Genomic DNA, 111,350 nt, shown 5'->3' with positions numbered 1-111,350 from the left:
GCTGATCTCGGCCATGCTCGCCCCGCCCGCCATCGTGCTCGCCTCGGTCGCAGCCTTCCTGCTCTCGGAACTCGCCGATTTCGCGGTCTACACGCCGCTGCAGCGTCGGCGCTTCGTCACGGCCGTCTTCGCCTCGAGCGTGATCGGCCTCGTCGTCGACAGCCTCGTCTTCCTGCATCTCGCCTTCGGCAGCCTCGACTTCCTCGCCGGCCAGATCATCGGCAAGGCCTGGATGGTGCTGCTCGCCCTGCCGCTGATGCATCTGCTGCGCCGACGCGACGAGAGGCTGGGCCTCGTGGCCGCCTGAGAACCGGAAAGCGCGGCGCCACATAAACTTTGCAGCCGCGCCTCAATCTGACCTTAAGGCATTTACGGTAGGGAACGGGTTCTTCGGCGAGCACTCAGTCGGATAATCCGTGATCAGACCTTCGGGCCGCCTGCAGGCTCTTCAGAACGATATTCTTGAAGATATCGCGCGCGGCGAACCCCTGGTCGCCTGCATGGAGCGGCTGTGCCATCGTGCCGAGGCGATCTCGCCCGGCGTGATCTGCTCCGTCGTCACCGTCGACGACCAGGGTTGTCTGCAGCCCCTCGCCTCCCCCAGCCTGCCGTCCCATTATGTGAGTTGCATCAAGGGATTGCCTGTTGGACCCAATGTCGGCTCCTGCGGAACCGCGGTCTTCCGCGGGGAGCCTGTCGAAGTCACCGATATCGCCACCGATCCGCTCTGGGCGCCCTATACCGGGCTTGCCCTGCCGCTCGGCCTGCGCGCCTGCTGGTCGACACCGATCAAAGCCCGCGACGGCCGCGTCGTCGGCGCCTTCGCCTTCTATTTCAACCGGCCCCGTCGCGCCCAGTTGCTCGAACGCCAGATCGTCGCGACCTGCGTCCATCTCTGCGCCATCGCCATCGAGCATGATGAGGTCCGCACCCGCAATCACCGCCTGGCCTATTTCGACACGCTGACCGGCCTGCCGAACCGCAGCCAGTTCAACGGCGCCATCGCCGAGATGAGCGCCGCCGGCCGCCGCTACGGGCTGATGCTGATCGACATCGACCATCTCAAGCTGGTCAACGATACGCTCGGCCACGCCGCAGGGGACGCGCTGATCGCCGAGGTCGGCATGCGGCTCGGCACGGCGCTCGCAGGCTGCCTGACCTGCCGGATCGGCGGCGACGAATTCGCCGTCCTGATCCCGGATTGCGAGGGGCCGGCGCGCATGCGTTCCCTCGCCTCGGCCGCCACGGCAGCGATGGCTCTCCCCCTCGACCATGACGGCCACAGCGTCGTTCCGAGCATCACCATCGGCGGCGCCATCGCCGGCGAAGACGGGCTCGACAGCGTCACGCTGCGGCAGAATGCCGATCTCGCGCTCTACCACGCCAAGGAAACCCGGCGCGGCCGCTATGTCCGCTTCCGCAGGCGCCTGCGCAGCGCGATGATGCAGCGCATCCGGGTGCGCCGCGACGTCGATGGCGCACTCGGCGATGAACGCATCATTCCCTATTACCAGCCGGTCATCCGCCTCGACACGACCGAGGTCGTCGGCGTCGAGGCCCTCGCCCGGATGCGCCTCGACGATGGCCGCATCGTCACTGCCGGCGAGTTCCAGGATGCGCTCCGCGATCCGAAGATCGCCCACCGCACGACCACGCAGATGCTGACGGCGGTTGCCGCCGACATGGCGGAGTGGCGGGCGAGCGGCCTCAATTTCCAGCATGTCGCGGTCAACGTCACCTCGGCTGACTTTCAGAAGGGCGACCTGGTGCAGCGCGCCAACCGCATCCTGGAGAAGGCCGGCGTCCCGATGCAACACCTCGTGGTCGAGGTCACCGAGCAGGTCTTCATGGGCGGCCGCAAGGACGGCGTCGCGCGAACCATGGAAGCGCTGCGCGCCTGCGGTTCGCCGGTCGCGCTCGACGATTTCGGCACCGGCTTCGCCTCGCTAACCCATCTGCTCGACTTCCCGATCGACATCATCAAGATCGACCGCTCCTTCGTCGGCTCGATCGACAGCGGCGCCCGCAGCGAGATCATCATCGAGGCGCTGCTGACGATGACCCGCCGCCTCGGCATGAAGATCGTCGCCGAGGGTATCGAGAGGCAGGCGCAGGCCGAGCGGCTCACCGAATTGGGCTGCCGCCTCGGCCAGGGCTACCTCTATTCGCCGCCGGTTCCGGCCTCGGTCATCCGCGAATGGCTGCTGCGCTTCGCCCAGCCGGCGCAGGCGACGCACCCCGCCGACGGCAAGGTCGCGAACGCAGCCTGAGCCGGGCTTGAGATCGCGGCGATTTTCGCCTATGAGCACCCCTGCGTTCGGCTGACACCCTTGGAGGCTCTGAACGCACCAGCCCAATGGCCGCCACGAGGCGGCCTTGTCATTTACAAGTCAAGGACATCCAACATGACCGCCGTGAAGCAAATCGAGGCTTCGGCGCGCGCACAGGTCGGCAAGGGGGCCGCTCGTGCTGTTCGCCGCCAGGGCCAGACGCCTGCCGTGATCTATGGTGGGGGCGCCGCTCCCGAAGCCATCGCGCTCGACGCCAACAAGACCCGCCAGCTGATTTTCGGCGGCCACTTCCTGACCACGATCTTCGAGATCACCGTCGCCGGTAAGAAGCAGCGCGTCATTCCGCGCGATTACCAGCTCGACCCGGTCAAGGATTTCCCGATCCATGTCGACTTCCTGCGCGTCGCCAAGGGCCAGACCGTCACGGTCCAGGTTCCGGTGCACGTTGTCGGTCAGGATAAGAGCCCGGGCGTCAAGGCCGGCGGCCTCGTCCAGATCGTCGAGCACGCGCTCGACGTCACCGTCGAGCCCGACAGCATTCCGGAGTCGATCGACGTTTCGGTCGCCGGTCTGAACATCGGCGACTCCGTCCATGCCGACGCGATCAAGCTCCCGGCCGGCGCCAAGCTCTCGGTCGGCGCTGACGCCACGATCGTCACGGTCTCCGCGCCGACCGTCGAGGCCGAGCCGGCCGCCGACGCTGCCGAAGCTTCGACCGAAGCCAAGGCCTGATGAAACGGCGCCAGCCGGCGCCGCTTCCGTCTGGAACGCTCACGAGACGGCCGGGGCAGCCCGGCCGTTTTGCTATGTATCGATAAGCCTGCCGGAGTCCCGCCATGCTGATCTTCGCCGGCCTCGGCAATCCCGGCGCGCGCTATGCCCGCAACCGGCACAATATCGGCTTCATGGCCGTCGACGAGATCGCGCGCCTGCATCGCGCCTCGCCCTGGCGCGCCCGCTTCCAGGCCGAGGCTTGCGAGGCGACGATCGGCACTGAGAAGGTCATCCTGCTCAAGCCGCAGACCTATATGAACGAGTCGGGCCGTTCGATCGGCGAGGCCGCGCGCTTCTTCAAGATCGCGCCGGCCGATGTCGTCGTCTTCCATGACGAGCTCGACCTCGCACCCGCCAAGTTGCGGGTGAAGCTCGGCGGCGGCAATGCCGGCCATAACGGCCTGCGCTCGACTACGGCGGCCATCGGCAACGACTATCGCCGCGTGCGGATGGGCATCGGCCATCCCGGCGACAAGGCGCTGGTCCACGCCTATGTGCTCAACGATTTCGGCAAGCCGGAGCAGCCCTGGGTCGAGGACCTCTGCACGGCCTGCGCCGACCACGCCGCCCTGCTCGCCGCCCATGACGACACCGGCTTCCAGAACAAGGTCCATCTCTTCATGGATGCGCGCGGCCACGCCGCCGTGAAGCGCCTCGGCGAGAAGAGCGACGACTGATTTTCCCTGATAAGAAAACGTGGGTCATCCCGGACGGAGCGCAGCGGAGATCCGGGATCCATGCCTGAGCTTTGATCGGAAGCGCTCCGGAATGGATCTCGGGTCAAGCCCGGGATGACACCGGTGGTTCCAGAGCTATAACGGCAGCTTCGCTCCCGCCTTAGCCACCGTGACGCGGCTCGTGCTGTAGCTGCCATCGGCCTGCCGGCTCGCCGTCATCGCGACCTGCGCGCCGGGCTTGAGTTCGCTCGCCTCGGCAGGCGCCGCCATCAGGATCGTCGCTTCCGGCGTGATCGCGACCTTCTGCTCGCCGCCCGGATAGCTCAGCACGAGATTAGCGCCGTCGACCCGCGAGACCGTCTCCGCCACCGTCGCATTGGTCATCGTCGCATCGGGCAGCACGCCCCAGGGCCGGTGCCCCTCGCCCGTGCCGCGCATCGCCTCCGGGAAGATCACGACCTGCACGGCGAGCAGCGTGCCGTCAGCCTGAGGTTTCGCGCCGACGCCGATGAAACTGCCCTTGGCGATATCCGAGGTCTTCGCCGCGACCATGCCGCCGACGGAGAAGCCCGGCGCCAGCGCGACCTTGATCTCCCGGCCGTCCGCGGCCTTGAGCTCCAGCGTGGTCCCTTCCATCCGCTCGACCGTGCCGCGCAACCGCGTTCCCGGCGCCTGAGCGACGGCCATGCCGCCGACGAGAGCAAAGACCGAGAGGGCGAGCGCGAGGCGGATACGGTTCATGGCGAGGCTCCGAGTGGTGCGGGCAAGCAACCCGCCCGATCCAGCACCTGCCCCCGTCAAGCCGCCATGCACGTTCGCGTGAGGCACACGGCCGCCATAAGGCGCGCGGCACTTGTCTTTATCGCGCAAGCCCCCCAATAAGGCCGCAACTTTCAAAGCTTCACGCCCGGCGGCAGCTACCCGCCACGGGCAACGGAACAGGCGATCCATGGGTTTCAAATGCGGTATCGTCGGCCTGCCGAATGTCGGCAAGTCGACCCTCTTCAACGCGCTGACGCAGACGGCCGCGGCCCAGGCTGCGAACTACCCGTTCTGCACGATCGAGCCGAATGTCGGCGACGTCGCCGTGCCCGACGAGCGGCTGGAGAAGCTCGCCGCCATCGCCGGCTCCAAGGAGATCATCCCGACGCGGCTGACCTTCGTCGACATCGCCGGCCTCGTGCGCGGCGCCTCGCGCGGCGAAGGGTTGGGCAACCAGTTTCTCGCCAATATCCGCGAATGCGACGCCATCGCCCATGTCGTGCGCTGCTTCGAGGATGGCGACATCACCCATGTCGAGGGCAAGGTCGCCCCGATCAACGACATCGAGATCATCGAGACCGAGCTGATGCTGGCCGATCTCGAAAGCCTCGAGAAGCGCGTCCTGCCGCTTGAGAAGAAGGCCAAAACCGGTGACAAGGAGGCCAAGGAACTCGCGGACCTGATGAACCGCTGCCTCGCCCTGCTGCGCGAGGGCAAGCCTGCCCGCCTCGTCCAGGTCGCCGCCGACGAGCGCAGGACCTTCGAGACGCTCGGCCTGCTCTCCTCCAAGCCCGTACTCTATGTCTGCAATGTCGAGGAAGCCGCCGCCGATAAGGGCAATGCCTTCTCCGAACAGGTGAAGGCCCGCGCGGCGGAAGAAAATGCCGTCGCTGTCGTGGTCTCGGCAAAGATCGAGAGCGAGATCGCCGTGCTCCCGACCGCCGACCAGAAGGATTATCTGGAAGCCGTCGGCCTCGACGAGCCCGGCCTGAACCGCGTGATCCGCGCCGGCTACGCCCTGCTCCATCTCGTCACCTATTTCACGGTCGGCCCGAAGGAGGCCCGCGCCTGGACGATCGAGAAGGGCACCAAGGGGCCGCAGGCCGCCGGCGTGATCCATACGGATTTCGAGAAGGGCTATATCCGCGCCGAAACCATCGCCTACGAGGACTACATCGCCAACAAGGGCGAGTCCGGCGCGCGCGAGGCCGGCAAGTTCCGGCTCGAAGGCAAGGACTATGTCGTCGCCGATGGTGACGTGCTGCATTTCCGCTTCGCGAACTGAGAAAGCCGGCGATGTCGTATTTCGAGGATTTCGTCCCGGGCCAGAGCGCACGTTCGCGCAGCCTCGGCGTCTCGCAAGACGATATCGTCGCCTTCGCCTCGCGCTATGACGCGCAGGATTTCCATGTCGACCCCGAAGCCGCCAAGGCAAGCTTCGTCGGCCGCCTGATCGGCTCGGGCTGGCACAGCTGCTCCCTGCTGATGCGCCTGATGGCGGAGGATTTCCTGCTCGACGCCGCCAGCATGGGTGCGCCGGGCATCGAGGAGGTGAAATGGCTGCGCCCCCTCCTCCCCGGCGACAGCGTCAGCGCCCGCCGCACCGTGCTGGAGAGCAAGGCCTCGCGCTCGCGCCCCGAGATGGGCCTGGTGCGCTTCAAGCTCGAACTGCTGAATCAGCGCGACGAGCCGATCCTCGAACAGACCAACTGGATCATGTTCGGTCGCAAGGGCTCCGGCATCGGCACGCACCCGGCCGGCCCCTGGCTCGACCATGCGCCGATCTACGAGCGCCCGGCCGTCGAAAGCCCGCTGGAAGCCCCCGCCGCGCCGCCTGAGCCGCCGCGTTTCTTCGAGGAGCTCTCGGTCGGCGACAGCCACGAGCTTGGCAGCTTCGTCTTCACCCCCGAGGAGATCGTCGCCTTCGCACGCAGCTTCGATCCGCAGCCCTTCCATATGGACGAGGCGGCGGCGCGCAACAGCTCCTTCGGCAGGCTCGCAGCCTCCGGCTGGCACACGGCGGCCGTCTGGATGGCCTGCATGGTCCAGCATCGCCGGCGCCAGCTCGCGGCCGCACCGGACCGCCCCGCACGCCTCGGCCCCTCCCCCGGCTTCAGGAACCTGCGCTGGACCAAGCCGGTCTTCGCCGGGGACCGGATCACCTATCGCTCCGAGGTGATCGACAAGCGCGAAAGCGCCTCGCGTCCGCAATGGGGCCTGTTCTTCCACCGCAACACCGGCACGAACCAGCACGGCGAAGAGATCTTCAGCTTCGACGGCTGCGTTTTCGTCGAGCGCAAGCCGGCCTGAGATCAGCCCGCTTTAAGACCAGCCGCCGCGGAGAGAGGCGAAGTCTCGATCCGGTCGCGGCCATTGCGCTTGGCGGCATAGAGCGCCGCATCGGCATGGACATAGAGCGCGTCGCCATCGAGCGGCCCGTGGCCGCAGCAGAGCCCGATCGACACCGTGGCAGCCTGCAATTGCGCATCGACGGCACGCCAGGGCGCCTGCGCCAGCGCCTGCCGGATCGCCTCCGCGACCGCCATCGCCTCGCCCTGCGTCGCATCCGCGATCAGGACGCCGAACTCCTCGCCGCCGAGCCGCGCGACAAGGCGAGCCGCACCGGTCGGCGGGCCGGCGATGATCTGCGCCACCAGGCGCAGGCAGGTATCGCCGGCGACATGGCCGAACTGGTCGTTGATCGCCTTGAAATGATCGACATCGACGATCAGCAGCGCCAGCGACTGTGGGCGCGCCGCTTCGCTGGCGAGGCACTCGATGAAGCGGCGGCGATTGGCGAGACCGGTCAGCCCGTCCGTCTGCGCGAGCTTGACCAGCTCGGCATTGGCCTCGCGCAAGGCATCCTGCGCGCTGATCAACGCGGCCTGCTGGCGCTTTGCCGCCGTCGTGTCGGCGTGGATGAAGCAGCTCAAGCCCTCCAGCGTGTGCCGGGCGACGACGCGCCGCCAGCGTTGGCCGGGCAATTCGATCTCGAAGGGCGCGCCGTCATAGCGCAGGCCGTTGAGGATGCTGGCACGCAGGCCCGCAACCGCCGAGACGCCGCGCCAGCACTCGCTGACGATCTCGTCGAACTTCAAGCCGACGACCAGCGTGTCGGCCGGGATATCGTAGAGGTCGCGGAAGGCGTCGTTGGTGGCGATGATCCGATCCTCGCCATCCAGCAGCATCGCGCCGTCCGGGATGAAGCGCAGGGCTTCGAAGGCGGGCAGCAGCGCGTTGGTCACGGCACCGGCCCGACTTGGCGCCTCCAGCATCTGCCACATCCGCACCCGCCCGCCGCAGGGCGCCAGCAGCGAGGTCGCGCGTAAGCGCCGGCCGTTATGCAGGAATTCGAAGGCCTGCGTCTGGTTCTCGTGCCGCGCCATGCCCTCGGCGATGTAACGATCGATATCGTGCATCTCCTCGGGCGCGAGCCTGAGCGTGTAGAAGCGCCGGAGGTTCTCGATATAGGGCTCGCCGGGATAGATCAGCCCGTCGTCTTCAGGGAAGAAATGCAGGAACGTGCGATTCCAGCCCACGGCACGATGCTCGGCATCGTACTCGCAGACGCCGACCGACAGCACATCGAATGACTCGTGCAGGTAGCGCGAAACGATCATGCGCCACCCTATGGTGGTAGTATTTAACGGAGCGTAAGACGATTGAGCTCAGGTCAACCGACCTTGCCGTAGCCCGCGAATTTGGCGCCGACGCGCTCCATCTCGGCCGCATCGAGGATGACCGGCGCGATCCCCGCCGCGAGAATATCGAGATACTGCCCGGCGAGGTTCTCGACCTCCGCGACGATGGTATGAGCACCCGCGAGCGTCTGGCCTAGCGCGATCACGCCATGGTTGGCGAGCAGCACGGCCTTACGCCCCTCCAGCGCCTTCACCGCGTTCTCCGCAAGCTCCGGCGTGCCGAAGGTGGCGTAGTCGGCGCAGCGCACATCGGCACCGCCGCAAAGCGCGATCATGTAATGGAAGGCCGGGATGCCGCGCCGCGTGCAGGAGAGCGCCGTGGCCCGCGGCGAATGCGTATGCACGATCGCCTGCGCATCCGGGCGCGCCTTGTAGATCGCGACATGGAAGGGCCATTCCGAGGACGGCTTGCGGCTGCCGCCGAGCACCGTGCCGTCGAGCCCGAGATGGATCAGGTCTTCCGGCTTCGTCTGCGCATAGGGCAGGCCCGAGGGCGTGATCAAAAGGCCGTCGCCGAAACGCGCGGAGACATTGCCCGATTTCGACGGGCAGAAGCCCGCCCGGTCGATCGCCTGCGCGACCGCGACGATCTCCTGCCGCAGTTCCTGCTCGGTCATGTCCTGTCCCCGTACGCCAGATCGGGAAAGAGCTGCGCGAGGCCGTCAGGACTGGCCGCGCAGACACCGCGCTCGGTGATCAGCCCCGTGACGAGCCGCGCCGGCGTCACGTCGAAAGCGGGGTTGGCCGCACCGCTGCCCGGCGCAACGACGCACACGGTCCTGACCTCGCCGTCATCGGCGAGCCCGGAGAGATGCGTTACCTCGCGCGCCGCGCGCTCCTCGATCGGGATATCGGCGAGGCCGTTGCGGATGCTCCAGTCGATCGTCGGCGAGGGCAGCGCCACATAGAACGGCACGCCGTTGTCATGCGCGGCGAGCGCCTTGAGATAGGTCCCGATCTTGTTGGCGACATCGCCGGAAGCCGTGGTCCGGTCGGTGCCGACGATCACCATGTCGACCTGCCCGCGCTGCATCAGGTGGCCGCCGGCATTGTCGGTAATCACGGTATGCGGCACGCCATGAGCGCCGAGCTCATAGGCCGTCAGCGCCGCGCCCTGGTTGCGCGGCCTGGTCTCGTCGACCCAGACATGGACGGGGATGCCGGCATCGTGGGCGAGGTAGATCGGAGCCAGCGCCGTGCCCCAGTCGACCGTGGCAATCCAGCCAGCATTGCAATGGGTAAGGATATTGACCGGCGCGCCGACGGGTTTCCGCGCCGCGATCTCCGCGATCAAGGGCAGGCCGTGCTCGCCGATCGAGCGGCACAGCGCGACATCCTCGTCGCAGATGGCAGCGGCCTCGGCATAGGCCGCCTCGGCACGCGCCTCCGGAGACAGTGAAGCCAGGGCGCCGCGCATTCGTGCCAGCGCCCAGTGCAGATTGACCGCGGTCGGCCGGGTCGCGCCAAGCAGCGCGAGTGCAGCCTCCAGCGCCGCGTCTGAAGCATCGGCCCGCATGGCAAGCGCCACGCCATAGGCGGCCGTCGCGCCGATCAGTGGCGCGCCGCGCACAACCATGCTGCGGATCGCATCAGCCGCCTGCTCGGCCGTGCCCAGCGCCACCGTCTCGAAGCGGAAGGGCAAGCGCGTCTGGTCGATCACCACGACGCGCCAGCCGTCCTGCGCGAGCCAGATCGTCCGGTAGTGCTGGCCGTTGATCTTCATGACCGCTCAATCAACGGCAAAGGAGACCAGCGTGCGCACGGGCACGCCGAGCCGCCGGATCTTGTCGGCGCCGCCGAGCTCCGGGAGATCGACGATGAAGCAGGCCGCCACGACCTCGGCGCCGAGCCCGGCGAGCAGGTTGACCGCGGCCTCCGCCGTCCCCCCTGTCGCGACGAGGTCGTCGACCAGCAGGACGCGCTCGCCCGGCTGCACCGCGTCGCGATGGATCTCGATCTCGTCCGTGCCGTATTCGAGCGCATAGGTCGCGCGCAGCGTTTCCAGCGGCAGCTTGCCCTTCTTGCGCACCGGAATGAAGCCGGCCGAGAGCTGATGCGCCACCGCCCCGCCCAGGATGAAGCCGCGCGCCTCGATCCCCGCGATCTTGGCGATCTTCAAGCCCGCGAAGGGCTGCACCAGCTCGTCCACCGCGCGACGGAAGGCCCGCGCATCGCCCAGCAGCGTGGTGATGTCGCGAAAGACGATACCGGGCCGGGGATAATCCGGGATAGCGCGGATGCTGTCGGCGAGGTTCATGGGCACCGTCTCATACGGATCGACGGACGCCTTGGTCGGACGCCGGGCCGGCTTCGTCAAGGGCGCCGTCATCACGCCACCTTGAGCACCCGTCCTGCGACGGCATCGAGCTTCGCCAGCAGGGCCGGATCACGGAAGGCCGGCGCCGTCACGATGGCGTTGTCGAGCGCGTTATGGGAGCCGGCCGGGCACGGCTCGCGCTGCGCCGGGAAATCGGCGGCGAGCCGCGCCACGAGGCGCCGTGCCTTGTCGGCATTCTCATGCAGAACGGCGATGACCGAAGCCACATCGACGGCGCCGTGCAATTCGTGCCAGCAGTCGTAATCCGTCACCATCGCAACGGTCGCATAGGTGATCTCGGCTTCGCGGGCGAGCTTGGCCTCGGGCATCGCGGTCATGCCGATCAGGTCGTAGCCGAGGCCGCGATAGGTGGTCGATTCCGCATAGGTCGAGAATTGCGGGCCTTCCATCGTGACCAGCGTGCCGCCGCGCACGAAGGGTAGTTCCTCCGCCTGCGCCGCCGCCGCGATCCGCGCCTGCAGGGCGGGGCCGACCGGATGGGCGACCGAGACATGGGCGACGCAGCCCTTGCCGAAGAAGGAGTTCTCGCGCCGGCTCGTCCGATCGACGAATTGGTCGACCAATACGAACAGGCCGGGATAGAGCGCGGCCTTGTAGGAGCCGCAGGCCGAGAGCGACACGAGATCGGTCACGCCCGCCCGCTTCAGCACGTCGATATTGGCGCGGTAGTTGATCTCGGAGGGCGGGATCGAATGGCCGCGGCCGTGACGCGGCAGGAAGACGATCTTCGTCTGGCCGATCCGGCCGATCCTCAAGCTGTCCGAAGGCTCGCCCCAGGGGCTGTCGATGCGCTCCTCGCGCAGGTCCGTCAGGCCCGGCAGATCATAGATGCCCGATCCGCCGATGATTCCGAGAACGGCTTCGCTCATGGTCGATTCCCTGTTGCGGCGCGGAAGGGATCATCTTTCGATGACGGTCGCAATACGATGGGGCAGGATGCCGTCATGCTCGGGCCCGACCCGAGCATCTCCTGCCGGAGGCAGCTCCGGAATCTCCTTCTGTCCGAGATTCTCGGGTCTACGCTTCGCTTCGCCCGAGAATGACGGTCGCCCAACGAAAAAGGCCCCGTCGCCGGGGCCTTTTACAGAATGATATCCAGCCGGATCAGTGGGCCGCCGAGCCATCCGGCATGCGCGACCACACCTTCTTCTTGGTGTAGTAGAGCAGCCCCGCGAAGATCACGAGGAAGAGCATCACCTGCAGGCCGATGCGCTTGCGCGCCTCGAGATGCGGCTCCGCCATCCACATCATGAAGGCGGTGACGTCGCGGGAGTACTGGTCGACGGTCTCCGGCACCGGCGACTTGCCATCCGGCCCCTTCGGATACTCGACCTGACCGTCCGCCAGCGGCTTCGGCATCGCGATCAGGTGGCCGGGCATGTAGCGGTTGTAGTTCTGCCCCGGCAGCAGGGTAACGCCCGCCGGCGGATCCTCGTAGCCGGTCAGCAGGGCGTGGATATAGTCCGGTCCCTGCTCCTGATACTGCGTGAACATGTCGACGATGAAGGTCGGGAAGCCGCGGGTATAGGTCCGCGCCTTGGCCAGCACCGAGAAGTCAGGCGGATAGGCGCCGCCCTGGGCCGCACGGGCCGCCTGCTCGTTCGCGAACGGCGAGGGGAAGCGGTCGGCCGGGCGGCCGGGCCGGTCGAACATCTCGCCGGCCTCGTTCGGGCCATCCTTGATCTGGTAGGTCGCCGCGAGCGCAGCAACCTGGCCCTGCGTGAACTCGGGGCCACCGGGCTGCGACAGGTTGCGGAAGGCGACGAGGCTCGCGCCATGGCAGCTCGCGCAGACCTCCTTATAGACCTTGAAGCCGCGCTGCAGCTGGGCCCGGTCGAACTTGCCGAAGGGCCCGGAGAACGACCAGGTCAGCGCCGGCGGCTTGGGGCCGGCCTCGGCGGCCTGCGCGGCCGGCTGGACGAGCGCCAGCGAGAGGCCGGCGGCGAGCCCGGTCAGGGCGAGACGAAACGATGTTCTGCTCATGGTTCCGTCAGCCCTTGACGCTCGGTTCGGCAGCGGTGGCGGTCGCGACGCTGGCCGCCGACCCGCCCTTGGCGGAAGCGAGCACGGCGTCGGCGATCGAGGTCGGCAGCGCCTTCGGCCGCTCGAACAGGCCGACGACGAAGAGAGCCACGAAGAAGCCGAAATACAGCACGGTGAAGATCTGCGAGGCGATGACGTAGCCGCCCTCAGCCGGCATGGCGCCGAGATAGCCGAGGCCGATGCAGACCACGACGAAGGCCCAGAACAGCTGGCGCCCGATCGGCCGGTAGCTCATCGACTTGACCTTGGAGGTGTCGAGCCAGGGCAGGAAGGCGAGCACGACGATGGCCGCGCCCATGGCGAGCACGCCGCCGAGCTTGTCGGGAATGGCACGCAGGATCGCGTAGAACGGCAGGAAGTACCATTCCGGAACGATATGCGCCGGGGTCGAGGCCGGGTTCGCCGGGATGTAGTTGTCGGCATGGCCCATGAAGTTCGGCTGGTAGAACACGAACCAGGAGAACAGGATCATGAACACGACCATGCCGAAGATGTCCTTCACGGTCGCATAGGGCGTGAACGGCACGGTGTCCTTCTGGACGTTCTTCACCTCGACGCCGGTCGGGTTGTTCTGGCCGACGACATGCAGCGCCCAGATGTGCAGCACGACGACGCCGAAGATCATGAACGGCAGCAGATAGTGCAGCGAGAAGAAGCGGTTCAGCGTCGGGTTGTCGACCGAGTAGCCGCCCCACAGATAGGTGACGATCGTCTCGCCGATCACCGGCAGCGCCGAGAACAGGTTGGTGATGACGGTCGCGCCCCAGAAGGACATCTGGCCCCAGGGCAGCACGTAGCCCATAAAGGCGGTGGCCATCATCAGCAGGAAGATGACGACGCCCAGAATCCAGAGCACCTCGCGCGGGGCCTTGTACGAGCCATAATAAAGCCCGCGGAAGATGTGCACGTAGACGGCGATGAAGAACATCGAGGCGCCGTTGGAGTGCAGGTAGCGCAAGAGCCAGCCGTAGTTCACGTCGCGCATGATGTGCTCGACGGAGTTGAAGGCCATCGACGCGTGCGGCGTGTAGTGCATCACCAGGATGATGCCGGTGATGATCTGCGCCACCAGCATGAACACGAGGATGCCGCCAAAGGTCCACAGGTAGTTCAGGTTGCGCGGGACCGGGTAGGACACTGCCGAGTCATGCGCGAGGCGGATGATCGGCAGGCGCGCGTCGAGCCAGCGCTCGATACCGGTCTTCGGGACGTAGGAACTGTGACCACTCATGAAGAATGCCTCAAGGCTGTCTCATCTTGGCGGGAAAGCGTCGAGCGCATTGCTCAGCCGATCCGGATCTTGGTGTCGCCGTTGAAGGCGTAGGGCGGCACCGGCAGGTTGAGCGGCGCCGGGCCCTTGCGGATGCGGCCGGAGGAATCATAGTGCGAGCCGTGGCAGGGGCAGAACCAGCCGTCGTAGTCGCCCTTCGATTCGCCGGGCGCGGTGCCCAGCGGAATGCAGCCGAGATGGGTGCAGTTGCCGAAGATGACGAGGAACTGCTCGTGGCCGGCCTTGGTGCGCTGGGCATCCGTCTGCGGGTCGCGCAGCGTGGCGACATCGACCGCCTTGGCCTCCTCGATCTCCTTCTTGGTGCGATGGCGCACGAAGATCGGCTTGCCGCGCCAGAACAGCTTGATTGCCTGACCTTCGGCGATCGGAGCCAGATCGACATCGACCGGGGCACCGGCAGCGACCGTCTGCGCGTCGGGCGCGAGCTGGCTGATCAGGGGGATGACAACGGCACCGACGCCTACGGCGCCTGCGGCGCCGGTCGCGAGCATCAGGAAATCGCGGCGGGTAGTTCCGGTCGATGTATCGGTCGCGTGAGCCACGATCCAATCCTCTTACACGTCTTGCGAGCTGGAACAGCTCGAAATTATCGCCTCTCGCCCTCATTAGGGGCGCGCCGCGACCGCCGCAATGCGGCGGTGCGTCACCTTCGGCTCTTTGACATGCAGATTGGACGAAGTCTACTGTCGCGAACGCCCCGCTATGCATGGCGCACAGGCGGCGGTGGAAGGCGTCAGACGGCGAGCTTTTCCGGATCCGCAGCGGCCAGGAATCCACCCGACTGGCGCGCCCAAAGCCGGGCATAGAGCCCGCCCCGCGCGATCAGCTCGTCATGGCTCCCGATATCGGCGATCCGTCCGCCGTCGAGCACGATCAGCCGGTCCAGCGCGGCGATGGTCGAGAGCCGATGCGCGATCGCGATCACGGTCTTGCCCTGCATCAGCACCGCGAGTTGCTCCTGGATCGCCGCCTCGACCTCCGAGTCGAGCGCCGAGGTCGCCTCGTCGAGGATCAGGATCGGCGCGTCCTTGAGCAGCACGCGGGCAATCGCGATGCGCTGGCGCTGCCCGCCCGAAAGCTTCACGCCGCGCTCGCCGACGCGCGAATCGAAGCCCTTGCGGCCATCCTGATCGCCGAGGCCCTGGATGAAGTCATGCGCCTCGGCCTGCTGCGCCGCGAGCGCGATCTCGGCCTCGCTCGCACCGATCCGGCCATAGGCGATATTGTCGCCGATCGAGCGGTGCAGCAGCGAATTATCCTGCGTCACCATGCCGATCTGGGCGCGCAAGCTATCCTGCGTGACATGGGCGATGTCCTGCCCGTCGATCAGGATGCGCCCGCCTTCGAGCGGATAGAGCCGCAGCAGCAGGTTCACCAGAGTCGACTTGCCGGCCCCTGACGGGCCGACGAGGCCCACGCGCTCGCCCGGCCTGATCTGCAGGTCGAGCCCCTCGAACAGCCCCTGTCCGCGGCCATAATTGAAGCGAATCTGGTCGAAGCTGATCGCGCCCTTGTCGACGACGAGCGGCACGGCATCGGCTGCATCCGGCAGGTCATGCGGCTTGGCGATCGTCTCCATGCTCTCCTGCACGGAGCCGATATTCTCGAAGATGCCGCGCACCAGATGGATCAGCCAGCCCGACATCTGCACCAAGCGCAGCACCAGCCCGATCGCGGCCGCGACCGCACCCGGCGTCATCTCGCCCTGGCTCCAGAGCAGCAGCGCGAGCCAGGCCGTGGCCACCACGAGCAGGCTGTTCATCGTCTGCAGAATGACGCTGACGCCGGTGATCAGGCGCGACAGGTTGAGGAAGGAGGCGTTCCACCGCGTCAACGAGTCGCGGACAGCCGAGCGCTCGGCATCCGCCCGCGCGAACAGCTTCACCGTCAGGATATTCGTATAGGAATCGACGATGCGCCCCGTCGTCGTCGAGCGCCCCAGCGAATTCGCCTCCGAGCGCTGCTTCGCGCGCGGCACGAAATAGATCAGCAGCGCTACATAGGCCGAAAGCCACAGGATCACCGGCAGCGCCAGCCACAGGCTCGTCTTGCCGAAGAAGCCGATCGCGACCGTGGCGAAGACCAGCGCATACCAGAGATCGTCGATCACCTCGATCGTCGCGCCGCGGATCGACTGGCCGGCCTGGATGACGCGGGCGGACAGCCGCCCGGCGAAATCGTTCTGGAAATAACCCAGCGCGTGACCGAGCGTGTAGACATGGTTGCGCCAGCGGATCTGATTGGTGATCTGCGGCACCACCACCTGGTCGACGATGGCGTGGTTGGCGAAATAGATCAGCGGCCTGACGACGACGAGCAGAAAGGCCGCGCCCGCCAGGAGCCAGCCATGATCGCGGAAGATCGTCTCGGGCGACTGCGTCGAGAGCAGGTCCACGAACCAGCCGACCATCAGGTACATCGCCGCCTCGATGCCGCTGAAGCCGAGGCCGGTCAGCATGATCAGGGCCATCCAGCCCTTCACGCCCTTGATGTGGTGCCACATGAAGGGCCAGACGCCGCGCGGCGGCGTCTCCCGCTCGTCGAACGGAGCGAAGACGTCGATTCGGCTTTCGAGCCAACGGAAGAGCGGAGCGAACATGCCTGCTTCGCTAGCGGGAATGAGAGGACGGAACAAACGACAATTCGGGATACCGGCTTTCCCGTGCCATCCCTTGTCAGGACTCGGTCGGGCAGGCGTCGCCGCAGACGCAGCTAGGCGCCCCCGATGGCGGGATTAGGGCAAGGGCAAAGAGTCCAGCCGCCCGAAAGAGAATTCAGACTCTAAAGATCAAATAATCATAAAATCATCACGACGACGTATAGCGCCCGATATCCTTCAGAATCATTCCAAAGGAACCCGAAAGCAACGAGCCCTGTTCTCGATGGCGTAGACTAACCGCCAAGGAGAGAGCCATGCGGCTGCGAATACTCGGCGCGTTGAGCGCCTGCACACTTCTCGCTGCTTGCAACAGCGTAGCTGAATATACCTCGTTCGATGGATGCGACGGCCTGCGCGGTGCAGCCATGAGCAAATGCCTCAAGCTCGCCGCATCCTATAACCCCACGGTGAGCTCGCGCGGCGCGATGACGGGGCCTGGTTCGAGCATCAATCCGGGAAGCCCTGGTGGCCCGGGCACGCCCGGCAACCCGAGCAATCCGAACAACCCCGGCGGTCCCGGCTCCCCCGGTGGCGGAACCTCGGGGGGCATTCTCGCCCTGGGGCTCGGCCTGGGCGCCAATGGCGGCGGGCTCGGCGCCAATGCCGGAGCCAATGCCGGGTTGGGCTCGGGCGGTCTTGGTGTCGGAGCCGGCGCGAATGCCGGTTCCGGTGGTAGCGGCGTCGGCGCGGCCGCAGGAGCCGGTGCCGGCAATGGCGGCATCGGTGCCGGAGTGGGCGCCGGTGTAGGCAATGCCAGCACGGGCGGCGTTGGCGCCGGAGCCGGTGCCGGAATCGGCAGCGGCGGCATCGGGGCCGGCCTTGGTGCCGGGCTCGGCGACGCCACGGGCGGCCTGGGGGCAGCGGCAGGCGTTGGCATCGGCGGTGACGGGGTCGGGGTCGGCGCGGGCGTCGGCAACTCCTCGGGCGGCCTCGGAGTCGGTGTCGGCCTCAACTGATCCGCAGAACCACGGAATCGGGAGCGCTCGTCGGCGGCAAGCCGTAAAGCCCTCCCGGTTCAACGCCGGCCGGCGAGCGCGAGCAAGCGAACCCATCTGCCGGCCTTGACGTCTTGCAGCGCGACCCGTCATCACCCCGGCATGCTTCGTCTCGCCCTTTTCCAGCCGGACATCCCGCAGAACACCGGGACGATGATCCGCATGGCCGCCTGCCTCGGCCTCGCCGTCGATATCGTCGAGCCGGCCGCCTTCGACGTGTCGGACCGGCATTTCCGCCGCTCCGGCATGGACTATCTCGAACGCGCCGCCGTTGCCCGGCACGATTCCTTTACGGCCTTCGACCAGTGGCGGCGCGAGCATGGCCATCGCCTCATCCTTGCCGAGACCGACGGCGCGATCCCGCTTCCGGATTTCCACTTCCAGCCCGGCGACATCGTCCTGCTCGGGCGCGAATCGGCTGGCGTGACGGCCGAGGCCCGCGCGGCGGCGGACACCAGCCTCCACATTCCCATGCGCGCGGGTTTGCGCTCGCTCAATGTCGCACTGGCGGCAGCAATGGTAATGGGCGAGGCATTGCGACAGACAGGCGGCTTCCCGGGCCGCGATGGAACAGACGATGACCACCTCGAAACCCGTTGAATCCCCGCCCGCCGATCCGGTTGTCGTCGAAGCGCTGAAGCCGCGCGCGGCCGCCTGGTTCGAAAGCCTGCGCGATCGCATCTGCGCCGCCTTCGAGGCGGTCGAGGACGAGGCCACCGGCCCCTTCCCGCCCGAGTCGGAGGCGGCCGGGCGCTTCGTCCGCACGCCCTGGCAGCGCACCAATCATGACGGCGCGCCCGGCGGCGGCGGCGTCATGTCGATCATGAAGGGCCGCGTCTTCGAGAAGGTCGGCGTCCATGTCTCGACGGTGCATGGCAGCTTCCACCCCGATTTCGCGGTGCAGATTCCGGGCGCAGCGCAAGATCCGCGCTTCCATGCCACCGGCATCTCGCTGATCGCCCATCCCTGGAACCCGCACGCGCCGACCGTGCACATGAACACGCGCTTCGTCGTCACCACGAAGCCCTGGTTCGGCGGCGGCGCCGATTTGACGCCGGTACTCGACGCACGCCGCGATCAGGACGACCCCGACGCGCGCGATTTCCACGCGGCGATGCGCCGGCCCTGCGATGATCACCCGGCGGTGGCGGATTACTCGCGCTTCAAGACCTGGTGCGACGAATATTTCTTCCTGAAGCACCGCAACGAGCCGCGCGGCATCGGCGGCATCTTCTACGACTATGTCTGGACCGGCGATATCGAGGCCGATCTCGCCTTCACCCGCGCCGTCGGCGAGGCCTTCCTCGGCAGCTATCCCGACATCCTGCGCCGCAATATCGGCAAGCCCTGGAGCGAGGCCGAGCGCCACGAACAGCAGGTCCGGCGCGGCCGCTATGTCGAGTTCAACCTGCTCTACGACCGCGGCACGATCTTTGGCCTGAAGACCGGCGGCAATGTCGATTCCATCCTGTCCTCGATGCCGCCGACGGTGCGCTGGCCTTAAGGCCACGCTTGCCCGACCGCTTGGTCGAGCAACGCGAACTGAGCCTCAGCCGAAGCCGGGGAACCGGCTTCGATCCAGCCTCGTCGGGCCGCCTCGAGGGCCCGCCCGACGCTCGGTCCGGGCGCGATACCGCGCCCGATGACATCCTTCCCCGTCGGAAGGAAGGGCGGCGTCCGGCCGAGCTCGGCAATGAGCCGCTGCACACCGTCCCTGTCCTCACCCTCTGCCGACGCATTGAGCAGGACGAGCGCCGCAGCGGCCGCGTCGTTCCCGGCGTCATAGGCGACATGGCGAAGCGCCGCGATGCCGGGCAGATCCGCTCGGCCGCCCAGAGCTTCCAGAGCCCGTGCGATCCGCTCGATCCGGTCGAACTCCTCGTTCGAAAGCCGCAACCGTTCGCGCAGGCGCAACGCGTCCTCGCCAACGGCAACCGCCAGCGCCGCCAGCCGAAACGCTGGGTGAACACCCGCGCCGTCATCTCCCGCGATCGCGGCGAAGCGCGAAAGATGCGGCACGCCGCCGATCACCGGCATCAATAAACCCGCGCCGGCCATAGCGCCGATCGTCGCGACAACGCCGGGCGCCACCAGCAGCTTCAGCAATTCCGCCCGCACCCGTTCGCGCGACAATCCGGCGAGCCCCTCGCGGCCGGCAATGCAGGCGCTCAAGCCCTCGGCATCAGGCGCGCCGGCGCCATAGCGGGCATGAAAGCGGAAGAAGCGCAGGATGCGCAGGTAGTCCTCGCGGATTCGGGCCGCGGCATCGCCGATGAAGCGCACGCGTCGCTGTGCGAGATCGTCGAGCCCGCCGCAATAATCATGGAGCGTGCCGTCCCGGCCGAGCCCGAGCGCATTGATGGTGAAGTCGCGGCGCAGCGCGTCCGCCACGAAATCGCGGCCGAACACGACCTTGGCCCGGCGCCCATCGGTCTCGACGTCGCGCCGCAGCGTCGTCACCTCGAAGCTCACGCCCTCGCCGACGAGCGTGACCGTGCCATGCTCGATCCCGGTCGGCACCGCCTTGAAGCCGGCCGCCTTGCCGCGCCGCATCGTCTCCTGCGGCAAGGCGGTGGTCGCAAGGTCGATATCGCTCGCAGGCTCGCCGAGCAGGAGATTGCGCACCGCGCCGCCGACGACCCGGGTTTCCTCGCCGTCACCGTCGAGCGCCGACAGCAGCCGCGCAAGAACCGGGTGGGCCAGGAAGCGCGCGATCTCGCCGGCACGGTGCCCGCTCATTTGAAGCGGCCGGGCACCAGCACCCCATTCTCCATATGCGGCGGCTCGTAGGCGCCCTTGCTCCGTGGCGCGATCAAGCCGCCATAGACCAGCACGGCGATGGCCAGCAGGAAGCCCACGACCGCCAGGCGGAAGACATGCGGGCTCCAGTGCTCGACATCGAAGGGGTTGCGCCGCTTGATGACGAGATAGCCTGCGAAGATGCAGAAGGGCAGGACGAAGAGCAGAACCTCTTCGATGATCGCGCGCAGCATCGCTTCGTTATTCCCGGGCGCGTCGTCCGCGCAGACACAAGTTTACATCGCCGCATCGGATTCGTCCGAAAAGTGCATTCCACTTCTCGATCCGATGCTCTAGCCCGCCAGCCGCTCATAGAGATTGCGGATCATGCCGGCGGTCGCGCCCCAGATATAGCGACCCTCGAACGGCATCGCATAGTAGGTGCGGAAATGCCCCTTCCATTCGATGCCCTCGCGCTTGTGGTTGGCGGGATCGAGCAGGAAGGAGAGCGGCGTCTCGAAGGCCTCGTCGACCTCATTATGGTTGATCGTCAGCGAGAAGGGCGGTTCGACCAGCGCCACCACCGGCACGATCCGATAGCCGGTGCCGGTGAGATAGGCGTCGAGGAAGCCGAGCGTGCGAATATGCGAGCGCGACAGGCCGATCTCCTCCTCGGTCTCGCGCAAAGCCGTGACGACCGGCGAGCCGTCGATGGCATCGACCCGCCCGCCAGGAAACGCGACCTGCGCCGAATGATTGCGGAGCGCCGCGGCCCGCTGCGTCAGCAGCACGGTCGGCCCCTCGGGGCGCGGCACGATGCCGATCAGCACGGCAGCCGGGACAGCGCGCTTCTCATCGGGGATCGGCACGGATGCCGCCTGATGCTCATGGTCGCCGCGCGGCCGGCTGATGACATCGCCCAGTAGGGGCGGCTCGGCCCGCAGCCGCTCACGCGCCAGCGCCGCAAAACCCTCGCTGCTCAGGTTGAGGGCGGTTTCCGATCTCATCAATGCTAGATGCCCTCGATCTCGCTCGCCGGCACCGCCGGATAGAATCGTCCTGCCGAGGCGACTCCGAACATGGCCGCGCCTTCGACATCCTTTACTTCGCCGAGCGCCAGCAGGTCATAGGTCAGCGCCCGCGTCAGCCGAGCCCAGAGGCCGCGCCGGACATGGACATAAGGTGTCAGCCCGTCCTGTGCAGCCCGCACGAAACGCAAGCCATGGTCCGGCCCGACGCAGACGAGATCGTCGACCTGCGTCCGGAACGCGAGCGTCCGAGCGTCGCCCTCGCCATCGACCTGCATCTCGACGGCCTGGAACGGCGCGTCGTCGACGGTGATCCCGACCTTCTCGACCGGGGTCACGAGAAAGTAATCGTCGCCCTCGCGCTTCAGCACCGAGGAGAACAGCTTCACCAGCGCCGGCCGGCCGATCGGCGTACCCATGTAGAACCAGGTGCCGTCGGCAGCGATGCGCATGTCGAGATCCCCGCAGAAAGGCGGGTTCCAGCGCTCCACTGGCGGCAGGCCGCGCGCCTTGCCGCCGCCGAGCGAGGCCATCAGGCGCTCCATCGCATTGCCCGGTCCGGTCATCGGAAGGCCAATCCCCACTTGCTGCGGCATCGTGCTTGCATCGCGTTTCCGCCTTGAACTCCACATAATCGTGAAGCCGAGTTGATGTGTACCATTCCATTCGGCGCTTGAGCCGCCGTGATGGCCCGTCCACACTGAACGGCCGAACGCATCGACGGTTCGCATGGCGGCGCAACGGCCCGCGACAGAGTGAAGGAGACCGACATGGCGGCGCAAGTCCGGGCAAACGAGAGCACTTCGCCGATCGACCTCGACACAGGCATCGTCGAGGCGGCCGAAGCCGCGCTCGGTGCCATCGGCGCGGCGCGCAAGGAGATCGGCCAGGTCATCTTCGGCCAGCAGAAGGTCGTCGATCTCTCGCTGGTGACGCTGCTCTCCGGTGGCCACGGCTTGCTCGTCGGCGTTCCCGGTCTCGCCAAGACCAAGCTCGTCGAGGCGATGGGCACCGTGCTCGGCCTCGCGGCCCGCCGTGTCCAGTTCACGCCCGACCTGATGCCCTCCGACATCCTCGGCTCCGAGGTTCTCGACGAATCGAGCGACGGCAAGCGTCATTTCCGCTTCATCAAGGGCCCGGTCTTCGCCCAGTTGCTGATGGCGGACGAGATCAACCGCGCCTCGCCGCGCACCCAGTCGGCCCTGCTCCAGGCGATGCAGGAGCACCATGTCACGGTCGCCGGCGAGCGCTATGACCTGCCCGCCCCCTTCCACGTGCTGGCGACGCAGAATCCGATCGAACAGGAGGGCACCTATCCGCTGCCCGAAGCCCAGCTCGACCGCTTCCTGCTCGAGATCGATGTCGGCTACCCCGACCGCGAGGCCGAACGTCGTATCCTGCTGGAGACGACCGGCGCCGCCGAATACAAGCCCTCCCCGGCGATGACCTCCGAGACGCTGATGTCGATCCAGCGCCTCGTCCGCCGCCTGCCGGTCGGCGACGCCGTGGTCGAGGCGATCCTCGATCTCGTCCGCTCCGCCCGCCCCGGCGAAGGCGAGGCTTCGGTCACCGACAAGCTCTCCTGGGGTCCGGGCCCCCGCGCGAGCCAGTCGCTGACGCTGGCGGTGCGTGCCCGCGCCCTCGTCGAGGGCCGGCTTGCTCCCTCGGTCGACGATGTCGCGGCCCTTGCCATTCCCGTGCTGAAGCACCGCGTCGCGCTGACCTTCGCCGCGCGCGCCGATGGCGAGACGGTCGAGGGCCTGATCGGCAAGCTCGTGGAACGGCTGGGATAGGCCGATGTTGCGCACGCGCGTCCTGGGTCCTGGCGAAAGGCGGCCGTCGCGGCCGGTCCTCACGGAATCTCTCGACCTTGCCGCGCGCCTACCGCGCCTGATCCTGGAGGCGCGCCGCGTCTCCGCCAGCATCCACGGTATCCATGGCCGGCGCCGCTCCGGGCCGGGCGAGACTTTCTGGCAATATCGCCCGCTGGTCGCCGGCGAATCGGCCTCGCGGATCGACTGGCGCCGCTCCGCCCGCGACGGCCATCTCTTCGTCCGCGAGCGCGAATGGGAAGCCTCGCATTCGATCTGGCTCTGGATCGACCGCTCGCCCTCGATGGGCTTCGCCTCGTCGCTGGCGATGACCTCGAAGCTCGATCGTGCACTCGTCGCCGGTTTTGCGCTGGCCGAGACGATGGTCGAAGGCGGCGAACGCGTCGGCCATCTCGGGTTGACCCGCGCATTGGCCTCGCGCCGCATCGTCGAGATGCTGGCGCAGGCGATCCTCGCGGACGAGCGCAACGCCTCCTCCGACCTGCCGCCGGAAGCGCCGCTGCCCCGATTGGCCGACGCGATCATCATCACCGATGGGCTCTCGCCCGCCTCGGCGCTCGCCCAGCGGATCGCCACGCTCGCCTCGTCGGGCGCGCGCGGCCATGTCCTGCTGATCGCCGATCCGATCGAGGAAACCTTCCCCTTCAGCGGCCAGGCCGAATTGTTCGACCTGGAGGACGGGCTCACCCTGCGCGTCGGCGATGCCGGCGCCTGGGGCGATGAGTACCGCCAGCGCCTCGCCGCCCATCGCGAGGCCATCGCGGAAGCCTGCCGCAAGGCCGGCTGGACCTTGACGCTGCATCGCACCGACCGGCCGGCCAGCGAAGCGGTGCTGCGCATCGCGAGCCTCGTCGCCGCCTCGCGCAGCGCCTCGGGCTTCTGAGGGGAAACGCCGATGCTCAGCGCCCTGCCCTTCAGCTTTACCGCCCCGCTCGCTCTCGCCGCGCTCGCCTTGCTGCCGGCGCTCTGGCTGATCCTGCGCGTCACGCCGCCGCGCCCGCGCCGCATCGATTTCCCGCCGCTCAAGATCATGGCGGACCTGATCGCCAAGCGCGAAACCCCGGCCCATACGCCCTGGTGGCTGCTCGCCTTGCGCATGGCGGTCGCAGCGCTCGCCATCCTCGCCGTCGCCGGCCCGGTCTGGAATCCCGTGCGGGATGCCGCCCCTTCGCGCGGCCCGGTCCTGCTCCTGATCGATAACGGCTTCGGCGCCGCCACCGACTGGGCCGAGCGCGTCTCGGTGGCCGAATCGCGCATCGCCGCCGCGACCCGCGAGGGCCGCCCTGTCGCCGTGCTCGGCCTCGCCGAAGCACCAGCTGCCATCGCGCTGGCCGAGCCTCGGATCGCGCTCGACCGGTTGCGCGCGCTTCCGCTCCAGCCGCATGCGCCGGATCGTTCCGCGCATCTCCAGCGCATCGAGGCCTTCCTGCAAGGCTCTCCCTCGGCCGAGATCGTCTGGGTTGCCGATGGGCTCGCCGTCTCCGACGATGGCAGCTTCCTCGCGCGTTTGAAGCAGGACGCCGAGGCCCGCCGCCTCGCTGTTCATGCCGCCCCGGCCGCGCAGCTCGCGCTCTCCGCGCCCGAGAATCTCGCCGGTGCCCTGACGGTCAAGGTGCTGCGCCCGACCCCAAGCGCCGCCGCGACGGGTCAGGTCCGCGCGCTTGATCTCAAAGGCCTGCCGCTCGGCAACGCGCCCTTCATCTTCGAGGGCAACAATCTCGAAACCGCCGCCCGCCTGACCTTGCCGATCGAGGTCCGCAACGCCGTCTCGCGGCTGGAGATCGTCGGCGAGCGCAGCGCCGGTGCCGTGGCGCTGCTCGACGACCGGGCCAAGCGCCGCCGCATCGGCCTGGTCTCCGGCGCGACCGCCGATACCGCGCAGCCGCTGCTGTCGCCGACCTATTACCTCTCCCGCGCCCTCCAGCCCTTCGCCGAGATTCGCGAGCCGCGGCAGGGTTCGACCGATCCGATCGGCGAGTTGCTGGCGCAGAATCTCTCTGTGCTCGTTCTCGCCGATATCGGCGCGCTCGATCGCGAGACGGCCGAGAAGGTCACGAGCTTCGTCGAGCGCGGCGGCGTGCTGCTGCGCTTCGCCGGGGCTCGCCTCGCCGCCGCTTCCGACGACCTGACGCCGGTGCGCCTGCGCCGTGGCGGCCGCACGCTCGGCGGCGGCCTGTCCTGGGAGAGCCCGCGCAAGCTCGCGCCCTTCACCCGCGAAAGCCCCTTCTTCGGCCTGACCATCAGCGACGACATCCGCGTCAGCCGCCAGATCCTGGCCGAGCCGGAGCCCAACCTCTCGCGCAAGACCTGGGCGGCGCTGGAGGACGGCACGCCGGTCGTCACCGGCGAGCGGCGCGGCGACGGCCTCATCGCCATGGTCCATGTCACCGCCGACACCACCTGGTCGAACCTTCCGCTCTCGGGCCTCTTCGTCGACATGCTCCGCAAGATCGTCAATCTCGCCGGGAACGGCCCCGCCGCAGTCGAGGCACAAGCCGACGACGCGCGCGTCGAGACCCTCTCGCCGACCCGCGTGCTCGACGGTATCGGCCAGTTCCGCTCGGCCCCCGCGACCGCCCAGCCGGTGGCGCGCAACTATGCCGGCCGCGCGACGCTCGCCCACCCCCCCGGTCTCTACGGCCCGACCGACGGCTCGCTCGCGGTGAATGCGCTGACGCCGGCCGACACGCTCGCAGCGCTCGACCTCGCCAGCCTCGGCGTCGCCGTGCTGCCGATCGACGAGCCGGTGGCGCGCGACATCCGCCCGCTGCTCCTCGTCCTCGCGCTACTCCTGCTCGTCGCCGACACGCTGGCGACGCTCTGGCTCGGCGGGCGCCTCAGCTTCGCCCGCCTGCGCAAGGTCGCCGCGCCGGCCGCGATCCTGCTCGCGCTCGGCGCCTCCTTTGCGCTGGCGCCCGATACCGCCCACGCCCAGCAGCCCGCCCCGAACGCGCAGGCCGATACCCGCCCGCCGATCCCGCGCGCCCTGCTTGCCAATGGCGCGCAGACGCGGCTCGCCTATGTCGTCACCGGCGAGACATCCGTCGATAACATGTCGAAGGCCGGGCTCCTCGGCCTCAACATGGTGCTCGGCGCCCGCACGGCGCTGGAGCCGGGCGAGCCGGTCGGCGTCAGCGTCGAGCGCGACGAACTCGCCTTCTTCCCGGTGCTGTACTGGCCCATCGTCGCCGGCCGGCCGTTGCCTTCGGCCGAGACGCTGCGCAAGCTCGAAGCCTATATGAAAGGCGGCGGGCTCGTGATCTTCGACACCCGCGACGCGATGAGCGCCCGGCCCGGCGGGGGCACCACGCCCGAGGGCGACCAGCTCAAGCGCATGCTGCAGACGCTCGACATCCCCGAGCTGGAGCCGCTGCCGCGCGACCACGTCCTGACCAAGACCTTCTACATCCTCGACGAGCTCGTCGGCCGTTACGACACCGGCACGACCTGGGTCGAGACCCTGCCGCCGGCCGACAGTGACGGGCGCCGCCCGGCACGCGCGGGCGATAATGTCTCGCCGATCATCATCACCGCCAACGACCTCGCCGCCGCTTGGGCGATCGATCGTCGCGGCGAAGGGCTGGTGCCGCTCTCCGGCGGCGATCCCCGCCAGCGCGAGATGGCGCTGCGCGCCGGCGTCAATCTCGTCATGTACGCGCTCACCGGCAACTATAAGGCCGATCAGGTCCATGTTCCGGCCCTGCTCGAGCGGTTGGGACAATAGCCATGTGGAGCGTCTCCCTCGCCCCGATGGTTCCGCTACCGCTGCTGATCGGCCTCGCCGTGCTCGCGGCTTTGGCCGCTGGCGCCGCGATCGTGCTCGCTGGTCGCAGCGCCATCCTGCGCGCGCTCGCCCTCGTCGTGCTGACGGCGGCGCTGGCCGATCCCTCGCTCGTCTTCGAGGATCGCGAGCCGGTCAAGGACGTCGTCTCCGTCGTGGTCGACCGCTCGGCCTCGAACCGCCTTGCCGACCGCGCGGCCCAGACCGATGCCGCCGTCGCGGAGATCGAGCGGCAATTGCGCGGCATCCCCAATGTCGAGCCGCGCATCGTCGAGCTGCGCGACGCGCAAGGGACGAATGACGGCACCCGCCTGTTCGAGGCCCTGTCGTCGAGCCTTGCCGACGTGCCCTCCGAGCGCGTCGCCGGCGCGATCGCGATCACCGACGGTCTCGCCCATGACGCGCCCGCCACGGCCGAGGCCCTTGGCCTGCGCGCCCCGCTGCATGTCCTGACCACCGGCCGCAATGCCGAGATCGACCGGCGCATCGTGCTGGTCGATTCGCCGCGCTTCGGGATCGTCGGCAAGGACCAGATCATCCGCCTGCGCGTCGTCGACAAGGGCGGCCCCGGCCGCGCCGGCCTGACCATCCGCCGCGACGGCGAGATCATCGCCCGCCGCGAGGTCGCAACCGGCCAGACCGTTCAGGTCCCCGTCCGCATCGACCGGGGCGGACCGAACGTTGTCGAGATCGAGGCTCAAGCGATCGACAACGAACTGACGCTGGCGAACAACCGCGCCGTCATCACCATCGAGGGCGTGCGCGACAAGCTCCGCGTTCTGCTGGTCTCGGGCGAGCCGCATCCGGGCGAGCGCACCTGGCGCAACCTGCTCAAGGCCGACGCCAATGTCGATCTCGTGCATTTCACCATCCTGCGCCCGCCGGAGAAGCAGGACGGCACGCCGATCAACGAGCTCTCGCTGATCGCCTTCCCGACGCGCGAGCTGTTTCAGGTCAAGATCAAGGAATTCGACCTGATCATCTTCGACCGCTACGCCAACCAGTCGATCCTGCCGCTGCTCTATTTCGAGAACATCGTGCGCTATGTCCGCGACGGCGGCGCGCTGCTCGTCGCGGCCGGTCCCGAGTACGCGGGCTCGCAGACGTTGGCGCGCACGCCGCTCGGCCAGATCCTGCCCGCCCTGCCCGATGGCAGCGTCATCGACGAGGCCTATCGGGCCACGGTCAGCGAGCCCGGCAAGCGCCACCCCGTCACCCGCGACCTACCGGGCTCGGAGGTCTCGCCGCCGCGCTGGGGCGAATGGCTGCGCATGGTCGGCGCCCAGGCGCGGGCCGGCGGCGCCCCCGTCATGACCGGCCCCGGCGACCGCCCGCTCTTGATGCTGGCGCGCGAGCAGAAGGGCCGCGTCGCGCTTTTCCTCTCCGACCATGCCTGGCTCTGGGCCCGCGGCTTCCGCGACGGCGGCCCCTATCTCGACCTGCTGCGCCGCCTCAGCCACTGGCTGATGAAGGAGCCGGAGCTTGAGGAGGAGGCGCTGCGCGCGACCGTCCGCGGCGCCACCGTCGAGGTCGAGCGCCAGACGCTGCGCGACAATCCCGGCCCGATCACCATCACCGGCCCCGATGGCCAGTCGCGTACCGTCACGCTGGAACCCGGCCGCCCCGGCCTATTCACCGCCCGCATCCCGACCAGCGATCTCGGCCTCTACCGTCTGACCTCCGACAATCTCACCGCCTTTGCCAGCGTCGGGCCGGAGAACCCGCGCGAGCTGATGGAGGTGGTCAGCGATCCCGGCGCACTCCAGCAATTGGCGCAGGCGACCGGCGGCTCCTCGCGCCGCATCGGCCGCGAGAGCGGCTCGGCCGTCAACCTGCCGCGCATCGTGCCGGTGCGCTCGGGCAGCCAGTTCGCCGGCAATGACTGGATCGGCCTGAGGATCAGCGATTCCGGCATCGTGCGCGGCGTGCGCATCTCGCCGCTCTTCATCGGATTGCTCGGCCTGGCCGTGCTGTTCGGCGCGCTCGTCGCCGGCTGGCTCGGCGAGAGCGGCAGGCGCCTCAGGCGTCAGAGCTGAAGCGCATCGAGGTCACCGCCCCGCTGCGCTGCTTCAGCACGCCCTCGACGAGCTCCAGCGCCAGGAAGCGCGCCGGATCGGCCGGGCCCGGCAGCACGAGCTGGCCTGGCGGCAGCACCTTGAAGCCGAAGCGAGCATAATAGGGCGCGTCCCCGATAAGCAGGATCAGGTCGTGCCCGGTCTCGCGCGCGGCCTCGATCGAGCGGTTCATCAGCGCGGCGCCGATACCCCGGCCCTCGAAGGCGGGGTCGACGGTCAGCGGGCCCAGCATCAGCGCCTTGTGCCCGCCGGCCAGCACCGCCGTCACCTTCACCGAGCCGACGAGGAAGGTGCCGACATGGGCGGCGAAGGACAGGGCATGATCGGGCGGCACGCCCTCGCGCAGCCGGAAGGCGGTGCGGGCGAAGCGGCCGGGGCCGAAGGCGCGCTCATGCAGGCGCTCGATCGCGGCGGCGTCCACGGGCAGTTCGTGGCGGATGGTCAGAGGCAGGGATGTCATGATGATCGACGTGTAGCGCGGGAGGCGGATCGGCTGAGCGAGGGCAGGCGTGTGCGGGCGCATGACCGGAAGGGCGCATTCAGCGCGCCGGTCGTCGCAGGTCTCGCAGGCTCAGTCGGATCATCATGGAAGCGCCTCTAGCAGAGCATCCGAGCGGCGTCCATCGATCTTGTGTCGATCCCTTACAGAGACTTGCTCGCCTTGCCGGATTGGTCTCAACTCCGGTCTCCAGCGGGGGAACAGATCACGGAAGCCGAAGGCGATCTCGCCTGTCGGAGCGGAGGAAGCGGATGCCCGGATTGAAGCCACTCGCCCCTGCCCTTCTTCTGGCGGCGATCTGCCTGCCCGCGTTCGCCCAGCAACCGGCCCCGCCCAAGGAGACTGTCCGCGACGAATTCTTCTGGCTCGGCGAGATCAACAAGGCGAGCACGGTCATCAATGCCGAGCAGGGCCTGCTCGACCGGGCGCTGGCGCCGAAACTGGCGCAGGGCATCGCCAAGGTTATCGAGGCTGGCAACCAGCCCGGCGCGAGGCGGCCTTCGACCGTCATCACCTTCGAGCCGCTGATGATCAAGGAAGCCGGGGTCGAGGTCACGCTCATCCATGCCGGCCGTTCCAGCCAGGACATGCACGCGACCTACAGGGCTGCGATCATGCGCGACCGGCTCCTGACGCTCGCCGGTGAGCTCAACCGCGCGACACGGACCATGGTCGAGCTCGCCGCGGCCCATCGCGACACGATCGTGCCCAACTACACCAACGGCGTCGCCGCCCAGCCCAACAGCTACGGCCATTACCTGCTCGGCCTCGTCGCCGGGCTCGATCGCGACGCGCAGCGCATCCGCGAGACTTATGCCCGCGTCGATCGCTCGCCGATGGGCACGACCGTGCTCAACGGCACGAGCTGGCCGCTCGATCGCCAGCGCATGGCGGATTATCTCGGCTTCACCGGCCTCGTCGAGAACGCCTATGACGCCTCGCAGATCGCGGCTGCCGACCTGCCCGTGGAGGTCGGCGGCATCGTCACCGGCATCGCCCTGCATGTCGGCGGCTTCATCGAGGACGTGATGACGCAATACGCGCAGTCGCGGCCCTGGATCATCTTGCGTGAGGGCGGCGGCAACACCTATGTCTCCAGCGCCATGCCGCAGAAGCGCAATCCGGGCCTGCTGAACGGCACGCGCGAGGACGCCTCGACCGCGCTCTCCCTGGCCATCGGGCCGGTCTTCAGGGCCCATAACATTCCGCCCGGCATGCCCGACGCCAAGGACGCCAAGACCAACAGCGCCATGGTCGACAGCGCGGCCAAGTCGCTGCAAGGCCTCGACCGCATCCTGAAGGCCCTCGCCATCGACCCCGAGCGCGCGCTTGAAGAGCTCAACAGCGACTGGACAGCCTCGCAGGAACTCGCCGACGTGCTGATGCGGAAATACAAATTGCCCTTCCGCGCCGGCCACCATTTCGCGTCGGAGGTCGTGGACTACGCCAAGCTCAACAACATCAAGCCGACCGATTTTCCCTATGCGCAAGCGCAGGCGATCTACCGCAAAGCGGCGCCGGAGATGGGGCTCGCCGCAGCCGATCTGCCGATGAGCGAGGCCGAGTTCCGCTCGACGCTCGATCCCCTGGCGATCATCCGGAACCGCGCGACCTCGGGCGGTCCGCAGCCGGCCGAGATGGACCGGATGCTGGCGGAGGCCAGGCAGCGCCTCGACCGGCAAGATACCTGGGTCAAGGAGCAGCGCGGGAAGATAGCGGCGGGGCTTGCCAAGCTCGACGCCGATTTCGGCACATTGGCGAAAAGCGCGAACTGAACGCGGGCCAGCCGCCTCACCAATCCGTCGCAGGCGGCTGCCCGGAGACAACCTCCGCAAGCCGCCGCCGCGTGGCCGGCGTCGTCCCCTCCGGCAGGTGGTCCAGCGGAAAGAAGCCGGCTTCGGCGATCTCGCGATCGGGCTGTTTCGCATGCGCGATCGAAAACGAGCGGACGACGAAGAGCGCGACATGATCGCGCCGCGAGATGCGTCGGTTCAGGAAGAGGCCATGCAGACTGGGGCGCTCACCGAGGACGACGCCGGCCTCCTCCGACAGCTCCCGCTCCAGCGCCTCCAGCATCGTCTCGCCGACCTCGACGCCGCCGCCCGGCAGATACCAGCCGGGAATATAGGTATGGCGCACCAGACAGACCTCGCCGCGCTCGTTCAGCACGACGGCGCGCACGCCGAAGGTCATGCCCCGCGCGAAGCGGAAATAGATATGCAGCAGCCGGCTGAGCAGGCGCTGCCCAAGCGAGCGCGGCTTCTCCAGATCGATCTCGGCTGGTGGGGGCGTCGCTGATTGCATCCGATCGAGTCTCAAGGGCGAGTTAATTGTCTATGCAAAAACCGCATGACGGACCGTCAAGTACATCAGTTGTTCTGCCACAAACGCGCCCCAAATGAGGCAGATATCGCTGCCCAACCACAGGACACCAGGACCATGCTGCTCTCTTTCATCATCGCTCGCTTCAAGGCCAAGCCGGCCTATGTCTGGAAGCCCGCCGTCACCATGACCGATTCCCGCATCGTGTCGGAACTGACCGGCGCCGCCAACTAAGGTCTTCGGACCCTTCCGCAGTCCAGGCGCGCCATCGGCGCGCTTGACTGACGGCCTCCTGCGGGGGCAAGCGCTAGAGCGTGTTCAAGCTCGCGCATCTGTCCGACCCGCATCTTGGCCCGCTCGCCGGGTTTTCGCTGCATCAGCTCTTTGGCAAGCGCGCGACCGGTTACGTCAACTGGCGTCGCAAGCGCAGGCACGCCCATGACATGGATATCCTGGCGCGCATCATCGCCGATATCCACGCGCATGCGCCCGACCATGTCGCCTGTACCGGCGATGTCGCGCATATCGGCCTGCCCGACGAATTCAAGACCGCCATCGCCTTCCTCGACGAGCTCGGCCCGCGCGAGAAGGTCAGCTTCGTGCCGGGCAATCACGATGCCTATGCGCGCTCGTCATTGAAGCCGCTGGCAGGGCTGCTCGCCCCCTGGATCGTCGATGACGAGGGCAAGGCCGGTTACCCCTGGTATCGCCGCCGCGGGCCCGTCGCGCTGATCGGCGTCAATAGCGGCGTGCCCACCTTGCCGCTGATGGCCACAGGCCGCGTCGGCAGCGAGCAGATCGCCCGGACCGAGGGGCTGCTGGACCGCGCCCGCGACGAAGGCTTGATCCGCGTCGTGCTGATCCATCACCCGCCCTATACCGGCGGCGCCAAGCGCGGCCGCGAGCTGGTCGATGCCGCCGCTTTCGAGGCCATGCTGAAGCGCAAGGGCGCCGATCTCGTGCTGCACGGCCATAATCATAGCTTCTCGCTGGCCTGGCGGCCGGGCCTGCGTCGCGACGTACCGATCGTCGGCGTGCCCTCGGCCTCGATCGGCCCGCGCGGCCATGGCGAGCTCGGCACCTGGCACCTGTTCCGCATCGAGGGCGACGCGGCCCAGCCGCGGATCACGCTGGAGCAGCGCGGCTTCGAGCCGGACGGCACCGTCATCCTCCGCCAGGAGATCGCGCTGCACACAAAACCCGTCTGACGCGATGCCGCGTGGTTTCCGAAGCGCCGTTTACCGGTCTTTCACGGGCTGCGCCTAGGATTCCCTTGCGGAAGGAATGCGCCATGTTCGCTGGGACGCTCGGCAGAAGCCAGTTCTTCGTCAGATCCTGCCTGGTCGGCATCACCGAAGCCGTCCTGCTCATCCTCTGCGTCGCCCTGCAATACGAGGCGTTCCTCGGCCCTCCCGGAGAAGGGCGACACCGGCTTGCGGCGACCACCTTCCTGGTCAGCGCCTTCTTCGGCTTCAAGCGCATCGGCTACGCCATCCGCCGCAATCGCGATGCCGGCGGCGGCGATATCTTCCCCGGCCTCTATGCCATCGGCATCTGCACGGCGCTCGTCCTGCAGACCCAGGCGCTGATCGTGCGGACGAATGACAGCCCGTTCAACAGCACGACATATGCCGGGATTCTCGCCTTCATCCTGATCGGCATGTGGCTCTACCTGCTGTTCGCAGCCTCCGCTCCAGGCGCCACAGCCGCGAGCAGCACGTTTTCCTCAGGCTTCAGCCGCGCCAGCGAGGACGACACGGCCGCCGCCCCCTCCCATCTCTCGCTCGCCATGGAACAGGCGATCGCCGGCACCAAGCCGATTCCGGCGGCCCCAGTGCCGCCCCGGCCGCAAGGCTTCCTCGGATCGGTCCGGCGGCCCCCGCCGCCGCCCCAGCGAACCCAGTTCGGCCGGCGCGGCGTCAAGTAATCCGTCTGCGATCAGACGCAGCGGCCGCCGTCGACGGCCAGCACCGAACCCGTCACCATGTCGGCCTCGTCCGAGCACAGGAAGAGCGCCGCATTGGCGATATCCTGCGGCGTCGAGAAGCGGCCCCACGGGATCGAGGCCGTGAACTGCGCGCGGCGCTCCGGCGTGTCCTCGCCCATGAAAGTGGCGAGCAGCGGCGTCTCGCCCGCGACCGGCGCGATCGCGTTGACGCGGATCTTGTCCGGCGCGAGCTCGACCGCCATCGACTGCGAAATCAGGTTCGCCGCGCCCTTCGAGCCGTTGTACCAGGTCAAGCCCGGACGCGGGCGCACACCGGCCGTCGAGCCGATGTTCAGGATCACGCCGCCGCCATGCTGCCGGAAATGCGGCACTGTCGCGCGCGCCATCAGATAGATCGATTTCACGTTCACCGCGAAGATCCGGTCGAACTCCTCCTCGGTCACCTCGGTCATCGGCTTGTTGCGATGGGTGGTGCCGGCATTGTTCACGACGATGTCGAGCCGCCCGACCTTGGCCAGGATCTTCTCGACCGCCTTGTCGACGCTCTTGGCCTTGCCGACATCGCAGGTCACGGCGAAAGCCTTGCGGCCGATCGCCTTGGCGGCTTCCTTGGCCTTGTCGCCATTGATGTCCAGCACCGCGACGCGCGCGCCCTCGCGCACGAAGGTCTCGGCGATGCCGAAGCCGAACCCTTGCGCTGCGCCGGTCACCAGCGCGGTCTTGCCCTTCAGTCTCATGGTCGCTCCTCGTGCTCTGCGATTGCGCGATGTTTGAAACGATTGAGCGCCCCGGTAAATGCGCTTTCGTGCGCAGGCCGATACGGAAATCGAATGGCGGGACCTTAGGCCCCGATCTCCTCGCGCAGCATCTCCAGCTCCAGCCAGCGCTCCTCGGCCTCGCCGATCTCGCGCGCGACCTCCTCCAGCCGCGCCGTCGCCTTGGCGAAGAGCTTCGGATCGCGCGTGTAGAGATCGCCGGCGACCGCCGTGTTGAGCTTCGCGGCCTCGGCCTGCAAGGCGTCGATCTTCTTCGGCAGCGTCTCCAGCGCATGCTTCTCGTTGAAGGAGAGCTTGCGCTTGGAGGCGGATGCGGCCGGCACCGACGCTGCAGCCTTGGGCGCAGCGGGCGCCGCCTTCTCGACAGGCCGTGCCTTCGCCCCGACACCGCGGCCGCGCTGCGCCAGCATGTCGGAATAGCCGCCGGCGAACTCCGTCCAAACGCCATCGCCATCCGAGATCAGCACGGAGGAGACGACGCGGTCGATGAAGTCGCGATCATGGCTGACCAGCAGCACCGTGCCCTGATAATCCGCGAGCAGCTCCTGCAGCAGGTCGAGCGTCTCGAGGTCGAGATCGTTGGTCGGCTCGTCCAGCACCAGCAGGTTCGAGGGCTTGGCCAGCGCCCGCGCCAGCATCAGCCGCCCGCGCTCGCCGCCCGAGAGAGCGCCGACCGGCGTGCCACGCTGGATCGGCTGGAACAGGAAGTCCTTCATATAGGAGATCACATGGCGCGGCTGGCCGCCGACCATGACCTGGTCCGAGCCGCCGCCGGTCAGGACGTCGCCGAGCGGCGTTTCCGGATCGAGGCTTTCGCGACGCTGGTCGAGCGTCACCATTTCCAGCGCCGTGCCGAGTTTCACCTTGCCGGAATCGGGCTTGAGTGCCCCGGTCAGCAGGTTGATCAGCGTGGTCTTGCCGGCGCCGTTCGGCCCGACGATGCCGATCCGGTCGCCGCGCGCGACGCGCAGCGACAGGTTCTTGGCGATGGTGTTGTCGCCATAGGCCTTGGCGACATCGATCGCCTCGATGACGAGCTTGCCGGAGGCCTGCGCCTCGCTCGCCTCCAGCCGGACATTGCCCTGCGCCGCGCGGGCCGTGCGGCGCTGGTCGCGCAAGGCATGCAGCTCGCCGAGCCGGCGCTGGTTGCGGGTGCGCCGGGCGCTGACGCCATAGCGCAGCCAGTCCTCCTCGCGGGCGATCTTGCGGTCGAGCTTGTGGCGATCAAGCTCCTCCTGCGCCAGGACCTCGTCGCGCCAGGCCTCGAACTCGCCGAAGCCTCTCTCGGCTCGCCGGGTTACCCCGCGGTCGAGCCAGATCGTTGCGCGCGAGAGCGAGGTCAGGAAGCGCCGGTCGTGGCTGATCAGCACCATGGCCGAGCGCAGCGACTTCAATTCCTGCTCCAGCCATTCGATGACGGGCAGGTCGAGATGGTTGGTCGGCTCGTCCAGCAGCAGGATATCCGGCTCCGGCGCCAACACCCGCGCCAGCGCCGTACGGCGCGATTCGCCGCCGGACATCGTGGCGGGATCTTCTTCACCGGTCAGGCCGAGTTCCGTGATGAGATATTGCGCGCGATAGGCGTCGTCACCCGGCCCCAGACCAGCCTCGACATAGGCGAGCGACGTCTTGTAGCCGGTGAAATCCGGCTCCTGCGGCAGGTAGCGGATGGTCGAGCCCGGCTGCACGAAGCGCTCGGCATGGTCCGGCTCGACGAGCCCCGCCGCGATCTTGAGCAGCGTCGACTTGCCCGAGCCGTTGCGGCCGACGAGGCAGACGCGTTCCCCCGCCGAGACCGCGATCTCGGCGGCTTCGAGCAAGGGCTGTCCGCCGAAGGTGAGCGCGACGTCGCGCAGATGCAGCAAGGGGGCCATGATCCGTCCTGTGTTCGGCCTGCGGGATAGACCGCCACCGCTCCGCTGTCACGCCCACAGGGAACCACCTTTGTCATTCCGGGGCTTCGCGCAGCGAAGAACCCGGAACCCACGACTGGGTGAGCCGGCGGCAACGAGACGAATTATGTTTCACCCAGTCGTGGGTTCCGGGTTCACGCCCTTGGCGTGCCCCGGAATGACAAGCGTGTAGCTCAAAGCCAATGCGGTCGCGTGCGATGGCACAGCCCTTGCCAGCCCCCTCCCGCCCCTTATCGTGATCGGGATCGAGCCCTGATGAGTCCAAGAGCGATGCCCAGCGAACGCCCGATCGGAATCGGTCATAATGGCGGCCCGCCGCTGAAGGAGCGCAAGCGCCGCGCTGCCACGGGTTCCGGCCAGATCGGCCGCTATTTCGACTGGCGCTTCGCCCATCGCAAGGCCTGGAAGAAGCCCCGCGAGATCGCGCTCCGGCGCGAGGAGAAGGCCTCGGCGCTGGGCCTGACCTATGAGGAATATGCGCTCGAGATCATGGAGCGCGGCTATTTCCCGCAGCCGGAGCATGTCGAGACGATCAAGTCGAAGCGGGCCCAGCGCCGCAAGGATGGCGGCGTGGTCGGTCAATCGCTCAAGGGCATGAAGCTGAGCTGAGCCGCCTAGCTGCCGAGCCAGCGCCGGGCCAGGCGTGTCGCCGGCTTCTCGAAGAAGCGGTAGAGCAGCAGCGCCGCGATCACGGAACCGGCCAGCGCCAGCGCGATATAGAGCGCCGGCGAATACAATCCGAGCCGCAGCACGATCTCGCGCATCCCGCGGATCACAAAGGGATGGACGAGATAGAGCGCATAGGAAGCGTCCCCCACCGCGGCCAGAGCCTTCACAGGCGGAAGCGGCATGATGCCCTCGCGGCCGCAGCCGGCAGCGAGCATCAGGAGCACAGCCGCCCCTCCCCGCCACAACACGCTGCTCCACGGCCCATCCGTGCCCGGCAAATGGGCAGCGGCGATCAATAGCGCGGCACCGGCCAACGCGACGGCGATCCGCATCGCCCCATGCAATCGCAAGCCCTTTTGCCGGAGGATGGCAATCCCCATCCCCGCCGCGAATTCGAGCACGATCGGCTGGCCCCAGAAACCGAAGGGCAGCGAGAGCGGCCCCTTCAGACTCTCGACCGCGACCAGCAGCGCCAGCACGAGCGTGATCGCCGGCAAGGTCCAGCGCCGCGGCAGCATCAGCCCGGCGGCGAACAGGGCGTAGAACAGCATCTCGTAATTGAGCGTCCAACCCAGCGAATAGACCGGCTGGATGAAGCCTTGGGTCGAGATCACCGGCCAGAACAGGTATGAGCCGAGAACCTGCTGGAGGTTTGGCACGCCCGAATTGAGCACGGCCGGGACCGCGAACCCGACCAGCAGGAACAGTGTCGTCATCGCCCAGTAGAGCGGCACGATCCGCGCCAGCCGCCGCTTCAGGAACAAGCTGGAGGCGCCGTCCCGGCCGAACAGGTCCTGCGAGGCATGGACCATGATGAAGCCGGATACGACGAAGAAGATGTCGACGCCGGCCATCCAGGGCAGGAGATCGCTGCGCGTGAAGCCCAGGCCCGCGCGGGCGGCGACGACGGCCGCATCCGGCTGGACATGGTGGATCGCGACCATGAAGGCCGCGAGCGCGCGCAGGACCTGGATCGAATGGATGGGCTGCACGCGGACCTATGCGACGTGGTGAGAAGGCCGCTCAGCCAAACCACAGCCGCTTGGGATCGTCGAGCCCGAAGCGATGCAGATTGGCGGCGATCGCAGCCAGCCCCTGCTCGGCCGCGTCCGTCGCGGTGATGACATGCAGCGCGAAACGCTCCGCCAGTTCCTCCATCGGCGGCTTGCCGGCGAAGGCCGTGCGAATCGCCGTCTTGTCCGCGAGCGGCAGCAGATGCGGCGCGATGCCGCCTGCGATGTAGACGCCGCCCGTCGCCTTGAAGACGAGCGCGAGATCGCCGGCAACGCGCCCCAGCAGGCGCCAGAAGCAGACGACGGCCATCAGCGCCGCCGGATCGCCGTCATGGGCGAGACGGGAGACATCGGCAGCGCTGACCTCCGCCTCCAGCATGCCGGAGGTCCGGGCCACGGCCTTGTGCAGGCGCACCAGCCCGTCGCCGCTCAGGAGATGCTCGACGGTGAGGCGTGGAATCCCCTCGCTCAACGCCGGCCAGATCTTCTGCTCGGTCTGGTCCTCCGGGCCGATGCCGATATGGCCGGATTCGGTGGGGATCAGCATGCCGCGCTCCCCCCGCATCAGCAGGGCCGCCGCGCCGAAGCCGGTCCCCGGCCCCAGCACCAGCTTGACGCCTTCAGGCTCGGGATCGCCCTCGACCAATGTCGAGAGATCACCCGGCTTCAGCACGGCGAGCGAGGCCGAAAGCGCTTCGAAATCATTGACCATCAATCCCTGGGTGAGGCCGAGCGCACCCGCGATCCGCGGCCCATCGAGATGCCAGACCGCATTGGTCAACTGCGCCTGCCGGCCATCGAGCGGGCCGGCCACCGCGAGCACGGCGGATCGGGGCTTCTCCGGCAGCTCGGCGAGCACGGATGCAAAGGCGGCTTCAGCCGTCGGATGGCTCCCGGTCCCGATCCGTGCCAGCGGCCGATGCGCGCAGTCGGCATCGCTTACCAGCGACAGGCGGCAATTGGTGCCGCCGATATCGGCGACCAGCACCGGATAGGAGATCGAGGGCGGGCGCATCAGAGCGGCTTCCGCCACGGCGCGAACCAGCCGAGGCCTTCAAGGGTGCTGGCCTCCGGACGGTACTCGCAGCCGACGAAGCCGTCATAGCCGAGGCCGTCGAGCTCGTTGAACAGCGTCGGATAGTCCGGCCCCGAGGCATCGGGCTCATGCCGGCCGTTGGCGCGGGCGATCTGGACATGGCCGACGAGCGGATAGAGCGCCTTCAGTCGTGCCGAGACGTCGCCATGGATCAATTCGCAATGATACATGTCGAATTGCAGCCGGACATTCGGCCGGCCGGATTCGCGAACATAAGCCGCCGCCTGATCGAAATCGTTGAGGAAATAGCCCGGCATGTCCTTGCCGTTGATTGGCTCCAGCAGGAGGTCGATGCCCTGCTCGCCAAGCTTGTCGGCGGCATAGGCGAGCGAGGCCCGATAGGTCTTCTGCGCGACGGGATCGTTCGGGTCGGCGAGCCCCGCCATCATGTGCAGGCGCTTGACGCCGGTCTCGTGCACATAGGACAGCGCGGTGTCGACCGAGGCCCTGAATTCGTCCTCGCGGCCCGCCAGCGAGGCGATACCGCGCTCGCCCTTGGCGAAATCGCCGGGCGGCAGATTGTAGAGCGCCTGCGTCAGATTGCCGCCCGCCAGAGCGAGCCCGACCTGTTCGGGCGTATGCTCATAGGGAAAGAGGAACTCCACCGCCTCGAACCCCGCCTCGGCGGCCGCCTTGAAGCGATCGAGGAATTCCCATTCGGTGAACATCATCGACAGGTTGGCGGCAAAACGCGGCATGGGTCTCTCTGCAGGCTGGGCGGTATCGGTCGCCGCAGGCTAAACCGATGCGCCCGCCGCGTCATGGCCAAACGCGACAGAAAGGCAATGCGTTCCGCTGCGGCCGGCCGAGCCTCACTTCTTCTCCGGCTTCGACGGCGGGTTGGGATCGGTCGAGAAGCGGCGGAACACCATGTCGGGCGAAGACGTGTTGTGGCGCGAATGCGTCGTACGCCCCATCCAGATATCGGTCGCCTTGCCGCCGGGATAGGACATCAGCGCCTCCTCGCGCCAACCCTTGGCGCCGGGCTCGCGCAGCGCGATACGCGCGACGTCGTTGTTGAACTCGGTGACATACATCGAGCGCAGCGCCAGGAAGCCCTTGCCGCCGGTCACCGGCTTGTCGAGCACGGCATCGAGCACCATCCGGTTCTCGTCGACGCTGTCGAGCTTGAGGCTGCCGGACGAGCCGTCCTTGAAGTTCAGTTTGAAGGTCAGCGTCTTCGGATCGAACTCGATCTCCTTGATGTTCACGACCGGGCGTCCTTCCTGCTCGATCGGCCCGAACAGGAAGGAGGAACCATAGGAGGAGAAGCCGAGATGCTCCGGCGGCAGCGGCCGGGCGCGCCAGTTGCCGTCCTGCGGGTAGACGACGAGCACCTCGTGGGACTTGTCCTTGCCGAGCTTCCAGAGCTGGACAAGATGCAGGCCCTTCTCGACGCGGTCGCCGACGCGGAAGGTCGCCTCGGCCGGGCGCCAGAAGCTCGGGAAGGTGTAGCCGACCAGCCAGTAATCGATCGATTCGTAGAAGGTGACGCGGCGCGGCGGCGTCGGCGGCGCGAAGGACGGATCGCCCTTCATGTCGCAATTCGTCCAGTCGGCATCCCAGTTGTCGCGCACGAGGCCGGCGACATAGGCCGGATGCGCCGCCTCGATCTGGAAGCGCCGGACTTCGGGCGAGACCGCCTTGATCGTGACGTTGTCCTTCTCGGCGCAGAGCACCGGTTCGGATTCGTTCTTCACCTCGACGGCCACCTCGCCTGCTGCCCGCGCGACCGTCAGCGAGGCAAGGAGAGCGAGCGAAACCGCGAGAGGGCGAAGCAGGCTGGTCATGATAGTCCTTGGTAAGGTTTCGGAAACAGCTTGAGCGCGCCTGGATGAACCGTGGCTGACCAGACTGGGGCAAGAGCATGGCATGCCGCGACAACGAGCCAGCTTCCGGCAGTCGGCGCAGCACTGCTACGAACCAAAGACGCAGAAGTTCCCATCTCCGCAACCGACGGAGCGATCGATGCAGCCGCTGCTTTTGGGCGCCGGGGTGGTGATGGCGTTGACGGCGCTGGTCCATTCGGTCGTCGGCGAGATCCTGATCTTCCGGCAACTGCGCAGGGGCGGCATCGTTCCGACCGAAGGCGGCCCGCTGCTTCGGGAACGCCATGTCAGAATCCTCTGGGCGAGCTGGCACCTCGTCAGCATCCTCGGCTGGGCGCTCGCCGCGATCCTGATCGCGATGGCACAGGCGCCGGCCACGCCTCTGCCGAACGCATGGCTGTTGAAGGTCGCGATCGCGGCGTCGCTGGCAGGTTCGGCGCTGGTGCTGTTCGCGACGCGCGGGCGCCACCCCGGCTGGTTCAGCCTGCTGGTCGCCGCGATCCTGGCCTGGCTCGGCGGCAGCAGCTTCTGAAGCCGCGGTTCAGCCCGCCAGGATGGCGTAGACATCGCCGGAATTGGCCTCATGCGGCAGGCTGCGCAGGTGATCGCCCATCGCCTCGGCACTCGCCGGCTCCGCGAGCTCGAGCACCTGGCTCTCTCCGATCGCGACATTGAAGCGATAGGGTCCGAGCGTCTCCAGCAGGACGAGGCAGGCCTCGGCGACATCGCGCTGGATCGTCGTGAACTCGAAGGAGATCACCGGCACCGCCTTGGTCAGCCCGGCCAGCACATGCGCCTCGAAACCCTCGACATCGATCTTGAGCAGCTTCGGCAGGCCGTAGCGCTGGATCAACCGGTCGAGCGTCGTGCAGGGCACGGTGATCTCATGATCCCAGACCTGCCCCTCCCAGCCTCCGGCCCCCGCAGCGGCACCGATGAAGGCAGCCGAGGCGGTCGAAACGGTGGGGTTGTCGCTGTTGATCCGGAGCGCGATCGAGCCCTCATGGTCGCCGCAGGCGGCCTCCACCAGCGTCACCAGCGGATCGCGCCGGTGGATCAGGCGGATGACGCGGGCAGGGCCAGGCTGCGGCTCCAGCGCGACGACACGCGCGCCAAGCCTGCGGAAGGAGGAGATGCGGTCGCCGACATGGGCGCCGATATCGAAAGCGAGATCGCCCGGCTTCAGGAACGCTCCGTAGAGCCGGTCCATCGCCGCGTTACGCTCCTTGTCACCGTGATAGATGCGCAGCGAGCGCGACAGCGCCTTCACCGTGCCCTTGGGATAGGTGACGGCGTTCATGCCGCCTCCCTGTCGCGGATCGCGGCAAGCACCGGCGGCAGGTCGAAATCCTCGGGGATGCCGCAGAGCCCGCGCCGCGCCAGCCAGGCACCGCAAGCCGGCGCGGCCGTCAGCATCGCGAAGGGGATCGCCAGCACATAGCCCGCGGTCAGCGGCAGCGACCAGACCAGCACCGCCGGCGCCATGATGCCCAGCGTGACGAAAAGATAGGCGCCGAACAGCAGATGCGGCCACAGGCCGGCGAAGGCCGTTGAGAAGGACAGGGCATGGGCATCGCGCGCCTGCCCGTTCCAGCCGATCTTCGCCCGCCCGAAGGCGAGCCCGATCATGAACAGCGTCGTCCGGAAGCTCGACACCGCTCCTTGCAGGAAGGCGAAGACGAGTTCGATCGCGGCCGAGACCAGGAACCGCGCCTTGCCGCCATAGCGCGCGACGCCGCCCCGCGTCAGCAGGATATCGGCAAAGCCGGCAAGCTTCGGCGAGAGATACATCGCGAGGAACAGAAGATAGAGCCCGGCGGCCAGCACCACCGGGTAATCGGCGATCCCGCGATCCTCGAACACCTTCAGCGGCAAGAGCGCGATCATCAGCGTCCAGGCCGGCAGGCCGAGAAACATCAGGATTGCCCAGACCAGCTGGAAGCGGCTCATCGGCTTGAGGCCGGGAATGTCGAGCAGCTTGAGATATTGCAGATTGCCGAGGCACCAGCGCAGGTCGCGCGTGGCGAATTCCAGCATGGTCGGCGGGTTCTCTTCCCAGCTTCCGCCCTCGACCGGCAGCACGCGTACCTCGTAGCCGGCGCGGCGCATCAGGGTCGCCTCGACCTGATCATGGCTCATCACCGCGCCACCCAGGGGCGGGCCACCCGGCAGCACCGGCAGATGGCAATGATCGCGGAACGGCGCGATCCGAACCAGCGCGTTATGGCCCCAGAACGGCCCGCAATCGCCGCCCCACCAGGCCGAGCCCATGGTGTAGGGGCGCATGCCGTGGCGCATGCCGAACTGGAAGATGCGTGCGAAGGCCGAACGGCTGGGCATGCCGACCACGAGACTCTGCAGGATTCCGAGCTTCGGATGGGCTTGCATCATTCGGGCCATCCCGAGGATCGTCTCGCCCGCCATGACGCTGTCGGCATCGAGCGGCAGCATCAATTCGTAGCGCTCGCCCCAGCGCTCGCAGAAATCGCGGAGATTGCCGGCCTTGAACCCGGCATTGTCGCTGCGACGGCGATAGGTCAATCGCGTCGTGTCGCCGAGTTCGCGTGCCCAGGCCTCGGCTAGCCTTTCCTCGGCTTCGGCAACCGTCGGATCGTTGGTGTCCGACAGCACGAAATAATCGAACCAGGCGCCTTCGCCGGTCGCATCGAGGCTGTCCTTGACGACCTTGAGGCGGCGGAAGGCACGCGCCGGATCCTCGTTGCGTAGCGTCATCAGGACGGCGGTGCGCAGGGTGAGCGGCATCGCCTCTTCGCTGGCCGCAGCAAACGGCGCGACATCGGCAAGCCCGTCCGCCTTGCCGTGCAAAAGCCAGAGCCCGATCGCGGCATTCCAGAAACCGAGCACGGTCCAAGGCGCGCCGAACAGGAAGGCGACGAAGATCGCGACATCCGCGACGCTCCAGCCGCCTGCCGCGAGCACGCGAGCAAGCCCGGCGAGCAGCAGGGCCAGCGTGACGAGATTCAGGACAAGGACGAGGAACCGCCGGCGGCGCAGCGCCGTTTCCGCCTGCAGCCCGGCCGGGGTCAGACCGTTCGGCCCGGCCTCTTGCGCCGCCCGCCGGAACGTGGTCGGAGCGGAACGCTGGTTCATGGCGGTCTCTGTCATGGTAGGCAGACAGGCTCGGACGGACGGGATCGGACGCGAATGGCGCGGGAGCTAAAGCCTGCAACACCGATTGACGCAAGGACCAAGGCTCTTGCGCTTTGGTATACAGCCTCCCGTGAATGCAACCTGAACGAGGTCACCCTGCCCGCGCTTGGGCCGGAGGACTGCCTGCTGACGACACTCTGGAGCGGCGTCAGCCGCGGCACCGAGCGGCTGGTCTGCGAGGGCCGCGTCCCCTGTTCCGAGCACGAGCGCATGCGCGCGCCCTTTCAGGAAGGCGACTTCCCGTTCCCCGTCAAATACGGCTATTGCGCCGTCGGCCGCGTCGATGCCGGCCCGCCGGACATGCTCGGCCGCGTCGCGTTCTGCCTGCATCCGCACCAGGACCGCTTCGTCGCCCCGCGCGACAGCCTCGTCCTCGTGCCCGATAGGGTGCCGGCCCGCCGCGCCATCCTCGCCGCCAATATGGAGACCGCTCTCAACGCCCATTGGGATGCCGGCTCCGGCCCCGCTGACAGGATCGTGATCGTGGGCGGCGGCGTGCTGGGCCTGCTCGTCGCCTGGCTGGCGGCCCGGTTGCCGGGAGCCGAGGTCACGCTCGTCGATGTCGAGCCTGGCCGGGCTGCGCTCACCGCCGAGTTGGGCTTCCATTTTGCCCTTCCCGACGCCGCGCCGCGCGATGCCGATCTCGTCTTCCACGCCAGCGCTACGGCGGCGGGTCTCGAAACCGCTATCGCGGCCGCGGGCACCGAGGCGCGGATCGTAGAGCTCAGCTGGTACGGCGATGGCGCCGTGCCTGCGCCACTTGGCGGCGCCTTCCATGCCCGCCGGCTTCAACTCGTCTCCTCGCAAGTCGGCCTGGTCTCGGCTTCACGCCGCCCCCGCTGGGATTATGCCCGCCGTTCGAAGGCCGCCATGGCCTTGCTCGCCGACGACAGGCTCGACGCGCTGATCACCGACGAGATCGCCTTCCGCGAATTGCCGCAGCGCCTGCCCGGCCTGCTCGCACCGGGCGCCGCTGGCCTGACCGCCGCGATTTGCTATGAAACGCAGCCCTGACCGGGCCGCATAACCAACCCATCTCCGGGAGATCGCATGTTTTCCGTCGAAGTCCGCGACCGCATCATGATCGGCCATTCCCTGCCCGATCCCTTCTTCGGTCCGGCGCAGAACATGCACGGCGCCACCTTCGTGGTCGATGTCGCCTTCTTCCGGGAGACGCTGAACAAGCAGAACGTCGTCGTCGATATCGGCGCCGCGCTCGACACCCTCGCCGAGACGCTGAAGCCACTGAAGTACCAGAACCTCGACGCCCTCCCGCAATTCGCGGGCGTGCTGACCACCACCGAATTCCTCTGCAAGCACATCTTCGACGCCATGGCTCAAGCCGCGAAATCGGGCGCGCTCGGCGCCGACGGCGCAGGGCTGGACAGGATTCGCGTCACCCTGCACGAGACCGACCTCGCCCGCGCCAGCTACGAGGGCACGCTCGCGTGAGCGGCATCGTCTTCGCCATCCCCGGCGACATCGATGCGCCCACAGGCGGCTACGGCTACGACCGGCGCCTCCTTAGCGAATGGCGCGAGGCGGGCATCAAGGCCCGCCATCTCGCGCTGCCCGGCTCGTTTCCGTTTCCGACTGAGGCCGACCTCGCGGTGACCGAGCAATTGCTCGCAGCGGCCGCACCCGACGACATCCTGCTCATCGACGGCCTCGCCTATGGCGCCTTCCCGGAGAAGCTTGCCGCCCGATTTGCGAACCGGCTTGTCGCACTGGTTCACCATCCATTGGCACTGGAGACCGGACACAGTCCGGCAGTAGCCGAGGCGCTGCGTCACAGCGAAACGCTGGCGCTGCGTCATGCACGCGCCGTCGCGACCTCCAGCCCCGCGACGAAGCTGACCCTGGCCGCGGAATTCGACGTCCCCGCCGGCAAGATCGCGGTCGCGATCCCCGGCACGGACCCGGCACCGCGCGCGAAGGGCTCCGGCCGCGGCGAGGCGCTGCACATCCTCGCCGTCGGCTCGCTGATCCCGCGCAAGGGTTACAACGGCCTCATCGCGGCGCTGACGGCCATCGCGGACCGCCCCTGGACCCTGACCATCGCCGGCACGCCCGATCACGCCCCCGCGACGGCAACGGAACTCCGCGACGGCATCGCGCGCGCCGGACTGGCGGAACGGATCTTGCTGACCGGAGGTATCGGGGCCGACAGGCTCGCGCAACTCTATGACGAAGCGGATCTTTTCGTGATGTCATCGCTCTATGAGGGTTACGGCATGGTGCTGACCGAGGCCCTGGCGCGCGGCCTGCCGATCGTCACCACGCTGAGCGGTGCCGGCGCCGAGGCCCTGCCTGATGCCGCAGCACTCAAGGTCCCGGCCGGCGACGCTGCGGCACTTGCCAAGGCCCTCGCAAGACTGATTGATGCGCCGGCAGAGCGTCGGCAGCGTGCCGATGCCGCGTGGGCCGCAGCCAGCGATTTGACGCGTTGGAGCGAGACCGCGCGCATCGTGGCGCAGGCCTGCGGGCGCGGCGACGGCCGAAAGGTGGGGTAATGGCTGGTTTCTCTCCGGAATGGCTCGCCTTGCGCGAGCCCGCAGATCACGCCGCGCGCAATCCGCAGGTTCTCGCGGCGGTCGGCAGCTATTTCGCCGACAAGGCCTCGCTCTCCGTCCTCGATCTCGGCTGCGGCGCCGGCTCCAACCTGCGCGCCAGCTACACCGCCCTTCCCGACCGCCAGCACTGGACGCTGGTCGACCACGATGCCGATCTCCTCGCCTTCGCCCGCGAGCGCCTCACCGAGTGGGCCGACGAGGCGCGCGAGCAGGGCGAGGAACTCGTGCTCGCCAAGGACGGCAAGACGCTCACGGTCGACACCCGCAAGGTCGACCTGAACAAGGACCTCGAATGGGTGCTGGGCTGGCAGCCCGATCTTGTCACAGCCGCCGCCCTCTTCGACCTCGCCTCGAAGCGCTGGATCGAGCGCTTCGTCGCAGCGCTCGCCAGCCAGCATCTGCCGCTCTACGCCGTGCTCACCCATGACGGCCGCGAGACCTGGCTGCCGGAACATCCGGCCGATCCCGGCATCCATGCCGCCTTCGTCGACCATCAGCACCGCGACAAGGGCTTTGGCCCCGCCGCCGGCCCCGATGCCTGCGAAATCATGGCGGAAGCTTTCCGCAAGTCGGGCTTCGCCATCTCCAGCGGCGACAGCAACTGGCTGCTTGATGCGAAGCGCCGGCCCTTGCAAGAGGCCTTGGCGGAAGGCATCGCCACAGCCGTCGGCGAAACCGGCCGCCTCGACCCGAAAACGATCACAGATTGGCTCAAGGCGCGCTGCAAGGCCGAGTCAGCCATGATCGGGCATCAGGACCTCTGGGCTCGGCCGATCTAGCAATCCGCTATTTCAGCCACGGCAGCATGCGCCGCATCACGCCGTCCTTGAGGATCAGGTAGTGGTGCAGCGCCGCGCCGATATGCATCAGCGCGAGCGCGCCGATCGCCAGCGCGAGCTTGCCGTGGATGTCGAGCACGCGCTTGGCCGCCTCCTCGTTGGGCTTGGCCAGCGCCGGCAGGTCGAACAGGTCGAAGATCGTCAGCGCCGGAAACAGCGAAACGCCGATCCAGCCCAGCAGCGGCACGACGAGCAGCAAGCCGTAGAGGAGCCAGTGCACCAGATGCGAGGCCGCCTTCTGCCACCAGGCCAGCGTCGGCTCGTCCGGCGGCGCGCCGTGCAGCAGGCGATAGGCGAGCCGGCCGGCGGTCAGCCAGAGCAGCAGGAAACCGACGAGCTTATGGGCGCTGTAGAGCCCGTTCGTCAGCCCATCCCAGATATTCAGGACATTGCCGCGATAGCTCATCGCGAGCCCGACGGGGATCATCGCGAAGACCGCGACCACCGTGATCCAGTGCAGCGTCCGGGCAAGCGGGCTGTAGGTACGAGTTGCCGGCATCTCGCCTTGCATCGGAAAGCCTCCTCACCTGCTGCCGGGGCGATATTCATCTCACGTTCAAGCGCATGCGCCCATAGGACGGCGACATGCTCCGGAAGTTCCCGTTTTCGCTTGCCGATGGACACCATCTGACGCGGTTTTGATCATGGAACCGGCGCCCCGTCCGCCACGTTGCTGGCAGAGCGCAATGCAAGGCCCTATATCGATACCCGATGGTGCCCTGGATGCCCCCTCGGCCGGTTGCGCCGGCCCAATCTGACGGACTTTTCGATGCCTGAGTCGCGTACGCTCTTCGGCCCATCCCTCCAGACGGATCTCGTGAAGGTCGAGCGGGCGATCGCCGAGTTTCGCGCCGCCCGCCCGGTCCTGCTCCGCGATGGCGAGCGGCTGGCGCTGGCCCTTTCCGCCGAACTCGCCGACGCCGAACTGGCTCGCCGCTTCGACACGCTGGCGCAAGGCCGCGGCCATCTCGTGCTGAGCGCCGCGCGCCTGCGCCGCCTCGGTGCCAAGGGACGCCTGGAAACCGGCATTTTCGCATTGCCGACCATCGACACCCCGCGCATCGAGACGCTGGCGCTCAAGATCGACAGCCGCATGGATGCGCCGGTCGCCCCGGCCTCGGCGCTGGATGAGGCGGCGCTCGAACTGGCGCGCCTCTCGCTGGTGCTGCCGGCCATCATTCTCGTGCCCGTAACCGCTGAGGCCATTGCCGGCGAGCCGCTCGTCGAGGTCGAGATCGCGGCGGTGAATGGTTACCGCGCCGAGCAGGCGGCGACGCTGAAGATCGTCGGCCGCGCCCCGGTGCCGCTCGAAGGCGCGCCGGACACCGAATTCGTCGTTTTCCGCGGCGGCGAGGGCCTGCGCGACCAGGTCGCGATCATCGTCGGCAAGCCCGACCTTGCCTCTGCCGTGCCGGTGCGGCTGCACTCGGCCTGCCTGACCGGCGATCTGTTCGGCTCGCTGAAATGCGATTGCGGCGACCAGCTCCGCGAGACCGTGCAGTGGATGGCCGAGAACGAGGGCGGCATCCTGCTCTATCTCGACCAGGAAGGCCGCGGCAACGGCATCTCCAACAAGATGCGCGCCTACAAGCTGCAGAGCCAGGGCTGGGACACCTATGACGCCGACGAGGTCCTCGGCTTCGATCTCGACCAGCGCCATTTCGACTTCGCCGCGACCATGTTGAAGCAGCTCGGCGTCTCCAGCGTCGTGGCGCTGACCAACAACCCGCAGAAGATCGGCGCGATCGAAGCGGCAGGTCTCGAGGTCGCGGCGACGCAGCGCGTCCTTGGTCGCCCGAACGCGCATAATGTCCGCTATCTCGCCTCGAAGCGTGACCGCGCCGGCCATTTCATCGACATGGACGCGCTGATGGCGCGCGCCGCCCCGACGGATTGACCGCGTTCCCGCTCGTGATCAGGCCAGGCTGATGCCCGCGCCCGACGACACCCTGCCCGACAGTCCCGGACGCTGGCCGCTCGCCAGCGTCTGCGCGATCGTGTTCATCGCCTGGCTTGCCCTGTCATGGCCGTGGCTCTCGGGCACGCTGACCATACCCTGGGACGCCAAGGCGCATTTCCATCCGCAGCTCCAGTTCCTCGCCGATGCCTTCCACAAGGGCCTCTCGCCGTTCTGGACGCCTTATGTCTTCTCCGGCTCGCCGCAGGTCGCCGATCCGCAATCGCTGATCTTCTCGCCCTCCTTTGCCCTGATCGCGGCGCTGAATCCGACTCCCGACTTCCGCTGGAGCGACGGCGCCCTCCTCGGCACCTTGCTGCTCGGCGCTCTGTCGATCGTCATGATCTTCCGCGACCGCGGCTGGCATCCGGCCGGCGCGGTCGTCGCAGCGCTCTCCTTCGCCTTCGGCGCGGCCGCCGCATGGCGCATCCAGCATGTCGGGCAGGTGCTGAGCCTTGGCTATTTTGCGATCACGCTGTTCCTGCTGTCCCGGGCGCTGGAACGCAGCTCGATCGCCTATGGCTTCGCCGCCGGCATCGCTTCCGGCTTCATGGTGCTGGGGCGCGATCAGGTCGCGCTTCTGGGCGTCTATGTCCTCGCCGGGCTCACCGTCGCCGCCATCCTGATGGCGCAGAACCCATGGCGCGCCTTCCGCACCAGCCTGCCGCCGCTCGTCGCAGGCACGCTCGGCGCCATCCTCGTCGCGACGGTGCCGATCCTGCTGACCGCCTTCATAGCGCAGGAATCGAACCGCCCCGTCATCGATTTCGTCGAGGCCGGCAAAGGATCGCTCCACCCGGCAGCCCTGCTGACCGGGCTCTTCGCCAATCTCTACGGCGCGGCCGGGCCGCTCGCCGATTTCTGGGGCGCGCCAAGCCCGGCCTGGGAGGCGCGCTTCGGGCCGCTCGGGCTCTTCCTCGCCCGCAACATGAGCCAGCTCTATCTCGGCCTGCTGCCGATGGGACTGATCCTGACGGTCGGCCTCGTCCGTGGCGCGCTCTGGCGGCGCGAGATCGTCCCGCTCACGGTCGCGGCGATCATCGTCCTGCTCTTCGCGCTCGGCCGCTACACGCCGGCCTTCCGGGTGCTGTTCGAACTGCCGGGCATCAGCTTCTACCGCCGCCCGGCCGATGCGCTCTTCATCCTCGGCGCCCTGCTCGCTTTGCTCGGCGGCTACCTCACCCATCTCGTCATGACCGGCGCAGCACCCAAGGCGCGGCCCTGGCAGATCGCCCTCGAAGCCCTGATCTTCGCAGGTGCGCTCGCCTTCGCGCTCTGGCTCGCCTGGACGGTCGGGCGCATCCCGGTCGCCACCATGCCGCTGATCATCGCGGCGCTCTGCGGCATGCTCTCGCTCGGCGGCCTCATCGCTGCGCGCGGACTATCGAGACGCGGTTCCATCCTCGCAGCGACCATCGTGCTGGCGGCGACATTGACCATGGATCTCGCCGTCAACAATGGCCCGAGCGAATCCACCGCCCTGCCCGCGCAGACCTATGACGTCCTGCGCAAGAACAGCAGCAACGACACCATTGCGCTGCTGAAGCGCGAAACGGCCCGCACCATGGCGCCAGACCGGCGCGACCGCATCGAGCTCGCGGCCATCGATTTCCACTGGCCGAATGCCAGCCTCGTCCACGATCTCGACAACACGCTGGGCTACAACCCGCTGCGCCTCGGCCTCTATAGCAAGGCGACCGGTGCGGGGGACCATGTCGCCCTGCCCGACCAGCGCACCTTCTCCCCCCTGATGCCGGGCTACCGCTCGCTGCTCGCCGATATGCTGGGCTTGCGCTTCATCGCGACCGGCGTGCCGGTCGAGCAGATCGACAAGCGACTGAAACCCGGCGACCTCAGGCAGATCGCCCGCACCAAGGACGCCTTCGTCTACGAGAACCAGCACGCTCTGCCGCGCGTGCTGCTGGTGACAGAGGCCCGGAAAGCAGATTTCGACGCGATCCTGAAGACCGGCGAATGGCCTGTGGATTTCGACCCGCGCCGCACCGTCCTGCTCGACCGCGATCCCCCGCCCTTGCCCACCGGCCCGCTCGGAGCGAACAGCGTCGCGATCCGCGACTACGGCACCACGACCGTGACGCTCGCGGCCGAGACGGCACGCGGCGGCTATCTCGTGCTCAACGATGTCTGGCACCATTGGTGGCAGGTCGAGATCGACGGCCGGCCCGCCGAATTGCTGCGCGCCAATGTCCTGTTCCGCGCTGTCGTCGTGCCTCCCGGCAAGTCGACGGTGCGCTTCGTCTTCCGCCCGCTGCAAGGCCTCTGGCAGGACATCGCCACGCATCTGCGCAAGCCTCCGGCAACGCAGCCCGGATAGCGGCAGGCTGCGACCGGAAGGCGAAAATCACCTCTCCTGCCAATTTTGGCCGCGCTATCGTGGCAGAGAGCCCGCCTGACAACCAGACTTGCGAGACAACCATGACGGCGGCACCCGCTTCGATCCGGGGCGAGAAGGCGACGCGGCGCGAATGGCTCGGCCTGATCGCGATCGCCCTGCCCTGCATGATCTATTCGATGGATCTGACGGTGCTGAACCTCGCGGTGCCGACGCTGACGCGCGAATTGAAGCCGAGCGCCAGCCAGCTGCTCTGGATCATCGACATCTACGGCTTCATGGTCGCCGGCTTCCTGATGACCATGGGCACGCTGGGCGATCGCATCGGCCGTCGCCGCCTGCTGATGATCGGCGCCGCCTTCTTCGGCGTCGCCTCGACGGTGGCCGCCTTCTCGAACAGCGCGGAGATGCTGATCGCGATGCGCGCGGTGCTCGGCATCGCCGGCGCAACGCTCGCGCCCTCGACGCTCTCGCTGATCACGGTGATGTTCACCGACGAGAAGGAACGCACCTTCGCGATCTCGATGTGGATCGCCAGCTTTTCGGCCGGCGCGATTATCGGCCCGGTCGTCGGCGGCTTCCTGATCGAGTATTTCTGGTGGGGCTCGGTCTTCCTGATCGCCGTGCCGCCGATGCTGCTCCTGCTCGCGATCGGTCCCATCCTGCTGCCGGAATACCGCGCCCCGAATGCCGGCAGCCTCGATGTCTTCAGCGCGCTGCTCTCACTCGCGGCCGTGCTGAGCCTCGTTTACGGCATCAAGCACTGGGCGGCCGAGGGCTTCGATTGGCTGGCCGCAGCGGCGATCCTCGTCGGCCTCGCCTTCGTCCTGATTTTCATCCGGCGCCAGAAGCGGCTCGCCGACCCGATGGTCGATCTCGCGATGTTCCGGATTCCCGCCTTCCGAGCGGCGCTCGCGATCAACCTCGCCGGCATCCTCTTCATGTTCGGCAGCTTCATCTTCATGGCGCAGTATTTCCAGCTCGTCGCCGGTTTGACGCCGCTGCAAGCCGGGCTCTGGTCGCTGCCTTCGGCTATCGCCTTCACGCTCGCCTCCTTCGTCACGCCCGCTCTGGTCGGGCGCTACAAGCCGGCAACCTTGATGGCGGGCGGCATGGCGCTCTCGGCGATCGGCTTCACCTGGCTCGTCTTCGCACCGAGCCTGATCCAGATCGTCGCAGCCTCGGTCGTGTTCTCGATCGGCTTCACGCCGGTGATCACGCTGACGACCGGCATCGTCGTCGGCTCGGCCCCGCCCGAGCGCACCGGCGCGGCCTCGGCCATGTCGGAAACCTCGGCCGAACTCGGCGGCGCGCTCGGCATCGCCGTGCTCGGCAGCCTGGGCGCCGCGCTCTATCGCAACCGCATGGCGGATGTCGCGGTGTCCGGCGTCAGTGCGGATGCGCTCGCTCCGGCCCGCTCGACTTTGGGCGGCGCACTGGCGCTGGCCGCGGGGCTTTCGCCCGATCAGGCCGGGCCGATGTTGGCGCGGGCCAGCGAAGCCTTCATGGTCGGCTTCCGCGCGGCAGCGATCCTGTCGATCATCGGCATGCTGCTCTGCATCGTCATCACGCTGACGACCTTGCGCGACGCCCGCACGGGCGACGCGCACTGAACACGCGCCTCAGGCCAACGCGCCCATCGCCGCGATCGGCTGGACGGGCAATCCGTCCATCACCTTGGCGAGGCCGGCCGCATCGACCTCCCCGCCCCGCATCGTCTCGTCGCGATGGATGCCGCCCGCGATGAACAGGCTGTCAAAGCCCATCAGGCGTGCACCGGCCAGATCGGTGCGCACAGCGTCGCCGATCACCAGCACCTTGCCGGTCTCAACCGGCCGGCCGCCACGGGCATCGGCCGCCGCCGCGAGCGCAAGGTCATAGGCCGGGCGATAGGGCTTGCCGGCCCAGGCGACGGAGCCGCCGAGTTCCTCATAGATCGTCGCCAGCGCACCGGCGCAGGGCAGCAGGTCCTCGCCGACATGCACGACGAGATCGGGATTGCCGCAGATGAAGGGCAGGCCGCGCCGGGCAAAGCGCTCCAGCAATGGCCGGTACTGCTCCGGCGTCTCGGTGCGGTAGTCGTTGAGCTCGGTCGCGACGACGATATCGGCCTTGTCCTCATCGACGAGCGTGACATCGAGCCCGTCGAACACGGCCCGGTCGCTCTGCCAGCCGATATGGTAGGCGCGCTTGTGGTGGCTCTGCGCGATCAGGGCGCGCGTCACGTCGCCGGAGGTGACCAGCCGGTCCCAGGCCTCGCGCGGCACGCGCTTGGCATCGAGCAGCCCGGCGACCTGCTGCGACGGCCCCGGCGCGTTCGAGAGCAGCACCACCGTGCCGCCGCGTTCGCGATAGGCCATCAAGGCCTCGCAGGCCGGCTCCAGCGCCCAGAGCCCGTCATGCACGACGCCCCAGACATCGCTGATCAGCACATCGTAGCGGGCGAGGAGATCGCCTGCCCTCTTCAGAACCGGAACGCTCATCAGGAACGCGCCTCCGCGGCGATGCGTGCCTCGACATCGGCGCGGCGCGGCAGCGGCGCGACTGCGCCATAGCCCAGCGTCGAGAGCGCCGCCGCGACATTGGCATAGGCACCGGCGGCGAAGGCATCGCCCGTGCGCAGGTATTCGGCGAGGAAGGCGCCGTCATAGCAATCGCCCGCGCCCGTCGCGTCGATCGCATCGACCTTGATCGGCCGGAAGCGCTCGCGCCGGACCGGCGTCGCCACCAGCGAGCCCTCATGGCCGAGCGTCAGCGCGACCACGCGCGCACCAAGCCCAAGATAGAAATCGACGATGGCATCGGGGTTGTTCAGCCCCGTGAGCTGCGTCGCGTCGTCGAGGCCGGGCAGGATGATGTCGGCCATGGCGCAGGCGGCGTGGATGATCGCCCTGGCGCGGGTCAGCGGCCAGAGCTTCAGGCGCAGATTGGTGTCGTAGGCGGTGAGCACACCGGCCTTGCGCGCGGTATCGAATGCATCGAACACCGCGTCGCAGGCGCTGGCCGAGATCGCCTGGCTGATGCCGGAGGCCTGGATGATCCGGGCGGAGCGGATCAGATCGCGCGGCAGGTCGCGCGGACCGTAGAGGCTCGCGGCCGAGCCGGCGCGCAGATAGGAGAAGACGTGACCGGAAGGGCCGTGATCGACGAAATAGAGACCGGTCGGCGCGCTCGGATGGGTCGCGACATGGCTGTCGTCGACGCCTTCGCGCTTCCACAGGCCGCGGATCGAATGGCCGGCGCTGTCATCGCCGAGCGCCCCGAGATAGCCGACCGACATGCCCTGGCGCGCGGCCGCGACCGCGCAATTCGAGGTGTCGCCGCCATGGCCGAACAGGAAGGCGCCGCTCTCGGCGCGGGTCGCATTGAACTCGCCGAGCGGTTCGCCGAGGCAAAGGAGATCGAAGCGGCTGTCGGTCACGTTTCAAACCATTCAGATGGCGTGGGAACGCCGGGGAACACAGCCTTCCTAGAACATCGAATGGCAAAGTGAAATCCGCTGTCGGCGAAGAATTCGACGGCCGAGGATGCCTGCGGCCGCGCCTATTCCGCCGCCTCGCGCTTCGGCGCCGCGCTCATCAGCCGGTCCGCCAGCTTGACGATCTCCTGGCGCAGGGCTGCGTCGTTGGCGCCCGCACCCCCTGCCCGGCGAAGACCGGAAATCTCGTCCATGAGTTTGGTGCGATCGTCCCGCGCCTGGGTCAGCGCGCCCTGCAGCGTCTGAAGCTCGGCCCGCAACATCTCGATCTGGCTCTCGCGTTCGTTCTGAGCGTTCTGCAAGGTCGCGACCTCCTCCCGGTTTCGCCGCTTGGCCGCCTCATGGTCGTCCTTCGCAGCGGTCAGCGCCAAATCCAGTGCGCCGCGCATGTCCCTGGTCGCGGCATGGTCGGCCTGTTCCTGCCGAAGCTGCGTGTCGAGCTGCTGCGCCGCCACGCCTGCCGCGCTGGCGCGGGCATCGGCCGCCGCGAGCCCGGCCTCGGCCTGTGCGGCCCGCGCATCGAAGGCATCGGCCCGCACCCGCTCGCCATCGCGCTCGCCGGTCATCGCGCGCAGCGCAGCCTCGCTCTGGACGAGGCGCTTCTCGGTCACGGCGAGCTTGTCCGCAAGCTCGTCGCCCTTGGCCTGCAGCACCATGATGCGGGTTCCGTCCTCGACCTGCGCGACGCGCAATTTCTCGGCACCACTACGGCTCTCAGCCAGCTCCCGCTCGCGCTCCGCCAGCAAGGTCTCGATCCGCCCGACCGTCTCCCGCTCACGATCCAGCTCGCCGTTGCGCGCGACCAGATCGGCGCCGGTGCCGGTCAAGGCCGAGCGCGTCTCTTCCAGATTGCGTTCGAGGCTTGCGAGATCCGCCACCCGCTTCTCGAGCGTGGCAGTGGTTTCAACATGGCCGGACCGTTCACTGGCGAGCGCGGTCTGCGTATCGGCAAGCTCGCCGCGTGTCTGCGCGAGATCGATTTCGAGCCCGCCGATCCGGTCGTCGCGCTCGCCGAGCTCGCGTTCCAGCCGGCCGATCGTCATGTCGCGCCGGCCGAGTTCCTGCATCGCGCCGGCCTTGGCGGCGAAGCCGCGCTCGGCATCTTGCTCGGCCGAGCGCATGCGCAGGGCAAGCTCGGCGCGCAGATGATCGCGATCGGCAGCGATTTCGGCGAGCGACAACGGGAATGCGGCCTCGGCCCGCTTGCGCGCCAGCCTGTCGGCCCGCCGCGCCAGCGCCGGCACGGCCGCCAGGGCCATGAGGGCGGCGCAGAGGAAGCCGAGCGCGAACAGCATGGCGGCTTCGATCAAGTCTCAGGACTCCCGGCTATGGGCTGAGGCCGAATCTGCCATGGCGGGAGCGCCATGGCCAGAGCTAGTCGCCCCGGCCTAGAACGGGTTCCAGGTCGCCTGCTGCGTGAACTTGAGATAGCCGAGATTGACGCCGAGCCGCCAGCCGACGCCGGTGCGGATCGGCACCACGGTGATGCCCTCGGCCGTGAGCGCGGTGAAGCCGAAGCCGCCGATGAAATAGGCCGAGCCATCGACACCGGCGAAGCGCTGGTAGAGCGCGTCGACCACCGGCAGGTTGTAGACCAGCATCATCGTGCGCGCGCCCTCGCCGCCGAAATCGAAGCCGATCGAAGGTCCTTGCCAGAATACGCGGCGGTCACCGGCATTACGGGTATAGAGCTGACCCTCGCCATAGCGCAGGCCGCCGACGAAGGCGCCGGAGGCTTCCTGGCCAAGGACATAGCCGTTCGGCTCGCCCCAGCGGCGCACCGCCTCCTCGATCGTCAGCGCAAGCCCACGCGAGACGTTGCCGAAGAACTTGTGGCCGGAGCCGACGAGTTCGTTCTGGGTGAACGATTGCTGTTCCTTGTACTTCTGGGCGAGCGCCGGAAGCGGCATCCCGCTCAGGCTCGCGCCGGCCACGGCGAGACCGCCCGTGATCAGATTGCGGCGGGTCTGGGTCATCAGCGACATCTCCAGGCAGGGCGCCAGACAAGGCAGAGCGCCGGGGCGGTTCGATCGTCCGTCCGCTCGGCACCGGCGAAGGCTGCGCGGCAGCCGGCCCGGGATGGAGGCGAGACGGGCCGGGGGGCGGGCCGATCCTGGGCCATCCGCCGCCCGACCGAACGTCGAAACGTGACGCTCGGCGAATGCGAATCAATTCGGTAACGGATTTGATACGCCGTAAATCTATCCAAGGCGTGAAGATTCCGGAGAGCCGCTCGGCCCGGGATGAGGTCCCATTGAGGATTTGATGCGATGAAGGCCGCAACAAGGCAGCGCTGGGTCTTGCTCGCGGCTTGTCTCTCGATCCTCTCCCCGACCGGACGGCCAGCCCTGGCGAGTACCCCTTCCGCCACGCCGGCCGCGGCGACGCCCGTGCCCTTCCCGGCCCTGCCGGACATGCCGTCGCTCGGCGAGGTGATGCAGCGGGACCTGCACACCGGTCTCGCCATCAACGGCTTCGATCCTGTCTCCTATCGACTCGGTGCAAAGCCGCTGGCCGGACGCGCCGAATATGAGCTCATCCAGAACCGCTTCGTCTGGCGCTTCGCCTCGCAGGCCAATCTCGAAGCCTTCCGCGACGCTCCGCAGATCTACGCGCCGGCCTTTGGCGGCTTCGATCCAACCGGTGTCGCCAATGGCGTCGCCGTCGAAAGCGATCCCAGCCTGTTCGCGGTGATCGGATCGCGCCTTTACCTATTCCGCTCGGCCGAGAACCGCCAGCGTTTCCTGCGGGAAGCCGGCTTGCTGGCGCAGGCCGAAAGCCGCTGGAACGCCGTACTGCGCTCCGTCGCCCGCTAGCCGCTCGGCCTTAGCCGCCACAATCCCCGGCGATCGCCTGCCGGGCCAGGGCTTCGCTCGATGCCGCCACGAAAGGCGGGTTGCGGAACTGCCGCTCGCTGCGGCCGTAATCCGGCAGCGTGCCGTCCAGGGTCAGCACGATCCCGCCCGCCGCCGAGAGAATGGCATCGCCGGCCGCGATGTCCCATTCCATCGTCTGGCCGCAGCGGACATGGATATCGGCCTCGCCCGAGGCGATCATCCCGAATTTCACCGCCGACGAGACCGGGATGCCCTTGCTGCAACACATCGAGGCCGCGATGCCGTCGCTGCGACCGTCGCCATGGAAGCGGCTGACCAGCGCGACCGGCCCCTCGCCCGGCACGGCCCGGACGCTCGTCCGCCGCGCTTCGCCCAGAAGGGCGCCGTCCGGAGCGAAATCCTGTTCAAAGGCATGCTCGCCTGAGAACCAGAGTCGTCCGATGGCCGGGGCCGCGATCGCGCCCGCGATCGGGCGGCCGTCGCTGACCACGGCGATCGCCACGCAGTAGCTGTCGCCGCCCGCAAGGAACTCGCGCGTGCCGTCGAGCGGGTCGAGCAGGATGAAGATCGCGCCGGGCGCCGCGTCCTGCGCGGTTTCCTCGCTGACGATCGGAAAGCCCGGCAGCAGGCGCGCCAAAGCGTCCTTGGCGGCGTGATCAGCCGCAAGGTCCGCGGAGCAGACCGGCGTGCCGTCGCTCTTCATCCGGACGTCGCGCGCTGCCCGCTTCGCCAGCAGGACCGCGGCGCTCACGCCGGCAGCTTCCGCCAATTTGCGCCCCAGCCCGTCGCGATCGCGCAGGCGGGGATCGTCATGGCCGATCATCGCGGCCCATCCTTCCCGTAATCGCTCCCGATATGGCGATTAACCACATGAAAACCAAGATGCCAGCATATCAAGCGACAACGACGCCCCAATTCCGGCGCATCACCGTTTCCCAGGACCCAGCCCCCATGACCGACATCTCGCTCGAGCCGCTCGATCTGGCTGCGCTTCTCTGCAGCCGTGTCTGTCATGACGTGATCAGCCCGGTCGGCGCGATTGTCAACGCTCTCGAGGTTCTGGAGGAAGACGATCCGTCGATGCGCGATTTCGCGCTGGAGCTGATCAAGAAGAGCGCGCGCGCCGCCTCGGCCCGCCTGCAATTCGCCCGTCTCGCCTTCGGCGCAGCCGGTTCGGCCGGCGCGATGATCGATCTCGGCGATGCCGGCAATGTCGCCAACGGCTTCCTCAACGACGAGAAGCTCTCGCTCGACTGGGAGGCGCCGCGCGCCCTGCTGCCGAAGAACCAGGTCAAGCTCCTGCTCAACCTGCTGGTGCTGGCGACGCAGGCCGTGCCGCGCGGCGGCAAGCTCGTCTCGCGCGCGACCGTCGAGGGCGAGCAGGGCACGTTCGAGATCACCGCGACCGGCTCGCATGCCCGGATTCCCGCTCATGTCGAAGAGCTCATCGCCGGGCGTTCGGAGACGGGCACGATCGACGCCCACGCCGTCCAGCCGCTCTATACCGGCATGGTCGCCCGTGCCGCCGGGATGGGCATCACCTTCGCCATCGAGGGCGACACGGTGACGATCAAGGCCACCAAGGCTGCGTGAACGATCGTTACCGGTCGAGGCGCGATCTCAACCGATCATAAACCGTTCTCCTGCTTTAGTTCCTGCAGCGTTCCGCGTTGAGTGAAGTTCCTGCATGGACGAGCTGCTGCAAGAGTTCCTGACGGAGACCGGCGAGAATCTCGACACGGTCGATCGGGAACTCGTTCGCTTCGAGCAGGACCCCAACGACCGCGACATCCTGCGGAACATCTTCCGGCTGGTGCATACGGTGAAGGGCACCTGCGGCTTCATCGGCCTGCCCCGGCTGGAAGCGCTGACCCATGCCGCCGAGTCGGTGATCGGCCAGTTCCGCGACGGCGCGACCGTCAAGCCCAGCGCCGTCACCGCGATCCTGGAGACCATCGACCGGATCAAGGACATTCTGGCCGAACTCGCCGAAAAGGGGCAGGAGCCGGAAGGCAATGACGAGACGCTGATCGGCGAATTGTTCGCGCTGGCCGAGCATGCCAAGGGCGAGCTCAAGCTGAATCCGCCGGCCGATCCTTCGCTCGATCCGGTCGCGGCTTATCTCGCGCGCCACGGCCAGGCCGCCCCTGTCGCGAGCAGCGCGGAAGACATCATCTTTCGCAGCGCGCCGGGCCCGCAGCGCGGTCCCGACGGCCGGATCGAAGGCCACGAAATCGCCGCCCCGGCCGAGGAGACGCATGGCCCGGTGCGCAGCAGCAACACGGGCCCGGCCACGCTGCGCGTCAATGTCGATACGATCGAGCATCTGATGACGATGGTCTCGGAGCTGGTCCTGACGCGCAACCAGCTCCTCGAGGTCTCCAGGCGGCAGGAGGATGCCGGGCTCAAGGCCCCGCTCCAGCGCCTGTCGCTGATCACCGCCGAACTGCAGGACGGCGTGATGAAGACGCGCATGCAGCCGATCGGCAACGCCTGGTCGAAGCTGCCGCGCATCGTGCGCGATCTCAGCGCGGAACTGGGCAAGCGCATCGAGCTGATCACCGAAGGCGCCGAGACCGAGCTCGATCGGCAGATCCTCGACCTGATCAAGGACCCGCTGATCCACATGGTCCGCAACTGCGCCGACCATGCGATCGAATTGCCGGCCGACCGGCGCGAGGCCGGCAAGCTCGAGCACGGCACGATCCGCCTCGCCGCCTATCACGAGGGCGGCTCGGTCACGATCTCGATCGCCGATGACGGGCGCGGCCTCAACATCGAGCGCATCCGCGACAAGGCCATCGCCAAGGGTCTGGCCACGGAGGCGGAGCTTGAACGGCTGAGCGACGGTCAGATCGGCCGCTTCATCTTCCATCCCGGCTTCTCCACCGCCGACAACGTGACGGCCGTCTCGGGCCGCGGCGTCGGCATGGATGTCGTCAAGGCGAATGTCGATTCGATCGGCGGCACGGTCGATGTCGCGAGCCGCCCCGGCCTCGGCACGACCATCACCATCAAGATACCGCTGACCCTCGCCATCATCTCCGCGCTGATCGTGGTCGCCGGCGAGGACCGCTACGCCATCCCCCAGATCGCCGTGCGCGAGCTGGTGCGGGCGAAGGCCGGCGACGACAACCGCATCGAGGAGATCAACGGCGCTCCGGTGCTGCGGCTGCGCGGGCGCCTGCTGCCGATCGTCTCGCTGCCGGGGCTGATGGCCTCCTCCGGCAAGGAACATGCCGGGCGGACGGATGGCGAGGGCTTCATCGTCGTCACCCAGATCGGCGAGCGGCAGTTCGGCATTCTCGTCGACAGCGTCTTCCACACCGAGGAAATCGTGGTGAAGCCGATGTCGAGCAAGCTGCGCCACATCCACCTGTTTTCCGGCAACACGATCCTCGGCGACGGCACCGTCGTGCTCATCGTCGATCCCAACGGAGTCGCGCGCCTGGTCGGGGCGGCGATCACCGAGGATGTCCAACAGGAACCGCGCGAGACGGCAGCCCAGGTGCATCGCGGCGAGCGTACGACCATGCTCGTCTTCCGCGCCGGCACCGGCAGCCTCCAGGCGCTGCCGCTCTCCCTCGTCACGCGGCTCGAGGAGATCGAGGCCGGCGAGTTCCAGCGTAGCGGCAGCCGCACATTGCTGCATTATCGCGGGCGCCTGGTTCCGGTGACGCCGGTGGCGGAGACGCAGCTGCGCGACAAGGGCATCCAGCCGCTGGTCATCGTCTCGAACGGCGACCTCACGGTGGCGCTCGCCGTCGAGGCGATCGTCGACATCGTCGAGGACACCTTCGAGCTGGAAATGGCGGCGGCGGAGGAGCGCGGCATCATCGGGTCGGCCATGATCCGCGGCCGCGCCACCGACGTTCTCGATCTCGCCCACTATCTGCCGCTGAACGAGCCCGGCTGGTTCGCGGGCGGGCGTAGCGCGGAGCTTCCCGGCCGGATCCTGCTGGTCGAACCCTCCGACTTCCTGCGCGACATGCTCGGCCCGGTCCTGAAGGCTTCGGGCCGGACCATCGCGACGCTGTCCGACTTCAGCGAGACGGGGCTCGCCGGCGGCGAGCCGATCATGACCGCGATGCTCGATCTCGATCGCGACAGCGACGCCGCCTTCGCCTTTGCCGCGATCCTGCGCGAGCGGGCCAAGGGGGAGCGCCTGCGCATCCTCGGGCTCACCACTTGCGCCACGCCGGACCTGCACATGCGGGCTGTCCAGGCCGGTTTCGACGATGTCGTCGCGAAATTCGACCGTCGCGCCCTGCTGAGCGAGCTCAATACGGCCGGCGCCGACCTGAGGCATGCGGCATGATGGCGAACGAACCTCATTCTCCCGTGCCCGCCGCGCCTGGCTTCGGCGATTCGCTCGACTATGTGACGATCCGCGTCGGCGAGCAGCTGCTCGGCCTGCCGATCGGCCGCGTCCAGGACGTCTTCATCGCCAACCGCATCACGGTCGTCCCGCGCGCGCCCGACGAGATCGTCGGCCTGATCAACCTGCGCGGCCGCATCGTCACCGCGATCTGCCTGCGCAAGCGGCTTGGGCGCCCCGCTCCCCTGCGGCTCGACGGACAGGGCCGCACCGAATTGACCGCGATCGGCATCGACCATGGCGGCGAGGCCTATGCGCTCATCGTCGATGCGGTCGGCGAGGTCATCCGGCTCGACCGGTCCACCTTCGAGCCGCTTCCGGTTCATCTCGATCGCGTCTGGGCGGCGCTGGCGACGGGCATCCATCGCCTGGCCGGCGAGCTTCTCGTCGTCCTCGACCTCGACGCCGTCCTCGATCTCGACCTTCGCAGCGCGGCCTGACGGCAACGCCACAGTTTTTGGAGACCCAGTCATGAAATACTGCCTCGTCGTCGACGACTCAGCGGTGATCCGCAAGGTGGCCCGCCGCATCCTGGAAGGGCTGCAGTTCCGCATCGCCGAGGCCGAGGATGGCGCGCGCGCCATCGACGCCTGCAAGGGCGAAATGCCGGACGCCGTGCTGCTCGACTGGAACATGCCGATCATGGACGGCTACGAGTTCCTGCGAACCCTGCGCCAGATGCCGGGCGGCAAGCGCCCCAAGGTGGTCTTCTGCACCACCGAGAACGACATCGCCCATATCGCCCGCGCCATGCACGCAGGCGCCGACGAATACATCATGAAGCCCTTCGACAAGGAGATCGTGGCTTCGAAATTCCATCAGGTCGGATTGCTCTGAGCCGAAGCCTGCCGATGCGGCAACGCATCGGCGACGCCTTGACCGAGATGCCTTCGCCTATGCCGCCAGCCTAGAGAGAAACATGCCGATGTTGTCTCCGCGCGCGCTTCCCGCAAGCCCCGCATCGCGGCACAAAACCGTGGTGATCGCCGACGATTCCGTCGTCGTGCGCGGGCTCTTCGCGCGCTGGCTGGGCGAGGCCGGCAATTTCCATGTCGTCGCCGTCGCCGGCGACGGCGAGACCGCGGTCGCCCACGCGACCCGCTTCAAGCCCGACGTGATGGTGCTCGACCTCGACATGCCTGGCGTCGACGGCGCCGCCGCCCTGCCCCAGATCCTCAGGGAAAGCCCGAACACGGGCGTCCTGCTCGCCGCGACCCTGAACGAGCGCAATACCCGCCTCGCGCTGGAATGCATGACCCGGGGCGCGATGGACGTCGTCTCCAAGCCGGACAGCCGCAGCGGCATGACGCTGTCGCTCGACTTCCGCAGCGAGTTCCTGCTCAAGCTCGGCAACATCGTCCACACGCCGGTCAGGCCCGGCGCGCTGCCGCCCGAGATCGACACCGACCTGCCGCATGCGGGGCCCGTCAACCTGCGCCCGCTCGTTTCGGTGATGCCGCGCTATCTCGTGATCGGCGCCTCGACGGGCGGCCCTCGCGCCGTCGCCAAGGTGCTGTTCGACATCGGCGAGGGCCTCAACGACCTCACCACGATCGTCGTCCAGCATATGCCGCCGCTCTTCACCGCCTCCTTCGCCGAGCAGGTCGCCAACCATATCGGTGTCCCCGCCCGCGAGCCTTTCGACGGCGAGCGCCTGATGCGCGGCACGGTCTATATCGCGCCCGGCGGCCGCCATCTCGGCATCGACCGCCGGCTCGGCCATATCGTCGCCCGCATCGGCGACGAGCCGCCCGTCAATTTCTGCCGGCCGGCCGTCGATGTGCTGTTCGGCGATGCTGCCCGCCATCTTGGCGCGGCCGCGCTCGGCCTCGTCCTCACCGGCATGGGCAGCGACGGCACCGATGGCGCCGGAGCCTTGCGCAAGGCCGGCGCCGCCGTCATCGCCCAGGATGAGCCGAGCAGCACGATCTGGGGGATGCCCGGTTCGGTCGTGCGGGCCCGCCATGCCAGCACCGTCGTCGCGCTCGACGAGATCGGGGCCTCAATCCGCTGCCTCGTGCGCGGGGTGCAAACGGCATGACCGAAGCCGATTTCGCCTTCCTGCGCCTTCTGCTGCAACAGCGCTCCGGCCTGTCGCTGACCGCGGACAAGCGCTATCTCGCCGAGAGCCGGCTCGGCATCCTCTGCCGCCGGCGCGGCATCGCCGATCTCGAGGCGCTCGTCCGCCAGCTCAGGCTCTCCCGCGATCCGGGCCTCGAAAGCGCCGTGGTCGATGCGATGACCACGAACGAGACCCTGTTCTTCCGCGACCAGACGCCGTTCAACCTGTTCCGCGACGTCATCCTGCCCGAGCGGCTCGCCGCCAACGCCGCCAGCCGCTCGCTGCGGATCTGGTGCGCCGCCGTCTCCAGCGGCCAGGAGGCCTATTCGCTGGCCATGCTGATCGACGAGCTCGGCGACCGGCTCGCCGGCTGGAAGATCGAGATTCTCGGGACGGATATCTCAGCGGAGATCCTCGAAAAGGCCCGCGCCGGCATCTACAGCCAGTTCGAGATCCAGCGCGGCCTGCCGATCCAGATGCTGCTGAAGCATTTCCAGCAGGTCGGCGACAAATGGCAGGTCTCGCAGCGCATCCGCGCGATGGTCGAGTTCAAGCAGCACAACCTGCTGGAGCGCAACGACCAGTTCGGCCGCTTCGACGTGGTCTTCTGCCGCAACGTCCTGATCTATTTCGACGTGCCGACCAAGGTGAAGGTGCTGGAGATGCTGACGCCGCGCCTGGTGCCCGACGGTGCCTTCGTGCTCGGCGCGGCCGAAACCGTGCTGGGACTGGCGACGAAGCTGACCTGCGACCCGCAGCACCGCGGCCTCTACCGGCACGCCGGGATGGCAGCCGCCCCCGTCGCCACCTCTCCTGCGCCAAGTCTGCGGCCGCGCCCCGCCATCACCGCCACCGCGCTGCGCGGCTGAGAGCCAAAGCCCCCCGTTGCCGGAATAGTCTCGTCATTCCGGGGCTTCGCGTCAGCGAAGAGCCCGGAACGCATGAACACGACGCTGTTCCAGTTCGTGACGCTCGCCACAAGCCCGGCCAGGACGGCGAATGCCGTACCATGGATCCGGGCTCGCCCTTCGGACGCCCCCGGAATGACGACGCAGAGACAGTCAGCCCCCGACGGCCATTAGCGACGCGCACCGCACAAACAAAAACCCCGCCTCTCGGCGGGGTCCCCGTCGACCTGTCGTGTACATCCGACGATCAGGTCAAGAACTGGTATGCCGTCGCTTCATGACCGCCCGATGACGGGCGGGCGACGGAAATGCATCAGGCCGGGATGCGCTCGTCGACTTCGGACGGCTCGCGCAGGACATAGCCGCGGCCCCAGACGGTCTCGATGTAGTTCTTGCCGTCCGACGCGTTGGCGAGCTTCTTGCGCAGCTTGCAGATGAAGACGTCGATGATCTTGAGTTCGGGCTCGTCCATGCCGCCATAGAGATGGTTGAGGAACATCTCCTTGGTGAGCGTCGTGCCCTTGCGGAGCGAGAGCAGCTCCAGCATCTGATATTCCTTGCCGGTCAGGTGCACGCGGGCGGCATCGACCTCGACCGTCTTGGTGTCGAGATTGACGACCAGGTCGCCGGTGGTGATGACCGACTGGGCATGGCCCTTCGAGCGGCGCACGATCGCATGGATGCGGGCGACGAGCTCGTCCTTGTGGAACGGCTTGGTGAGATAGTCGTCGGCGCCGAAGCCGAGACCCTTCACCTTGTCCTCGATGCCGGCGAGGCCGGAGAGGATCAGGATCGGCGTCTTGACCTTTGCGACGCGAAGCGAGCGCAGCACCTCGTAGCCCGACATGTCGGGGAGGTTCAGGTCGAGCAGGATGATGTCGTAATCGTAGAGCTTGCCGAGATCGACGCCCTCTTCGCCGAGGTCCGTCGTATAGACGTTGAAGCTCTCCGATTTGAGCATAAGCTCGATGCTTTGAGCGGTCGCGCTATCGTCCTCGATCAGCAGAACCCGCATGTCCACGTCCCCAATTTCGCCCGCAGGGCAGGTTTGACCGTTGTTTCCGCCCGGACCGTTCGGCCCTGGACGACGACGCACTTGCCCAATGAAACGCCACGCGACACGCTACGAGGAAACTGGTTAACAAACCGTGATTCCCGAGCGCAAGCGCTTCCTCGGAGAAAGTGAACGATCCTTGTCCAAGTGAGTCGAATTTGACACGGATCGCTGAACTTCTCGGCCGCGAAAGCGCCTTTCGCGGAAGCTTGCTTCGGGAAACAGGGCGATAATCGCCTTGCGACACGCGGCAGCCTCGATTTGCAGTCTTAACCACAGAGCTTAACAGCTGGTAAATGAGCGCAATTTGTTAGGAACCCTTACCAAATCATCCACAGGGCTCCCGACGGCCGCTATGATGCGCGCGAACCCTTCCGGCCACGCTGACACGATGCGATGAATTCCCCGTCCCACGGCCATGACCGCCTCTCCGCTTTGGCGACCGCCATCGAGCATATCGAGGGCGTGACGATCTATGGCCGCGTCATCGGCGTGCGCGGCCTGCTCGTCGAGGTCGCCGGGCCGATCGGTGCGATGAGCCTGGGCGGGCGCGTCGGCATCGAGATCGCGCCGGGCACGCGCGTTCCCTGCGAGGTCGTCGGCTTCTCCGGCGACAAGGCGCTGGTCATGCCCTTCGGCGGGCTGGACGGCGTCCGTCGCGGCTGCCCCGTCCATGTCGATCGTGCCCAGCCGGGCCTGCGCCCCACGCCGGCCTGGCTCGGCCGCGTCGTCGATGCGCTCGGCCGCCCCGTCGATGGCGGCCCGCCCCTGCCGCAAGGCGACACGCTCTTCGCCTATCGCAACGATCCCCCGAACGCCCATAAGCGGCGCCGCGTCGGGCGACCGCTCGACCTCGGCGTGCGCGCGCTCAATACCTTCCTGACCTGCTGCATCGGCCAGCGCATGGGCATCTTCGCCGGCTCCGGCGTCGGCAAATCCGTGCTGCTCTCGATGCTCGCACGTTACGCGCAGGCCGACGTCAACATCATCGGCCTCGTCGGCGAGCGTGGCCGCGAGGTGCAGGAGTTCCTTCAGGAGGATCTCGGGCCGCAGGGCCTCGCCCGCTCGATCGTCGTCGTCGCGACCTCTGACGAACCGGCCCTGATGCGCAAGCAGGCGGCGCTGACGACGCTGACGCTCGCCGAATATTTCCGCGATCGCGGCCTGCAGGTGATGTGCCTGATGGATTCCGTGACGCGCTTCGCCATGGCGATGCGCGAGATCGGGCTGGCCGCCGGCGAGCCGCCCACCACCAAGGGCTACACCCCGACCGTCTTCGCAGAACTGCCGCGCCTGCTCGAACGCGCCGGCCCCGGCACCGGCGACGGCGCGATCACCGGCCTCTTCACCGTGCTGGTCGATGGCGGCGACCATGACGAACCGGTCGCCGACGCGGTGCGCGGCATCCTCGACGGCCATATCGTGATGGAGCGCTCCATCGCCGAGCGCGGCCGCTATCCGGCCGTCAACATCCTGAAATCGGTCTCGCGTACGATGCCGCGCTCCTGCGACCCGGCCTATTATCCGGTCGTGCAGAAGGCCCGCTCGACGCTCGCGACCTATGCCGACATGGAAGAACTGATTCGCCTCGGCGCCTATCGCCAGGGTGCCTCGGCCGAGGTCGACGAGGCGATCCGCCTTCATCCCGCGCTCGAAGCCTTCCTCAAGCAGGCCAAGGACGACGCGACCCCGCTGCATGAATGCTACGCCCGCCTTGCCGCCATCATGAGCGGTACGGTCTAATCATTGCCCAGACCCCACGCCGCAGGATGTCCGACCGATGATCGCAGCGCTTCTGATCGGCCTCGTCGCGCTGATCCATGTCTACATCGTCATTCTGGAGATGGTCTGGTGGGACACCCCGCGCGGCCACAAGGCCTTCGGCCTCACGCCGGACTTCGCTGCGCGTTCCAAGGTGCTCGCCGCCAATCAGGGGCTCTATAACGGCTTCCTCGTCGCCGGCCTCGCCTGGGGGCTCTGGCTCGGCGCGGAAGGCTTCGCGATCAAGCTGTTCTTCCTGGGCTGCGTCCTCGTCGCCGGGCTCTTCGGCGCGGCGACCGCGAGCCGCAAGATCCTCTATATCCAGGCCCTGCCCGCCGCGCTCGCCATCGCAGCCCTGCTCGCCCGGATTTGAACGCGGGCTCAGCGGCGCGCCACCATCCGCACCAGCGCGAACATCGCTGCGAACCCCACAGCCTGAATGGCCGCCGAGATCATCAGTGTCGGGCTGGCACCAAGCCGCTCGACCATCACCGCAAAGAGCAGCGGCGCCGCGGCGAAGGTCATGTTCTGCGGCACGGTGAGCTTGCCGAGCATCGTCGCGAAGCCGTTGCGGCCGAACAGGGCCAGCGGCAGCGTCGCCCGTGCGATCGAGATCACGCCGAGCGCCGCGCTGAACAGCGTGACGAAGATCGCAGCCGCCGTGATCGTCATCGCGACGAAGGGCAGCGCCAGGCACAGGACAGGCCCCAGCAGCAGGCCGAACAGCGCGACCTTCTCGGCCGGCAGCCGCTCGCCCAAAGTCGCATCGATGGCGCGCGCGGCGAGCGTCGCGGGGCCGCTGAGCGTCGCGACCCAGACGGCCTCGGCCTGCGTCAGCCCGGCCTCCTGGAACAGGCTGATCAAATGCAGCGGCAGGCCCCAGGAAACGAGCCCGCTGGCGGAAAAGGCGAGCGCCACCAGCCAGAAGGCCGCCCGCCGCGCATGCGCCGGCACGCTGCCATGTTCGCCCGCCGATCCAGCCCCCTGAGCGGTCGCCGAGGCGGCCGCCGGCGCGGCAGCGCGGTGATAGCGCGGGATCGCCGCATAGATCGGCAGCACGATCAGGAGCTGCATTCCAGCGAAGATGAGCAAGGTCGTCCGCCAGCCGTAGGCGTTCATCAGAGCCGCGGTCAGGGGCCAGAACACGCTGGAGGCGAGCCCCGTGACCAGCATCATCAGGCCGATCACCCGCCGTGTCCGGTCACCCATCAATTGGGAGATCGTGACGTTGCCGGTATTGGCGAGCGACATCGCGTGGCCGAGCCCGATCACGAACCAGCTCGCGAGATAGCTCACAGGCCCCTGCGCCAGCGACAGCACGCCGAGCCCGAGCGCGCAGATCACCGCGCCCATGCACATCGAGCGCCGCGTGCCCTCGCGGTCGAGCACGCGCCCGATCGCGGGGGCAACCAGCGCCCCGGTGATCAGCAGGATGGTGATGCCGCCGAAGACGATCTCGGCATTGAGCCCGATCTCGCGATCGAGCGCGCCGACCAGAACCGAGGGCGAATAGAAGGTCGAGCCCCAGCCGATGATGCGGGTCAGCGCCAGGCCGGAAAGCAGGGGGCCATGCCCGCCGAAACGAGAAGAGGCAGCCAAGACAGGATATCCGCGGGAGGCAAATCGGCCGAACGGCCACGCTCCCTCACTCACTAGATGATCCCGACAGCCGGCGGCAGCAGCCGGAACGCGGGCGGATCATGCGTCAAAGGCAGCCCGTTCCGGTAAGGAAAGGTCAACCTCCTTGCGCCATGTTGCTCCTCGTCTCGCGGATGGAGTTCTGGCGTGCGCCGAGGGGTCGGCAGCGCTGATGCGTAATCAGGAGTTGAAAACGACATGAAGTCGCGAGAGACGCTTCTTCGGCTCAAGCGCTTCCAGGTCGACGAGAAACGTCGCCGGGTAAGCCAGATCGAGATGATGATCGCCGATTTTCACCGGATGGCGAGCGATCTCGATCGCGAGATTCAGGCCGAGGAATCCCGTGCCGGCATCGCGGACCCCGCCCATTTTGCCTATCCGACCTATGCCAAGGCAGCCCTCGGCCGCCGCGATAACCTGCGCCAGTCAGCGGACAACCTGAAGGGCCAGCTCGACGAGGCCAAGGCCGAGTTGCAGGAAGCCTTCGAGGACATGAAGAAGGTCGAGATTCTCGACGATCGCGAGCGCGCCTCGGAACGCGCGGCGGAAGCCGCCCGTGACCAGGCCAGCATGGACGCGATCGGGCTGCGCTCGCGCGTCTGAAGCCGGTCTCACGAGTTCAGAGAAAAGGGCGGCGTCCTCGCGGGCGCCGCCCTTTTGTCATGCGATGACGGGATGGTGTTCGACGGAGTCCCGCCGCATCTTGCCGGTGAGGCGCGGGTCGTCGTCGACCTCGACCCCGCGCTTGAACACCGTGAAGCCCGAGCGCTGGTAGAAGGCGAGCGCGGCCGGGTGGTCGAGCGTGCAGGTATGCACCCAGAAGCGCGCAATCGGCTTGGCCCAGGCCAGCGCCAGCGCCCGGTTCATCAGCCACCGGCCGGCGCCCTTGCCGACCACAGCCTCGTCCAACCCGAAGAAGGCGAGCTCGCCCTCGCCCGGCACGCGGAAATCCAGCTCGAGCAGGCCGACATCGCGCCCCTCGAAGCGAACCGCGTAGAGCTCGACCGCCGGGTCGGCGAGGATCGCCTCGATCTCGGCGCGCGGCTTCGTCAGGCGGCTGAACCACATCCAGCGCTCGCCTAGCAGGCGGTAGACGGCGAGATAGCGCTCGACATCGGAGCGTCCGATCGCATCAAGCGAAAAACCTTCGATCCCGGCCGGATCGGGCCGCTCCGGCGGCCGCGCGAACATTTCGAGCGAGGTCACGATCGTCGCGATCTTGCCGGGCGGCAGGTCGGTCGTACCGGTCAGGGTGATGGTCAGGTTCTGGGTCATGAAGGGCTGTTCGGCGGCTCGCAGGGAATCTGCCGCGATCATGACATGATCGAGGTCGAAAGATCACCGCATGCCGATGCATGCCCGGCGTCACGGCATCGCGCCCCGTCCCGCCTCCCCGGCCGGACATCACGATGGATCCAAGCGCTTGCGAGGCGCGATCCGCCTTCACGCCCGATCGAGGATGAGACGAGATGAACCGCACCGCCACCGTCCTGGCAGCCCTTCTCGCCGCCGGCCTGCTTGCCGGCGCGGCCCAGGCCCAGCAGTCCCATGGCGGCCATGCCGGCCACGGTGCCTCGGCTGCGACGGCCAAGCCCGGCGACAGCGCCTCGACCAAGGCCTATCGCGACGCCAATGCGAAGATGCACAAGGACATGGACATCCCCTATTCCGGTGATGCCGATGCCGATTTCGTCCGTGGCATGATCCCGCATCATCAGGGCGCGATCGACATGGCCAAGATCGTCCTCGCCCATGGCAAGGACCCGGAGATTCGCAAGCTCGCCGAGAGCGTCATCCGCGACCAGGAGAAGGAGGTCGCGATGATGCAGGACTGGCTGAAGAAGAACGGCAAGTGACCGCCGCTTCACGCCCCTGACCTTGGGTGAGGGTGAGCAGGCTCAAACGCTTGCCCTCGCCCTCCCCCGCTGGCACAGAGGGGATAGGTTCGCGCCGCAGCGGTGACGACGTGGGCCCCCGACCCGTCACCATCTTTTTCCGAGCCCGCGGCCTTTCATGAAACGCTATCTCGACTATCTCTGGCCGATCATCGGGCTCGTCGCGGTCATCTGGTCCGTCGAACTGCTCTGGGACAAGCTCAAGGCCGAGGCCGGCTCGGACGCCACGATCGAGGCGCTGCTCGCCGATGCCGGGCTCTGGCAGAGCATCAAGATCATCGCCCACCGCATCGGCCACAAGATCGCGGTGATTCCGCCGGAAGCCTTCCTCCACGCAGCGCTCGCGACACTGGTCGCCTATGCCGCGCTCGCCTGGTACGACCGCATCGCCCTGATCCATCTCGGCAAGGAGAAGGGCATCTCCTGGTTCTATATCTCGCTCTGCTCCTTCGTGACCTATGCGCTCTCGCACAATATCGGCGCCTCGGTCTTCTCGGGCGGCATGGTGCGCTACCGCGCCTATACGGCGAAGGGCCTGACGGCGGCGGAGGTCGCGGTGCTCGTGGCGCTCTGCTCCTTCACCTTCGCCTTCGGCACCATCTTCCTGATGGGGCTCGTGCTCATCTACGAGCCGCAGATCCTGCATCCGCTGGAGCGGATGTCGAAATGGTTCGCGATCACCGACAACACCGCGCGGCTGATCGGCATCGGCATGCTCGCCTTCGTCGCGCTTTACACGGTCGGCTCGTGGCTGCGCTTCAAGCCGCTGAAGATCGGCAAATTCGAGATCATCTACCCGCGCCTGCCGATCGTCGCCCGGCAATATCTCGCAGCCCCGCTCGAACTCGCGGGCGCCGCCGGCATCATCTATTTCGCCCTGCCGGACCAAGGCAATCCGGGTTTCCTGATCGTGCTCGGCGCCTTCCTGCTCTCGTTCTCGGCAGGCCTGCTCAGCCAGGTCCCCGGCGGCGTCGGCGTGATGGAGGCGGTCTTCCTCGCGGTGATGCCGGGCGTTCCGGCGCCGGCCGTCTTCGCGGCGCTGCTGGTCTGGCGGATGTTCTATCTCATCCTGCCGCTGGTCTTCTCGCTGCCGATCGTGCTCGCCTTCGAGCGAGCCCAGCTCAAGCGCAGCACCCGCATCGCCCCGCCGCCGTAGAAGCAGCGGTCATGCTCGGGCTTGACCCGAGCATCTCATGCCGAAAAGAGCGTCTTATCCTGGAAGAGATTCTCGGGGCTCTGCGCTTCGCTTCGCCCGAGAATGACGCCCTAGCGCTTGAGCGCGATCGCGGCCGCGCCGAACATGAGCAGCGCGCCGATGGCTTCCGACCAGCCGAAGGGCTCGCTCAACGCGACGACGCCGACCGCAACCGCGATGGCCGGGCTGACGAAGGCATAGAGCCCGGCCCGGAAGGCGCCCCAGTCACGCAGCAGCCGCATATAGATGGTGAAACCCATCAGCGAACCGCCGACGATCAGGAAGAGCACGGCGGGCAGCACCGGCCAGCTTGCCAGCGCCCTGACATCGGCAAGGCCGACCGGCTCCAGCGTGAGCGAGACAACGGTCAGCCCGATGCCGCCGATCAGCGTCTGCCAGCCGGCGAGCGTCAATGTCGGCATCGTCCCGGCGATCGGCCGCGAGAGCACGGCGCCGACGCAATAGAACAGCGTGCCGCCGGCCACGGCCGCGAGCCCCATCGCCTCCAGCGGATCGCCATGCGCCGCCGAGAGCCCGCCCATCGCCCGCGTCGCGAACAGGAAGCCCAGGCCCACGGTGCCGAGCGCGATCGCCGCGATCTTGCGCCCGTCGATCCGCACGCCTTCGATCGCACGGCTGGCCAGCAGCGTGTAGATCGGAATGGTCGCGAAATTGACGATGGCCGCGAGCCCGCTCGGCGCGTGCTTCGTGCCCCAGAACAGCAGCGCGTAATTGGCGGTGTTGAGCAAAAGCGCAGTAGCAATCAACCGGGGCCAGGCCCCGGCCGAAACCTTCGGCGCATCGCGCCCGGCCCAGAGCAGCATGATGAACCCTGCGAGCGAAAAGCGGGCCGCCGCCAGGAAGATGGGCGGGACATGCATCGACCCGACCTTGACCGGCAACCAGGTCAGTCCCCAGACGAGGCACATGACAGCGAAGAGGGCGGCGTTGCGCGACATCTCTCCCGCTTAGCCTCGGGCCCTCAGCCTGACCATTGCGCCGCAGGCATCGGCGCCCCGTGGAAAGCGGAGGCGAGCCTCAGACGCTGCCGACCGTCTTGAGGCGCACGCGCGGGTGGATTTCCGCCTGCGACAGCACCGGCGTCTCCCGGCGGAAGCGCTCGATGATCTGGCGGGCGAAGGGTCGCGCCATGGCCGAGGTGACCAGCGCCGGCATCTCGCCGATGCGCGCCGCATCCTCGAACTTGTCGCGGACGTGATGCACGAATTCCTGCAGGCGCGAGGGCTGCATGGCCAGATGCCGGTCCTCGCCCTGGCCGATGATCGACTCCGCGAAGACGCTCTCCCAGGCCGGCGACAAGGTGATGATCGGCAGCACGCCGAGCCCGTTCGAGAACTGCGCACAGATCTGGCGGGCAAGCCGGGCGCGGACATGCTCGGCGATCTCGCGCGGGTTGCGCATCCCCGACGAAACCTCTGCAATGCCCTCGATGATCGTCGGCAAGTCGCGGATCGAGATGCGCTCGGAGAGCAGGAGCTGGAGCACACGCTGGATGCCGGTGGTCGAGATCTGGCTCGGCACGATCTCCTTGACGAGATCGGCATGGTCCTTCGGCAATTCACGCAGCAGCTTCTGCACCTCGGAATGCGAGAGCAGCTCGGGCATGTTCGACTTCAGCACCTCGGTGAGATGCGTCGAGATCACGGTGGCGGCATCGACCACGGTGTAGCCGCGCAACTGCGCCTCGTCCTGCAAGGCCGCGTCGATCCAGGTCGCCGGCAGGCCGAAGGTTGGCTCCAGTACATTGTGGCCCGGCAGGTTCACGGCGCCGCCCATCGGGTCCATCGCCATGTACTGGCCGGCATAGACGATGCCCTGGCCGGCATCGATCTCCTTGATCTTGATGAAGTAGTGGTTCGCCTCGAGCTGGACGTTGTCGACGATGCGCACCGCCGGCATGACGAAGCCGAGCTCGGCCGCGAGCTGCCGGCGCAGCGCCCGGACCTGATCGGTCAACCGATCCTGCCCGCTCGGCGCATTCACCAGCGGCAGGAGCCCGTAGCCGATCTCGATCTTGAGCTCGTCCATCTTGAGGAGGTCGTTCAGCGTCTCCTCGCGCGGCGTGCCGTCTGCCGAGACCGCGCCGCCGGCCTGCGCCGGATCGAGCAGGCCCAGCTCCGCCTCGCGGGCCTTGGCCGCCTTGCCGAAACGATAGGCCAGGTAGCCTGCGCCACCTGCCAGCGCGAGGAAGGGCAGCATCGGGATGCCCGGCAGCAGCGCGATCAGCAGCATCACCGCCGCAGACATGCCCAGCGCCTTGGGATAGCCCGAGAGCTGCTTGCCGAGCGCCTTGTCGGCCGCGCCGCGCACGCCGGACTTCGAGACGAGTAGGCCGGCCGCGGTCGAGACGATCAGCGCCGGGACCTGGCTGACGAGGCCATCGCCGACGGTAAGCAGGGTATAATTCGTCGCGGCCTGGCCGAAGCTCAGCCCCTGCTGCGCGACGCCGATGACGATGCCGCCGAGCACGTTGATGAAGGTGATCAGCAGGCCGGCGATGGCGTCGCCGCGCACGAATTTCGAGGCACCGTCCATCGAGCCGAAGAAGGAGGATTCGTCTTCCAGCGCCCTGCGGCGAACCTTCGCGGTCTCCTGGTCGATCAGGCCAGCGGACAGGTCGGCGTCGATCGCCATCTGCTTGCCGGGCATGGCGTCGAGGCTGAAGCGGGCAGCGACCTCGGCGATACGGCCCGAGCCTTTGGTGATGACGACGAAGTTCACGATGATCAGGATCGTGAAGACGATCACGCCGATCACGAAATTGCCGCTCATCACGAAGCCGGCGAAGGCCTCGATGACATGGCCCGCAGCCGCGGTGCCTTCATGGCCATGGGCGAGGATCAGGCGCGTCGAGGCGAGGTTCAGCGCCAGCCGGAACATGGTGACGATCAGCAGCACGGTCGGGAAGGCCGAGAACTCCAGCGGCTCCTCGATGAAGAGCGCGGTCATCAGCACCAGAACCGACACGATGATCGAGAGAGCCAGCATCAGGTCGAGCAGGATCGCCGGCATCGGGAAGACGAGCACCACCAGGATGCCCATGACGCCGATGGCGAGGAACAGGTCGGGACGGTTGAACAGCTTTCCGAGCGCCCCGCGATCGGGAACGGTAAAGCCTCTGCCTTGCCCTGCCGTCACATCGGTCATCGACCGTTCCGCCCCACGCCCGTTCCCTGTCCAAGACAGGACGCGCCCCGAAGCAGGGCGCAGCTCGGCAATTCTTGCCGGGCCTATGGTGAATGATTGGTTAAGCGGGGCCGCAAGAGCCTGTCCCCGAATGCTCCATCGGAACCTTCTCGGCCGGGCACCGTTGCCTCTCGACGCCATGCGCATGGCGGCCGTGCCGCCATCTCCGCGCCAGCCTGACTTTCAAAGCGCCGCAAGAGCGCCGTTCCGATCGGGGGCAACCCGTGCAACAGGCCCAGCCTCAGGGAAACGAACACCCCGTCATCGCCACCGACGTGCCCGCCCGGCTCGACCGCCTGCCCTGGTCGCGCTTTCACACGCTCGTCGTCGCCGCGCTCGGCATCACCTGGATACTCGACGGGCTTGAGGTAACGCTTGCCGGCTCGGTCTCCGGCGCGCTCAAGGAAAGCCCGGCCCTCAGGTTCACCAATACCGAGATCGGGCTTGCCGGCGCAGCCTATATCGCCGGTGCGGTGCTGGGCGCCGTGTTCTTCGGCTGGCTCACCGACCGGCTCGGCCGCAAGAAGCTCTTCACGATCACCGTGCTCGTCTATCTCGCGGCGACGGCGGCCACCGCCTTCTCCTGGAACGTCGCGAGCTTCATCGTCTTCCGCTTCCTCACCGGAATGGGCATCGGCGGCGAATACACCGCCATCAACTCGACGATCCAGGAACTGATCCCGGCCCGCGTCCGCGGCTGGACCGATCTCGTCATCAACGGCTCGTTCTGGGTCGGGGCCGCCATTGGCGCGCTCGGCTCCATCGTCCTGCTCGACCCCGCCTGGATCGATCCGGAATATGGCTGGCGCCTCGCCTTCTTCATCGGCGCGGCGCTCGGCCTGATCATCCTCTTCCTCAGGCAATGGATCCCGGAAAGCCCGCGCTGGCTGATCAGCCATGGCCAGCCCGAGCGCGCCGCGGCGATCGTCGCCGATATCGAGCGCCGGGCCGGCTTCGTCGCACCGGCCGGCGAGATCTTGCCCCTGACCCGCCTGCGCCCCCGCGCCGCGACCCCGCTCGGCGAGGTCTTCTACGCGCTCTTCGTCGTCCATCGCGAGCGCGCGCTGGTGGGCCTCGCCCTGATGCTGTCGCAAGCCTTCTTCTACAACGCGATCTTCTTCACCTACGCATTGATCCTGACCGATTTCTACGCGGTGCCCGCGCAGAACATCGGCTGGTTCATTCTCCCCTTCGCCGCCGGCAACTTCCTCGGCCCCCTCCTGATCGGCCGGCTCTTCGACACCATCGGCCGCCGCGTGATGATCGCGGCGACCTATGCGCTGTCTGGCCTGCTGCTCACCGGCACGGGCTATCTGTTCTGGAAGGATCTGCTGACGGCCTCGCAGCTCACCTTGTGCTGGAGCGTCGTCTTCTTCTTCGCATCGGCTGCCGCCAGCTCGGCCTATCTCACCGTTTCCGAGACCTTCCCGGTCGAGATGAGGGCTCTCGCCATCGCGATGTTCTATGCGATCGGCACCGGCGCCGGCGGTATCGCCGGCCCCTGGCTCTTCGGCATCCTGATCGATACCGGTTCGCGCGGCAGCGTCTTCGCCGGTTATCTGCTGGGCGCGGCGCTGATGCTCGTAGCGGCAGCGATCGCCGCGCGCTTCGCCTTCCCGGCCGAGCGCAAGCCGCTCGAAAGCGTGGCGAGACCGCTCAATGCCGTCGACTGACCGGGCAGCGCCCATGACCATGTCGCGCGAAAATGGGCCCAATGGAACAAAGCATCATTTAAATGCATTATTCCCCGTCGGCATTCGCTCTCTAAGAATGTCGTTGGAGATGTGGTGACAACAGTCTGGAGGCCGTCGTGGACAGACGCTCATTCCTGATGACATTGGTCGGCGGTTTCGCCGCGGCCGGCATGGGCGGAATCGCCGCAGCAGAGGCCGCCCAGCCCCAGCTGGTGCCGAAGCCGGAAGCCGAACCCGCCAAAGGCGAAGAGGCAGTGACCGCAGAAATGAAGGAGGCGATCGACAAGACCGACGCCGAGTTCAGCCAGTACTATTATTACCGCCGGCCGCGCTATTATGCCCGACCCCGCTACTATGCGCGCCCGCGCTACTACTACCGCCCGCGCTATTATGCCCGGCCGCGCTACTACTATCGCCGGCGCTACTATTGACCGGCGCCCGGGTCAGGCCGCGCTGATGCGCGTCTGACCCGGCTCGGCCACCGTGATGCCGGCCGAAGTATATTCGCTCAGCTTGTTGCGCAGCGTGCGGATCGAGATTCCCAAAATCTTGGCCGCATGCGTGCGATTGCCGAGGCAATGATCGAGCGTATCGAGGATCAGCTCGCGCTCGACATCGGCAACGGTGTGCCCCACCAGCGAACGCGTCACCGCCTCCGCCGTCTGCGCCGCACGCGCGGCGGGATCGCGCGACGGCGCCGGCGACAGCGCCTCCCCTTCTGGGCTCAACACAGCCGCGGCCGCGATCTCGGTCCCGCTCGCCAGCAGCACCGCCCGGTGCATCGTGTTCTCCAGCTCGCGGACATTGCCACGCCAGGCGCTGGTCAAGAGCAGCTTGCGCGCATCGGACGCGATCGGACGCGCCGGCAGCCCGTTCAGATCCGCATATTTCTTGGCGAAGTGATCCGCCAGCACCAGGATATCGCCCGGCCGCTCGCGCAGTGCCGGCAGGCGCAGATGCACGACGTTCAGCCGGTAGAGCAGATCCTCGCGGAACGAGCCTTCGCGCACGGCATCGGCCAGATTGCGGTTCGAGGTCGCGATGATCCGGATATCGACCTTGACCGGCTGCGTGCCGCCGACACGGTCGATCATGCGCTCCTGCAGCGCGCGCAGCAGCTTGGCCTGCAGGCGGACATCCATCTCCGAGATTTCGTCGAGCAGCAGCGTGCCGCCATTGGCTTCCTCGAACTTGCCGATACGGCGCGCGATGGCGCCGGTGAAGGCGCCCTTCTCATGGCCGAACAATTCGGATTCGAGCAGGTTGTCGGGAATCGCGGCGCAGTTCACCGCGACGAAGGGGCGGTCCTTGCGACCGGATTTCTGGTGCAGGTGACGCGCGATCACCTCCTTGCCGGTGCCGCTCTCGCCGGTGACCAACACTGGCGCTTCCGAGCGCGCGATCTGCGAGGCGAGCTGCACGACGCGCTCCATCGCCGGGTCGCGCCAGATCAGGCTGGACTGGTCGGCGGCGACCGCCTCCAGCACCGCCGCGATCAGCTCAGGATCGGGCGGCAGCGGCACATATTCGCGCGCGCCGGCCTGGATCGCGGCCACGGCGGCGCGGGTATCGGTCGAGGTGCCGCAGGCAACGATCGGTGTGCGGATGCGCTCGGCCTCCAGCGCCGCGACATAAGCTGCGATCGGCTGCACGACATCGATCATCAGGAGATCGGCGCCCTTGGTGCGCAGCACGGCCAGCGTCTGGTCGAGGCTCTCGGTATGGGTCACGGCCGCGCCATGCGACATGGCGATCTTGGCGGCTGCGATGATCTGTCCCTTGAGACCGCCGGCAATGATGAGGCGCATGGCTCAGGTCCTTCCGTTCGTCGATGTCATGGGGCGGGCCGTCACCGGTCCGCCTTGATGATTTCCGTCATCGTCACGCCGAGCCGGTCCTCGACGACGACGACCTCGCCGCGCGCGACCAGCCGCTCGTTGACGAAGATGTCGATGGCCTCGCCGACACGCCGGTCGAGCTCGAGCACCGCACCCGGCACGATCTGGAGCAGGTCGCCGACCGCGACCTTCGAGGAGCCGAGCACCGCTGAAACCGTGACCGGCACGTCGAAGACCTGCTCAAGATCCTCGGCCGTCTTGACCGGCACCGGGCCCGAACGCGCCACCGACATGTCGCCCTGATCGAAGGACAGGTCGGCCTGGTTCAGCGGCGGCAGGTTGAGATCGTTGTCCTGGCTCATGGCTCAGACCTTCATGGTTCCGCATGGCCCTGGCCGAACACGCGCGAGACCGCCTGTTCGACCAGAGCCGCGAGTTGCTGGCTGTCGAGGACGAAGCCACCCTCCGCCCATTCGATGCGCCCGTCCCCGGGCGTGATGTCGGATTGCCCGAGCACGATCAGCTTACCGGCGAAGCCGTGTTCGGCAGCGAGCTTGCGGACCAGCTCCTCGGCTGCCTCGACCACGCTCTCATGCACGCGCAGCACCAGGTGCGGCGCCGTGCGGGCATGGCTGAGGCACTCGCGAATGGCTCCCGCCAGCGAGGCCAGCGGCTTCTCCGCCAGCGCCGCCCCGGCCAGCGCCTTCGCCGTCACGATGGCGACATGGGCCGCATGCTCTTCGATTGCGGCCATGCGTGCGGCTTCTTGAGCGAAGAGCCGCTCGGCCGAGCGCGCCAGCTGCCCGGTCAGGCCGACGAGCTGGGCCTGCGCCTCGCGATGCGCCTGTTCCTGCCCGGCATGGAAGCCCTCGGCCCGCGCCGCAGCAATATCGGCTTCGCCGGCGGCCTTGCGGCTGCCCTCGCGGAAATCCGTCCCGAACAGGAATTTCTTCGCGGACGTCATCTCAGTACACCAACTCGTCTTCGGCGCTGCCCTTGGACAGCACGATCTCGCCCTTGTCGGCGAGGTCCTTGGTCAATTGCACGAGCTTGGTCTGCGCCTCGTCGACCTCCTTGAGACGCAAGGGCCCCATGGACTCCAGGTCGTCCTGCATGTTCTTGGAGGCGCGCTGCGACATGGCGCTGAAGAAGAAGTCGCGCATCGACTGGCTGGCGCCCTTGAGCGCGCGCGCCAACGTGTCCTTCTCGGCCTGACTCACCAGCGTCTGCAGCCCGGCCGGATCGAGCTTGCCGAGATCCTCGAAGGTGAACATCAGGGCGCGGATGCGCTCCGCCGCTTCCTGGTTCGAGGCGTCGAGCGCCGAGAGGAAGCGCAGCTCGGTCTGCCGGTCGAAGCCGTTGAAGATCTCGGCCATCATTTCATGCGGATCGCGGCGGCGGGTTTGCGTCAGGGTCGAGACGAACTCGGTGCGCAGCGTGTTCTCGATATGGTCGAGTGCTTCCTTCTGCACCGATTCCAGCCGCAGCATGCGCCCGACGACCTCGATCGAGAGGTCGTTCGGCAGGTTGCGCAGCACGTTGGCGGCGTGCTCCGCCCGGATCTTCGAGAGGATCACGGCGATGGTCTGCGGGTATTCGTTCTTGAGGAAGTTCGCGAGCACGACCGCGTCGATATTGCCGAGCTTCTGCCACATGTTGCGGCCGGCAGGGCCCCGGATTTCCTCCATGATCAGCGCGACCTGATCGGTCGGCAGGATCTTCTCGAGCAGCGAGATCGTGCGGTCGAAGGAGCCCGTCACCGCGCCGGCGCTGGAGAGCTTGCCGACGAAATCGAGCATCAGGCGTTCGACCTCGTCCGCATCGACCGTGCCGAGCTCGGCCATGGCGCGCGTGATGATGCGGATCTCGTCGTCGTCGAATTCCTGCCAGATCTTGCGCCCGTGCTCCTCGCCGAGCACGAGCAGGATGACGGCTGCGCGCTGCGGGCCGGTCATCTCGGCGACGGTGGTCACGCCGAACCCGCCGCCCTCGATGGCGTCCGGCAGACCGGGGTTCCGCGTTGCGATGGATCGGGTATCGGCCATGTCTCAGCGCCCCGTCACGCGGCGGATCTCTCGTGGATCCAGCTCCGCAGCACCGCGACCGAGTCGGCCGGATTCTGCGAGACCAGGGCCCCGATCTTTTCCACGGACTGCGCCTTGAGCTGTCCCTTGACCTGGGCGATCGCCAGCATCCGCTCGGAAGGCGCCGCATCGACGTCGATGGGCAGCGGCTCGCCGTCGGCGCCAACCGTCATCGCCCGCCCGCTGCCGGCCGGATCGCCGGTCGCGTCAGCGGGCCCGACGAGGACGCCGCCATTGCGCATGAAGGAGGGGATCGCCCGGACATTGCTGTTGTCGGCTGCCAGCACCTGCTTCAGGAGCGGGCGCACCACCGTCATCAGCACGATCACGGTCAGCAGCGAGATCACGGCAAGCTCGGCGAAGCGGATCAGGTCCTCCCGGGTGAAGGAGGTGAGCTGCTGCATCAGCGTCTGCTCGGTGAGATCGGCCGGCGGCGGGGGCGCCTCGGCAAAGCGCAGGTTGACGACCTCGACCTTGTCGCCGCGGCCCTGGTCGAAGCCGACCGCGGTGCGCACCAGCTCGCCGATTCGCTCCAGCTCCTCGTTGTTGCGCGGCTGGTAGGCCATCTCGCCGGCCGGGCTGCGGGTGTAGTTGCCGTCGACGAGAACCGCGACCGAGAGCTTCTTGACCCGTCCGCCCTCCAGCACCTCGGTACGGGTCGTGCGCGAGATCTCGTAATTGGCGACTTCTTCGTTCTTCTGGGAGTTCTCGCGCTGGTTCTGCTGCGCGCCTTGCGTCTGCTGCGCGCCCGGCAATTCGTTGCCGACGGTGACCGTGCCGTTGCCACCCTCGGTCGTGGTCGAGGCTTCCGTGCGGTTCTGGCTCGAACGCAGGACACGGCTTTCCGGATCATAGCTCTCGGAGCGGCTCTCGACGCGGTTGGTGTCGAGCGCGGCCGAGACCTGCACCCGCGCCCGGCCGTAACCGACGACACTGGCGACGATGTCCTCGACCTGGCCCTTGATGCGCTTCTCGATCGCGGTCTGGCGCTCCTCGATGCCGAGCCCGATCAGGCCCTGGTCGCTCTGGGCGCCGTCGGCCAGGAGCCGGCCGCGCTCGTCGACGATCGAGACCCGCTCCGGCTTCAGGCCATCGACGGCCGAGGCGACGAGATGGCGCACGGCCCGGACCTGCGCGGCATCGAGCTCGCCGGCAAGCTTGAGCGCGATCGAGGCACGTGGCGGCTCGCGGTCGCGCTCGAACAGGCGCCGCTCCGGGATGACGAGATGGACGCGCGCCGCCTGCACCCGCCCGATCGAGCGGATGGTGCGCGACAGCTCGCCTTCGAGCGCGCGCAGATGATTGATGTTCTGGACGAAGCTGGTCGAGGAGAAGGCGTCGCCCTTGTCGAAGATCTCGTAGCCGACGCCGCCGCCGGCCGGGATGCCCTTGCTCGCGAGGTCGAGCCGCAGACGCGGCACGTCGGCCTTCGGCACCAGCACCGTCTGGCCGTCGCCGCGCAGTTCGTACTTGATGCCGCGCGCATCGAGATCCTTGAGGATGGCGCTGACGTCCTGGCTTCCCAGCTCCGAGAACAGCACGCTCATTGCCGGCTGCGACATCCGGAGCATCACGAAGCCGAAGAAGCCGACGAGCACCAGCGTGACGGCCAGCATGGCCGCCAGGCGCGCCGCGCCGAATTTGGCAAACTGCTCGATCAGGCCGCTCACGCCGTCATCCGTCCCACAGAATCGCAGGGACGGCGCACCTGCTCCGACCCACTAGGCAAGTTTTTCCCAGTGCATGGTTAGCGGGCGGTTAATTTTTGGATGCGGGTCGTTAATCTTTCTCGCCGGCCAGAGCATTTTCAAACGAAGTGGGCGCCGGTTCGCGTGAAGAAAATGCGCCAAACAAGAATTTGGAGCGGTTCAGCGTTCCCAAGGAGCGCGGAACCGCTCTGGTGGCGCAAACGCCAAAGGCGCCGGCCCTGTCAGGGCCGACGCCTTTGAAAAGAAACGGAAATGATCTGCTTCTTACTGGCGGTAGTGCTGGATGCGGGTCGTCCGCAGGCCGGCGAGGCCGTGCTGGTCGATCGACATCTGCCAGCTCAGGAACTCATCGACGGTCAGCGTATAGCGCTGGCAGGCTTCCTCGAGGCTGAGCAGCCCGCCGCGCACGGCAGCCACCACCTCGGCCTTCCGCCGGATGACCCAGCGCCTGGTATTCATCGGGGGCAGGTCCGCGATCGTCAGCGGACTTCCGTCCGGTCCGATCACGTACTTTACCCGCGGTCGCAATGGCTCGGTCATGGTACTCTCACACAACTCAACAGAGCTACTGAGGGCAGCATAGGCGGGTGGTTTTAAGAATTGGCTAAAACGATCGCCTCGGATGTCCACGACTGATTCGTCCGCGCTCAATCGCCGCGGACCACGCTCTTCACCTTGTCGATCGGGATGCTGATCCCGCCGATCTTGAGCATCGGGATCGACGAGGTGAAATCGACGCCGTCGACCACGCCGCTGATCTGCGTCTTCGCCGTGATGGCATCGCCCGCCACGCTCTTGGCATCGATCGTGACGGTGTACTCGCCATCCGCCGCCTTGCTGCCCGTGGAGGTCGTGCCGTTCCAGCTATAGGTCTGGTCGCCGGCGCTGAACGATCTGGTCTCCGTCTGGACCACGCTGCCCTTCGAATCCTTGATCGTGATCGTCGCGGTGCCCGCGGAGGGCATGGTGACCTTCCAGTCGGCTTTGCCGTTGAGCAGCCGCGCCGTGGCGCCATCGGCCGTGACCGTGGAGCCGATGAACCCGACCGCGTTCGTCGCCGTCCCTGCCGCGCTGAGGCTGAGCAGGGAGGCGAGCGTCTCGTTGGTCCTGAGCTGCTGCTCGACGCCGGCGAACTGCACGAGCTGCTGGGTGAACTGGTTGGTGTCGAGCGGATCCAGCGGCGACTGGTTCTTGAGCTGCGTCGTCAGCAGCGTCAGGAACTGATCGAAATTATTGGCAATGCCGCTCGTGGAGCCGGTCACCGTGCTGTTGCTGGTGCCCGATGTACCGGATGTGCCTGATGTGCCGGAGACCGCCATGGCGCTTGTCCTCGTTCAGATGCTGAGATCGACGCCGCCGAGCCGGACATAGCGGCGCTGCGGAACGGGGTCGATGGAAAGGGGAGTGTCCTCGGCCAGATCGGCGCCATCGGGCTGGCGCGCGCGCTGCGGCGCCTCGTCCTGCTGGCGGTTCTGGCGGAAGGCCGATTGGTCGGACGGATCGCGCAAAGTGATGTCGACGCCGGCATCGGACGGCTTCAACCCCGCCTGCTCGAAGGCGCGCTCCAGCGTGCGCGCATCGCGCTGCAGGAGATGCAGGGTTTCGACGCGATCGACGACCAGCTTGGCGCTGACCTCGCCCTTGTCGGAGATCGACAGGCTGACATCGACGCGGCCGAGTTCGTCGGGATCGAGGCGGATGTCGAATTGCCGCGAGCCCGACATGGCGCGCAGGCCGATCTCGATCGGCACGACATGGATCGGTGTCGGCTGGCCGCTCGCCGTGCCCTGGCCCGGAGCGCCGGGAGCGTTACCAGCCGCCGCATTCGGATCGAACGGCTGGACAAGGCGGTCATGCCCCGATTTTCCGGGCGCCTGCTGCAACAGTGTCGAGAGGTCGAACGGCGTTGCCGGCTGCTGAAGGCTATCGAGCGCCTTGGCCTCGGCAGGTGCCTGCGTGCCATTGGCAGCCGCAGGCTGGTCGGCCTTCGCCAGGATGTCCGCAAGCTCTTTCACGCCCTGCCCGGCCGTTCCGACCGCAGGCACGCCCGGCGCGGTCTTGCCGTCATGGGCAACGACGCCTGCGGCCGGCGCCTGTTCCGTCGCCGGCATGGCGACGACAGGCAATCCTGCGGCTGCGGCAGCGAGGTGCGCCCGCGCGGTATCCTTCTTCGTGCCCCCCTCGGTCGACATCGCCTCGACGGCCTCGCCCTCGGCGGCATCGACCGCCAGAAGCGGGCCCTGCGGCAGCAGCGCAGGCAGAACCGCGACCGGAACCGGCACAGCCGGGGTCTGGGTTTCGACAACAGGAACGGGTGCCGCGGGGCCAGTCTCGCCCTCGCCTGCGGCCTTGCCTTCCACCTTCGAACCGTCCTGCGCCTCGCCGGCAGCTTCACCGGTTTCGGTCGCCTCGCCTTCGCCGGCAGGCTTGGCCTGCGCGCCCATCTGGGCGGCAGCCATCGCGATCAGGAACGCGACCCCGCTCGCATCGGTCTTTGGTTCCTGCGGCATGGCCGCACCGGACTGGACGGGTGAAGAGGTCGGCACAGCCGGCGAGACGACTGTCTTCGAAGCATCCAGCTGCGCCTTCAGCTTGGCCGGATCGACGACCTGCTCCGCAACGGTCGCATCCTTGGCGGCAGCGGCTTCCGGCGAGGCTGCGGCCTTGCCGGCCGCGCCCGCCTTGCTCGCCCCGGCAGTCGCCGTCTCGGCTTCGGGCAGCGCAAAGACCTCGCCGCCCTCGCGCTGCTCGGTTTGACCGGCGCGCGACCGGGCAACTGGCGCTTCGGCGAGGGCCTGACTTGTGAACGCAGACTGGATCGGCATGAACGGTCCCGTGACGTGGGCAACAACGCGCCCGACCCGGTCCAGCAAGTTGCGAGCCAGAAACGGCCCTTGCTGAATCAAAGGCTTAGAACCATCTGACATGGGGAGCGGGCAATATGAGCCCGGTCCCAGAAGCCCAGGCCGGCAGGATTTGCCGATCCTGCTGGCGGCATCGGAGCAAAGCCGGTATAGAGCCGGCAGACGCGCCGACGCCGCCTTTCGAGCCTCCCGAGCCAGCCACGACACAGCCGAGAATGACCGCGCCCCTCCGCAATTCCCTCGACATCGCCAAGCCGCCCGCGGCCACACGCGTCGTCGCGGCGATGTCCGGCGGCGTCGATTCCTCGGTGGTAGCAGCTCTGCTCAAGCGCGAGGGCTACGATGTCATCGGCGTCACGCTCCAGCTCTATGACCATGGCGCCGCCGTCCATCGCGCGGGGGCATGCTGCGCCGGGCAGGACATTCACGACGCCCGCCGTGTCGCCGAAACGATCGGCATCCCGCACTACGTGCTCGATTACGAAAGCCGCTTCCGCGACGCGGTGATCGAGCGCTTCGCCGAGAGCTATCTCGCCGGTGAGACGCCAATCCCTTGCGTCGAGTGCAACCGGACCGTGAAGTTCCGCGACTTGCTCGATCTCGCCAAGGAGTTGGGCGCCGACGCCCTGGCGACCGGCCATTACGTGCTCAGCCGCGATCTCGGCAACGGCCATCGCGGCCTGTTCCGTGCCGCCGATGCCAGCCGCGACCAGAGCTATTTCCTCTATGCCACGACGCAGGAGCAGCTCGACCTGCTGCGCTTCCCGCTCGGCCATATCGACAAGGCGCAGACCCGCGCGCTCGCGGCCGAGCTCGGCCTCGCCATCGCCGACAAGCCCGACAGCCAGGATATCTGCTTCGTGCCGAACGGCCGCTATGCCGATGTCATCGAGCGCCTGAAGCCCGGCGCCGCCCGCCCTGGCGATATCGTCCATCTCGACGGCCGCATCCTCGGCCATCACGACGGCGTGCTGCATTACACCGTCGGCCAGCGCAAGGGCCTCGGCATCAGCGCGAGCGAGCCGCTCTACGTGCTGCGCCTCGACGCCGACGATGCCCGCGTCATCGTCGGCCCGCGCGAGGCGCTGAGCGTGCGCGAGGTTCGCCTGCGCGACCTCAACTGGCTGGGGGAGATGTCGCTCGACGCCCTGCCGCCCGAAGGGCTCGACGTCGCCGTGCGCGTCCGTTCGACCCGCGCCCCGCGCGAGGCCCGCCTCTTCCGCGACGCGGACGGCCTGCGCATCGAGCTCGCGAGCGATGAGGAAGGTGTGTCGCCCGGCCAGGCCTGCGTGATCTATGCCGATGCCGGCCCCGGCTCCCGCGTCCTTGGCGGCGGCACCATCCTGCGGCGTCCCCTCGCCCTGCCGGCCGCGCCCGCACCGGCCGCCCTCGCCCTGTCCTGACCGTTCAGGCCCGCTCTTCCGCTCGGATTCCCCATCATGCCGGTGACCTACGACCTCGACGGCCAGAAGCGCGTCTATGCGACCTGGGCCAAGTTCTATGACCGGATCTATCAGAACATGCTGGCGCGCCCGCAGCGCGAGGCGGTCGAAGCGGCCTGCGCCTGCGGCCCTGACATTCTCGAGATCGGCGTCGGCACCGGTCTCACCCTGCCCTATTTCACGCCGAACTCGCGCGTGCTCGGCGCCGATCTTTCGCTCGACATGCTCAGGGTCGCCCATCGCAAGGTGGTGAACCAGAAGCTCGACCATGTCCGCGGGCTGATGGTGATGGATGCCTGCCGGCTCGGCTTCGGCGACGAGCGCTTCGACGCCGTCACCGCGCAATTCGTGATCACGCTCGTGCCAAATCCCGAGCAGGCGCTGGCCGAGATGGACCGCGTCCTGAAGCCGGGCGGCGAGATCATCATCTCCAGCCGCCTCGTCGATGATGGCGGCATGCTGGCGCCGTTCTGGAGCGCGGTCGCGCCTCTGTCGAAGGTGATCGGCTGGAGCTCCGATTTCAAGGTCAGCCGCCTGACCGATTGGGCGAAGGCGACCGGCCGCTACGAGACGGTCCATGTCGGGCGCGGCTATTTCAAGGTCGTCCGGCTACGCAAGCTCGCCTCTGTTCACAAGAGCTGAGCGCAAGGCTTGACGAGGCCGGGTCGTGGCGCCTATATCGCGCCTCGACGACGAGCCGGCTTGCCGGCTTCGACCCTGTGGCGGGGTAGCTCAGCTGGTTAGAGCAGCGGAATCATAATCCGCGTGTCGGGGGTTCAAGTCCCTCTCCCGCTACCACTTCTTTTCATAGCGAAATCAATGATCTGGATACGGTCACGCCTGGGAACAGAGCGTGATTTCATGTCATAGTCGCTTACGACACGTTTCGTTTGATTTCAACGACTTACAGCAACATCGCTTGCCGGCTCGTCGGTGAGAATGCCGCGCCCATCAGCCTTTTCGCGCGGGCTAGACTGGACTCATCGCCACCCCGCTTATCATGACGGGCTCGCTTCGCGTAACGGGACGATGATCACCCGCATGGCGTCAGCACGTTCTTGCTGACCGGTGTTCATTCGCGCAATGCGCCGGGCGACGGGAACCCCATTCCCCTATCAACGTTTTAAACCCAGCGTGCGCTAGGGCGGCCGCATATCCGGGGGGATCCCATCATGTCGCCACCGTCTCGACGCGCATTTCTCGTCCTGCTTTCCGGAGCCGGTCTGTTGAGGGGCCGCGTCTCCTCGCAAGCGCAGACGCCCGCAGGAGCCGCTAAGGGCTTCGGCTATCAAGACGTCGTCCAGCAGGCGATCGCGCTCGCGAAGCAGCCTTTCGATGCCGAGAGCGCGAAGATTCCAGCCGAGCTCTCAAGCCTGACCTATGACAGCTATCGCGAAATCCGGTTTCGGCGCGACAAAACCTTCTGGCGCGAGAGTGGATCCGATTTCCGCCTGCTGCCCTTCCATCTGGGCTTTCTGCACAACAAGCCTGTGCAGGTTCACATCATCAACCACGGCAACGCGATCCCGATCCCCTTCACGACCGGTCTGTTCGAGTACGGCAAGGTTCCCGTGCCCAAGAATCTCTCGCCGGCGCTCGGCTTCGCGGGTTTCACCGTCACCACCAACCTGAACGACCCCAAGGTGCAGGACGAGGTCATCTCCTTCCTGGGCGCGAGCTATTTCCGCTTGATCGGCCGGGGGCACCGTTACGGACTTTCGGCGCGTTCGCTCGCCTTGAATGTCGGCGGCGAGGGTCCCGAGGAATTCCCGTTCATGCGGGCGCTCTGGGTGGAGGAGCCGTCGCGTGACACGACCGAGCTCGTCATCTACGCCCTGCTCGACTCCCCGTCGGTCGCAGGCGCATTTCGCTATGTCGTCAGCCCAGGCCGCAACACCTCGATGGACGTGACCGCGACGATCATCCCACGCAAGGAGATCGAGCGGATCGGCATCGCGCCGCTGACCTCGATGTTTCAGGCTGGAGAGGGCGATCTCGGTCAACGAACTGATTTCCGTCCCGAAATCCACGATTCGGACGGGCTGATGATGCAATCCGGCAGTGGCGAATGGATCTGGCGTCCCATTCGCAATCCCAAGGTGCTGCGCATATCAAGCTTCGGCGACAAGAACCCGCGCGGCTTCGGCCTGATGCAGCGCGACCGCGATTTCGGCAGCTATCAGGATCTGGAAGCGCGCTACGATGCGCGGCCAGGTTACTGGGTCCAGCCACAGGGTGACTGGGGCGAAGGCCGGGTCGATCTCATCGAGATTCCGACGGATAACGAAGCCTTCGACAACATCGTCGCTTGCTGGACGCCGAACAAACCACTGCCCAGTGGTCAGGCTGCCGAATTCAGCTACCGCATCTCGGCATTGTCGACGACCTGGCACCTGCATCCTTACGCCCAGGTGCAGCAGAGCTTCAACGGCTCGGACATCGAGGATGGTGTTTCCGAGGGCAAGGGCACGAAACGCTTCATCGTCGATTTCGCTGGCGGCGACCTCGCCTACTATCAGAGCGAGCCCGAGCGCCTGGAACTGGTCGCGACGAGCACCGCCGGCTCCATCACCACGAAGATACTGACGTTCAATGCGCCATTGAAAGGCGTGCGCGCCATCGTCGATGCGACGCTGCCGGATGGCCAATCGGCCGAGCTTCGCATGTTCCTGAGAGGGCGAAATCGCACCTTGAGCGAGACTTGGACCGCAACTTGGTCGGTTCCGGCGGGCGACGCCGCGCGGCCGCAGCCTTCGAAGAGCGAACCGCCGCGCAAGTGACGAATCTGCCCTTCAGTTTCCCATGTCGCAATCGTGCTGACTGCGACTTCGCTGACCATCGTTCTGCCCGTCGTCGATCGCTCAGTAGAGAGATAGGTCGTACGCGATAGCAAAAGGCTGAGCCGATGGCAGGCGCGGCGCGCGGAACACTCGTCACTCGCGCCCGTTCCTCCACGATTGGAGGACAAACCCATGGCAAAACAACCTGAAGCTTTGGCTACCTTCGCGGCAAGCGCCCGTAACGATGGGAAGAAGCCTCGCAACATTGGCCTTCACGCAACGGATGAAACCAGACCTCTCCCCACCGATTCACAACAGAAAGCAGATGCCGCAACCAAGGTTCTGCGAGAGGGTGTGCTCCACAAGGACCAGGGAGCCGACCAAGCCGTCGATGCTCTGCCGGATAGAACGCGAGACATCAAACGGCGCTCCTGACCAGAGCGGCGAATATCGCCGGGTCATCAGACGTTTCGATGGTCTCGGGCTTAGGCGAGATTGACTGTTGACCCGGCCCAAGGAGCAGCTTGTCTGAGTGCCTGAGAGCGCACATGTTCGGCGATCCACTATGGAGATGCATATGGCTAACGGCGTCGTGAAATGGTTCAACGAGACCAAGGGCTATGGCTTCATAACCCCGGACGGCGGCGGCAACGACGTCTTCGTCCATATCAGCGCTGTCGAGCGCGCTGGCCTGCGTGGCCTGAATGAAGGGCAGAAGGTTTCTTACGAACTCGTGGCTGACAAGCGGTCGGGCAAGCAATCCGCCGACAACCTCAAGGTTGGGTAGAAACAAGGGTCATGCGTTCCCGGGGAGCCCATGCATTGATCGGACTGGCCACGCTGGTCGTCGTAGCTATGCTTTTCGGACTCGCATACTGGTTCAGCAGAGGGCAGACCGATACGGTCGATGTCCGGTTGATCTTCAACGGCAAGGTTTCGGGCTTGGGGCGAGGCTCCAGCGTCCTCTTCAACGGCCTGCGGGTGGGCGAGGTCACGGACATCGAGATCGAGCCCGGTGATCCCCGGCAGATCTACGCCATCCTGAAGATCAGCCGATCGGCTCCCTTGCGGGCGGATACCACTGCCCGCCTGGAAGGTCAGGGCTTGGCCGGCATCGTCGCGGTGCAGCTTCGTGGTGGCAGCCCGAACGCCGCTCGGCTGACCGCGGCTCCAGGACAGATGCAGCCGACAATCGTCGTCGAAGACTCCGCGAGCATTTTCGAGAAGGTCGGATCCACTGCAAAGAGCATCAATGAGTCCCTTGTCACGATCGAGGGAGCAATCCAGGCCAACGCTGGGCCGATAACCGAGAAGATCAAGGAAGCCGAGCGCTTCTCGGCTTCCTTGAACGACAGCTCATCCTCCGTTGAGAAACTGATGAAGGGGGTTGAGACCGTAGCGGAATTCGTCACCCCGCTGCCGCAGAAACTGAAGACATTCGGCGACGACTACCTGAATTCCCTGCGTACGGTCGACAAAAATTGGATCGTCTCCATCATTGGAGATTTCGATCAGCTGACTAGCACTCTGGCTGATGTAGCCCCTGATGTGCGAAGCGTTATCAAGACAGCCGCTTCCGTGAGCGAAAAGCTCAACAGAGCCAGTGACAATGTCGATGGCGTCTTGAAGGGAGCCCAGTCATTCCTGAATGCCGCGGTCGATACCAATGGGCGGAGCGCGTTTACCGAGGTTGCCGAAACCGCAAGATCCCTGAGCGCCCTTGCAAGCAGCCTCGATCGCAGCTCAGCCGCCGCCACTGTCGAGATTATCCGACTGACGGGCGCCGGCTTGAGGAGCGTCGAGAACTTTACAGCAAATGGGCAGGGCAGCCTCTCAGGGTTCATCCGGACCCTCGAGGGCGTCAATCGAAATCCTCAGAGCCTGCTCTTCGGCAGCAAGAACCGCATCCCCGAATATCGCGGTTCCCGCTAGCTGGCGATATTCAAGTTCATCCGTGTAGTCGGGCGGATAGCGCCGGGCGAGAGAGCTCTGTTCGCTGCGTCGCCCCGTATTCGCATGCACTCGCAGTCTAGCTTGAAACGTCAGCCTCGGTTCCGTCGAGGGACAGGCTCGCGACATAGATGGGAACACCGGTTTCGTTCCGAACGACGACACGCAGGCCAATATGATCAGAGGTCGGCAGCTTCTCGCCGATCATAACCGCCAGGATCGACTTTGCGGCATGCTTCGCTGCTTCGAGGTCAGGAAAATCTACCCCCTCGTCATCCGTATCAGGGGCAGAACCGTCATCGGTATCAAAGTAAAACCGTGCCATCTCAGCAGAATGCCGCTCGCCCGCCCAAGTTCCTTGTCGAGCCTGAAATCTGCATCACTCGTCGTAGTGCTTCAAATGCAGATAGTTCGGGTCGAAATCAGCGCGCTGGCACAGACCTTCCCAATCCAGAATACGGATTAGATTCGCGCGTACTTCTACCAGCCTTTCCCGCTTGAGCTCTCGCAATTTCTTGTTGGTGTGAACGGTCGATAACCCCAGCACATCGCCCATTTCAGGCTGGTTGAGCGGCAAGCCGCATGTCACCCCATCCGACAGGCCGATGGCCTTCATTCGCGTCACGTACTCGCAGAGGAAATGCGCGATGCGCGCTGGAGCGCTCCGCTTCCCGAGACTGACTGTCCAGCCTCTTAGAATGGATGCCTCGACCAGAACCTCCAGCCAGAATGCCTTTGAAATCGCATAGGATTTCTGGAGCGTATGCTTGATCGCAACATGAGGGATGAAGCCGACCAGTGCTGGCGATAGCGTGCCGACGGTGTGATCCATCGTATCGATATGGATCGACTGAAGGTCAGGGATATCGCCTGGCATATGCAGCGAGAGAATTTGCCTTCCGCCGTCTCGAACGACCTTGTACCGGCACAGCAAGCCTTCGAGAACGATGCAGCACTGATTGTTATGGCGGCCTTCGAGAATGATGTCTCGACGCGCTTCGTAGCGCCTTATCGAGATAGGCAGGCTAAGGAGAATTTTGGTGTCATCTGCGGAAAGCCTTGATCGCGTTTCCAACTTCCTGACCAACGCATCGAGTTGCGACAAAGGCCGCATCAATGCACATCCAATGTCATCGTGTCGGCGTTCGACAGCGGCACAGAAGGACAGAGGTTCAGCAAAGCGGTCGAAGGCGCAGTCATTACGCCTTCGTAGTCGGCTCAACCTCGGCAAGAGATGTCATTTGACAGAGCCAACGGGCAAGTTCGTCGAATTTTAGTGCCCGAGGAGCTCACGCTGCGCCCTTGGCCCCTGAGCCCCCATGTCAGGGAAACGGCACGGAGCGCACCGTGGACTTTCGCGCGAACAGTCTCCCGGCTGTATAGCGAATGGCATCGGGCCTGCCTCGCCCATGGTCCTTATGGTCGCGGTGTGGGGATGGCACCGAAGGGCGTAGGGTTGCGTTGTACGAGGCACCGCATTTGAACAGCTCAGGGAACTGGGTGATAAGTCCCGGCGTCGCGCCACCCGAATGGCAGGGAGCGAATGGACAAGCAGCTTTATCTTGAACGCCTCGTTCTCAAGCTCGAAACCCATATTCCCTTGCCGCCTGCCGAACGGCAGAAATTGCTGGATCTGCCGCTTACCCTGAAGCGCTTCGAAGCCGGCCAGGACATCGTCAGCGAAGGCGAGATCACCAAGCAGTGCTGCTTGGTCGCCGAAGGACTGGTTTGTCGCTACAAGATCGTTGGCGACGGCGTGCGGCAAATCCTGTCGCTTCATCTTCCCGGCGACATTCCGGATATCCACTCGCTGCTGATTGAGCGCATGGATCATTGCCTGGGAGCGCTGACGCCCGCGGTCGTCGGCCTGATCCCGCATGATGCCGTCCGAGCGCTCACGCGAGCATCCTATCGGATATCCGAGGCATTCTGGCGCGAAACGCTCATCGAAGCCTCGATCTACCGCGAGTGGATGGTGGGTATCGGGCGCCGCTCGGCACCCAGCCGCATCGCTCATCTGCTCTGCGAGTTCATCACCAAGATGACAGCCATCGGCTTGTCGGACGGCGTGACCTGCAACCTGCCTTTGACGCAGCCGGAAATCGCCGATGCGCTCGGGCTGTCCACGGTTCATATGAACAAGAAGCTCAGGGAGATCCGGGAAGCCAAGCTCATCCGGCTCCGCGCCAATCGACTGACCATTCTGGATTGGAGAGGGCTTTGCGAATTGGCGGATTTCGATCCGGACTATCTGCACCTCCAGCCCGGTGCCGCCAAAATCGCAAGCGCTTGAGGAACAGCTTGGCGCTGGCTGCATTAGGCAGGCATGCCTAGTTACTTCTTCCATACCCGCGACGGAGAGAAGCTCGAATTTGACGAGGAAGGCACAGATTTGCCCGATGACCAAAGCGCGCGAAATGCCGCCAAGGAATTGCTCGCCGCGTTGAACCGCGAGAAGCTGCCCAATGGCGACCACATGTCGCTTTCTGTCACCGTACAGAACGCCGAAGGGGCAGAAATCTACATAGCCAGTTTGCGCTTGGATGGCCTGCCGCCGTCGAAGCCAGCCAAGAAGGGTTAGGCCGTCACCTGCGCGCAGCTTCGCTCGGCCAGCGCCAGTTCATGACGGTCAGCGGATAGGTCTATGCGCGTGGTGCACGCAGATGCATTCGCTGCAATGTCATTTGCTGTTGCTCTGCAAGCTTTGATCGGCGCAAAGAGAGAACCCTCACCGGCTGGTTCTCCGCATGCCTATCTCTCAGGCGTTCTTTCAACGCTCGAACGCCCTGCTCCTGGCTGTCGGCATCGCCGTACTGGTCGTCATCGTCGCCACATCTCTCTGGCTGACAACCGCAAGCGAGCGCTATTTCGGCGAAGTGACCGCAGCCCGCGCCGTGCGAAGCGCAACCGCTGACTTGCTGTCTCTCGTGCAGGATGCCGAGACGGGCCAGCGCGGCTACCTGCTGACACGGGACGAAAGCTATCTTGCTCCCTACAGCGCAGCGGCCTCCCGGCTTCCCGACCAACGCGCTCGGCTTGAACGCGCCGCAGCGAGGCTGCCCGAGGTCACTCCCATCCTGCAGCGGGTCAATAGCGAGCTCGACCAGAAGATGGCTGAGCTCGCGGCAACCGTTGAAGCGACGCGCAAGGGCGACACCGAGACCGCGCTGAACCTCGTCCGCAGCGGCGCCGGCAAGCGCCTGATGGACGAATTGCGCGGCGATCTCAGCGCTATTCTCGCAATCTCGGAAAAGGAGCTGCGGGAGGCGATCGACGCCCAGGTCACGGCTGCGACCAGGTTGCGCTGGACCACGATCATCGGCGCGATCCTGATCCTCGCCATGGCCGGCGCGGCGAGCTGGACGATCATCAGCTACACGCGCGAACTGATCGCGGCGCGGCGCGAGGTCGAAACGCTCAATGTCGGGCTGGAAGAACGTGTGCGCGAGCGCACGGATGCGCTCGTCAAGGCGAACGAGGAGGTCCAGCGTTTCGCCTATATCGTGACGCATGACCTGCGCGCGCCGCTGGTGAACATCATGGGCTTCACCAGCGAGCTGGAGGCGATGTTCAAGCCGATCGAGGCCTATGTCGGCGCCGGGGCCACTGCCACGCCGGAGCAGAAGGCGGCGGCCGAGGAGGCGCTGCGCGTCGATGTCGCCGAGGCGATCGGCTTCATCCGTTCGTCGACCCGCAAGATGGATGGGCTCATCAACGCGATCCTCAAGATTTCCCGCGAGGGCCGCCGCGAATTGCGGGCCGAGAGCGTCGATCTGACCGCGCTGATCGAGACGGCTGCAGCGGCCGTCCACCATCAGGCCAGCGCGGAGGAAGGCGGCGGGATCGAGATCGACGCGCAGGTTCCCCGCATCACGAGCGATCGCCTGTCGCTCGACCAGGTCATGGGCAATCTCCTCGACAACGCCATCAAGTACCGGGCGCCGGATCGCCCCATCCGGATCGCCGTCCGCACGCGCCGGGAGCGCCGCGGCTGGGTGAAGATCGAGATCGAGGACAATGGCCGCGGCATCGCGGCGACGGATCACGAGCGCATCTTCGAATTGTTCCGGCGCTCCGGCTCGCAGAATACGGCGGGCGAGGGCATCGGCCTCGCCCATGTCCGCACGATGGTGCGCAATCTCGGCGGCGACATCGCCGTGCGCTCAGAACTTGGAAAGGGCACGACCTTTACCGTGACCCTGCCCCCCAACCTCGCGGCCGACAGACGGAGTGCCGAAGCGTGACCAATGGAAAGCCCGTCTCGATCATCATGATCGAGGACGATGAAGGCCATGCCCGCCTCATCGAGAAGAACATCCGCCGTGCCGGGGTCAGCAACGAGATCATCCCCTTCACCAACGGCACGGATGCGCTGAACTATCTGTTCGGTGCCGACGGCTCCGGCGCCATCAGCGCCGGCCGCCAGCTCCTCATCCTGCTCGATCTCAACCTGCCCGACATGGGCGGCGTCGCTATCCTCGAGAAGGTGAAGGCGAACGTGCATACCAAGCGCTCGCCGGTGGTCGTGCTCACCACGACCGATGACAGCCGCGAGATCCAGCGCTGCTACGACCTGGGCGCCAATGTCTACATCACCAAGCCCGTGGACTATGACGGCTTCGCCAACGCGATCCGTCAGCTCGGACTGTTCTTCTCCGTCATCCAGGTTCCGGAAACGCCATGACCGGCTTGCGCGGTCGCCGTTGATGCCGAACCGGCCCATCAACGTCCTCTATATCGACGACGACGCCACGCTCGGGCGCCTCGTGCAGCGCATGCTCGCGCGCCACAACTATGTCGTGGAGCATGTCGAGACCGCCGAGGCCGGCCTCGCGCGCGCGGCAGCGGGCGGAATGGACGTCATCATCCTCGATCACGATCTGGGGACAGCTTCAGGACTCGATGTCCTGGCTGCGCTGTCCACGGACGCGGCTGCTCCCGCAGTCATCTACGTGACCGCTTCCTCGGAGTTATCGATCGCCGTGACGGCGCTGAAGGCCGGCGCCATGGACTATGTCGTCAAGACGGTCGGCGAGGATTTCGAGGTGCTGCTGCGGGCCGCGCTGGAACATGCCGTCGTCAAGACGCGCCTGACCCGTGCCCGCGAACAGGCCGAGCAGGAAGTCAGGGCGGCGCGCGACCGGGCCGTGACGCTACTGGCCGAGGTCAATCACCGCGTCGCCAACAGCCTGTCGCTGGTCGGTTCGCTCGTGCGGATGCAGGCCAATTCGGTCGAGGATCCCGGCGCCAAGGCGGCGCTCGCCGAGACGCAGGCGCGCATCACCGCGATCGGCAATCTGCATCGCAGCCTCTACACCTCAGACGATGTCCGCTCCGTGGATCTTGCGGGCTATCTCCGCTCCCTGCTGGAGGAGTTCGCGCAGTCGCTAGCCGGCTCCGGCCAAATGCCGACGCTCCGCTTCGAGGCCGTGCCGATCCTAGCCAAAACCGACAAGGCGATCTCGATCGGGCTGATCGCGACGGAGTTGGTCACGAACGCGCTGAAATACGCCTATCCGAACGGTCAGGGCGAGGTCCGGGTCAGCCTCACTCGCGAGGACGATACCGTCACGCTCAAGGTCGTCGACGACGGGATCGGCTGGACCGGATCCGGCGCGATCAGGGGCACCGGCCTCGGCAGCAAGATCGTGCGTGCGATGGCGAAGAGCCTCGCCACCGAACTGCGCTATGCCGATACGGGCGGACGCGGCACGCACGCCGTCATGGAACTGTCCATCGCCGGCCTGGCACCTCCGGCGTCCGAGGCGGCCTGAACCGCGTCGGGCGCTGATGAGCTACGCGACGCCCGGAAGCCTGCGCAGCGCCGCCTCAAGCGAAGCGAGATTGTAGGGCTTGCGCAGCGTCGCCGCCTCGGCGACGCCGAGGATCGCAAGGTCGTCATAGCCGGTCGCGAAGAGGAAGGGCACGCCGAGCTCGCGCAGGCGATTGCCGATCGGCTCGGAGGTTTCGGAGCCGAGATTGACGTCGAGGATCGCGAGGTCCGGCGCCGTCCGGCCCAGGAACGACAGGGCCTCGGAGACATTCGCGCAGACCTCGACCTGGCTCGCGCCCAAGGTCGCCAGCATGTCCTCGCAATCCATCGCGATGATGAACTGGTCCTCGACCAGCAGCACGCGCCTGCCTTCCAATGGCCGGCCGGGCTTGCCCCTGGTCGGCACGGGGGCCTCTTCGGGAGACGCGGCATCCTCCGTCCAGCGGACGAATTTGGCGGGGATGCAGAGCTTCGCCGTGATGCCCTCGGGCTCGAAGGCCAGATCGCTTCGCCCGCCGAGATCGTAGGGGATGCTGCGATCGATCAGGATGCTGCCGAAGCCCTGGCGGGACGGCGGCCTGACCGGCGGTCCGCCGCGCTCCTGCCAGACGATCTCGCAATCCCCGCCGGCATTGGCGGACCAGTCCACCGTGAGTTCGCCGGTCTTGACGGATAGCGCTCCGTATTTGGCGGCGTTGGTGATCAACTCATGGATCACGAGAGCAACGACCGAGAAGGCGCGGGCATCGAGGGCAACGGACGGCCCGCGAACCGTGATCGTGCCGCCGCTCGTCCGATAGGGCGAAGCTTCCGCGTTGACGAGATCGAGCAAGAGCCCGCCACCGCTCGCCCGCATGGCCTGGTCGTGGGCGATGGCAAGCGCCTCGATCCGCCCCTTCAGCGAAGTGACGTAGGCCTCGATCGTCGCGCCTTCCGCGAGCGGATGGGCAACGATCGATTTGATCAGGGCGAGGATGTTCTTGACCCGGTGATTGAGCTCTTGATTGAGCATCTTCTGGCGGATTTCGGCCTTGTTGCGCTCGTCGGCCAGGAGTTCGCTCTGGCGCAGCACGACCTCGATCAGGGTCCGACGCGCGGATTCGGCAAGCTCGCGCTCCACCGGCGTCCAGGTCTTGGAGTGACCAGCCACGGTCTCCTTCCAGACGGCGAAGCTCTGCCGTGGCGTCAGGCGGTCGCCATGGGGGCCTGTCGTATAGGTCTTGTTGGGGTCGCCGCCCCATTCGATCGTATGGACCAGTTCCTTGCGGAAGAAGAACAGGTAGTCGCGCGGAATCTGGGAGAGCGGGATCGCGAGCATACCCGCGAATGCGTCGGCGAAAATGCGTGCTGACGGCAGTGCCTCGGCCAGCGCCGTGGTTGCCCAGATTCGTCCTTCGCAGACCGACCCAGCGAAAGCGGCCAGTTCCTCAGCGAACTCGGCCGGCGGCGCGCTGCCTTCAGCCCGCCACTCGCCATTCACCCAGACGCCGACGCCGTCACTTTCGACGAGGTTGCGGAACTCCGCGAGATGCTGGCCGAGGAAGCCGGAGGCATCGGTCACATGCGCCGCTGACGAAAGCAGACCGTTGAGGAAGTCCCGCGCCTTCTCCGCTGCGAGCAGCATCTGCTTCTGCGTGAGGGCACCGAGCTGGAGCGCGAAGAACTCGCCGAAGATCTCCGCAGCGATCCGGCGGTTCATCGAGAGCGAGCGCGGGCTGTAATGGTGGCAGGCGATCAGGCCCCAGAGTGCGCCATCGACGATGATCGAGACCGACATCGAAGCCGAGACGCCCATGTTGCGCAGATATTCGCAATGGATCGGCGAGACGCTGCGCAGATGCGCATAGGACAGGTCGAGCGGCTCCCCAGCCGCATCGAGCACGGGCGTGATCGGAAAGCGCTCGCCGCTCGAATCCGAGACGACGCGAATCGGGTTGAGGAGATAGAGTTGCCGCGCCTGCTGCGGAATATCGCTTGCCGGGAAATGCTGCCCCATGAAGCTTTCGAGGTCGGGGCGCTTGGCTTCGCTCACGACCTTGCCCGAGCCGTCTGGCGCGAACTGGTAGATCATCACCCGGTCGTATTGCAGCACCGCCCGGAGCAGACGCGCTGCGTTCTTGATCAGCTGGGCCGGCGTCGTCACGTCCGAGAGCCGGCCGACCAGCGTCCGGGCGAATTCGAGCGGCGAGCTCGGCCCGGCCGGGACGCTCTCCTCGAACTCGATGATGGCGTTGCCCTTGAAGGCATGGATCGAAATGTCGAACTCGCGATCCAGCACGGGAAGGCGATAGCGGGGCATCAAGCCGGCTCGGGAGGGCACGCCGGAACGGGCGAGCGCATTGCGCATCTCATGCACCACCGGCCCGCCGAGAACCTCTTCGAGCCTGCGGCCGACGAGTTCGAACTCCCCCAGGCCGAGGAAGGCGCTGGCATTGCTGGAATGGCGCCTGATCGTCACCGCCTCGGCATCGCACACGATCATGCAGCCATGCGGCTGGACGCTGCCGGGAATATGGATCGGCTCGCGATCGCAGTTCGTCAGATCAACAGTCGTCATGCGAGAGAGAGTTCTTCCGAGGTGAAGGCCTGGATGGCATGCATGAAGACCGCCCTGCCCGCTTGAGCTGCGGCATCCCATGCCTGCCGGTCGAGCCCTTCAAGCGCGACCAGCAGCATGCGCCAGCTGTCGAGGGAGCCGGCCTGCGCCGAGAGGTAGCGGGCTCCGTATTCAGGCCCGAATCCCAGAGCATCCACTCCCTTCACCAGCACGCGCGCGCCCAGGGCGGAGCCTTCGAGAACATAGGCAGCTCCCAGGAAGGCAGCCATGTCATTTGACAGATGGAAATGCTCGGCCGCGGGAAGCGGGAGCGCGAGGTCGGCGAGATCCGCCTCCAGCTCCGGCAGAAGTTGGCGCGGCTGCCATGAGGAGGTGCGCGCGGCATCGACATTCAATAACGCCGCCTCGACCGGCGCGCGATGGCGGTACGTCCCCTGCAGGAAGCGGGCATACGCGATGCGGTTCGAAAAAACGCCGACGATGGCATCCAGTTCGCGATGAAGCTCGCTCGTCTCGTCGCGCAGGAAACTTCTGATCTCAATCATTGCATCGGCATCCAGAATCGTTCCGCATCAGCATTGCTATAACCTGATATCGACGGAAACGGCGCTGTTTTCATTGCGGATTTTCCTGTCGCTCCGGTCCGCCCAGCATTCTTATCCAAGGGATTGGCTTGAAACCGGGCCGAGATCGCCTTAAGAACATATAGTGAACAAAAGGAAGAGTGATGGCACAGCTCTCGGTCCTGGAGAAGCTCGAAATCCTCAGCGACGCTGCGAAATACGACGCCTCCTGCGCGTCGAGCAGCACCACGAAACGGGATTCGCGTGATGGAAAGGGGCTGGGCTCCACGACGGGCGCCGGCATCTGCCATTCCTATGCGCCCGATGGCCGCTGCATCTCGCTGCTCAAGATCCTGCTCACGAATTTCTGCAGCTTCGACTGCGTCTTCTGCATCAACCGTTCGTCGAGCAATGTTCGCCGCGCCCGCTTCTCGGTCGAGGAAGTCGTCGCGCTGACCCTGAATTTCTACCGCCGCAATTATATCGAAGGCCTTTTCCTGTCCTCGGGCATCATCCGCTCGGCCGATTACACGATGGCCGAGCTTGTGCGCGTCGCCGAAACGCTGCGCCGGCAGCATGGGTTCCGCGGCTATATCCATCTCAAGCTGATCCCCGGCGCGAGCCGCGATCTGATCGAACGCGCCGGGCTTTTCGCCGACCGGGTGTCGATCAATGTCGAACTGCCGAGCGAGGCGGCACTCGCGCGCTTCGCTCCGGAGAAGCAGGCGGGCGAGATCAAGAGCGCGATGGGCGGCCTCAAACTGAAGATCGAGGCCGCGCGCGAGGAACGGGAGAAGAGCGCGAAGGCCCCGGCCTTCTCGCCGGCCGGGCAGAGCACGCAGATGATCGTCGGTGCCGACGGCGCGAGCGATTCCGCCATCCTGAATCGCAGTGCCTGGCTTTACGGCAGCTTCGGCCTGAAGCGCGTCTATTACTCGGCCTTCAGCCCGATCCCGGATGCCTCGCACCAGTTGCCGCTCCAGCCGCCGCCGCTGATGCGCGAGCACCGGCTTTATCAGGCCGACTGGCTGACGCGCTTCTATGGTTTCGAGACGGAGGAAATCCTTGGGCATGGCGAGATGCTCGATCTCGATATCGACCCCAAGCTCGCCTGGGCTTTGCGCGAGCGCGGGCGCTTTCCCGTCGATGTGAACCGGGCCGATCGCGAGACTTTGCTGCGGGTCCCGGGTCTTGGCACGCGCAGCGTCGATCGCATCCTGGCTTCGCGACGGTTGCGCCGGCTCCGGCTTGAAGATGTCGGTCGATTGACGCGCTCGCTCGCGACGATCCGGCATTTCATTCTCGCGGAGGGCTGGCGACCGGGCAGCGGACTCGACGCGCCGAACCTGCGGGCACGGTTGAAGCCGCAACCGCGACAATTGACGCTCTTCCCGTGATCGCGGCCCGGCTGAACGGGCCAGCCGATTTTGCCGGCTGGCGCCGCGAGGCACGCCGGCTGGCGCTCGCCGGCGTCCAGCCCGAGGCCGTCGCCTGGCTGACGAGCGAGGACGATGCCGGATTGTTCACGATGGAGAATGACGCCCCGGTCGCGGACGGAAGTGCCGCCCTGACTGTGTCTCGCCGTTTCATCGAGCTTGCCGAAAACGTCGTCTGTCATCGGGATGCCGGCCGTTTCGTCCTGCTGCACCGCCTGCTGCTGCGTTTGCAGGACGAGCCGCGCTTGCTCGACAATGCAGCCGATTCTGACATCGCACGCGCCGAGGCGATGGCCCGCTCGGTGCGCCGCGACCTGCACAAGATGACCGCCTTCGTCCGGTTCCGGGCCGTGTCGGGCGCGGGCGAGGACGGCCCGTTCATTGCCTGGTTCGAGCCGGAGCATTTCATCCTCGAACGTGCCGCGAGCTTTTTCACCGGGCGCTTCGCCGGGATGATCTGGTCGATCATGACGCCGCAGGGGTCGTTGCACTGGGACGGCACGGCCCTCCAACTCGGTCCCGCCGCCAGCAAGGCCGACGCGCCGGACGGCGATGCCATGGAGGCCTATTGGCTCACCTACTACGCCAACATCTTCAATCCGGCCCGCCTGAAGCCGAAGGCGATGAAAAGTGAGATGCCGGTGAAATACTGGCGGAACCTACCCGAGGCCGAATTGATTGTGCCTCTGATCGCAAGCGCCGCCCGGCGAGCAGAGGATATGGTGATGCGCGCCCCGACGCAGCCACCCGAACGACATGTCAGGCAGCTTCGGCATCGGCCCGAGGTGCCTGCCGACGATCCCGTGATTACGTCCTGGCAGGATGCGGCCGCTGCGGCGCAACGCTGCCGGCGTTGCGAGCTTCATTGCCACGCCACGCAGACGGTTTTCGGAGAAGGCCCGCTGGATGCACCTATCCTGTTCGTCGGCGAGCAGCCCGGAGACCATGAGGACCTGGCAGGCCGGCCCTTCGTCGGACCGGCAGGGCAGGTTTTCGATCGGGCGATGAGGGAGGCCGGTCTCGATCGGGCGCGCGCCTATGTCACCAATGCGGTGAAGCACTTCAAATTCCAGCTGCGCGGCAAGCGCCGCATCCACGAGAAACCCAATGTCGGGGAGATCAAGGCCTGCCGCTTCTGGCTCGATCTCGAACTGCAATTCGTGAAACCCCGGCTTGTCGTTGCCCTCGGCGCCAGCGCCCTGCGATCGCTGGTGGGGCATGCCGGCTCGTTGGCCAGTGCGCGGGATCGCGAGCTGGCGCTCGAAGATGGCACGCCGCTGCTGGCTACCGTCCACCCCTCCTTCCTGCTTCGCCTGCAGGATGAAGAGGCGCGGTCTCGCGAGTACGCCCGCTTCGTCGTTGATCTCGCCCGTGTGCAGCAACGGGTGTTCCGGCACTAAGCCATCTTGGTGAGACCTGAGCCGCTTTGCCGTGGCTCGCGGATACCGTACGACCGACCAACCGCTCTGCTTTCTCAGGAAAACGGCCTTGCCCGCCAGCGACGTCAATATCGCCTCGTTCCTCTCCGAGATGTTCGATCAGGCGCCGACTTTCATGGCGCTGCTGCAAGGGCCGGAGCATCGCTTCCAGCTGGCGAACCCCAGTTATCTGAGACTGGTGGATGGCCGCGACGTCATTGGAAAGACCGTCTCCGAGGCGCTTCCGGAAGCGGATGCGCAAGGCTTTGTCCGGATTCTCGACGAGGTCTATCGATCCGGCGAAGCCTATACGGCCTCCGGTGCGCGGTTCGTCATGCAGGGGCAGCCCGAAAGCCCGATCTCCGAGCGTTTCCTCGATTTCGTCTATCAACCCCTCATCGGTCCACAGGGCAACGTGACCGGCATCTTCGTGCAGGGAAGCGACGCCACCGAGCGCAGCCTGGCCGAACGGCGCCTGTCCGATAGCACCGCTCTCTACAAGGGGCTGTTCGACGCGATCGACGAAGGCTTCTGCATCATCGAATTCTTCGACGGGCCGCACGGGCCGGACAGCGATTACATCCATATCGAGGCCAATGCGGCCTACGCCCGGCACGCCGGAATTCCGAACGTCGTCGGCCAGAAGCTGCGCGAGATGGTCGGTGCTGAAGCCGATTCATGGGTGGAGCGCTATGGCGCCGTCCTGCGCACCGGCACGCCCATTCGCTTCCAGCAGGAACTCGTCGCCACCGGCCGCTTCCTGGAGCTGGCTGCGATCCGGATCGAGCCCGCAAGCAGGCGGCAGGTCGCGGTCCTCTTCCAGGACATTACGGCACGCCGCCAGGCCGAGCTCGCTCTCGCCAAGCTGAACGAGACGCTCGAACAGATCGTGGCGGAACGCACGCAGAAGCTGCTCGCCGCGGAAGAGGCCTTGCGCCACAGCCAGAAGATGGAGGCGATCGGCCAATTGACCGGCGGGGTCGCGCATGACTTCAACAACCTGCTGCAGGTGATCTCGGGAAATCTGCAGCTCCTGGCCAAGGATGTCGTCGGAGATGAGAAGGCCGAGCGACGCATCGCCAATGCCATGACCGGCGTTGCCCGCGGCTCGAAGCTCGCTTCGCAACTGCTCGCTTTCGGCCGGCGGCAGCCGCTGGAGCCGAAGGTCGTCAATCTCGGTCGCCTGGTTCGCGGCATGGACGACATGCTCAGCCGCACCCTCGGCGAGGGCATCGAGATCGAGACGGTCGTGGGCGGCGGGCTCTGGAATTCCCTGATCGACCCGACGCAGGTCGAGAATGCGCTGCTCAATCTGGCGATCAACGCGCGCGATGCCATGAACGGCTCAGGCAAGCTGACGATCGACCTCGCCAATGCCCATCTCGATGACAGCTACGCTGCCCGGCACAGCGATGTCGCAGCGGGACAGTATGTGATGCTGGCCGTCAGCGACACCGGCTCCGGCATGTCGGCCGAGGTGCTGGCGAAGGCCTTCGACCCGTTCTTCTCGACGAAGCCGGAAGGAAAAGGCACCGGGCTTGGCCTGTCGATGGTCTATGGCTTCGTCAAGCAGTCCGGCGGCCACGTCAAAATCTATTCGGAACTCGACCACGGGACCACGGTGAGGCTTTACCTGCCCCGCTCGGTTCAGAAAGAGGCTGTCGAGACTGTCGTCGACAACAGCCCGATCGCGGGTGGGACCGAGACGATCCTGGTGGTCGAGGATGACGAGCAGGTTCGCAGCACGGTGATCGAGCTGCTCACCGATCTCGGCTATCGCGTTCTGCGGGCCAGCGATGCAACAAGCGCGCTTCACGTCGTCGAAAGCGGCGTTGCCATCGATCTGCTGTTCACCGACGTGGTGATGCCCGGACAATTGAAGAGCCCCGAACTTGCCCGGCTGGCGCGCGAGCGCCTGCCGCATCTCGCCGTGCTCTTCACCTCGGGCTACACCGAGAACTCCATCGTTCACGGCGGCCGCCTGGATGCGGGCGTCGAGCTCCTGTCCAAGCCCTATACACGGGAAGCGCTGGCGCGAAAGCTTCGGCTGGTGCTTGCCGCGCAGAAGGCGCGCGCTCCTCAAAAGGCGGAACAGGTATCGGCTCAGGACAAAGGTTCGGAGCCGGCCGCGCCAAAGCCTGCCACCGTTCTGATTGTCGAGGACGATGCGCTGATCCGCATGAATACCTGCGATATCCTCGAAGATGCCGGTTTCTCCGTCATCGAGGCAGGTAGCGCCGAGGAGGCCATGTCGATCCTGCAGGATCACCCGGTCGATGTGCTCGTCACCGATGTGAAGCTCCCCGGCGCTTCGGGCGTCGAACTCGTGCGGAAGGCGAGAGAGCAGAACGGCTCGCTCTGCGTGGTGTTCGCGACGGGTGACACCTCAGAGATCGACGTCAATGGCGAGGTGGTTGTCTCCAAGCCCTATAGTCCGTCGGCCATCGTCAATGCGATCGCGAGAGCGCGGAGTTCGTAGATCCGTGCCGTGATCGGCCGGCGCTCAGGTTGTACCACCAAGCTCCCCCGCCTTGGGCGAGAGGCGCCACGTCCACTTGCGAGACACCAGGTCGACAAGAGCGCCCGCGATCCTCCGTGGTCCGCAAACTCCGCCAATCGTTCCGAACCGCGTCTTCAGGAACCTATCCGCTGCGCCAGCCGTTTTGCCCTCACTTTCGCTCGCCAGCAGGAGGGGCTCATGGACAGCATCATTTATCTCGTCGGTCTTGTCGTGGTCATCATGGCCATCCTGTCGTTCCTCGGTCTTCGATAGGAATTCGCCATGTCCATGTCTGGAACAGACGTCGTCGTCGCCCCGGTTACCGTCAACAAGGAGAACCGCTCCTATGTGCAGTGGGGGCCAATCCTCGGCGGTGCGGTCATCGCGACAGCCATCTCGACCATCATGACGGTCTTCGGATCGGCGATCGGCCTGTCGATGGTCTCCGCCGATTTCGAGAAGAGCTCCAGCGCCACGGCGCTGGCGGTCGCAGGCGCCCTGTGGGCGCTCTGGGTCATGGCCTCGGCGACCATGGCCGGCGGCTATCTCGCTGGGCGGATGCGTCAGCCTAGCTTCGATGCCAATGGCGAGGAGCGCAAGGTGCGCGACGCGACCCATGGTCTGCTTGTCTGGGCGACCGGGGCGCTTCTGATCACCGTCGTCGCGACATCGTCGCTGTTCGGCGCGGCCAAGACCGCGGTCAGCGGCGTCGCCAGTGCGAGTTCGGGCGTGGCCTCGCTGGTTTCGCAGAATGTCGATCCGCTCGCGATGGCGCTCGACAATGTCATGCGCGCCAGCGGTCAGCAGCCGCCGACCGCCCAGGAGCGTGACGAAGCCTCCCGGATCTTCGTCAGCGCGCTGAAGAACGGCAAGATCGAGCAGGTCGACCGGGACTATCTGGCCTCCCGGCTCGCCGCGCGGTCCGGCATCAGCGAGCAGGACGCGCAGAAGCGCATCGACGACGCCTATGCCCGGCTGTCGCAGGCCAAGGAAACCGCCAAGCAGGCGGCCGAGCGTGCACGCAAGATCGCGGTCCTGACCGCCTTCCTGACCGCGGCTGCGCTGCTGGTGGGAGCGGCTGCGGCGGCCTGGGCGGCAACGCTCGGCGGCGAGCATCGTGACGAGAACCTGCTGGTCGCCCCGACGCTCTGAATGATCGTGCCTGTGCAAGCCCGGCTCCCATGGAGCCGGGCTTTTTTGCGATCTGTCGAAACGATCGGATCGCCGCAGCGTTGCTCCGGCAGCACTTTCAGAAAGGGCATGCGATGATCGACCGGAACCACGAACGAAATGACAGCACCAACGGCCCGACCGAGCCGAACCAGCGCCCGCCCGAAAAGCGCGAAGACGCTGCTGATGATGCGATGAAGGGCGCGAAGATCATCTCCGAGGGCAATCAGAAGCAGCGGGCGAAGGACCAGGACACTCCTCCGGCCGGTCCACATGCGAAGGAGTCGCAGACGAACAAGGATGCGACGCCGGGTTCCGGCGCGCTCCCTCCGACCAAGCCCGTTCGTCATATCGACCCCGGTACTGGCTGACCTTCATCCACCTTCTCTCCGCGAAGTCGCATTGGAAGGTGTTCCGTGGAAAAGCTGAAGACCTATCGCGCCAAGCGCGATTTCCGGAAAGGAAGTTTCGGCTGCGATATATCCGCGGGCTCAGCGGGATTGAACGTTCAGGATCTCGTGTTTTATGAGCTTGCTATGGCCGATGCGTCGGATCGAGGCGGCTGCGTGGCATGGCGTTGATCAAACTGCCCGCGGTAAATCTCCGCGCTGCAATCCTTGCAGCCACCCTGTCCTCAAACGCCCGAAGACCGTTGGAGATATCGCGGAGTTCACACGCTTCCGCCGAGCCTTCCGGCGCGCCAAACAGGTCTTCGAAGCGCTTCAGTGCCCTGGCGAGGTCTTCGAAGTTGCGGATAGGGAGTCTGATCATCTCTCGCAGTCGGCAGATTCGTGGCGTCAGATCGTCCTGATGTTCCCACTGGGGCGGGTCGCGGCTTCAGCTGGATCCGGGTGGCCGGACGTCGAAGCGACATGCTTCTCCGCGGCAGCACCGTCAGGATCATTGGCTTCATAAGGAGGGTGAGGGCCGCTCGCATGACGTGAACGCGGGTTTGGACCTGCCCTCGACTCGCCCTCATCGCCTGGTTGTCCCGGTCGACGGGGCGTGTCGAAATGTCCAGGCGCAGACGCCGCACCGGTCAGCTGGCGGTCTTCCCAGTCTTTGACTGTTGCGACCAGCCCAGCCAATTCGTCCGCTTCGGTCGAGCCTGCTTTAGCGTCAGCGAGCTGGTGAATTCTGGCTTTAGCCGCCTCATATGCGGCCGTGGAAGCAATTGCCATGGGCCTCGTTCCCTTTGCATCCCAGTCGGCAACGAGCTGCTCAATGATGCCGATACTGGATTTGGTGATGTGAACGCGGGCTGCGCCGTCTTCGACGAACCAATCATCGCCTTCGCGGCGAATGGCGAGCGTCGCGCTCACGTCTTCGCTCCGCTATCGAGTGCCATGCGGCGAAGCTGTGCCTCCACAGCATCCGCTGAGGAGCCGACTTCGCGGACAACGTCCTCCAGCTGCGCCTTGGATACACCCAGCTTATCCGTCCAGTATCGGATCTGGTCTTTGCTGAGATGGATCTGTGAACGGTCTAGCGGCTCCCGCTTTCTCTCGTCGTCTGGCATGCGAACCTCCTGACGACGAATCAATCGGCCGGAAGGCGTAGAGTTCCGCAAATCCGCGCTATTCTCGATTTCCAGCGCTTTGGATGCGTCGTCCCATGAGCTCGACGAGCTCGCGAACGGTTTTGCACCGTTGCATCGCCTCGTCCGGCATCATGTCGCAATCGTATTCCCGCTCGATCGCGTTGCCGATCAGCGTCAGGTCGTCGATTGTGAAGCCGATATCGTCGACCTTGGCATGGGGTTCGAGCAGCTCGGGTTTGACCAGCCCTTCGACGGCGATGATTTCGAGCAGACGCTCCACCAAGCCAATCTCCGTCGGCTCCAGATCACCTGACCCGATATTTGTGTCGTCATCAGCGCCCATGCGTCGCCCGCCAGATCTCGACATTCAAAGCAAGTTGGATAGGCGCGCGCTGTTCAGGCGCAATGTCCGCTGCTCTTGCTGGATCGGCGATGAGCCTGAGAGACGTCTGATGCTCAGCCAGGGATTCGATCATCTTGTCATGAGCCTCATTCCACCGGGCGCCTGATCGCGACAGCAGTTCCAAGGAAGGAACTCCAAGGCCGTCACCCGCGTTCCCTTGATCTCCTGTCTCACCCCAGACAGCCCAAAACTAAGCCCCGTCCGCTCCGGCTGGCGAGGCCATTTTTTTGTTTTGCAACACGTTGATCATCTGAAGTATTCGGCTTCAGGCTTGGAAGGACGAGCGAGTGGATCGCCGTCCCCGCACGGGCGATGCCCGGCCATTCTCGTTTCGGGGGCTCAGCAGTCCTGACCGATAATGCGATGGAACGCGTTCGCCTGCCTCCACGTTCTCCCTGCATACGAGCTCAGGAGGATGACATGGACCATTCTAAGCATACGCGTCTCGCGACTACGGAATTGACGCCCGAGATTCTGGAAGGTGCCACGATCTACGGCCCCGGCGATGAGAAAGTCGGCTCTGTTTCCCATCTCCATGGATCCCAGGTCGTCATCGATGTGGGCGGGTTCCTGGGCATCGGTGCCAAGCCGGTATCCGTGGCGATCTCCGAGCTTGAGTTCATGCGCGACGAAGATGGCGACGTGCACGCCGTAACGAACTGGACGAAAGACCGGCTGAAGGAGATGCCGGAACACATCGATCCATGATCGTCGGATCGGAAGCGCGAAAAGGTCGGTCGCTGTGTCTTCGAGCGGGAACTTCCCACGCGTTCGCATGTTGTCTGACCGCGCGGCTCCCATGCCAATGAAGCCGTGCCGCTGAGTGGAGCGGATAAAGCCCCGGCCAATCGGCTCCGCTCTTCTACCGCCGATCTGGAAGCGAGCCGCGGATGTACCGGCAGCGACCGATCGGCTGGTAGCCCATGGAATTCGGTAGTGCTCGTCCTCGCGGCAGAGCAAAGGGCTGGAGGCCCACAAACCCCGTCGGCGCTCCCGGCGGGGTTTTGTTATGCAACGGAACGATTTCCACGGCTGCCCGTTCGCCGTTTGCGGGAGGAATTTCTGACATGCGCCAGTCCGCGGAATAGGAGACCATATGGGCGTCGTCGATGACGGCCGACGAACCGCGGACATTGAGGACGTTGAAGCCTCTTCCTTGGCGCCTCCTAAAACGGCGCCTATCCGCGGCGTACTGAAGTTGCTGGTGCGGGCAAGTTCGTCCCGGTCTAGCCTCGGCCGACTAGGCGCATTGCTCATTCTGCTAGCGGCGCT

General features: G+C 66.7%; 107 protein-coding genes and 1 tRNA gene (1 of these 108 running past the window's edge). 57 read left to right on the top strand and 51 right to left on the bottom strand.

Annotated elements, in window-relative coordinates; genetic code table 11:
• The 4 genes from AC07NY_RS06605 to pth form a co-directional block, all read left to right on the top strand.
• On the top strand, nt 1–307 hold the 3' portion of the coding sequence (locus AC07NY_RS06605; protein WP_494582660.1) for a VUT family protein. Its footprint begins 257 nt before the window's first position; only the last 307 of its 564 coding nucleotides appear in the window; its start codon lies beyond the left edge, outside the window; the stop codon is at nt 305–307.
• Between the two features lie 109 nt (nt 308–416).
• A complete protein-coding gene (locus AC07NY_RS06600; protein WP_494582658.1) occupies nt 417–2,270 on the top strand; it encodes a putative bifunctional diguanylate cyclase/phosphodiesterase in 1,854 nt (617 codons plus the stop codon).
• Nucleotides 2,271–2,405: 135 nt separating this feature from the next.
• On the top strand, nt 2,406–3,023 hold the full coding sequence (locus tag AC07NY_RS06595) for a 50S ribosomal protein L25/general stress protein Ctc (RefSeq protein WP_492284837.1): 618 nt from the start codon (nt 2,406–2,408) through the stop codon (nt 3,021–3,023).
• A 104-nt stretch (nt 3,024–3,127) separates the two neighbouring features.
• Nucleotides 3,128–3,742 (top strand): aminoacyl-tRNA hydrolase, encoded by a 615-nt coding sequence (pth, locus tag AC07NY_RS06590; protein ID WP_494582656.1) that lies wholly within the window; start codon nt 3,128–3,130, stop codon nt 3,740–3,742.
• Nucleotides 3,743–3,877: 135 nt separating this feature from the next.
• Here pth and AC07NY_RS06585 read toward each other — a convergent pair whose 3' ends face one another.
• Entirely contained in the window at nt 3,878–4,483 is a 606-nt protein-coding gene (locus tag AC07NY_RS06585) for a hypothetical protein (protein WP_494582654.1), read from the bottom strand.
• A gap of 208 nt (nt 4,484–4,691) precedes the next feature.
• On the opposite strand from AC07NY_RS06585, the gene ychF reads away from it, so the two are divergent.
• Both ychF and AC07NY_RS06575 read left to right on the top strand, forming a co-directional pair.
• The gene (ychF, locus tag AC07NY_RS06580) at nt 4,692–5,789 is read left to right on the top strand and encodes a redox-regulated ATPase YchF (protein ID WP_492284840.1); all 1,098 of its coding nucleotides are present in this window, start codon (nt 4,692–4,694) and stop codon (nt 5,787–5,789) included.
• Between the two features lie 11 nt (nt 5,790–5,800).
• Entirely contained in the window at nt 5,801–6,814 is a 1,014-nt protein-coding gene (locus tag AC07NY_RS06575) for a MaoC family dehydratase (RefSeq protein ID WP_494582652.1), read from the top strand.
• Between the two features lie 2 nt (nt 6,815–6,816).
• Here the strand turns inward: AC07NY_RS06575 and AC07NY_RS06570 are convergent, their stop codons facing one another.
• The 9 genes from AC07NY_RS06570 to AC07NY_RS06530 form a co-directional block, all read right to left on the bottom strand.
• Nucleotides 6,817–8,124, bottom strand: a complete 1,308-nt coding sequence (locus AC07NY_RS06570) for a sensor domain-containing diguanylate cyclase (RefSeq protein WP_494582651.1) — start codon at nt 8,122–8,124, stop codon at nt 6,817–6,819.
• Nucleotides 8,125–8,177: 53 nt separating this feature from the next.
• Complete coding sequence (locus tag AC07NY_RS06565) at nt 8,178–8,822, bottom strand: class II aldolase/adducin family protein (protein WP_494582649.1); 645 nt, start codon at nt 8,820–8,822, stop codon at nt 8,178–8,180.
• Nucleotides 8,819–9,928: an S-methyl-5-thioribose-1-phosphate isomerase gene (mtnA, locus tag AC07NY_RS06560; RefSeq protein WP_494582647.1), complete on the bottom strand. Its 1,110-nt coding sequence runs from the start codon at nt 9,926–9,928 to the stop codon at nt 8,819–8,821. Before mtnA ends, AC07NY_RS06565 begins: the two co-directional genes overlap by 4 nt.
• A 6-nt stretch (nt 9,929–9,934) precedes the next feature.
• Nucleotides 9,935–10,462 carry an adenine phosphoribosyltransferase gene (locus AC07NY_RS06555; RefSeq protein WP_494582646.1) on the bottom strand — a complete coding sequence of 176 codons (528 nt, stop codon included), beginning with the start codon at nt 10,460–10,462 and terminating at the stop codon, nt 9,935–9,937.
• A 71-nt stretch (nt 10,463–10,533) separates the two neighbouring features.
• Nucleotides 10,534–11,412 carry an S-methyl-5'-thioadenosine phosphorylase gene (locus tag AC07NY_RS06550; RefSeq protein WP_494582644.1) on the bottom strand — a complete coding sequence of 293 codons (879 nt, stop codon included), beginning with the start codon at nt 11,410–11,412 and terminating at the stop codon, nt 10,534–10,536.
• A gap of 235 nt (nt 11,413–11,647) precedes the next feature.
• Nucleotides 11,648–12,526, bottom strand: coding sequence for a cytochrome c1 (locus AC07NY_RS06545; RefSeq protein WP_494582642.1), 879 nt, complete (start codon nt 12,524–12,526; stop codon nt 11,648–11,650).
• Between the two features lie 7 nt (nt 12,527–12,533).
• Nucleotides 12,534–13,817: a cytochrome b gene (locus AC07NY_RS06540; protein WP_492284847.1), complete on the bottom strand. Its 1,284-nt coding sequence runs from the start codon at nt 13,815–13,817 to the stop codon at nt 12,534–12,536.
• Nucleotides 13,818–13,870: 53 nt separating this feature from the next.
• Entirely contained in the window at nt 13,871–14,419 is a 549-nt protein-coding gene (gene petA, locus AC07NY_RS06535; protein ID WP_492284848.1) for a ubiquinol-cytochrome c reductase iron-sulfur subunit, read from the bottom strand.
• A gap of 191 nt (nt 14,420–14,610) precedes the next feature.
• Nucleotides 14,611–16,476 carry an ABC transporter ATP-binding protein gene (locus AC07NY_RS06530; protein ID WP_494582640.1) on the bottom strand — a complete coding sequence of 622 codons (1,866 nt, stop codon included), beginning with the start codon at nt 16,474–16,476 and terminating at the stop codon, nt 14,611–14,613.
• A gap of 425 nt (nt 16,477–16,901) precedes the next feature.
• On the opposite strand from AC07NY_RS06530, the gene AC07NY_RS06525 reads away from it, so the two are divergent.
• The 3 genes from AC07NY_RS06525 (at nt 16,902) to hemF (ending at nt 19,035) form a co-directional block, all read left to right on the top strand.
• Complete coding sequence (locus AC07NY_RS06525) at nt 16,902–17,492, top strand: hypothetical protein (RefSeq protein WP_494582638.1); 591 nt, start codon at nt 16,902–16,904, stop codon at nt 17,490–17,492.
• 141 nt (nt 17,493–17,633) lie between these two features.
• Complete coding sequence (locus tag AC07NY_RS06520; protein ID WP_494582636.1) at nt 17,634–18,131, top strand: tRNA (cytidine(34)-2'-O)-methyltransferase; 498 nt, start codon at nt 17,634–17,636, stop codon at nt 18,129–18,131.
• Nucleotides 18,109–19,035, top strand: a complete 927-nt coding sequence (gene hemF, locus AC07NY_RS06515) for an oxygen-dependent coproporphyrinogen oxidase (RefSeq protein WP_494582634.1) — start codon at nt 18,109–18,111, stop codon at nt 19,033–19,035. The genes AC07NY_RS06520 and hemF overlap by 23 nt, the downstream gene beginning before the upstream one ends.
• Here hemF and AC07NY_RS06510 read toward each other — a convergent pair.
• The 4 genes from AC07NY_RS06510 to AC07NY_RS06495 all read right to left on the bottom strand — a co-directional run bounded on the left by AC07NY_RS06510 (nt 19,032) and on the right by AC07NY_RS06495 (nt 21,864).
• The gene (locus AC07NY_RS06510) at nt 19,032–20,270 is read right to left on the bottom strand and encodes a CCA tRNA nucleotidyltransferase (protein ID WP_494582632.1); all 1,239 of its coding nucleotides are present in this window, start codon (nt 20,268–20,270) and stop codon (nt 19,032–19,034) included. The two genes, hemF and AC07NY_RS06510, sit on opposite strands and share 4 nt — an antisense overlap.
• Entirely contained in the window at nt 20,267–20,524 is a 258-nt protein-coding gene (locus AC07NY_RS06505; protein ID WP_492284854.1) for a DUF6111 family protein, read from the bottom strand. Before AC07NY_RS06505 ends, AC07NY_RS06510 begins: the two co-directional genes overlap by 4 nt.
• 99 nt (nt 20,525–20,623) lie before the next feature.
• Entirely contained in the window at nt 20,624–21,277 is a 654-nt protein-coding gene (locus AC07NY_RS06500) for a CoA pyrophosphatase (protein WP_494582630.1), read from the bottom strand.
• A gap of 5 nt (nt 21,278–21,282) precedes the next feature.
• Nucleotides 21,283–21,864 carry a DUF1285 domain-containing protein gene (locus AC07NY_RS06495; RefSeq protein WP_494582628.1) on the bottom strand — a complete coding sequence of 194 codons (582 nt, stop codon included), beginning with the start codon at nt 21,862–21,864 and terminating at the stop codon, nt 21,283–21,285.
• 204 nt (nt 21,865–22,068) lie between these two features.
• On the opposite strand from AC07NY_RS06495, the gene AC07NY_RS06490 reads away from it, so the two are divergent.
• Genes AC07NY_RS06490 through AC07NY_RS06475 form a run of 4 tightly spaced genes read left to right on the top strand, consistent with a single transcriptional unit; the run spans nt 22,069 to nt 28,947 of the window.
• Entirely contained in the window at nt 22,069–23,091 is a 1,023-nt protein-coding gene (locus tag AC07NY_RS06490) for an AAA family ATPase (protein ID WP_492284857.1), read from the top strand.
• Nucleotides 23,092–23,095: 4 nt separating this feature from the next.
• Complete coding sequence (locus tag AC07NY_RS06485) at nt 23,096–24,013, top strand: DUF58 domain-containing protein (protein WP_494582626.1); 918 nt, start codon at nt 23,096–23,098, stop codon at nt 24,011–24,013.
• 12 nt (nt 24,014–24,025) lie between these two features.
• Nucleotides 24,026–26,854 (top strand): DUF4159 domain-containing protein, encoded by a 2,829-nt coding sequence (locus tag AC07NY_RS06480; protein WP_494582624.1) that lies wholly within the window; start codon nt 24,026–24,028, stop codon nt 26,852–26,854.
• A gap of 2 nt (nt 26,855–26,856) precedes the next feature.
• A complete protein-coding gene (locus AC07NY_RS06475; RefSeq protein WP_494582622.1) occupies nt 26,857–28,947 on the top strand; it encodes a hypothetical protein in 2,091 nt (696 codons plus the stop codon).
• Here AC07NY_RS06475 and AC07NY_RS06470 read toward each other — a convergent pair.
• Nucleotides 28,931–29,446, bottom strand: coding sequence for a GNAT family N-acetyltransferase (locus tag AC07NY_RS06470; protein ID WP_494582620.1), 516 nt, complete (start codon nt 29,444–29,446; stop codon nt 28,931–28,933). The two genes, AC07NY_RS06475 and AC07NY_RS06470, sit on opposite strands and share 17 nt — an antisense overlap.
• Before the next feature lie 290 nt (nt 29,447–29,736).
• On the opposite strand from AC07NY_RS06470, the gene AC07NY_RS06465 reads away from it, so the two are divergent.
• Complete coding sequence (locus tag AC07NY_RS06465) at nt 29,737–31,260, top strand: argininosuccinate lyase (protein WP_494582618.1); 1,524 nt, start codon at nt 29,737–29,739, stop codon at nt 31,258–31,260.
• A 16-nt stretch (nt 31,261–31,276) separates the two neighbouring features.
• Here AC07NY_RS06465 and AC07NY_RS06460 read toward each other — a convergent pair whose 3' ends face one another.
• Entirely contained in the window at nt 31,277–31,789 is a 513-nt protein-coding gene (locus tag AC07NY_RS06460; RefSeq protein ID WP_494582616.1) for an NUDIX domain-containing protein, read from the bottom strand.
• Between the two features lie 332 nt (nt 31,790–32,121).
• Here AC07NY_RS06460 and AC07NY_RS06455 point away from each other — a divergent pair, with 332 nt between their 5' ends.
• Together AC07NY_RS06455 and AC07NY_RS06450 are read left to right on the top strand one after the other, a co-directional pair.
• Complete coding sequence (locus AC07NY_RS06455) at nt 32,122–33,015, top strand: metallophosphoesterase family protein (protein WP_494582615.1); 894 nt, start codon at nt 32,122–32,124, stop codon at nt 33,013–33,015.
• An 83-nt stretch (nt 33,016–33,098) separates the two neighbouring features.
• The gene (locus tag AC07NY_RS06450) at nt 33,099–33,734 is read left to right on the top strand and encodes a hypothetical protein (protein ID WP_494582613.1); all 636 of its coding nucleotides are present in this window, start codon (nt 33,099–33,101) and stop codon (nt 33,732–33,734) included.
• Nucleotides 33,735–33,745: 11 nt separating this feature from the next.
• Here AC07NY_RS06450 and AC07NY_RS06445 read toward each other — a convergent pair whose 3' ends face one another.
• Nucleotides 33,746–34,492, bottom strand: coding sequence for a glucose 1-dehydrogenase (locus tag AC07NY_RS06445; protein WP_133562802.1), 747 nt, complete (start codon nt 34,490–34,492; stop codon nt 33,746–33,748).
• 104 nt (nt 34,493–34,596) lie between these two features.
• A complete protein-coding gene (locus tag AC07NY_RS06440; RefSeq protein WP_494582611.1) occupies nt 34,597–36,405 on the bottom strand; it encodes an ABC-F family ATP-binding cassette domain-containing protein in 1,809 nt (602 codons plus the stop codon).
• A gap of 309 nt (nt 36,406–36,714) precedes the next feature.
• On the opposite strand from AC07NY_RS06440, the gene AC07NY_RS06435 reads away from it, so the two are divergent.
• A complete protein-coding gene (locus AC07NY_RS06435) occupies nt 36,715–37,053 on the top strand; it encodes a hypothetical protein (RefSeq protein WP_494582609.1) in 339 nt (112 codons plus the stop codon).
• Nucleotides 37,054–37,058: 5 nt separating this feature from the next.
• Here the strand turns inward: AC07NY_RS06435 and AC07NY_RS06430 are convergent, their stop codons facing one another.
• From AC07NY_RS06430 to AC07NY_RS06415, 4 genes are all read right to left on the bottom strand, one after another.
• Entirely contained in the window at nt 37,059–38,105 is a 1,047-nt protein-coding gene (locus AC07NY_RS06430; RefSeq protein WP_494582607.1) for an acyltransferase family protein, read from the bottom strand.
• 31 nt (nt 38,106–38,136) lie between these two features.
• The gene (locus AC07NY_RS06425; protein ID WP_494582605.1) at nt 38,137–39,141 is read right to left on the bottom strand and encodes a glucokinase; all 1,005 of its coding nucleotides are present in this window, start codon (nt 39,139–39,141) and stop codon (nt 38,137–38,139) included.
• Nucleotides 39,141–39,920, bottom strand: coding sequence for a 2-oxo-tetronate isomerase (gene otnI / locus AC07NY_RS06420; protein WP_494582603.1), 780 nt, complete (start codon nt 39,918–39,920; stop codon nt 39,141–39,143). Before otnI ends, AC07NY_RS06425 begins: the two co-directional genes overlap by 1 nt.
• Before the next feature lie 114 nt (nt 39,921–40,034).
• Nucleotides 40,035–41,012, bottom strand: a complete 978-nt coding sequence (locus tag AC07NY_RS06415; RefSeq protein WP_494582601.1) for a hypothetical protein — start codon at nt 41,010–41,012, stop codon at nt 40,035–40,037.
• Between the two features lie 178 nt (nt 41,013–41,190).
• Between AC07NY_RS06415 and AC07NY_RS06410 the strand changes: the two genes are divergently transcribed.
• A complete protein-coding gene (locus AC07NY_RS06410) occupies nt 41,191–41,583 on the top strand; it encodes a hypothetical protein (protein WP_492284872.1) in 393 nt (130 codons plus the stop codon).
• A gap of 9 nt (nt 41,584–41,592) precedes the next feature.
• Here the strand turns inward: AC07NY_RS06410 and AC07NY_RS06405 are convergent, their stop codons facing one another.
• Together AC07NY_RS06405 and mdoH are read right to left on the bottom strand one after the other, a co-directional pair.
• Entirely contained in the window at nt 41,593–42,351 is a 759-nt protein-coding gene (locus AC07NY_RS06405) for an FkbM family methyltransferase (RefSeq protein WP_494582600.1), read from the bottom strand.
• The gene (gene mdoH / locus AC07NY_RS06400; RefSeq protein ID WP_494582598.1) at nt 42,348–44,162 is read right to left on the bottom strand and encodes a glucans biosynthesis glucosyltransferase MdoH; all 1,815 of its coding nucleotides are present in this window, start codon (nt 44,160–44,162) and stop codon (nt 42,348–42,350) included. The genes AC07NY_RS06405 and mdoH overlap by 4 nt, the downstream gene beginning before the upstream one ends.
• Nucleotides 44,163–44,216: 54 nt before the next feature.
• Between mdoH and AC07NY_RS06395 the strand changes: the two genes are divergently transcribed.
• From AC07NY_RS06395 to AC07NY_RS06380, 4 genes are read left to right on the top strand one after another with little or no spacing between them, the layout of a single operon-like run.
• Nucleotides 44,217–45,236 (top strand): zinc-dependent alcohol dehydrogenase, encoded by a 1,020-nt coding sequence (locus tag AC07NY_RS06395; RefSeq protein WP_494582596.1) that lies wholly within the window; start codon nt 44,217–44,219, stop codon nt 45,234–45,236.
• 36 nt (nt 45,237–45,272) lie between these two features.
• Nucleotides 45,273–45,674, top strand: a complete 402-nt coding sequence (locus AC07NY_RS06390) for a 6-pyruvoyl trahydropterin synthase family protein (RefSeq protein ID WP_494582594.1) — start codon at nt 45,273–45,275, stop codon at nt 45,672–45,674.
• Entirely contained in the window at nt 45,671–46,735 is a 1,065-nt protein-coding gene (locus tag AC07NY_RS06385) for a glycosyltransferase (RefSeq protein WP_494582592.1), read from the top strand. Before AC07NY_RS06390 ends, AC07NY_RS06385 begins: the two co-directional genes overlap by 4 nt.
• Entirely contained in the window at nt 46,735–47,574 is an 840-nt protein-coding gene (locus AC07NY_RS06380; RefSeq protein ID WP_494582591.1) for an SAM-dependent methyltransferase, read from the top strand. Before AC07NY_RS06385 ends, AC07NY_RS06380 begins: the two co-directional genes overlap by 1 nt.
• Nucleotides 47,575–47,581: 7 nt before the next feature.
• On the opposite strand, the gene AC07NY_RS06375 is transcribed toward AC07NY_RS06380, so the two are convergent.
• Nucleotides 47,582–48,145 carry a cytochrome b gene (locus AC07NY_RS06375; protein ID WP_494582589.1) on the bottom strand — a complete coding sequence of 188 codons (564 nt, stop codon included), beginning with the start codon at nt 48,143–48,145 and terminating at the stop codon, nt 47,582–47,584.
• Between the two features lie 258 nt (nt 48,146–48,403).
• Between AC07NY_RS06375 and ribA the strand changes: the two genes are divergently transcribed.
• From ribA to AC07NY_RS06360, 3 genes are all read left to right on the top strand, one after another.
• On the top strand, nt 48,404–49,531 hold the full coding sequence (ribA, locus tag AC07NY_RS06370) for a GTP cyclohydrolase II RibA (protein WP_494582588.1): 1,128 nt from the start codon (nt 48,404–48,406) through the stop codon (nt 49,529–49,531).
• A 31-nt stretch (nt 49,532–49,562) separates the two neighbouring features.
• Nucleotides 49,563–51,926 carry a hypothetical protein gene (locus tag AC07NY_RS06365; RefSeq protein ID WP_494582587.1) on the top strand — a complete coding sequence of 788 codons (2,364 nt, stop codon included), beginning with the start codon at nt 49,563–49,565 and terminating at the stop codon, nt 51,924–51,926.
• 101 nt (nt 51,927–52,027) lie between these two features.
• The gene (locus AC07NY_RS06360; RefSeq protein WP_494582585.1) at nt 52,028–53,557 is read left to right on the top strand and encodes an MFS transporter; all 1,530 of its coding nucleotides are present in this window, start codon (nt 52,028–52,030) and stop codon (nt 53,555–53,557) included.
• A gap of 9 nt (nt 53,558–53,566) precedes the next feature.
• Here AC07NY_RS06360 and AC07NY_RS06355 read toward each other — a convergent pair whose 3' ends face one another.
• From AC07NY_RS06355 to AC07NY_RS06340, 4 genes are all read right to left on the bottom strand, one after another.
• Nucleotides 53,567–54,427 (bottom strand): TIGR01459 family HAD-type hydrolase, encoded by an 861-nt coding sequence (locus tag AC07NY_RS06355; RefSeq protein WP_494582584.1) that lies wholly within the window; start codon nt 54,425–54,427, stop codon nt 53,567–53,569.
• Nucleotides 54,427–55,365 carry a sugar kinase gene (locus tag AC07NY_RS06350; protein WP_494582583.1) on the bottom strand — a complete coding sequence of 313 codons (939 nt, stop codon included), beginning with the start codon at nt 55,363–55,365 and terminating at the stop codon, nt 54,427–54,429. Before AC07NY_RS06350 ends, AC07NY_RS06355 begins: the two co-directional genes overlap by 1 nt.
• A gap of 122 nt (nt 55,366–55,487) precedes the next feature.
• Nucleotides 55,488–56,732, bottom strand: coding sequence for a hypothetical protein (locus tag AC07NY_RS06345; protein ID WP_494582581.1), 1,245 nt, complete (start codon nt 56,730–56,732; stop codon nt 55,488–55,490).
• Nucleotides 56,733–56,810: 78 nt separating this feature from the next.
• Nucleotides 56,811–57,332: a DUF1134 domain-containing protein gene (locus tag AC07NY_RS06340; RefSeq protein WP_492286071.1), complete on the bottom strand. Its 522-nt coding sequence runs from the start codon at nt 57,330–57,332 to the stop codon at nt 56,811–56,813.
• 360 nt (nt 57,333–57,692) lie between these two features.
• On the opposite strand from AC07NY_RS06340, the gene AC07NY_RS06335 reads away from it, so the two are divergent.
• The gene (locus AC07NY_RS06335; protein WP_494582579.1) at nt 57,693–58,238 is read left to right on the top strand and encodes a YHS domain-containing (seleno)protein; all 546 of its coding nucleotides are present in this window, start codon (nt 57,693–57,695) and stop codon (nt 58,236–58,238) included.
• A 10-nt stretch (nt 58,239–58,248) separates the two neighbouring features.
• Here AC07NY_RS06335 and AC07NY_RS06330 read toward each other — a convergent pair whose 3' ends face one another.
• Complete coding sequence (locus AC07NY_RS06330; RefSeq protein WP_494582577.1) at nt 58,249–59,082, bottom strand: 3'(2'),5'-bisphosphate nucleotidase CysQ family protein; 834 nt, start codon at nt 59,080–59,082, stop codon at nt 58,249–58,251.
• A gap of 128 nt (nt 59,083–59,210) precedes the next feature.
• On the opposite strand from AC07NY_RS06330, the gene chpT reads away from it, so the two are divergent.
• From chpT to AC07NY_RS06300, 6 genes are all read left to right on the top strand, one after another.
• A complete protein-coding gene (chpT, locus tag AC07NY_RS06325; protein WP_492284888.1) occupies nt 59,211–59,852 on the top strand; it encodes a histidine phosphotransferase ChpT in 642 nt (213 codons plus the stop codon).
• 94 nt (nt 59,853–59,946) lie between these two features.
• The gene (locus tag AC07NY_RS06320) at nt 59,947–62,577 is read left to right on the top strand and encodes a chemotaxis protein CheW (RefSeq protein ID WP_494582576.1); all 2,631 of its coding nucleotides are present in this window, start codon (nt 59,947–59,949) and stop codon (nt 62,575–62,577) included.
• A complete protein-coding gene (locus tag AC07NY_RS06315) occupies nt 62,574–63,077 on the top strand; it encodes a chemotaxis protein CheW (RefSeq protein WP_494582574.1) in 504 nt (167 codons plus the stop codon). Before AC07NY_RS06320 ends, AC07NY_RS06315 begins: the two co-directional genes overlap by 4 nt.
• 31 nt (nt 63,078–63,108) lie before the next feature.
• The gene (locus AC07NY_RS06310) at nt 63,109–63,474 is read left to right on the top strand and encodes a response regulator (RefSeq protein ID WP_038359309.1); all 366 of its coding nucleotides are present in this window, start codon (nt 63,109–63,111) and stop codon (nt 63,472–63,474) included.
• Between the two features lie 82 nt (nt 63,475–63,556).
• A complete protein-coding gene (gene cheB / locus AC07NY_RS06305) occupies nt 63,557–64,678 on the top strand; it encodes a chemotaxis-specific protein-glutamate methyltransferase CheB (protein ID WP_492284891.1) in 1,122 nt (373 codons plus the stop codon).
• Nucleotides 64,675–65,568 (top strand): CheR family methyltransferase, encoded by an 894-nt coding sequence (locus AC07NY_RS06300; RefSeq protein ID WP_492284892.1) that lies wholly within the window; start codon nt 64,675–64,677, stop codon nt 65,566–65,568. The genes cheB and AC07NY_RS06300 overlap by 4 nt, the downstream gene beginning before the upstream one ends.
• 352 nt (nt 65,569–65,920) lie before the next feature.
• Here the strand turns inward: AC07NY_RS06300 and ctrA are convergent, their stop codons facing one another.
• A complete protein-coding gene (gene ctrA / locus AC07NY_RS06295) occupies nt 65,921–66,622 on the bottom strand; it encodes a response regulator transcription factor CtrA (protein ID WP_265055836.1) in 702 nt (233 codons plus the stop codon).
• A gap of 435 nt (nt 66,623–67,057) precedes the next feature.
• Here ctrA and fliI point away from each other — a divergent pair, with 435 nt between their 5' ends.
• Both fliI and AC07NY_RS06285 read left to right on the top strand, forming a co-directional pair.
• A complete protein-coding gene (gene fliI / locus AC07NY_RS06290; RefSeq protein WP_494582571.1) occupies nt 67,058–68,404 on the top strand; it encodes a flagellar protein export ATPase FliI in 1,347 nt (448 codons plus the stop codon).
• A gap of 37 nt (nt 68,405–68,441) precedes the next feature.
• On the top strand, nt 68,442–68,795 hold the full coding sequence (locus AC07NY_RS06285; RefSeq protein WP_494582569.1) for a DUF1304 domain-containing protein: 354 nt from the start codon (nt 68,442–68,444) through the stop codon (nt 68,793–68,795).
• An 8-nt stretch (nt 68,796–68,803) separates the two neighbouring features.
• On the opposite strand, the gene AC07NY_RS06280 is transcribed toward AC07NY_RS06285, so the two are convergent.
• Entirely contained in the window at nt 68,804–70,021 is a 1,218-nt protein-coding gene (locus AC07NY_RS06280; RefSeq protein WP_494582567.1) for an MFS transporter, read from the bottom strand.
• Between the two features lie 237 nt (nt 70,022–70,258).
• Here AC07NY_RS06280 and fliJ point away from each other — a divergent pair, with 237 nt between their 5' ends.
• On the top strand, nt 70,259–70,663 hold the full coding sequence (fliJ, locus tag AC07NY_RS06275; protein ID WP_492284897.1) for a flagellar export protein FliJ: 405 nt from the start codon (nt 70,259–70,261) through the stop codon (nt 70,661–70,663).
• Nucleotides 70,664–70,720: 57 nt separating this feature from the next.
• Here fliJ and AC07NY_RS06270 read toward each other — a convergent pair whose 3' ends face one another.
• A complete protein-coding gene (locus AC07NY_RS06270; protein WP_494582565.1) occupies nt 70,721–71,377 on the bottom strand; it encodes a GNAT family N-acetyltransferase in 657 nt (218 codons plus the stop codon).
• Between the two features lie 152 nt (nt 71,378–71,529).
• Between AC07NY_RS06270 and copM the strand changes: the two genes are divergently transcribed.
• A complete protein-coding gene (gene copM / locus AC07NY_RS06265; protein WP_492284899.1) occupies nt 71,530–71,916 on the top strand; it encodes a CopM family metallochaperone in 387 nt (128 codons plus the stop codon).
• 157 nt (nt 71,917–72,073) lie between these two features.
• Entirely contained in the window at nt 72,074–73,111 is a 1,038-nt protein-coding gene (locus tag AC07NY_RS06260; protein WP_494582563.1) for a lysylphosphatidylglycerol synthase transmembrane domain-containing protein, read from the top strand.
• Nucleotides 73,112–73,221: 110 nt separating this feature from the next.
• Here the strand turns inward: AC07NY_RS06260 and AC07NY_RS06255 are convergent, their stop codons facing one another.
• Both AC07NY_RS06255 and flhA read right to left on the bottom strand, forming a co-directional pair.
• Nucleotides 73,222–74,109: a DMT family transporter gene (locus AC07NY_RS06255; RefSeq protein WP_494582561.1), complete on the bottom strand. Its 888-nt coding sequence runs from the start codon at nt 74,107–74,109 to the stop codon at nt 73,222–73,224.
• Between the two features lie 79 nt (nt 74,110–74,188).
• Nucleotides 74,189–76,318 carry a flagellar biosynthesis protein FlhA gene (gene flhA, locus AC07NY_RS06250; RefSeq protein ID WP_494582559.1) on the bottom strand — a complete coding sequence of 710 codons (2,130 nt, stop codon included), beginning with the start codon at nt 76,316–76,318 and terminating at the stop codon, nt 74,189–74,191.
• Between the two features lie 263 nt (nt 76,319–76,581).
• Here flhA and AC07NY_RS06245 point away from each other — a divergent pair, with 263 nt between their 5' ends.
• Together AC07NY_RS06245 and AC07NY_RS06240 are read left to right on the top strand one after the other, a co-directional pair.
• Nucleotides 76,582–78,030, top strand: a complete 1,449-nt coding sequence (locus tag AC07NY_RS06245) for an MFS transporter (protein WP_494582557.1) — start codon at nt 76,582–76,584, stop codon at nt 78,028–78,030.
• A 137-nt stretch (nt 78,031–78,167) separates the two neighbouring features.
• Nucleotides 78,168–78,482, top strand: coding sequence for a hypothetical protein (locus tag AC07NY_RS06240; protein WP_494582555.1), 315 nt, complete (start codon nt 78,168–78,170; stop codon nt 78,480–78,482).
• Between the two features lie 12 nt (nt 78,483–78,494).
• Here the strand turns inward: AC07NY_RS06240 and flbD are convergent, their stop codons facing one another.
• From flbD to AC07NY_RS06200, 8 genes are all read right to left on the bottom strand, one after another.
• Nucleotides 78,495–79,859: a sigma-54-dependent transcriptional regulator FlbD gene (gene flbD, locus AC07NY_RS06235; protein WP_492284905.1), complete on the bottom strand. Its 1,365-nt coding sequence runs from the start codon at nt 79,857–79,859 to the stop codon at nt 78,495–78,497.
• Between the two features lie 41 nt (nt 79,860–79,900).
• A complete protein-coding gene (gene fliN, locus AC07NY_RS06230) occupies nt 79,901–80,251 on the bottom strand; it encodes a flagellar motor switch protein FliN (RefSeq protein ID WP_492284906.1) in 351 nt (116 codons plus the stop codon).
• Between the two features lie 11 nt (nt 80,252–80,262).
• Complete coding sequence (locus AC07NY_RS06225; RefSeq protein WP_492284907.1) at nt 80,263–80,853, bottom strand: FliH/SctL family protein; 591 nt, start codon at nt 80,851–80,853, stop codon at nt 80,263–80,265.
• 1 nt (nt 80,854) lies between these two features.
• Nucleotides 80,855–81,844: a flagellar motor switch protein FliG gene (gene fliG / locus AC07NY_RS06220; RefSeq protein ID WP_492286072.1), complete on the bottom strand. Its 990-nt coding sequence runs from the start codon at nt 81,842–81,844 to the stop codon at nt 80,855–80,857.
• Nucleotides 81,845–81,948: 104 nt separating this feature from the next.
• A complete protein-coding gene (gene fliF / locus AC07NY_RS06215; protein ID WP_492284908.1) occupies nt 81,949–83,643 on the bottom strand; it encodes a flagellar basal-body MS-ring/collar protein FliF in 1,695 nt (564 codons plus the stop codon).
• A gap of 303 nt (nt 83,644–83,946) precedes the next feature.
• A complete protein-coding gene (gene sciP, locus AC07NY_RS06210; RefSeq protein ID WP_038359348.1) occupies nt 83,947–84,222 on the bottom strand; it encodes a CtrA inhibitor SciP in 276 nt (91 codons plus the stop codon).
• 107 nt (nt 84,223–84,329) lie between these two features.
• Nucleotides 84,330–85,001, bottom strand: coding sequence for a flagellar hook assembly protein FlgD (locus AC07NY_RS06205; RefSeq protein WP_494582549.1), 672 nt, complete (start codon nt 84,999–85,001; stop codon nt 84,330–84,332).
• Nucleotides 85,002–85,016: 15 nt separating this feature from the next.
• On the bottom strand, nt 85,017–86,507 hold the full coding sequence (locus tag AC07NY_RS06200) for a flagellar hook-length control protein FliK (protein WP_494582547.1): 1,491 nt from the start codon (nt 86,505–86,507) through the stop codon (nt 85,017–85,019).
• A gap of 254 nt (nt 86,508–86,761) precedes the next feature.
• Here AC07NY_RS06200 and mnmA point away from each other — a divergent pair, with 254 nt between their 5' ends.
• The 6 genes from mnmA (at nt 86,762) to AC07NY_RS06170 (ending at nt 92,700) form a co-directional block, all read left to right on the top strand.
• Nucleotides 86,762–87,949, top strand: a complete 1,188-nt coding sequence (gene mnmA, locus AC07NY_RS06195) for a tRNA 2-thiouridine(34) synthase MnmA (protein ID WP_494582546.1) — start codon at nt 86,762–86,764, stop codon at nt 87,947–87,949.
• Between the two features lie 36 nt (nt 87,950–87,985).
• Nucleotides 87,986–88,630 carry a class I SAM-dependent methyltransferase gene (locus AC07NY_RS06190; protein WP_494582544.1) on the top strand — a complete coding sequence of 215 codons (645 nt, stop codon included), beginning with the start codon at nt 87,986–87,988 and terminating at the stop codon, nt 88,628–88,630.
• A gap of 79 nt (nt 88,631–88,709) precedes the next feature.
• Nucleotides 88,710–88,786: transfer RNA gene (locus tag AC07NY_RS06185), tRNA-Met, on the top strand.
• A gap of 428 nt (nt 88,787–89,214) precedes the next feature.
• The gene (locus AC07NY_RS06180; protein ID WP_494582543.1) at nt 89,215–90,768 is read left to right on the top strand and encodes an OpgD/OpgG family glucan biosynthesis protein; all 1,554 of its coding nucleotides are present in this window, start codon (nt 89,215–89,217) and stop codon (nt 90,766–90,768) included.
• A gap of 577 nt (nt 90,769–91,345) precedes the next feature.
• On the top strand, nt 91,346–91,555 hold the full coding sequence (locus AC07NY_RS06175; RefSeq protein ID WP_492284915.1) for a cold-shock protein: 210 nt from the start codon (nt 91,346–91,348) through the stop codon (nt 91,553–91,555).
• Nucleotides 91,556–91,590: 35 nt separating this feature from the next.
• A complete protein-coding gene (locus AC07NY_RS06170) occupies nt 91,591–92,700 on the top strand; it encodes an MlaD family protein (RefSeq protein WP_494582541.1) in 1,110 nt (369 codons plus the stop codon).
• Nucleotides 92,701–92,797: 97 nt separating this feature from the next.
• Here the strand turns inward: AC07NY_RS06170 and AC07NY_RS06165 are convergent, their stop codons facing one another.
• A complete protein-coding gene (locus AC07NY_RS06165; protein WP_494582540.1) occupies nt 92,798–93,043 on the bottom strand; it encodes a DUF6894 family protein in 246 nt (81 codons plus the stop codon).
• 54 nt (nt 93,044–93,097) lie between these two features.
• Entirely contained in the window at nt 93,098–93,832 is a 735-nt protein-coding gene (locus AC07NY_RS06160) for a Crp/Fnr family transcriptional regulator (protein WP_494582539.1), read from the bottom strand.
• A gap of 429 nt (nt 93,833–94,261) precedes the next feature.
• Here AC07NY_RS06160 and AC07NY_RS06155 point away from each other — a divergent pair, with 429 nt between their 5' ends.
• The 5 genes from AC07NY_RS06155 to AC07NY_RS06135 all read left to right on the top strand — a co-directional run bounded on the left by AC07NY_RS06155 (nt 94,262) and on the right by AC07NY_RS06135 (nt 98,492).
• Nucleotides 94,262–95,011 (top strand): Crp/Fnr family transcriptional regulator, encoded by a 750-nt coding sequence (locus AC07NY_RS06155; RefSeq protein ID WP_494582537.1) that lies wholly within the window; start codon nt 94,262–94,264, stop codon nt 95,009–95,011.
• A 33-nt stretch (nt 95,012–95,044) separates the two neighbouring features.
• Nucleotides 95,045–95,299 carry a DUF6894 family protein gene (locus tag AC07NY_RS06150; RefSeq protein ID WP_494582535.1) on the top strand — a complete coding sequence of 85 codons (255 nt, stop codon included), beginning with the start codon at nt 95,045–95,047 and terminating at the stop codon, nt 95,297–95,299.
• Nucleotides 95,300–95,465: 166 nt separating this feature from the next.
• Nucleotides 95,466–96,962: a sensor histidine kinase gene (locus AC07NY_RS06145; RefSeq protein WP_492284921.1), complete on the top strand. Its 1,497-nt coding sequence runs from the start codon at nt 95,466–95,468 to the stop codon at nt 96,960–96,962.
• Nucleotides 96,963–96,988: 26 nt separating this feature from the next.
• Complete coding sequence (locus AC07NY_RS06140) at nt 96,989–97,402, top strand: response regulator (protein WP_494583697.1); 414 nt, start codon at nt 96,989–96,991, stop codon at nt 97,400–97,402.
• A gap of 22 nt (nt 97,403–97,424) precedes the next feature.
• Entirely contained in the window at nt 97,425–98,492 is a 1,068-nt protein-coding gene (locus AC07NY_RS06135; RefSeq protein WP_494582533.1) for a histidine kinase dimerization/phosphoacceptor domain -containing protein, read from the top strand.
• A gap of 21 nt (nt 98,493–98,513) precedes the next feature.
• Here AC07NY_RS06135 and AC07NY_RS06130 read toward each other — a convergent pair whose 3' ends face one another.
• Together AC07NY_RS06130 and AC07NY_RS06125 are read right to left on the bottom strand one after the other, a co-directional pair.
• Complete coding sequence (locus AC07NY_RS06130) at nt 98,514–101,048, bottom strand: HWE histidine kinase domain-containing protein (protein WP_494582532.1); 2,535 nt, start codon at nt 101,046–101,048, stop codon at nt 98,514–98,516.
• A complete protein-coding gene (locus tag AC07NY_RS06125; RefSeq protein WP_494582530.1) occupies nt 101,045–101,593 on the bottom strand; it encodes a biliverdin-producing heme oxygenase in 549 nt (182 codons plus the stop codon). Before AC07NY_RS06125 ends, AC07NY_RS06130 begins: the two co-directional genes overlap by 4 nt.
• A gap of 182 nt (nt 101,594–101,775) precedes the next feature.
• Here AC07NY_RS06125 and AC07NY_RS06120 point away from each other — a divergent pair, with 182 nt between their 5' ends.
• The 6 genes from AC07NY_RS06120 to AC07NY_RS06095 all read left to right on the top strand — a co-directional run bounded on the left by AC07NY_RS06120 (nt 101,776) and on the right by AC07NY_RS06095 (nt 108,716).
• Nucleotides 101,776–103,008 (top strand): putative DNA modification/repair radical SAM protein, encoded by a 1,233-nt coding sequence (locus AC07NY_RS06120; protein ID WP_494582528.1) that lies wholly within the window; start codon nt 101,776–101,778, stop codon nt 103,006–103,008.
• On the top strand, nt 103,005–104,447 hold the full coding sequence (locus AC07NY_RS06115) for a UdgX family uracil-DNA binding protein (protein WP_494582526.1): 1,443 nt from the start codon (nt 103,005–103,007) through the stop codon (nt 104,445–104,447). The genes AC07NY_RS06120 and AC07NY_RS06115 overlap by 4 nt, the downstream gene beginning before the upstream one ends.
• 88 nt (nt 104,448–104,535) lie before the next feature.
• Complete coding sequence (locus AC07NY_RS06110; RefSeq protein ID WP_494582524.1) at nt 104,536–106,944, top strand: response regulator; 2,409 nt, start codon at nt 104,536–104,538, stop codon at nt 106,942–106,944.
• 309 nt (nt 106,945–107,253) lie between these two features.
• A complete protein-coding gene (locus AC07NY_RS06105; protein WP_494582523.1) occupies nt 107,254–108,117 on the top strand; it encodes a hypothetical protein in 864 nt (287 codons plus the stop codon).
• 29 nt (nt 108,118–108,146) lie between these two features.
• Nucleotides 108,147–108,506 (top strand): hypothetical protein, encoded by a 360-nt coding sequence (locus tag AC07NY_RS06100; RefSeq protein WP_494582522.1) that lies wholly within the window; start codon nt 108,147–108,149, stop codon nt 108,504–108,506.
• A 45-nt stretch (nt 108,507–108,551) separates the two neighbouring features.
• Complete coding sequence (locus AC07NY_RS06095) at nt 108,552–108,716, top strand: hypothetical protein (RefSeq protein WP_494582520.1); 165 nt, start codon at nt 108,552–108,554, stop codon at nt 108,714–108,716.
• A gap of 216 nt (nt 108,717–108,932) precedes the next feature.
• On the opposite strand, the gene AC07NY_RS06090 is transcribed toward AC07NY_RS06095, so the two are convergent.
• The 4 genes from AC07NY_RS06090 to AC07NY_RS06075 are packed head-to-tail and all read right to left on the bottom strand — an operon-like array spanning nt 108,933 to nt 110,202.
• On the bottom strand, nt 108,933–109,457 hold the full coding sequence (locus tag AC07NY_RS06090; RefSeq protein WP_494582518.1) for a hypothetical protein: 525 nt from the start codon (nt 109,455–109,457) through the stop codon (nt 108,933–108,935).
• A complete protein-coding gene (locus AC07NY_RS06085) occupies nt 109,454–109,654 on the bottom strand; it encodes a DUF3606 domain-containing protein (RefSeq protein WP_492284932.1) in 201 nt (66 codons plus the stop codon). Before AC07NY_RS06085 ends, AC07NY_RS06090 begins: the two co-directional genes overlap by 4 nt.
• Nucleotides 109,655–109,712: 58 nt before the next feature.
• On the bottom strand, nt 109,713–110,018 hold the full coding sequence (locus AC07NY_RS06080; protein ID WP_492284933.1) for a phosphopantetheine-binding protein: 306 nt from the start codon (nt 110,016–110,018) through the stop codon (nt 109,713–109,715).
• Nucleotides 110,008–110,202 carry a hypothetical protein gene (locus AC07NY_RS06075; RefSeq protein WP_494582516.1) on the bottom strand — a complete coding sequence of 65 codons (195 nt, stop codon included), beginning with the start codon at nt 110,200–110,202 and terminating at the stop codon, nt 110,008–110,010. The genes AC07NY_RS06080 and AC07NY_RS06075 overlap by 11 nt, the downstream gene beginning before the upstream one ends.
• A 296-nt stretch (nt 110,203–110,498) precedes the next feature.
• On the opposite strand from AC07NY_RS06075, the gene AC07NY_RS06070 reads away from it, so the two are divergent.
• Nucleotides 110,499–110,786, top strand: coding sequence for a PRC-barrel domain containing protein (locus tag AC07NY_RS06070; protein ID WP_494582515.1), 288 nt, complete (start codon nt 110,499–110,501; stop codon nt 110,784–110,786).
• Nucleotides 110,787–111,350: the final 564 nt, after the last annotated feature.

This window comes from Allobosea sp. GW821-FHT09G06 (assembly GCF_059416005.1).
This window is presented reverse-complemented; position numbering and strand designations above follow the sequence as displayed.

Excerpts from the sequence above, each read along its gene's own strand:
- chpT (WP_492284888.1), top strand. The coding sequence starts at position 59,211 with ATGACCGACATCTCGCTCGAGCCGCTCGATCTGGCTGCGCTTCTCTGC.
- AC07NY_RS06410 (WP_492284872.1), top strand. The coding sequence starts at position 41,191 with ATGCAGCCGCTGCTTTTGGGCGCCGGGGTGGTGATGGCGTTGACGGCG.
- AC07NY_RS06405 (WP_494582600.1), bottom strand. The coding sequence starts at position 42,351 with ATGAACGCCGTCACCTATCCCAAGGGCACGGTGAAGGCGCTGTCGCGC.
- AC07NY_RS06310 (WP_038359309.1), top strand. The coding sequence starts at position 63,109 with ATGAAATACTGCCTCGTCGTCGACGACTCAGCGGTGATCCGCAAGGTG.
- AC07NY_RS06510 (WP_494582632.1), bottom strand. The coding sequence starts at position 20,270 with ATGAGCGGGCACCGTGCCGGCGAGATCGCGCGCTTCCTGGCCCACCCG.
- AC07NY_RS06595 (WP_492284837.1), top strand. The coding sequence starts at position 2,406 with ATGACCGCCGTGAAGCAAATCGAGGCTTCGGCGCGCGCACAGGTCGGC.
- AC07NY_RS06105 (WP_494582523.1), top strand. The coding sequence starts at position 107,254 with ATGTCTGGAACAGACGTCGTCGTCGCCCCGGTTACCGTCAACAAGGAG.
- AC07NY_RS06120 (WP_494582528.1), top strand. The coding sequence starts at position 101,776 with ATGGCACAGCTCTCGGTCCTGGAGAAGCTCGAAATCCTCAGCGACGCT.
- AC07NY_RS06225 (WP_492284907.1), bottom strand. The coding sequence starts at position 80,853 with ATGACGTCCGCGAAGAAATTCCTGTTCGGGACGGATTTCCGCGAGGGC.
- AC07NY_RS06355 (WP_494582584.1), bottom strand. The coding sequence starts at position 54,427 with ATGAGCGTTCCGGTTCTGAAGAGGGCAGGCGATCTCCTCGCCCGCTAC.
- AC07NY_RS06155 (WP_494582537.1), top strand. The coding sequence starts at position 94,262 with ATGGACAAGCAGCTTTATCTTGAACGCCTCGTTCTCAAGCTCGAAACC.
- AC07NY_RS06135 (WP_494582533.1), top strand. The coding sequence starts at position 97,425 with ATGCCGAACCGGCCCATCAACGTCCTCTATATCGACGACGACGCCACG.
- AC07NY_RS06070 (WP_494582515.1), top strand. The coding sequence starts at position 110,499 with ATGGACCATTCTAAGCATACGCGTCTCGCGACTACGGAATTGACGCCC.
- hemF (WP_494582634.1), top strand. The coding sequence starts at position 18,109 with ATGACCACCTCGAAACCCGTTGAATCCCCGCCCGCCGATCCGGTTGTC.
- AC07NY_RS06255 (WP_494582561.1), bottom strand. The coding sequence starts at position 74,109 with ATGTCGCGCAACGCCGCCCTCTTCGCTGTCATGTGCCTCGTCTGGGGA.
- AC07NY_RS06205 (WP_494582549.1), bottom strand. The coding sequence starts at position 85,001 with ATGGCGGTCTCCGGCACATCAGGCACATCCGGTACATCGGGCACCAGC.
- AC07NY_RS06485 (WP_494582626.1), top strand. The coding sequence starts at position 23,096 with ATGTTGCGCACGCGCGTCCTGGGTCCTGGCGAAAGGCGGCCGTCGCGG.
- AC07NY_RS06525 (WP_494582638.1), top strand. The coding sequence starts at position 16,902 with ATGAGCAAATGCCTCAAGCTCGCCGCATCCTATAACCCCACGGTGAGC.
- AC07NY_RS06300 (WP_492284892.1), top strand. The coding sequence starts at position 64,675 with ATGACCGAAGCCGATTTCGCCTTCCTGCGCCTTCTGCTGCAACAGCGC.
- AC07NY_RS06335 (WP_494582579.1), top strand. The coding sequence starts at position 57,693 with ATGAAGGCCGCAACAAGGCAGCGCTGGGTCTTGCTCGCGGCTTGTCTC.
- mnmA (WP_494582546.1), top strand. The coding sequence starts at position 86,762 with ATGACCGCGCCCCTCCGCAATTCCCTCGACATCGCCAAGCCGCCCGCG.
- sciP (WP_038359348.1), bottom strand. The coding sequence starts at position 84,222 with ATGACCGAGCCATTGCGACCGCGGGTAAAGTACGTGATCGGACCGGAC.
- pth (WP_494582656.1), top strand. The coding sequence starts at position 3,128 with ATGCTGATCTTCGCCGGCCTCGGCAATCCCGGCGCGCGCTATGCCCGC.
- mtnA (WP_494582647.1), bottom strand. The coding sequence starts at position 9,928 with ATGAAGATCAACGGCCAGCACTACCGGACGATCTGGCTCGCGCAGGAC.
- fliN (WP_492284906.1), bottom strand. The coding sequence starts at position 80,251 with ATGAGCCAGGACAACGATCTCAACCTGCCGCCGCTGAACCAGGCCGAC.
- AC07NY_RS06545 (WP_494582642.1), bottom strand. The coding sequence starts at position 12,526 with ATGAGCAGAACATCGTTTCGTCTCGCCCTGACCGGGCTCGCCGCCGGC.
- ctrA (WP_265055836.1), bottom strand. The coding sequence starts at position 66,622 with ATGCGGGTTCTGCTGATCGAGGACGATAGCGCGACCGCTCAAAGCATC.
- AC07NY_RS06380 (WP_494582591.1), top strand. The coding sequence starts at position 46,735 with ATGGCTGGTTTCTCTCCGGAATGGCTCGCCTTGCGCGAGCCCGCAGAT.
- AC07NY_RS06160 (WP_494582539.1), bottom strand. The coding sequence starts at position 93,832 with ATGCGGCCTTTGTCGCAACTCGATGCGTTGGTCAGGAAGTTGGAAACG.
- AC07NY_RS06360 (WP_494582585.1), top strand. The coding sequence starts at position 52,028 with ATGACGGCGGCACCCGCTTCGATCCGGGGCGAGAAGGCGACGCGGCGC.
- AC07NY_RS06460 (WP_494582616.1), bottom strand. The coding sequence starts at position 31,789 with ATGCAATCAGCGACGCCCCCACCAGCCGAGATCGATCTGGAGAAGCCG.
- AC07NY_RS06555 (WP_494582646.1), bottom strand. The coding sequence starts at position 10,462 with ATGAACCTCGCCGACAGCATCCGCGCTATCCCGGATTATCCCCGGCCC.
- fliG (WP_492286072.1), bottom strand. The coding sequence starts at position 81,844 with ATGACCGGCCCGCAGCGCGCAGCCGTCATCCTGCTCGTGCTCGGCGAG.
- AC07NY_RS06465 (WP_494582618.1), top strand. The coding sequence starts at position 29,737 with ATGCCCGGATTGAAGCCACTCGCCCCTGCCCTTCTTCTGGCGGCGATC.
- AC07NY_RS06100 (WP_494582522.1), top strand. The coding sequence starts at position 108,147 with ATGGAGCCGGGCTTTTTTGCGATCTGTCGAAACGATCGGATCGCCGCA.
- AC07NY_RS06395 (WP_494582596.1), top strand. The coding sequence starts at position 44,217 with ATGGCGCGGGAGCTAAAGCCTGCAACACCGATTGACGCAAGGACCAAG.
- AC07NY_RS06365 (WP_494582587.1), top strand. The coding sequence starts at position 49,563 with ATGCCCGCGCCCGACGACACCCTGCCCGACAGTCCCGGACGCTGGCCG.
- flhA (WP_494582559.1), bottom strand. The coding sequence starts at position 76,318 with ATGACCGATGTGACGGCAGGGCAAGGCAGAGGCTTTACCGTTCCCGAT.
- AC07NY_RS06190 (WP_494582544.1), top strand. The coding sequence starts at position 87,986 with ATGCCGGTGACCTACGACCTCGACGGCCAGAAGCGCGTCTATGCGACC.
- cheB (WP_492284891.1), top strand. The coding sequence starts at position 63,557 with ATGCCGATGTTGTCTCCGCGCGCGCTTCCCGCAAGCCCCGCATCGCGG.
- AC07NY_RS06495 (WP_494582628.1), bottom strand. The coding sequence starts at position 21,864 with ATGACCGGACCGGGCAATGCGATGGAGCGCCTGATGGCCTCGCTCGGC.
- AC07NY_RS06585 (WP_494582654.1), bottom strand. The coding sequence starts at position 4,483 with ATGAACCGTATCCGCCTCGCGCTCGCCCTCTCGGTCTTTGCTCTCGTC.
- AC07NY_RS06540 (WP_492284847.1), bottom strand. The coding sequence starts at position 13,817 with ATGAGTGGTCACAGTTCCTACGTCCCGAAGACCGGTATCGAGCGCTGG.
- AC07NY_RS06200 (WP_494582547.1), bottom strand. The coding sequence starts at position 86,507 with ATGCCGATCCAGTCTGCGTTCACAAGTCAGGCCCTCGCCGAAGCGCCA.
- flbD (WP_492284905.1), bottom strand. The coding sequence starts at position 79,859 with ATGCGCCTCATCATTGCCGGCGGTCTCAAGGGACAGATCATCGCAGCC.
- fliI (WP_494582571.1), top strand. The coding sequence starts at position 67,058 with ATGAATTCCCCGTCCCACGGCCATGACCGCCTCTCCGCTTTGGCGACC.
- AC07NY_RS06080 (WP_492284933.1), bottom strand. The coding sequence starts at position 110,018 with ATGGGCGCTGATGACGACACAAATATCGGGTCAGGTGATCTGGAGCCG.
- AC07NY_RS06260 (WP_494582563.1), top strand. The coding sequence starts at position 72,074 with ATGAAACGCTATCTCGACTATCTCTGGCCGATCATCGGGCTCGTCGCG.
- AC07NY_RS06270 (WP_494582565.1), bottom strand. The coding sequence starts at position 71,377 with ATGATCGCGGCAGATTCCCTGCGAGCCGCCGAACAGCCCTTCATGACC.
- AC07NY_RS06140 (WP_494583697.1), top strand. The coding sequence starts at position 96,989 with ATGATCGAGGACGATGAAGGCCATGCCCGCCTCATCGAGAAGAACATC.
- AC07NY_RS06375 (WP_494582589.1), bottom strand. The coding sequence starts at position 48,145 with ATGCAAGGCGAGATGCCGGCAACTCGTACCTACAGCCCGCTTGCCCGG.
- ychF (WP_492284840.1), top strand. The coding sequence starts at position 4,692 with ATGGGTTTCAAATGCGGTATCGTCGGCCTGCCGAATGTCGGCAAGTCG.
- AC07NY_RS06530 (WP_494582640.1), bottom strand. The coding sequence starts at position 16,476 with ATGTTCGCTCCGCTCTTCCGTTGGCTCGAAAGCCGAATCGACGTCTTC.
- AC07NY_RS06550 (WP_494582644.1), bottom strand. The coding sequence starts at position 11,412 with ATGAGCGAAGCCGTTCTCGGAATCATCGGCGGATCGGGCATCTATGAT.
- AC07NY_RS06445 (WP_133562802.1), bottom strand. The coding sequence starts at position 34,492 with ATGAGACTGAAGGGCAAGACCGCGCTGGTGACCGGCGCAGCGCAAGGG.
- AC07NY_RS06520 (WP_494582636.1), top strand. The coding sequence starts at position 17,634 with ATGCTTCGTCTCGCCCTTTTCCAGCCGGACATCCCGCAGAACACCGGG.
- AC07NY_RS06285 (WP_494582569.1), top strand. The coding sequence starts at position 68,442 with ATGATCGCAGCGCTTCTGATCGGCCTCGTCGCGCTGATCCATGTCTAC.
- AC07NY_RS06450 (WP_494582613.1), top strand. The coding sequence starts at position 33,099 with ATGTTCGCTGGGACGCTCGGCAGAAGCCAGTTCTTCGTCAGATCCTGC.
- mdoH (WP_494582598.1), bottom strand. The coding sequence starts at position 44,162 with ATGAACCAGCGTTCCGCTCCGACCACGTTCCGGCGGGCGGCGCAAGAG.
- AC07NY_RS06415 (WP_494582601.1), bottom strand. The coding sequence starts at position 41,012 with ATGACCAGCCTGCTTCGCCCTCTCGCGGTTTCGCTCGCTCTCCTTGCC.
- AC07NY_RS06340 (WP_492286071.1), bottom strand. The coding sequence starts at position 57,332 with ATGCCGCTTCCGGCGCTCGCCCAGAAGTACAAGGAACAGCAATCGTTC.
- AC07NY_RS06565 (WP_494582649.1), bottom strand. The coding sequence starts at position 8,822 with ATGACCGAGCAGGAACTGCGGCAGGAGATCGTCGCGGTCGCGCAGGCG.
- AC07NY_RS06175 (WP_492284915.1), top strand. The coding sequence starts at position 91,346 with ATGGCTAACGGCGTCGTGAAATGGTTCAACGAGACCAAGGGCTATGGC.
- AC07NY_RS06130 (WP_494582532.1), bottom strand. The coding sequence starts at position 101,048 with ATGACGACTGTTGATCTGACGAACTGCGATCGCGAGCCGATCCATATT.
- fliJ (WP_492284897.1), top strand. The coding sequence starts at position 70,259 with ATGAAGTCGCGAGAGACGCTTCTTCGGCTCAAGCGCTTCCAGGTCGAC.
- AC07NY_RS06320 (WP_494582576.1), top strand. The coding sequence starts at position 59,947 with ATGGACGAGCTGCTGCAAGAGTTCCTGACGGAGACCGGCGAGAATCTC.
- copM (WP_492284899.1), top strand. The coding sequence starts at position 71,530 with ATGAACCGCACCGCCACCGTCCTGGCAGCCCTTCTCGCCGCCGGCCTG.
- AC07NY_RS06490 (WP_492284857.1), top strand. The coding sequence starts at position 22,069 with ATGGCGGCGCAAGTCCGGGCAAACGAGAGCACTTCGCCGATCGACCTC.
- AC07NY_RS06085 (WP_492284932.1), bottom strand. The coding sequence starts at position 109,654 with ATGCCAGACGACGAGAGAAAGCGGGAGCCGCTAGACCGTTCACAGATC.
- AC07NY_RS06315 (WP_494582574.1), top strand. The coding sequence starts at position 62,574 with ATGATGGCGAACGAACCTCATTCTCCCGTGCCCGCCGCGCCTGGCTTC.
- AC07NY_RS06425 (WP_494582605.1), bottom strand. The coding sequence starts at position 39,141 with ATGCGCCCGCCCTCGATCTCCTATCCGGTGCTGGTCGCCGATATCGGC.
- AC07NY_RS06330 (WP_494582577.1), bottom strand. The coding sequence starts at position 59,082 with ATGATCGGCCATGACGATCCCCGCCTGCGCGATCGCGACGGGCTGGGG.
- AC07NY_RS06125 (WP_494582530.1), bottom strand. The coding sequence starts at position 101,593 with ATGATTGAGATCAGAAGTTTCCTGCGCGACGAGACGAGCGAGCTTCAT.
- AC07NY_RS06470 (WP_494582620.1), bottom strand. The coding sequence starts at position 29,446 with ATGACATCCCTGCCTCTGACCATCCGCCACGAACTGCCCGTGGACGCC.
- AC07NY_RS06435 (WP_494582609.1), top strand. The coding sequence starts at position 36,715 with ATGCCCAGCGAACGCCCGATCGGAATCGGTCATAATGGCGGCCCGCCG.
- AC07NY_RS06500 (WP_494582630.1), bottom strand. The coding sequence starts at position 21,277 with ATGAGATCGGAAACCGCCCTCAACCTGAGCAGCGAGGGTTTTGCGGCG.
- ribA (WP_494582588.1), top strand. The coding sequence starts at position 48,404 with ATGCCTGAGTCGCGTACGCTCTTCGGCCCATCCCTCCAGACGGATCTC.
- AC07NY_RS06390 (WP_494582594.1), top strand. The coding sequence starts at position 45,273 with ATGTTTTCCGTCGAAGTCCGCGACCGCATCATGATCGGCCATTCCCTG.
- AC07NY_RS06165 (WP_494582540.1), bottom strand. The coding sequence starts at position 93,043 with ATGGCACGGTTTTACTTTGATACCGATGACGGTTCTGCCCCTGATACG.
- AC07NY_RS06150 (WP_494582535.1), top strand. The coding sequence starts at position 95,045 with ATGCCTAGTTACTTCTTCCATACCCGCGACGGAGAGAAGCTCGAATTT.
- AC07NY_RS06570 (WP_494582651.1), bottom strand. The coding sequence starts at position 8,124 with ATGATCGTTTCGCGCTACCTGCACGAGTCATTCGATGTGCTGTCGGTC.
- AC07NY_RS06145 (WP_492284921.1), top strand. The coding sequence starts at position 95,466 with ATGCCTATCTCTCAGGCGTTCTTTCAACGCTCGAACGCCCTGCTCCTG.
- AC07NY_RS06440 (WP_494582611.1), bottom strand. The coding sequence starts at position 36,405 with ATGGCCCCCTTGCTGCATCTGCGCGACGTCGCGCTCACCTTCGGCGGA.
- AC07NY_RS06575 (WP_494582652.1), top strand. The coding sequence starts at position 5,801 with ATGTCGTATTTCGAGGATTTCGTCCCGGGCCAGAGCGCACGTTCGCGC.
- otnI (WP_494582603.1), bottom strand. The coding sequence starts at position 39,920 with ATGCCGCGTTTTGCCGCCAACCTGTCGATGATGTTCACCGAATGGGAA.
- AC07NY_RS06475 (WP_494582622.1), top strand. The coding sequence starts at position 26,857 with ATGTGGAGCGTCTCCCTCGCCCCGATGGTTCCGCTACCGCTGCTGATC.
- AC07NY_RS06480 (WP_494582624.1), top strand. The coding sequence starts at position 24,026 with ATGCTCAGCGCCCTGCCCTTCAGCTTTACCGCCCCGCTCGCTCTCGCC.
- AC07NY_RS06505 (WP_492284854.1), bottom strand. The coding sequence starts at position 20,524 with ATGCTGCGCGCGATCATCGAAGAGGTTCTGCTCTTCGTCCTGCCCTTC.